Below are 111,078 nucleotides of genomic sequence, written 5' to 3'. Positions count from 1 at the left end.
ACAAAATGGAAGCAAACCAAGGCCCGTGCAGCCGTTCTCCGCTCGTGCCGAGGGCTCTGGAGCTTGATGAGCTGCTCGCTCAGGAAGACAAAGGACGGAATCGATCAGGAGCCTGCCGTCTGCCGGCTCTCTATGCGGCTGCGTCCGCCGGGCATCAGAAGGCGGACCGAGGTGACCACGCGGTCGCCGGAAAAGGTGCGACGGCGGATCAGCAGGCAAGGATCGCCGCGGGCGATGGCCAGCAGCTTGGCTTCCCACGAGGCGGGTAGAACGGCCTCGACCGTATGCTCGACCGTTGTCCACGGCGACACGGCACTCAGATAGCTGTTGGGCGTGCGGGCGGAGAAATCCTGCGCGAGATAGTCAGGCGCCAGGGCCGGATTGACGTATCTGTCTTCGAGCTGGACCGGGATGTCGTTCTCAAGATGGATCACCAGCGAATGGAAGACGGGAGTTCCGAGTTCCACGCCCAGTTCGTCGGCGAGCTCCGGCGTCGCCTTCACTTCGTCCTTCATCACCGTCTGTGCGGCGTGCGCGTGGCCGCGTTCGCGAATCTCGTCGGCGATGTTGCGCACCTTGAACACCGAGGTCTGGCTCTTGCCTTCGGCGACGAAGGTTCCCAATCCCTGAATGCGAAGAAGAACGCCGTCAGCTGCAAGTTCGCGCAGTGCCCGGTTTATCGTCATCCGGCTGAGGCCGAGGGTGGCGACCAGTTCGTTCTCCGAGGGGATACGATGGCGAGCCGGCCACTCGCCGCTGCCGATCCGACCGAGAATCATCTGCTTGACCATGGCATAGTGCGGGGGAGTCCCACCTTGACGTTCGCTGACGTCGCTCATTTTCTAGGCACTCCCCAAAAATGGTCAGAGGCGAATGGATTCGGCTTGCGACCTAAGAAATTTCCTCTACAGTGCTTGTATGTACAAGCGTGAGGTTTCGCGAACAAGATGGTAGCAGATAACCATCAATTGCTTTTCGCCGAAAGAGCCTTGCTGGCTGACGGCTGGGCCGAGGACGTCGTCTTCGCCGTTGGCGCCGACGGGCGGATCTTGTCGGTCGAGCGCCAAGCGGATGCCGGCGGCGCCAGGCGGCTCGGCGGACCGGTCGTCCCGGCGATCGCCAATCTTCATTCGCATGCTTTCCAGCGGGCCATGGCCGGCCTGACCGACGTTGCCGGGCAGGGCGACGACAGCTTCTGGACCTGGCGCGAGGAGATGTACCGGCTCGTGTCGCTGCTGACGCCGGATGATGTGGTCGCCATCGCGGCCAAGTTGCAGGTCGAGTTGCTGAAGGGCGGCTTCGGCCGCGTCGCCGAGTTCCATTACCTTCATCATGGTCCGGACGGACGCCCCTATGACGAACCGGCCGAAATGTCGCTGGCGATGTTGTGGGCGGCGGAACAGTCCGGCATCGGGCTGACCCTTTTGCCCGTCTTCTACGCCCATTCGGACTTCGGTGGTGCGGCGCCGACCGCCGGGCAGCGCCGGTTCATCCACGACGTCGACGGTTTCCTGACGCTGCTGCATGGCCTTGTCGAACCGTGCCGTGCGATCGGTGCGCGGCTCGGTCTTGCCTTTCATTCGCTTCGGGCAGTGACCGGCGACGAGATCGCGGCCGTCATGGAGGCGGTGCCCGAACATGCGCCCATCCACATCCATGTGGCCGAGCAGGAGCGCGAAGTGTCTGCTTCCGTCGCCCACTCGGGTCGACGTCCGGTGGAGCGGCTCTACGACATGGCCGATGTCGACGAACGTTGGTGTCTGGTCCACGCGACCCACGTCACCGACGTGGAAATGGCGATGATTGCCGGCTCCGGCGCCGCTGTCGGTCTCTGCCCGACGACGGAGGCGGATCTTGGAGACGGCATCTTTCCCGGTCCCGACTTCCTTGCCGCCGATGGGCGGTTCGGCGTCGGCACGGACAGCCATGTCGCCACGTCGGTTGCCGATGAGTTGCGGATTCTCGAGTATGGTCAGAGGCTGCGCGACCGTCGGCGGAATCGGATGGCCGGGCGGCCGGGCGCGTCGGTCGGTCGCACACTGTTCGACCGTGTGCTTGCCGGCGGCGCTCAGGCTGCGGGCGTCGCGGGGGCGGGGCTTTCCGAGGGGGCGCTGGCGGATTTCGTGGTGCTGGACGGCCGTTCGCCGTATCTCGCTTCGGTGGACGGCGACGCGATTTTCGACCGCTGGATTTTCGGCGGCTTGGGGCCGATCGTGCGTGACGTAATGATCGGGGGCCGCTGGCTGGTCGAGGACGGCCGCCACCCCGAGGACGAAAAGATCGACCGGGCATTCGGTGCCGTACTTGCCCGCCTCAAGGCGTGAAGTGTCGTCCGCCACTCGGTAGATGGAACGAAAGAAACTCAAAAGAAGCCGGAGTGCTTCGCAAAACCAGAGGAGAACACCATGAGCCTACGCAGTCTCGTCGCCGCATCCGCCATGTTCGCCGTGCTGGCCGTGCCGGCATCGGCCAAGGAGTGGACGGAAGTCACCATTGCGCTCGAAGGTGCCTACGCGCCCTGGAACCTGACCGACGCCAACGGCAAGATCGTCGGTTTCGAGCCCGATCTCACCGAGTATCTTTGCGCTCACGCCAAGCTGAAGTGCACGCTGATCTCGCAGGATTGGGACGGCATGATCACCGCCCTCAACGCCGGCAAGTTCGACGTCATCATGGATGCGCTGTCGATCACGCCCGAGCGCAAGGAAGTGATCGACTTCACCGTTCCCTATGCCGCGACCCCCGCGGTCTTCGCTGCGCCCAAGGATAGCGAACTCGCCAATCTCGCGGGCACCGGTTCGGTGATCAAGCTTGCCGATACCAAGGATGGCGCCGACGCGATCGAGCCGCTCAAGAAGGCGCTGACGGGCAAGATCATCGGCATCCAGGCATCGACCGTCTATGCCGGCTTCATCTACGACAACTTCAAGGACGTGGCCGAGATCAAGGAATACAAGACGTCGGCCGAGCGCGATCTCGACCTTTCTGCCGGCCGCATCGATGCCGGCTTCGACGATGCCACTTACTTCCTCGGCGCCTTCGAAAGCGCCGACAATGCCGGTCTCGCCTTCACCGGACCTGAAATCGCCGGACCGATCTGGGGCGAGGGCGAAGGCCTCGGCATTCGCAAGTCGGATCCGGAGCTGAAGGCGCTGTTCGACGAGGCGATCAAGGCCGCCGTCGCCGACGGCACCGTGAAGAAGCTGTCGGAGAAGTGGCTGAAGGTCGACGTCACCCCCTGATGCGACAGGAAGCTCCCGGACTGGTGATGGTGGAGATGATCCGCTAAAGGGTCCGGGAGCGCCCGACGGAGAGCCTTGATGTCCTGGATTGACCTGATCGGCTTCGGTGAGCACGGCCGGGGCGCCATACTCCTGTGGGCTACGGGCATGACGCTGGCCGTCACCGCCGCTTCGCTGGGCATCGGGGCGTTGCTTGGCTCCGTCATCGCGGCGGCCAAGCTGTCGGCGTCTCGCCCGGCGCGTTGGCTTGGTGATGCCTACACCACGGTGTTTCGCGGCGCTCCCGAGCTTTTGATCATCTACCTTGTCTATTTCGGCGGCTCGCAGGCCGTTACCGCCGTCGGACAGTGGCTCAACTACGAGGGCTTCCTCGGGCTGCCCTCCTTTCTGGCTGGCGCCATCGCAGTGGGGCTGATCTCCGGTGCCTATCAGGCGGAAGTCTATCGCGGCGCCTATCAGGCGGTCTCGCGGGGCGAACTCGATGCCGCCCGATCGATCGGCATGGGAACGATGCTGCGCTTCCGCCGCATCCTGGCGCCGCAGATCCTTCGGTTCTCGCTGCCGGGCCTCGGCAACGTCTGGCAGCTCAGTCTCAAGGATTCGACCCTGGTGTCGGTGACCGGGCTCGCCGAGCTGATGCGGACCTCCCAGATCGCCGCCGGCTCCACCAAGCAGTATTTCTTGTTCTTCATTGTGGGCGGGGCGCTCTATCTCGTGCTGACGACGCTGTCCGACCGTGTCTTCGGTTTTGCCGAGCGGCGTGTCGCCAGAAGCTTCCGCCACAGTCTCGGCCGGCACTAGGAAGGAGGGCACCATGGATTTCGATGTCGCCTTCCTTCTCTCCACCTTCGTCAAGCTTGTTGCCGCGGTGCCGATGACGCTGGGGCTGTTCGCCTGTTCGGTCAGCCTGGGCGCGGTCTTTGCGCTCGGCATCACCTATTGCCGGGTTTCCGGGGGGGCGTTCCTGTCGGTCTTTGCCCGCGCCTATGTTTTCGTGTTTCGCGGCTCGCCGCTCCTCATCCAGATGTTCCTGATCTACTACGGTCTCGGCCAGTTTCCGGCCGTCCGTCACAGCCTGTTCTGGCCGGTACTGCGCGATCCGTTCTCCTGTGCGGTGCTGGCGCTCGCCCTCTGCACCGCCGGCTATCAGGCGGAGATCATGCGCGGTGGCCTTCAGGCCGTGCCGTCCCGCGAGATCGAGGCGGGCAGGGCTGCCGGCATGTCCGGTCTCTTGCTGTTCCGGCGCATCATCGCGCCGATCGCCATCCGGCAGGCGCTGCCGGCCTATTCGACCGAAATCATCCTGATGGTGAAGTCGACGGCTCTCGCCAGCCTCGTCACCGTCTGGGAGGTGACGGGGACAGCGCAGCGCCTGATTTCGCAGACCTATCGCACCATGGAAGTGTTCCTGGTTGCAACGCTGATCTATCTTCTGATCAATTTCATCATTGTCCGCGTGATGGCGCTTGTCGAATACCGACTGTCGCCGCATCTCAGGGAGCGGCCGGTTTCGGCGAGCGACGGCGGACGCCAGGGAGAGGTTCATGGCTGACGCCCCGGTACCGGCAATTTCGGTCCGCAACATTCACAAGTCCTTCGGCCAGCATGAGGTACTGCGCGGCATCTCGCTCGACGCTCAGGATGGCGATGTGATCTCCATCCTTGGGGCTTCCGGGTCCGGCAAGAGCACCTTCCTGCGCTGCATCAACCTGCTTGAAACGCCCGATGAGGGCGAGATCACGGTTGCCGGCGAGACCATCGCCATGAAGCGGAACCGGGCGGGCTCGCTGGTTCCGGCCGACCGCAAGCAGGTCGACCGCATCCGCTCCGAGCTCGCCATGGTGTTCCAGAGCTTCAATCTCTGGTCCCACATGACGGTGCTGCAGAACCTCATCGAGGGACCGGTCCACGTCTTGAAGCGTCCCAAGGCGGAATGTATCGCCGAGGCGGAGGCGCTGCTCGAGAAGGTCGGGCTCGCCGAGCGGCGGAACTATTACCCCTCCCATCTGTCCGGCGGCCAGCAGCAGCGCGCCGCCATCGCCCGGGCGCTCGCCATGCAGCCCAAGGCCCTTCTTTTCGATGAGCCGACGTCTGCGCTCGATCCGGAGCTTGTCGGCGAGGTGCTGAAGGTCATGCGGTCGCTCGCCGAAGAAGGGCGAACCATGCTGGTGGTGACCCACGAGATGGCCTTTGCCCGCAACGTCTCCGACAGAGTGATGTTCCTGCACGAGGGCGTCGTCGAGGCCGACGGTGCGCCGGAGGACATCTTCACCAACTCCGAGTCCGAACGCTTCCGGCAGTTCATCGGCAACTTCCAGGCCTGAGGGCATCATGACCGACATCGTCGTCGAAACCCATCTCGGCTGGCGCGACATCGCCGCCGTGGCCGAGGGCGCGCGCCTTCATCTCGGAGAGGCGGCGAAGCGCCGCATCTCGGACGCCCGCGCGATTGTCGAGGCGATCGTCGATCGGGGCATTCGCGCCTATGGCGTCAATACCGGTGTTGGCGCGCTCTGCGACGTGGTGGTGGACCGGCCGCTGCAGCGGCAGCTATCGCACAACATCCTGATGAGCCATGCCACCGGGATCGGCGCCCCGCTCGGTGTCGTCGAGACGCGGGCGATCATGGCGACCGCCGTCAGCAATTATGCGCTGGGCTATTCCGGGGTCAGGCTTGAGGTCGTCGAGGCGCTGGTGCGGCTGCTCAACGCCGACGTGACGCCGCTGGTGCCGGCCAAGGGATCGGTCGGTTACCTCAGCCATATGGCCCACATCGCTCTCGTGCTGATCGGTGCCGGCCGGGCACAGGTTGGTGACAAGAAGGTCACCGGCGCCGAAGTGCTGGCGGCGGGGGGTCTCGCTCCGCTGGAGTTGGGAGCGAAAGAAGGGCTGTCGTTGGTCAATGGTATTCCCTGCGCCACCGGACTGGCGGCGCTAGCCCTGAAGCGCACCGAACGGGTGCTGGACTGGGCCGACGCGATCGCGGCGCTGACCATCGAGGCGCTGATGGGCAATCCGGCGGCCTTCGATCCGGTTTCGCTGTCGCTTCGGGCGCCATCCGCCCTCCAGGCGGTTGGCGCGACCCTGCGGGGTCGGCTTGCTGGTAGTGGCATCATCGCGGCCGGCGCGGGGCGCAAGACACAGGACGCGCTGTCGATGCGCGCCGTACCGCATGTTCACGGTGCGGCGCGCGATGCCTTTGTCGCAGTTGCCGAGGTGGTGGGATGGGAGCTGGCGTCGGTGTCGGACAACCCGGCCATCGTCGGTACGCCGGAAGACCCTGGCGTTCATTCGGAGGCCCATGCAGTTGGCGCCGCCATCGGGCTGGCGCTCGATCAATTGGCGATTGCCGTCGCCGAGGTGGCCGCCATGGCCGAGCGGCGCCTCGACCGCCTGGTCAATCCGTTGGTGAGTGGGCTGCCGGCCTTCCTTGCCGCCGACAGTGGCGTCAACTCCGGCTTCATGATCGCCCAGTACGCGGCGGTGTCGCTCGTCAACGAGAATCGGCGTTTGGCGCTGCCCGCCAGTCTGGATGGTGGCATCACGTCGGCGTTGCAAGAAGATCATCTCAGCCACGCCACTCCGGCGTCGTTGAAGGCGCTCGCGGTGATCGAAAACGCAGAGGCTATTCTCGGCATCGAGCTTCTGGCTGCCGGCCAGGCTCATGAGTTCCGACCGGAGGGTCGAGCGGCGGGGACCGATCGTCTTTATCGCCAGCTGCGCGGCGTCGTCCGTCCTTACATGGACGACCGTCCGCTTGCCGACGACATGGCGGCGGCCGCCGATCTCATCCGGGCGACGCTTCCGGCTTGAGCGATCCGTATGCAAGTGAGTCAAACCGATTGACGGCAGGCGCTCAATCTTGTCATTCTACATTAGAAAACATCGTCAATATATTGATATTTATGTGTTTAATTTGCGTTGTTAATGTAGTGAATCCACGTCGTGTCCCAGTCACCTCATATGTTGATTCATCGTGTCTCGGAAAGTGATTCATGTTTCTTCATGTTGTGAATCAACGCGCTTTGGCCAATGGCGTATGTACGCATATCTGCGAATGACTCGCAAAAACACTGACCGAGCTATTGACAGATCCGCCCTAAATGTTGAAACCAATGGTCATCTTATAGACCGGCGGGAGGTTGGGGGTGCTGGCGCCGTTTCTCATCATGTTGCGCGAGGGCATAGAAGCTGCGCTGGTGACCGGTATCATCGCGAGCTACCTCAAGCAGACCGGCCGTGGCGCCTTCCTGCCTGTTGTCTGGATCGGTGTGCTGCTGGCCGTGGCGCTGTCGCTGTTCGCCGGCGCGGCGTTGCAGCTGATGGCGGCCGAGTTCCCCCAGAAGGCGCAGGAGTTGTTCGAGGCGATCGTCGGCTTCGTGGCGGTGACCGTGCTGGTCAGCATGGTGTTCTGGATGCGTCGGGCCGCCCGTTCGATCAAGGGGGAGTTGCATGGGGCGATCGATGCCGCCATGCAGGCTCCGAAGGGCGCCACATGGGCGCTGATCGGCATGACCTTCTTTGCCGTTGGGCGGGAAGGTCTTGAGTCGGTATTCTTCCTGCTCGCGGTGTTCCAGCAAAGCCCCGGCGCGGCCGCGCCACTTGGCGCGTTGCTCGGACTGCTGGTCGCAGCCATTCTGGGCTATGCGCTCTATCGCGGCGGCATTCGTCTCGATCTCAGGCGCTTCTTCCGCTGGACGGGCGTCTTCATTCTGATCGTTGCTGCCGGGCTCGCTGCGGCCAGTCTGCGCAGCCTGCACGAGGCGGGCGTATGGAACCTCCTCCAGACGCGCGTCTATGACTTGTCCAGCACGCTGCCGGTATCGAGCGTCATCGGGACGGTTCTCTCCGGTGTGTTCAACTATCAGGAGGCCCCGACGATCGGCGAGGCGGGACTATACGTTATTTTCCTCGCGGTGACGCTGGTGCTGTTCCTGAAGCCCGACCGACCGACCCTTTTCAGGGCTCCGGCCACCGGGACCGAAAAGGGGTAAGGATGTCTTCGCCTGATCCGCAACGCGCCGGCGGTCCGTCGTCGCGACTGATGACTATTGCCCTCGTCGGGGCCGGCGTGCTGGTCTTGGCCGGTGGCGGCGCCTTCTACCTGGCCTCGCAGCGGACAGTGCGCCCGAGCGAGCCGGGCACGATCGCCGTTCGCGTCGGTGACAAGAGCTGCGAGCCGATGGACCTGACCGTTCCGGCCGGTCGCAGCGTCTTCGAGATCGAGAATGCTTCGAACCGGCCGATCGAGTGGGAGATTCTCGATGGCGTGATGGTTGTCGAGGAGCGCGAGAACATCGCTCCGGGCTTCCGGTCGCAACTCGCCGCGCGCCTCAAGCCGGGTGTCTACGACATTACCTGTGGCCTCCTGTCCAATCCGCGCGGCAAGCTGACGGTGACCGCCTCGGCTCATTCGGAAGCGGAGAAGGTCAAACCGCCGCTGAAGGCCTTCATTGGTCCGCTGTCCGAATACAAGGTCTATCTCGCCGTACAGTCGGGGCAGATGGCTCGGGCGATTGGGGCGCTCTCGACGGCGATCGACGCCAGCGACATGGATGCGGCAAAATCCGCCTATGCCGCCGCCCGAACCGCCTATCGGTACGTCGAGGCAGTCAGTGGTCGCATTGCCGATCTGGAGAACGCCATCGATCCCGTCGCCACCTATCTGGCTGGCCGCGAGCAAGATCCCGCTTTCACCGGCTTCCACAGGATCGAGTTCGGCCTTTGGCGTGAGGGATCTGTCGCCGGTCTGAAGCCCGTCGCCGACAAGCTGGCCGCCGATGCGGCAACGCTCAGGGACCGTCTGAAGGCGGTGAAGTTCGAGCCGACCGATCTCGCCGGCAATGCGGCGCGCGAGGCGCGGCGGCTGGCCGAGGGGCCGGTGATCTCCGGCGACAACCTCTACGCCAATGACGAAGTCGTCGAGTTCGCCGCCGCCGTGGATGGCCTCGAAAAGCCGGTGTCTTTGCTTGTGCCTCTTGTGACTGAAGCATCACCCGACGTGGCGAAGGCAACAACCGATGCCTTCGCAGCGGTGCGCGCCGAACTTGGCAAGCTCAGTGGATCGGACGCCGCGCCGATCATCTACAGCGACGTTTCGCCGGATGCCCGTAAGGCGCTGGCGGCGGCCCTCGTTGCGCTCGCCGATGCGATAGACCGGATCAACCCGGCACTTGGCTTGGAGTAAACACCATGCTCGATCCGAAGGATCTTCAACGGTCCTCGTACCATCTGAATCGCCGCCGACTTCTGGCCGGGCTCGGCGCAACGGCGGTTGGCGGTTCGCTGACCGGCGCTGCCAGTGCGGAGACGATGCATCACTCGGTCGCCGACGCGCCGGTTGCCAACGCGGCGAGCCAGCTCGACAGCGTTCCGCATCTCGGCCTCCATCAGGCGGGAGTCGTCAATGGCCGCCCGGCCAACGGCATGGTGGCGAGCTTCGACGTGCTGGCAAGCAACGCCGACGAACTGGAAGCGTTGTTCCGCACACTGACAGAGCGCATAGCCTTCCTCACTGTCGGTGGCTCGGTGCCTATGCTCGATCCGAAGCTGCCGCCCGCCGACTCCGGGCTGTTGGGGCCGATCGTGCGTCCCGACAACCTGACCATCACCGTATCGCTCGGTGCCTCGCTGTTCGACGACCGGCCTTGGCTGGCGCCGCTGAAGCCAAGACATCTTCAGCGGATGATGCGCTTTCCCAACGACGCGCTCGATGCCGACATCTGCCATGGCGACCTGTCCCTCCAGATTTGCGCCAACACGCAGGACACGACCATCCATGCCTTGAGGGACATCATCAAGGCTTCCAGCCGTCAGATGATCCTGAAATGGAAGCAGGAAGGCAACGTGCCGGTGATCACGCCGGGACCGGACGGCCGCGCCGAGAGCGCCCGCAACTTCCTCGGCTTCCGCGACGGATCGGCCAACCCGGATTCCTCCGACGTTGCCGAGATGGATCGCGTTGTCTGGGTGGGGGCGGACGAGGGCGAGCCGGCCTGGGCTGTCGGTGGCAGCTATCAGGCGGTGCGCATCATCCGCAACTTCGTCGAGCGCTGGGATCGTACGCCCTTCGGCGAACAGGAGCGGATCATGGGACGCACCAAGATGACCGGTGCGCCCCTCGACCGTCGTCAGGGCAGCGAGTTCGACGTGCCGGATTATGCCGGCGATCCCGAAGGCAAGGCGACGCCGATGGACGCTCACATCCGTCTCGCCAACGAGCGCGACGAAGCATCGAAAGCCCACATCATTCTCCGGCGGCCATTCAACTACTCGAATGGGGTCACCCAGTCCGGCCAACTCGATCAGGGACTTCTGTTCATCTGTTATCAGGCGAACCTTGAGCGCGGCTTCATCACCGTACAGCAAAAGCTCAATGGCGAGCCGCTGGAGGAATACATCAAGCCGGTCGGCGGCGGCTTCTTCTACACGCTTCCTGGAATTCGCGATGCTTCCGACTACCTCGGCAGCTCGTTGATCGCCGCTGCGCGCGGCGCCTGAACCCGCTTCCATTTCATGAAGGGAGACCGAAACATGCGTATGTCCGGCCTTGTCGGCGCTTCGGCGCTGGCGTTCATTCTTTCGTCCGGCGCCTTTGCCCAGGAGGCGAGCCTCGACCTCGTCGAGCCGATCGCCGAATACAAGATCTACGTCTCTGAAAAGCTTGCTAAGCTCGTCGAGGACACCACCGCCTTCACCGACGCCGTGAAGGCTGGCGAGGTCGACAAGGCAAAGGAACTCTTTGCGCCGACCCGTCTTTCCTATGAGGCGATCGAGCCGATCGCCGAGCTGTTCTCCGACCTCGACGCGTCCATCGACTCGCGGGCCGACGACTACGAGAAGGCCGAAGCCGATCCGGAGTTCCCTGGCTTCCATCGCATCGAATACGGCCTGTGGGAGAAGAACTCCACCGAGGGCCTCGCGCCGGTGGCCGACAAGCTGCTCGCCGACGTCAAGGAACTCGAGGGGCGCATCGCCTCGCTGACCTTCCCGCCCGAGAAGGTGGTCGGCGGCGCTGCCGTGCTGATGGAAGAGGTTGCAGCCACCAAGATCTCCGGTGAGGAAGACCGATACAGCCACACCGACCTCTGGGACTTCCGCGGCAACTTCGATGGAGCTCGCAAGATCGTCGATCTGGTGCGGCCGCTGATCGCCGACAAGGAAGCCGATTTCCTGAAGACGGTGGACGCCAACTTCGAGACCGTCGACACAACGCTCGCCAAGTACAAGGACGGCGAAGGCTACGTCACCTACGACAAGCTGACCGACGATGACCGCAAGGTGCTGGCGGCGGCGGTCAATACGCTGGCCGAGGACCTGTCGACCCTCAGGGGCAAGCTCGGTCTCGACTGAGGCCCCTCGACCCCTGGTCATGAAGGCGGCGGTCCGGTTGGGCCGCCGTTTTCGTTTGCGGGTGTTCAGGCAGCCTTGATCTTGTCCAGCGTTGCCAAGGCTTCGACACAGGCTGCGGCGGCTTCGCGACCTTTGTTGGCCGCGTCATCGCGGCTACGGATCAGCGCTTGCTCGTCGGTATAGGTCGTCAGAATGCCGAAGGTGATCGGCACGCCGGTGGCGAGCGTTGCCTGCATCAATCCGGTGGCCGCACCGAGGCTGATGAACTCGAAATGCGCAGTGTCGCCCTTGATGACGCAGCCCAGGCAGATCACGCCTGCATAGCGCCCGGTCTTGGCCAGGGTCTGGGCGAGAAGCGGGATTTCGAAGGCACCGGGCGCATGGAACACGTCGGCGTCGGCAAGCGGGAGGCCGCGTTCTTCGAGTTCGCGCCGCGTACCGGCGAGCAGGCCATCCGTCACCTCCGGATTGAAGTGGCTGACGACGACGGCGAGACGTGGCGGGGTCGAGGGTTTGGTCATTGTTTCCTCAGGAGTCATGCTGGCAAAGGCTGTGGCCGAAGCGTTCGCCCTTGGTGGCGAGGTAGCGACGGTTGAACGGATTTGGAGTGATGACGAGCGGCACCTGACCGGCGACATCGAGACCGTAGCTCGCGAGCGCGTCGGTCTTGGCAGGGTTGTTGGAGAGCAGGCGCAGACGGTCGATGCCGAGCGCCTTCAGGATTTGCGCGGCGATGCCGTAGTGGCGGGCATCGGCGGGCAAGCCCAGGGCCGTGTTGGCATCGAGCGTGTCGAGGCCACCGTCCTGCAGCGCGTAGGCGCGGATCTTGTTGGCAAGGCCGATGCCGCGTCCTTCCTGGCCGCGCAGGTAGATGACCACGCCACCATCGGCATCCTCGGAGACGAGCCGTTGCGCTTCGTGAAGCTGGGGCCCGCAGTCGCAACGGAGCGAGCCGAGCGCGTCGCCGGTCAGACACTCCGAATGCACGCGGACCAGCGGCGTCTTTCCCAGCGGGCGGCGAACGATGGCAAGGTGCTCTTCCCCGTCGACGAGACTGCGGAAGGCATGGACGCGCAGCACGCCATCGGCGTAGGCCGTCGGCAGGTCGGCGCTTGCCACTTCCTCGACCAGTTGTTCGGTCGCCCAGCGATGCTCGACCAGTTCGGCGATGGTGAGCACGGGGATGTCGTGCTCCCTGGCGAAGGCGTCGAGTTCCGGCCGGCGCGCCATGTGGCCGCTTTCGCCCATCACCTCGCAGATGACGGCGGCGGGAGACAATCCGGCGAGACGGACGAGATCGATCGCCCCCTCGGTATGGCCGTTTCGGGCGAGTACGCCGCCATCGGCCGCCCGCAACGGGAAGACGTGGCCGGGCGACACGATGGCGCCGGGCGCCACCGCCGGATCGGCGGCGACGTGGATCGTGTGCGCCCGGTCGTAGGCCGAAATGCCGGTGGTGATGCCGTCGCGCGCCTCGATGGAGACGGTGAAGGCGGTCGAGCGGCGGGCGCGGTTCATCGCCACCATAGGGGAGAGGCCGAGCCTGTCGATCTGCTGGCCGGTCAGCGCCAGACAGATCAGCCCGCAGGCCTTCCTGGCCATGAAAGCGATGGCCTCAGGTGTGGCGAACTCGGCGGCGATCACGAGGTCGCCCTCGTTCTCTCGGTCCTCGTCATCGACGAGCAGGACCATGCCGCCGGCCTTCAGCCGGTTCAGTGCGCGAGATAGGGCTTGCATAGAGCCTCCACATATTTGGCGATGACGTCGACCTCGACGTTGATCTCGTCGCCGAGGGCGGCGGCGGAGAGGTTGGTGTTGTCCCAGGTGTGAGGAATGATGGTGATGCCGATACGGGCGCCATCGTTCGCCGGTTCGATGCTGTTGATGGTCAGGCTGATGCCGTTGAGAGAGATGGAGCCCTTCTCGACGCAGTAGCGGGCAAGCTCCGGCGGCAGGTCGAACTCCAGCCGCCGGGCATCGCTGTCGGGCGTCACGGCGACGAGCGTCGCCTTGCCGTCGACGTGGCCCTGGACCATGTGGCCGGAGAGACGATCGACGAGCGCCACGGACCGCTCGAGATTGACCACAGAGCCGGTGGCAAGACGACCAAGGTTGGAGCGGGACAGCGTCTCGGGTGACAGGAAGAAGCGCGCCGTGCCGGCCTCGTTCATTTCGGTGACGGTGAGACAGACGCCGTTGACGGCGATGCTTTCGCCGAGTTCGAGATCGGACCAGCCGGTGGGGATGGTGACGACCAGCGACCCGCCGGTCGCGTTGGCCGTCTCTACGGCGACGGTCCGGGCAATGATGCCGGAAAACATGGGATTTCAGCCTTTCTTGGTGTGGTTACGGGAAACGTTGACTTGGTCGGGACGCTCGGACTGGCTCTTCCTGATGACGACGTGTTCGTCCCAGAGGCCCGTTGCGAGGAGGGCGCCCGTCAATGTGGGACCGGCTTCGACCAGCACTTCATGGACGCCCTCGCTGCCGAGGCGAGCGAGAGCGTCGCCTATGTCGTCGAACAGCATGGGGCGCAGACCGCGCCGGGTCGCCTCGGCGAGATAATCGGCTGGAACCTGGCCGCTACGGTCGAGGATGGCGAGGATTCGGGCTTTGCCGGGATGGTCGGGGAGGTGGCGGACGGTGAACTCCGGGCGATCGGCCAGGATGGTGCCGCTACCAGTCAGAATAGCGTCGGCACGACGGCGCATGCGATGGGCCAGTGTCAGGGACACTTCGGAGGTGAAGGTCTTCCGGCCGGACGGGGGGATCATCGATCCCGTATCGTCGAGCGCTTGCTTGATCGTGACGAAGGGGCGGCCCGTCGTCACCCAGGTGGCGAAGGGAGCGATCAGGCGCTCGGCCTCGGCGGAAAGGCGGCCGGCATCCGGATGATCGAGCTCGGAGAGGAAACGAACCGAGAGATCGGCCGCCACGAGGCGGCTTGCCCCGCCGCCTTCCACACGGGGATTGGGGTCGGTCGCGGCGATCCACACCTCACGGGCAGGAGTCGATAGGATCGCTTCGGAGCAAGGCGGCGTACGGCCGTGGTGGTTGCAAGGTTCCAGCGTGACGACAACGGTGTGGATGCGGTCAATCGTGCCGGCCGCTCGGCAGGTCGCGATGGCGCGCGCTTCGGCGTGGAGATCGCCGGCCTTGCGGTGCGCTTCGACGGCGAGAATGTCGCCGGATACATCGAGTATGGCGCAGCCGACCGGTGGGTTGGGAGAGGTGGCGCCGGCGTATTCCGTCGCGGCGGCTATGGCGCGCGCAAAGGCATCGGCAATGATGCCAGCGGAAAGTGAAGGTGCGGTCTGGTCGTGTTGTGCGCCCATGCAGTCCTCGATCGGTCGATCGAACGCACTGGGGGCGCGAGCAAACGCAATAACGCACGCCTCCGGTCAGGAGGGCGCACGTGTGGCGTCAGCCGTTCTCTACCATCCGGACTATACCGTCGGCCCCGGAATCACACCGGGTCTGCTGACCCCGCCACCAAAAGGAAGCGGGCGCTCGCGGGCTGACGTGCTTTCGCACGATTACCGCCGGTGGGGAATTTCACCCCGCCCCGAGAACGTTCGCCGCCATGAAAGGCGGCGTCTGAAAGCATAGGCACGACGATCCGGCCGCGCAAGGTCGGATCGTTTACGAAGGGTGCCGCACACGGGAACGTGTCCGACGCGGGATATCGGCTTACGTTGCCGAGAAGACGATGGCCCGGTCGTTCGGCAACATGCCGTTGTCGATCTTGAAGGTCTGGTCGGCCTCGAGATTGGTGATGTCTGCGTCCGTCAGCGTCGGCGTGAAGTCGTAGAGCGCGGCAATCGTTTCGCTGGCGACGTCGTAATGGCGGCAAGATCGACAACAGCTTCGATCACCGCCTAGGGTGCCGGCAACAGATAGGCGTTGGTCCAACCTGCTTGACCTGTCAGCCACCGTAGCACAACGACGCTGGCCAACACGGCGGTTTGTGTGAGGATGCGGCGGGCGGGCATGACGACTGTCATACGTCCAAAGTTGCCCCTGTCGGGCGCGATTAGGAATTATTGAGAACGCAATTCATAAATGGTTACAGGTGTTTGCAATAAGCGCTATATCGTAGGGAACCTCGCACTTGCCTCCGTTTGCCAGATGATCGTCATTCCCTTCGACTGCTCCGATCCGATGATCCTTGCCGGGCGACTTCGCCCGTTGTCACGGTTTGCCTTTCTCGACAGCGCGCTCGCCGGCACCGGATTGGGCAACCACGCCTTTCTGGCTGCCGATCCCTTCGCGACGTTCCGTGTGATCGGAGAGCGGGCGTTCTGGAACGATGAGGAGATCGCGGCGCACCCGGATGATCCTCGGTCGCCCGGTCGTTGGGCGCTGGCCGAACTCGACCGGCGCCTGACGCTCTACCGGCAGGAACCGGTGGCGGGATTGCCGCCTTTCCAGGGAGGCGCCATTGGGCATGTCGCCTATGAGTTCGGCCGCCTGCTGGAACGGCTGCCCTCGACACCGCCGCCAACGGAAGGCATTGCCGAACTCGAAATGCATTTCTACGATGTGGTCGTCGCTTGCGATCTCGCTGCCGGCCGTGCCTTTCTCATCTCGACCGGTTGGCCGGAGTTGGAGCCGAACAAGCGGGAGATGAGAGCAAAGGCGAGGGCCGAGCAGTTCATAGCCATGATTGAGGGGACATCGCCGATCGAGAAACCCTTCACCGGTCGCGACGATCTCGCATTCAAGGCAAATCTCGATCGGCTCCGTTACGAGACCGCCGTGGCGCGAACGCGAGACTACATCCTGGCCGGCGACATCTTCCAGGCCAACATCACGCGCCGTATCGAGACCGAACTTCCAGCCGGCTTTGACGCCTGGGGCTACTATCGCGCATTGCGTGCCGCCAATCCCGCGCCCTTCGCCGCGTTCCTCGATCACGGCAAGACGCAGATCGTGTCATCGTCGCCGGAGCGGCTGATCGAGGTGAGAGATCGTCGGGTCGAAGCACGGCCGATCAAGGGAACGACGTCGCGGGTCGCCGATCCGACCGAGGATGTGGCCCGCGCGGCGGCGCTCGCGGCATCGGAAAAGGACCGGGCGGAGAATGTCATGATCGTCGACCTCCTGCGCTCCGATCTCTCCGCCGTCTGCAAGCCGCATACGGTCAAGGTGCCGAGCCTTTGCGGCGTCGAGACCTACGCCTCGCTGCACCACCTCGTATCGGTCGTGACGGGTGAGCTCCAGGACGGTTGCACGGCGGTGGATGCGCTCGCCGCCGTCTTTCCCGGCGGATCGATCACCGGCGCGCCGAAGATCCGGGCCATGGAGATCATCGCCGAGCTGGAGACGGTTCCGCGGGACGTCTACTGCGGGGCGATCGGCTATTTCGGCTTCGACGGCTCGGCCGACTTCAACATCGCGATCCGTACGGCGACTTTTGCCGGCGGGCGAGCATCGCTCGGGGCTGGGGGCGGGATCACTCTGCTGTCCGATCCCGCCGCCGAGTTCGATGAGGCCGAACTCAAGGCGAAGCGGTTGATCGACGCTTTGGGGAGTCCAACGTGATCGTCGTCTTGGACAACTACGACAGCTTCGTCGGCAATGTCGCCCGTTATCTCGTCGAACTCGGCGAGGAGGTGACCGTGCTGCGCAACGATGCGATCGATGTGGCTGGGATCGTCACTCTCGGCGCGGAGGCCGTGGTGATAAGCCCCGGCCCCTGCGGACCCGGCGAGGCGGGCGTTTCGACGGATGCGGTGCGCATGCTTTCTGGCCGTCTGCCGATCCTCGGCATTTGCCTGGGGCATCAGTGCATCGGAGCGGCATTCGGGGCGAGGATCGTTCGGGCGCGTGAGCCGATGCACGGGCGGTCGTCGTCGATCACCCATGAAGGGACCGGGCTGTTCTCAGGACTTCCGAGCCCGCTCCTTGTCGGGCGCTACCATTCGCTGGCCATCGATGTGCCGGCGGGAACGCCGCTCCGCGTCACGGCACGGAGCGAGGGCGGCGATGTCATGGCGGTCGAACACGTGGAGAATCCGACGTTCGGCGTGCAGTTCCATCCGGAAAGCGTGCTCACCGAAGGTGGCTATCGAGTGTTCGCCAACTTCCTGTCCCGCTTGCCTGGGCGGGCAGGGCGGCATGTTACCGCCCCGCTCGGCCCGCTCTGATCACTCCATGGTCGGCATGATGAAGTCGGCGCCGGAGCGAATGCCGGTCGGCCACCGGCTCGTCACCGTCTTGAGGCGCGTGTAGAAGCGCACGCCCTCGGACCCGTGCATGTGATGGTCGCCGAAGAGCGACGCCTTCCAGCCGCCGAAGGAGTGGAAGGCCATCGGAACCGGGATCGGTACGTTGACGCCCACCATTCCGGCCTGGATGCGGGTGGTGAACTCGCGAGCACTGTCGCCGTCGCGGGTAAAGATGGCGGCGCCGTTGCCGAACTCGTGCTCGTTGATCAGTCGCACGGCGGAATCGAAGTCGTCGACGCGCACGATACCGAGCACCGGTCCGAAAATCTCTTCGCGATAGATCCTCATCTCGGTCGTGACGTTGTCGAACAGGGAGGCCCCGATGAAGTAGCCATTCTCTGCGCCGGGGCTGACGAAGCCGCGACCGTCGAGCACAAGGTTCGCGCCTTCCTCGACACCGCTGTCGACATAGCCGCGCACCTTCTCGAGGTGAGGCTTCGACACCAGCGGGCCCATTTCCGACGCCTTGTCGGTCCCGGCGCCAATGACGAGTTTCTTTGCGCGTTCAGCGAGCTTTTCAACGAGTGCGTCGGCGGTAGCCTTGCCGACGGGCAGGGCGATGGAGATGGCCATGCAGCGCTCGCCGGCCGAACCGTAGGCGGCGCCCATCAACGCATCCGCCGCCTGATCGAGATTGGCGTCGGGCATGATCACCATGTGGTTCTTGGCGCCGCCAAGCGCCTGGCAGCGCTTGCCGTTCTTCGTAGCCGTCTCGTAGATGTAGCGGGCGACCGGCGTCGAGCCGACGAAGCTGACGGCGGCGATGTCGCGATCGTGGAGCAGGGCGTCGACGGCGACCTTGTCGCCCTGCACCACCTGGAAGATCCCCTTGGGAAGGCCGGCTTCGGCCAGCCATTCGGCGATCAGCAAAGATGCGCCGGGGCAGCGCTCGGATGGCTTCAGGATGAAGGCGTTGCCGCAGGCGAGCGCCACCGGGAACATCCACATCGGCACCATGGCCGGGAAGTTGAACGGCGTGATGCCCGCGACCACGCCGAGCGGCTGGCGCAGCGAATGGCTGTCGACACCGGTGCCGACGTTCTCGGAAAACTCGCCCTTCAACAGCTCCGGGGCGGCGATGGCGAACTCGACCACCTCGATGCCGCGCTGGATCTCGCCTCGCGCGTCGCTCAGCACCTTGCCATGCTCGGCCGTGATGACGGCGGCGAGATCGCCGGCCCGCTCTTCCATGATGCCAAGGAAGCGATTGAGGATACGGGCACGACGCAGAGGCGTGGTCGCCGCCCAGCGCGGTTGGGCTGCCTTGGCGGCTTCGACGGCGACCCGCACTTCCGCCTCGCTCGCCATGGCGACGCGTCCCGTCTCCGCGCCGGTGGCGGGGTTGAACACTGAGGTCGATCGGCCGGAGCTGGGGGAGACGCGGCTGCCGTCGATGAAGTGGCCGATGGTTGTCGTCATTTTCCTTATTTCCCTCTGGTTGAATTGAGCTGTCCTGCTCGCTTGAGGTGATAGAACACCAAGACCGGGTTGCGCGGCAATATGCTGGCTTGGAAAACCATTGTGCATTAATGTGAAGGCATGGATTGGGATCATTTTCGCGTGTTTCTCGCCGTCGCCCGTAGCGGACAGCTTTCGGCCGCGGCGCGCAGGCTGGGTGTCAACCACACCACCGTGGCGCGCCGTCTCGATGCGCTGGAGGCGGAGCTTGGCGCGGCTCTGTTCGAACGGCGACCGACCGGCTGCGTGTTGACCGAAGCCGGCGAGCGCTTGATTCCGCTGGCCGAGCGCATCGAGATCGAGACGCGAGCGGCGCTCGCGGCGGTGTCGTCCGGTGAGACCGAGATCACCGGCACCGTCCGCGTCGGCGCGCCCGACGGTCTTGGAAACAGCTTTCTCGCCCGCGAGCTGGGATTGTTCGCCGCGCAGCACCCCGGGGTGCTCGTGGAGCTCGTTCCGTTGCCGGTGAAGTTCTCGGTGTCGCGGCGCGAGGCCGATCTCGTCATCGAGCTGTCTCGACCGACAACGGGTCGCCTCGTGGCGACGAAGCTCGTCGACTACACGCTGGGCGTTTATGCGGCCGAGGAGTATCTCGCCAACCATGGTTCGCCTGCGAGCCTCGACGATCTCGCCGGCCATCGTCTCGTCACCGGCATCGACGACTACACCTTCTCGTCGGCGCTCGACTATGCGGCCACCTTGCAGGCCTACTCGAAACGCCTCTACCGCTGCGCCGGTGCGACCAGCCAGTTCGAGGCGATCTGTGCCGGCGCCGGCATCGGCGTGCTGCACGATTTCATGGCGCTTGACGCGACAGGGCTTGTCCGGGTGCTGCCGGAAGTGAGCTTCTCTCGTACCTATTGGCTGGTGGGCCACCCCGGCGCGACATCGATTGCCGCCATCGCGGCCTGCCGGCGCTACCTCGTCGAAAGCTTCCGTCGACAGCGCCGCCACTTCCAGCCCGTTGGTCCGGCCAAGGTATCGTCATCTCCTGGGTGATCCGATAACGGAACAAAGTTCCAACATCGCCAGGTTTTATAGAACGAACTTCCGATCATTGTCGCTGAGCGACAACGCCATGCTTTGGCTTGGATGCGACTTTCGTATAAAATTTCGTGTAGAAATCAAGTTATTCGAGTGTTCGAGTGATGGCCATGGACAGGGCGTCGAGACTTTGGTCAGGCGAGGTTGCGACTGGCCGGTCGTCGGCCATCGACCTCTACTGGCATCGCCTAAAGGGCGAGGCGGAGGCGGCCATGGTGCGCGAGCCGGCGCTCACGTCGCTTCTCGCCGCCACCATTGTCGAACAGCCCGACCTTGCGACGGCGCTTGCCTACCGCCTCGGTCAGAGGCTCGCCGGGGACGAACTCGCTCCCGAGGTCATCGCCCGAACCATATTGAAGGTACTCGACGCCGAGCCGGGCATTCTGGATGCCGTGCATGCCGATCTCAAGGCGGTGGTCGAGCGCGATCCGGCGTCGGGTCGCCTGATCGAGCCCTTCCTGTTCTTCAAGGGCTTCTCGGCCATCCAGGCCCATCGGATCGCCCATCACTTGTGGCGGGTCGGCCGGCGCGACATGGCCCTGGTGTTGCAAAGCCGCTCGTCGTCGGTGTTCCAGACCGACATTCATCCTGGAGCCAAGATCGGGCAGGGCATCTTCATCGACCATGCCACCGGTGTCGTGATCGGCGAGACCGCCGAAATCGAGGACGAGGTGTCCATCCTGCAGGACGTGACGCTGGGCGGCACCGGGACGCACACGGGCAAGCGCCATCCGACAATCCGGACCGGCGTGATGATCGGCGCCGGCGCCCAGATCTTCGGCCCGGTGGAAATCGGCGCCTATTCCAAGGTCGCTGCCGGCTCGCTGGTGACGACCACCGTGCCCGCTCACTCGACGGCGGTGGGTACGCCGGCCCGCATCATACTGGGCGATGCGCCCGCCAATCCGGCCCGCAACATGGACCAGATGCTCACCGAGCGCGATTACTCCGCTTTCACCTGGGTGATCTGATCGACGGGCTGCCGATGTGCGTGCACGATATCGAGGGCGGCTCGGATGGTCCGGGCCGCCTTCGTCGTTTCGGGTTCAGTGGAACAGGCGCGGCAGCCACAGCGAGACGGCTGGAACGTAGGTGACGATCATCAGCACCAGGAAGGCGGCTACATAGAACGGCCAGATGGTGCGAGCGGCCTGCAGGATCGGGATCTTGGCGATGGCACAGGTGACGAACAGCACGGAACCGACCGGAGGCGTACACAGTCCGATGCCGAGGTTGAGGATCAGTATGGCGCCGAACTGAACCGGGTCCATGCCGAAGGCGGTGACCACCGGCAGGAAGATCGGCGTCGTGATGATGATCAGCGGCGCCATGTCCATGAAGCAACCAAGCACCAGCAGGATCAGGTTCAGCAGCAGAAATATGACGAGCGGGTTTTCCGACACCGCCTGCATGGCGGCGACCATCGCAGCAGGTACCTGCAGCAGTGCCAGGAGCCAGGCGAACGAAGCCGCCGAACCGATGACCATCAGCACCATGGCGGTGGTTCGCACCGCCCCCAGCGTTGCCTCTCGGAAGTCTTCCCAGCTCATCGATCGATAGACGAGCAGTGTGATGAGCAGCGCATAGATCAGCGCGATGCAGGAGCTCTCCGTCGCCGTGAAAATGCCCGAACGGACGCCGCCGAAGATGATGGCGATCAACAGGATGCCGGGGATGGCGTTCAGGACGATCGGGCCGATCCTGTGCCAGCCGGGGAAGAGTTCGGCCGGATAGCCGCGACGCCGAGCAACCCAATAGGCGGCGATCATGAGCGAGGCGGCCAGCAGCAGACCGGGTATGACGCCCGCCGTGAACAGGTCGGCGATGGAAATCTTGCCGCCGGCCGAGATCGAATAGATGATCATGTTGTGCGACGGCGGGATCAACAGCGCGATGATGGCGCCGACGGAGGTGATGTTCACCGCGTAGTCGACGTCATAGCCGCGCTTCTTCATCTGCGGGATCATCAGACCGCCAACCGCCGAGGCATCGGCAACGGCCGACCCGGAGACGCCGCCGAACATGGTCGAGGCGACGATGTTGACCTGTCCCAGCCCCCCGCGCGTATGCCCGACCATCGAGGCGGCCAGCCGCACCAGCTTCTCGGCGATGCCGCCGCGCGCCATGACGTCACCGGCATAGATGAAGAAGGGGATGGCCAGAAGCGCGAAGGAGCTGATGCCGGAGTTGAGCCGCTGAACGACGATGACCGGCGGCATGCCCAGGTAGAGAATGGTGAACAGGGACGAGATCGCCAGGCAGAAGGCGATGGGCGTGCCGAGCACGAGAAGGCCCACGAAAGAGCCGAACAGGATCCAGAGTTCCATCAGGATGCATCCCCCGGCTGCGCGGTTTCAGAGATGTCGGCCCCGGAGCCGTTCGCTCCGAAATGCAGCCGAATGATCCGTTCGACGGCGAACAGCGTGAACAACAATCCCGAACAGATCAACGGCAGGAAGTCGGTCGCGCCGGTAATGCCGAGACCCGGGATCAGCGTATCCCAGGTTCGGGCGGCAAGCTGAAACCCGTACCAGGAAATGAACAGGCCGAAGACGGCGATGAGCGTCAGGGAAACCGTGTCGAGCAGGCGGTTGACCGACGGCGGCGCCAGGTAACGCAAGAGATCGAGCCCGAGGTGAAAGTTCTCCCGAACGCCGACCGCCGCGCCGAGAAAGATGAACCAGCCCATCAGCTGGATCGCCATCGGTTCGGCGAAGGTCAGCGAGAAGTTGAGAACGTAGCGGCTGAACACCTGGGCGCCGACGACAATGGTCATCAGCACAAGCGCGATACCGGCCGCGACCAACGTCGCTTTGGCCAGCCTGTCGATAAGGTGGAAAAGCAAGTTTTGTCGGGTCTTCATGGCTTCACCGAGATCCTGACGCGCCGAACGCCGCCCGGCTCGTGGCAGGGCGGCGGCGTGGTTCGGGCCGGCGGTGCCGGCCCTTGGCTGTTGTGGTTACTCGGTGGCCTGGATGCGCGCGACGAGATCCTTCAACTTCGGATCGGTGATGAACTTGTCGTAGACAGGCTTCATTGCCTCGATGAACGGGGCCTTGTCGATCTGAGCCACGATCGCCCCGCCTTCACGCACCTTGGCTTCCGAAGCCTTCTCGCGGGCCGCCCACAGCTCGCGCATCTTGGGAACGCTGTCCTTTGCCGCCTGGCGGATGACCGCCTGATCCTCTGCCGAGAGCTTGTCATAGCTCGACTTGGCCATGACCAGCACTTCCGGCTGCAAGGAGTGCTCGGTCAGCGTGTAGTGCTGGGCGACCTCGAAGTGGCGGGTGGACTCATAGGACGGCCAGTTGTTCTCGGCGCCGTCGATGACGCCGGTCTGCAGGCCCGAGTAGACCTCGCCGAACGGCATTGGCGTCGGGTTGGTTCCCATGGCCTCGGCCGTGGCGACCCACATGTCCGACTGCTGGACGCGCAGCTTGAGACCCTTGAGGTCGTCGATCGAGGCGATGGGTTTCTTGGTGTAGATCGATCGGGCGCCGGAGTCATAGTAGCAGAGGGCGACCAGGCCCTTGGCCTCGAACGCCTTGAGGATTTCCTCGCCGATCGGTCCGTCGACGACATGATGCATATGGTCGACCGACTTGAACACAAAGGGCAGACCGAGCACCGACGTTTCGGGCACCACGTTGTTGAACTGCGCGGTGGAGACGCGGTTGAAATCGATAACGCCGAACTGCGTCTGCTCGATGGTGTCCTTTTCCGAGCCGAGAACGCCGTTGTTGAACTCCTGGATCTTGATGCGCCCGCCGGTCCTCTCCTCGACCAGCTTGCCCATGTAGATCACGGCCTCGACGGTCGGATAACCGTCCGGGTGAACGTCGGCGGCCTTGAACGTGATCGTATCGGCCATGGCGGTGCTTGCGAGCCCGACGGCTCCGACGACACCGAGAACGCAGGTGAATCCTCGCTTCATGCCTTCCTCCCTTTGGCGGCGTCATCAGCCGCGTCGCCCGCGATGACAGCTGGCGGGCACAGCCCCCTCGAACCGATCGCCGTGGCTCCTCAACCGTGCGGCGGGTCCGTTTCACAAAGCAAACGACCGGTCAGAGACCGGTCGGAAGGGCGCCGAAAACCTCGATGTCGCAGGCGGCTGCGCCCGAGAACTCGATGCGTCCCCGATCGCCGGGAACGACCTGATGTATGCCGGTGGTCATGCCGGTCAGCACGATGTCGCCGGCTCTCAGATGCCGCCCCCGCGTCGCCAGATGCTCGGCCAGGAACTGCAAGGCGGCGATCGGTCCGCCCATGACATTGGCCGCCGAGCCTTCGCCGGCGACACTGCCGTTGACGATCATGCGCGAGGTCAGCGTCGACAGTTCGGCAGTGCGCCAGCCGGGAATCTCGGGCCCGACGACGGCACCGGCGTTATTGCCGTGGTCCGAAACCACGGCAGTGGGGCCGAGATCGTTGAGGGTCGCCAACGGGCTTGAGGCGATTTCCGAGCCGGCGTGCAGGCCGGACAGTGCCTCCGTAATGGATTCAGCGGTAAAGGCTTCGTCGACAGGCAGGAGGTCGCGGGCGAAGACGGCGACGAACTCGGCCTCCAGCGCGGCGAAGCCTCCGGCGAATACCGGCATCCGGACGGTGCCGCCGTTGGGTAGATGCTGGATGTTGCCGGACATGATCGGGCCGGCGAGACGGCTGGCGCCAAGCGTTCCGCGCAGATCGGGACGAATACCGGCCACCTTCCAACCGGCAACGGCCCGCCCGCTCAAGGCGATCGCCCGCTCCTGAACGCGATAGGCGTCGGTCAGCGTTTCGGGAAGAGCGCCTGGAAACGCGTCGAGCGCTACGGCGGCGCGGCGCGCTTCGACGAACTGCGTGGCGATACGGTCGACGTCGGCTTCCTGCAGCCTCATGCTTGGTGTTCCCCTGACGGCCGTTGGTCCTTGAAGCCGGTCGGCGAGCAAATGGTCTTACCGGGCCTAAGGGTGGCGTTTTCTGTACCATACCGATGTGGTATGGCAGATGTCGAGCTAGAAAAACGGATACCGACTTTTTGACTGCGGATGTAGAAAGCGGGTGCCAGAAATGACAGCGGTTCTCCCGGACGGTTCCGAGGACTCGGCAGCGCGGCGTGTCGAGCGCGAGCTGCGCAAGGCAATCATCACGCTTGAGATTCAGCCGGGAGCTTCGCTGTCGGAAAAGGAACTCGCCGATCGTTATGGCGTGTCGCGGCAACCGGTGCGCGAGGCTTTGATCAATCTTGGCAAGGCGGGGCTCGTGGGTATCCAGCCGCGAAGGGGGACGTTTGTCGCCAAGATATCGCTCGATCTGATGCGTCAGGCTCGCTTCGTCCGTGAGTCGATCGAGGTCGCCGTGGTGCGCCGGGCCTGCGTGTCATTTGCCCCCGAGGTTCGTCAACGGATGGATGGCATTCTCGAGCGGCAGGCAGACCTTGCCGCAGCACATTCTCACTACGCTTTTCAGCGGGAAGACGAGGCTTTCCACGCCGCTCTTTCGGAGGGGGCCGGCTTCCCGACCGCCTGGGAAACCCTGGCCACCATCAAGGCGCACATGGATCGGGTGTGTCATCTGACCTTGCCGCTCCCGGAGACCTTGCCGAAACTGGTCGATGAGCATCGGCGGATTGTCGACGCCATCGATTGCCGCGATGCCGATCGGGCCGAGGTTGCGCTCAAGGTTCATCTGGATGGAATTCTCAAGGCATTGCCACGGGTTCGGGATCAGTTCGGCTTCCTGTTCTCGTGAGGTTTGGTTGCGAGAAATGATCCGTCTTGCAACATATTGATACTTTCTGCTGAAAACCGCCAAGTTTGATTGACGGCGAGGCCGCCTCGAACCTAGGTTCGCCATGGGTTGGGGAGGAGGCGGTCATGTTGGGTGAAAAGCAGCGGGTGGATGTCGCGGCGGTCGACGTCGGCGCCGGCAGTGGGCGCGTCATGCTGGCCTCCTTCGATGGCGACCGTATCGAGCTGACGGAGGCCCATCGCTTTGAAACGCCGCTCGGTGTCGATCTCGCAACCGGGTACGATTGCTGGGACAGCGAGGCGATCGTCCGGGAAATCCGCGCCGGGATCGATCGCGCCGATGAAATGGCTCCGATCGAAAGCGTCGGCTGCGACACCTGGGGTGTCGACTACGTGCTGCTGGACGAAGATCTGCGCCAGGTTGGCGTTTCGGTTGCCTATCGCGACGATCGCACCGCCGGAATGATCGACGAGGTGACGGCAATCATGCCGGCGGCGGAAATCTACCGGCGCACGGGCATCCATTTCCAGCCCTACAACACGCTCTATCAACTGCGCGCCACGGCGAAAGAGCATCCCGAGTGGCTCGCAGCCGCCCGACACCTTCTTTTCACGCCGGACTATCTTCACTTCCGCTTGTCGGGGGTCGTCTCCAACGAGTTCTCGATCTCGACCACTTCCCAGCTTCTGTCGCTCGCAACGCGAGATTGGGACCTCGATCTTCTAGACCTCGCCGGCGTCCGGCCGGGTCTCATGAAAAAGCCGGTGGAGCCGGGAACGATACTCGGGCCGATGACCGGCCGGGAAGGGCGGCGCCCTGTTCTCGTGATCGCGCCCGGTGGCCACGATACCGCGTCGGCGGTTGCAGCCGCCCCGATCGGAGGGGACGATGAGATTTTCCTGTCGTCCGGGACTTGGTCGCTGATGGGGCTGGAAAGCTCGGTTCCCTATGTTGGAGAACGTGCGCTCGACTTCAACATCGGCAATGAGGGCGGCGTTTGTAGCCGTTACCGCGTGCTCAAGAACCTGATGGGCCTTTGGCTCATCCAGCGGGTACGCAAGGAGTTCGGCGAACCGGCGTTCGGCGATCTTGTGGCCGCCGCCGCGGCGGCGCCCGCCTGGACGACCCTCGTCAATCCGGACGATCCGCGCTTCCTCAACCCCGCCTCCATGACCGCCACCATTCGGGCGCTTGCCGCCGAGCATGGCGAGCCGGTGCCGGAGGGGCTCGGCGCGGTGGCGCGAACGGTTTTCGACAGCCTTGCCCTCGACTACGCCAGGGTAAAGGACGAACTCGAAACGCTGACCGGCCGGCCGATGACTCACATCCGCATCATTGGTGGCGGATCGAAAAACGCTCTGCTCAATCAGCTTACGGCCGATGCGTGCGGCATTCCGGTCAGCGCCGGCCCCGTTGAAACGTCGGCCCTCGGTAACGCCGCGCTCCAGATGATGGGGCTCGGCGTGATCGGATCCCTTGACGAGGCCAGGAGCATCGTGCGCCGCTCGTTCGGGGTGACCGAGATCGCGCCGGCGGCTGTTGTTCCGCATGGTGTTCGCGACCGCTTCCGGTTGATGGTTCAGGCGACGCCGGCCGCTCATTGATCGGGCGCTTGCCTTCTCCGGCGCGCAGTCCCGGGAAAAGCGGGGCTTTATCATCCTATTTGCTAAGGGAAACATCGCACGTTAAGCGTTTCTTCACCTTGTCGTGAATGAGGCGATACAATAATCCAGTACTGTTCGCATCGTTACAGTGAAGCGGAAGGCTGCCGAGGGAGTGGGCCGCCGTTGTTGGTCCGGATCAGAGTCCTGGGGAGGAGGATGGTCGGTCGACGCGGCGGTGACTGGTGGAATCAGACTCAGAATCAATCCCTTTGGCGCCCGGCAGATCCTGTCGGGGCAACGGGAAGGCTTGTCTGCAGCCACCCTCCCTTGGTCGGGTTCCGTCGGGAGGACAAGATGTCAGCAGTCGCCAAGATGCCCCGTTCGCCGGGCGAATGGCTCGTCTGGATACTGATCGCCGTCGTCGGCGCCGGCGCTCTCGGCGTCGTCGCTCTCAGCCGCGGCGAAACGATCAATGCGCTGTGGCTGGTGGTCGCAGCCGTTGCCACCTATCTCGTCGCGTTCCGCTTTTACGCGCTCTATATCGTCAGCCGCGTCCTGGGCGCGGATCCCTCCCGCCGAACGCCGGCGGTTCGGCACAACGACGGCCTCGACTACGTCCCGACCGACAAATACGTGCTGTTCGGCCACCACTTCGCCGCCATCGCCGGCGCCGGCCCTCTGGTCGGTCCTGTGCTGGCCGCGCAGATGGGCTATCTGCCCGGCACCATGTGGCTGATCGCCGGCGTCATTTTCGCCGGCGCCGTCCAGGATCTGCTGATCCTGTTTGCCTCGACCCGCCGTGACGGCCGGTCGCTTGGCGACATGATCAAGACCGAGCTCGGCCCGCTACCCGGCGTCGTTGCCTCGATCGGCATCCTGATGATCATGATCATCCTGCTCGCCGTGCTGGCGCTCATCGTCGTCAAGGCGCTGGTCGGCAGCCCGTGGGGCACCTTCACGGTGTTCGCCACCATCCCGATCGCCATCCTCATGGGGCTCTACAGCCGGTTCTTCCGGCCAGGTCGCATTGGCGAGATGAGCCTCATCGGTGTCGTGCTGCTGCTGCTCGCCATCCTGTTCGGCCGCACCGTTGCGGAAAGCGAGATGCTGGCGCCGCTGTTCACCTACAAGGGCGAGGCGCTGGCGCTCATCCTGATCGGTTACGGCTTCGTCGCCTCGGTGCTGCCGGTTTGGTTCCTGCTCGCCCCGCGCGACTACCTGTCGACCTTCCTGAAGATCGGCACCATTCTGGCGCTGGCCATCGGCATCGTCTTTGTGATGCCCGAGATGAAGATGCCGGCGGTGACCAAGTTTGTCGACGGCACCGGCCCGGTGTTCTCCGGCAATCTCTTCCCGTTCCTGTTCATCACCATCGCTTGCGGCGCCATCTCCGGCTTCCACGCCCTGATCTCGTCGGGCACCACGCCCAAGATGATCGAGAGCGAGAGCCAGTTCCGCTTCATCGGTTATGGCGCGATGCTGATGGAAAGCTTCGTCGGCATCATGGCGTTGATCGCCGCCTCGGTCATCGAGCCCGGTGTCTATTTCGCCATGAACACGTCGGCCGGCGTCATCGGCACCACGGCCGATCAGGCGGCGCAGGTGATTTCGGGCTGGGATCCGCTGTTCACCGTCACGCCGGACATGCTGACGGAGATGGCAAAGAACGTCGGCGAGGCGACCATCCTGTCGCGAGCCGGCGGTGCGCCGACGCTTGCGGTGGGCATGGCGCATATCCTGTCGGGCGTGATCGGCGGCGTGGCGCTGATGCCGTTCTGGTATCATTTCGCCATCCTGTTCGAGGCGCTGTTCATCCTGACGACGGTCGACGCCGGCACGCGCGTCGCCCGCTTCATGATCCAGGATCTGATCGGTACGGCGGTTCCCGCCTTCCGCCAGACCCATAGCTGGACGGCCAATCTCGTCGCCACGGCGCTCGCCGTCGCCGCGTGGGGCTACTTCCTCTATCAGGGCGTCGTGGACCCCCTTGGGGGCATCAACACGCTGTGGCCGCTGTTCGGCATCGCCAACCAGATGCTGGCCGCGATCGCTCTCGCCTTCGCAGCGGTGATGCTGTTCAAGATGAAGCGTCAGGCCTATGCCTGGGTGGCGCTGGTGCCACTGACCTGGCTCTCCGTCTGCACGCTGACGGCCGGCTGGCAGAAGCTGTTCGATGGGCGCCCGGCAGTTGGTTTCATCGCCCAGGCCAACCGCTTCTCCAAGGCGATCGCCGAAGGCACGATTCTCGCTCCGGCCAAGACGGTGGAGGAGATGCAGCGGGTCGTCTTCAACCAGTGGGTCGACGCGGCGCTGACCGCCGTGTTCATGATCATTGTCGTCGGCATGCTGGTGTTCGGCGTGCAGGCGATGCTCAGGGCGCTGCGCGAGCAGAAGCCAACGGCCAGCGAGGTGGGCGATGACATGCCAGGTGTGCGGCCTCAGGCTACCTGATCCGCGAAAGGTGGGCCAGAAGCTCGCCCAGACGGCGCGGCTGATGGTCGGTGTTCCCGATTACGACACCTATGTCGCCCATCGGGGAGCCAACCATCCTGACGAGCCGGTCATGACGAAGGAAGAGTTCTTCCGCAACAGCCAGGAGCGCCGCTACGGCGGAGGCTCCAACGGCGGAGTGTTCCGCTGCTGCTGATGGTGAGCGTCTCAAGTGCGGCGCCGGCTTCTCCAGTGAAGAGGCCGGCGCCGTTATTTCGACAATCGTTCTTGCAATCCTCCCGCCTCGGCCTCCATGTTCGCGGAGGACAACATGAGGGATTGACCGATGCGGCTGTTGAACTGGGCGTTTCTCGGCGGTTTGTTTCTGTCTCTTGCCGGGCCGGCTGTGGCCGGGGAGATTTTCAGCTTCGATCAGGTGCGGGCCGGGCTGAAGTCCAACCGCATCCATCTCGTCGACGTTCGGGAGGCCGACGAGTTCGCGGTCAGTCATATTCCGGGCGCCGTCAACCTGCCTCTGTCGACCTTCAAGGCCGAACAGTTGCCGCCGCCATCCGATATTCCTGTCGTCCTGATGTGTCGTTCCGGCCGACGCGCCGGGCAGGCGGTGGACGTTGCCGAAGCCGCCGGGCGCTCGGATGTCGGCGTCTATCCCGGAAGCATGATCGAGTGGACGGAGAAGAACGGCCCGATCATCACCGGGCCGTAGCCGTCTCCATCCCCTGGCGTCAACGGACGCGGTGAACCCGCGCCTCCCAGCCGGCCAGCCGGCTTCCGTCCGAAGGCGTGGCCAGGTTGCCAAGCAGTCGTTCTCCGACCGTGACGCCGGCCGGAAGCTCGATCTCTATCGTCTCGCGCGAGAAGTTGAGCAGGACGAGCAAGGTCTCGCTTCCCAGCTTGCGGGTATAGGCGAACAGCTTGGAATGCGCCGGCGCAAGATCCTCGAAATCGCCGTAGACGAGGGCAGGGTGCGACCGGCGCAGCTTGGTTAGCTTCGCATAGTAATGGTAGATCGAGCCGGGGTCGGCCAGCGCCGCCTCGGCATTGATGCTTGCGGTATTGGGATTGACGGCGAGCCAAGCCTTTTCGGCGGAAGTAAAACCGCCGTTCGGCCCAGCATTCCATTGCATCGGCGTGCGAGAATGGTCGCGACTGGTGCGCGCCATGCCGTCAAGGAAGTCCTTTGCCGGCACTCGGCCGGTCAGCACTTCGGCTTTCCAGGCGTTCCGGACGGCAATGTCGTCGTATTGCTCGATCGACGTGAAGGGATAGTTGGTCATTCCCAACTCGTCGCCTTGGTAAATGAACGGCGTTCCGTGCAGCGTCATCAGCATCGTGGCTAGTAGTTTGGCCGATGGCACGCGCCAGGGCTCGGCGTCGTCACCGAAGCTGCTGACGAGACGGGCATTGTCGTGGTTGGCCAGGAAGACGGTGTTCCAGCCGTGGGGGCCGACGTTCTCCTCAAGGCGGCGGTAGATCGCTTTCAACTCGGGCAGCGCCCACGGTCTGTAACGATGGCCATCGTTGCAAAGACGGACGGCGTCGAAGCTGAAGATCATGTTCAGCTCGCCGCGCCGCTCGTCGACGAGGTCGAGCGTCTGCTCGGACGTGACGCCGAAGGCCTCGCCCACCGTCATCACGTCGTATTTCGAGAGAACTTCGCGGTTCATCTCCTGGAGGAACTCGTGCAGGCGCGGCCCCACCGCGTGGTAATACTCGGTGCGTTCGCGGTGCTCCGGCGGGTAATCGGGGAAGGTCTGCTCCTTGGAGATCATCGGAATGACATCCATGCGGAAGCCGTCAACACCCTTGTCGAGCCAGAAACGCATGAGGTCGTAGACCTCGGCGCGCACCTTGTCGTTCTCCCAGTTGAGGTCGGGCTGCTTGTCGGCGAAGAGATGCAGATAATACTCGCCGGTGGCCGGATCGAGCGTCCAGGCTGAACCGGAGAAATAGGAGCGCCAGTCGTTCGGCGGTCCGTCGCCGCGACCGGGGTGCCAGATATAGTAGTCGCGATAGGGATTGTCCTTCGACTTGCGGCTTTCGACGAACCAGACATGCTCGTCCGAGGAGTGGTTGACCACAAGGTCGACGATGAGGCGCATACCGCGCGCCTTGAGACCGGCGAGCAAGGCATCGAAATCGGCCATGGTGCCGAACTCGGCCATCACCTTGCGGTAGTCGCGAATGTCGTAGCCGTTGTCTGCATTGGGAGAGTCATAGTGTGGGCTGAGCCACACCACGTCGACGCCGAGGCCCTTGAGATAGTCGAGACGCGAGATGATGCCGGGGATGTCGCCGATCCCATCGCCGTTCGAGTCCTGAAAGGAGCGCGGATAGATCTGGTAGACGACGGCTTCCTTCCACCAACGGCGGCCGATGGGTTCTTCCTGTTCCGACATGGCTTTCTTCCTTTGCGCGCCTCTCAGGGCGCCCCGATGAGATCAACGCTAGCAAAAACGATTCATCACAACGAGGATGAAGTGACATGCTTGGCGGCTTCATGGCGAGGAAAAGCTGCGAACGTGACATCCAAAGCGCATTGAGAGGCGCTTTGTTTCAGTGTGTGAGATCAATCTTATCTCGACAATCCATTTGACGGATCAAAGCATCGACGATTGACTGTCGGACCGAAGACAGATGCACCGAACGCCAATGATCGATTCAGCGGCTTCGCCAGGGAGGGAACACCATGCAATACGCCCGGTTCGGAAAGTCGGGTCTCGAAGTCAGCCGAATCTGCTTCGGCTGCATGTCCTTTGGCAAGGTCACCGACGAGCGTCCCTGGGTGCTCGGTCTCGATGACGCGAGGCCGCTGTTCCGCCGCGCCTGGGAGGCCGGCATCAATTTCTTCGACACGGCCAACGTCTATGCGGCCGGCTCCAGCGAGGAAATTACCGGCACGATCCTCAAGGAACTGGCACCGCGCGAGGAAATCGTGCTGGCCACCAAGGTCTTTTTCCCGATGCGCTCCGGGCCGAATGGCCGGGGGCTTTCGCGCAAGGCCATCCTCGGAGAGATCGACAACAGCTTGAGGCGGCTCGATACCGATTACGTCGATCTCTATCAGATCCATCGCTTCGATCCCTTCACGCCGGTGGAGGAGACCATGGAGGCGCTGCACGACGTGGTGAAGGCCGGCAAGGCGCGCTACATCGGCGCTTCCTCGATGTTCGCCTGGCAGTTCGCCAAGATGCAGCACATTGCCGAACTCAACGGCTGGACCAAGTTCGTCTCGATGCAGAACCAGCTGAGCCTCGTCTATCGCGAGGAGGAGCGCGAGATGATGCCGCTCTGCCGCGATCAGGGCGTCGCCGTCATCCCCTGGAGCCCGCTCGGCGGCGGCAAGCTGACGCGCCCCTGGGGTACCGAGACCAAGCGCAACACCACCGATCGCCACAACAAGGGCATGTACGACCGCACCGAGGGCAACGCGCCGGAGGTGGTGGCGGCCGTCGAGAAGGTGGCGAAGGCGCACGGGCGTTCCATGGCCGAGGTGGCGCTGGCCTGGGTGCTTCAGGTGAACGGTGTGACGTCGCCGATCGTCGGCGTCAGCAAGATGCGGCATCTCGACGATGCGATTGCCGCCCTCGATCTCGTCCTCGATCCCGAGGAAGTCGCCGCCCTCGAAGCGCCGTACCAGACCTTCATGGTCACGTCGCTCTAGGAGCCGCATAGCCGGCTTGCCGATGGACAGCGGTGACGGGACAGGCTTTGCTTGTTCTGTTCCCGTGATCGCGCGACGAAGGAGGCCCCTTATGACGAAGCCGCTCAGCATTCCCGATCTCGCCGGTAAGGCCGTGCTCATCACGGGGGCTTCTTCCGGCATTGGCGCGGCCCTGGCGCGTGCCTTCGCCGAGCAAGGAGCGTCCGTTGGCGTTCACTACAACTCGTCCGCCGCTGCCGCCGAGGGGCTTTGTGCCGACATCCGCGCCGCCGGCGGCAAGGCGACGGCCGTTCATGGCGACGTCACCAAGCCGGCCGAGGTTGCCCGGGTGGTCGAGGAGACGGCCATGGCCTTCGGGCGGCTCGACGGCCTCATCAACAACGCCGGCGGCATGGTGGCGCGCATGCCCTACGCCGCCTTCGACGAGGCGGTGTTCGACGAGGTGATCGGTCTCAACGTCCGGTCCGTGCTGGTGGCTTCCCATGCCGCATTGCCTTTCCTCAAGGCGCAGCAGGGATTCATCGTCAACACCACGTCGATCGCCGCCCGCACCGGCGCCAGCCTCGGCGCCGGTCCCTACGGTTCGGCCAAGGCGTTCATCGAGAACGTGACGCGCGGCATGGCCAAGGAGTTCGCGCCCTTCGGCGTCCGCGTCAACGCGGTGGCGCCGGGAATCGTAGAGACGCCATTTCATGAGCGCTACTCCGATCAGGCCTATCTGGAAGCGATGCGCGTCACCATCCCGCTGCAGCGCCTCGCCAAACCGGAAGACATGGTCGGACCCTACCTGTTCCTCGCCTCCGAGAGCCTGTCCGGCTACATGATCGGCCAGGTCCTTGAGGCGAATGGCGGTCAACTGATGACCTGACGTCCTACCGCGATGTCATGCGCCTGAAACTTCGGAGACAATGATGGGAAGCAAGATCGTCTTCACCGGCGGCTCGGGCAAGGCTGGCCGCCATGTGGTGCCCTATCTCAAGGCAAAAGGGCACGATGTCTTCAATCTCGACCTCAAGCCGCTCGACTGCCCCGGCGTGACGACGCTCGCCTGCGACCTGACCGATGCCGGCCAGGTCTACAGCGCTCTGTCGATGCATTTCGATTTCGACAGCCTCGCCAGCGGTTCCCGCCCGGTGCTGCCCGACGCGGTCGTGCATTTCGCGGCGGTGCCGCGCATCCTGCTGACGCCGGACAATCACACCTTCCAGACCAACGTGATGTCGACCTACAACGTCATCGAGGCGGCGATGAAGCTCGGCATCCGCAAGGTGATCATCGCCTCGAGCGAGACGACCTTCGGCGTCTGCTTTGCCGAGGGCGACAAGGACTTCCACCAGTTCCCGCTGACCGAGGACTACGACACCGACCCGATGGACAGCTACGGCCTGTCCAAGGTGGTGAACGAGAAGACGGCGCGCGCCTTCGCCATGCGTTACGACGCCGACATCTACGCGCTCAGGATCGGCAACGTCATCGAGCCGCACGAATACGCCAACTTCCCCGGCTTCATGGAAGATCCGCTGACGCGCAAGCGCAACGCCTGGAGCTATATCGACGCTCGCGATCTCGGCGAGATCGTCCACCTCGCCATCGGCAAGAGCGGGCTGGGCTTCCAGGTGTTCAACGCCGTCAACGACACGATCACCGCCCGCGAGCCGACCGAGGCTTTCCTCAAGAAGGTTTGCCCGAACACCCCGCACAGCCGGCCGCTCGTCGGCAACGAAGCGCCGATCTCAAACGAGAAGATTCGTTCCGTGCTCGGCTTCAAGGAGCAGCACGACTGGCGGAAGTATGTGAGCTGACGTCGACGAAAGGGGCGGCGCCGCCTGTCAGGCCGCTGCCTCTTTCTCGTCTTCGACGCTCGGAGCGGCGATCAGCAGATCCATGAAGGCCTTCGGCGCGCCGTCGAGGATGACCTCGTCGCCGCTGCCGGCGAGCGAGGCAACCGCCAGCTCCCAGCACATCTGCGGTTCGGCAAGGCGAACGACGCCGAGTGTTTCGGCCTCCGCCTCGGCGATCGCCTCGGGGACGAGTGCGACGCCGAGCCCGCGCGAGACCAGTTCGATCAGCGTGCCGAGGTCATTCACCTCGAAGGCGACACGACGTTCGACGCCGGCATGGCGAAACCCGGTGTCGACCAGCTGGCGCGTGCCCCAGGCCTGCTCGAAATCGACGAAGGGCTCGTCGCGGAAGGCCGAAAGCGGAACGTCGGTACGGCCGGCCAGCGGATGATTTTTCGAGCAGATGGCGACGAGGTATTCGCAGGCGATCATCTTGGTGGCGATGCCGCGCGGCGCCTCGATCAGCGGCACGATGGCGAGGTCGATGGCGCCGGACCGTATCTTGTCGACGAGATGGTCGGCATTGCCCTGGCAGAGGCGGACTTCGATACCGGGGTAGAGTTCGTGGAACGAGGCAAGAAGGGCCGGCAGGTCGACGAAGGCCGGCAGGCTCTGCACCGTGCCGATGGCAAGGCGTCCGCGCGTCAGCCCCTGTACGGCGGCAACCGCGTCGCGCGCTTCGCGTACGGCTTCAAGGGCGAGGCGCGCCTTGTCGAGAAAGACACGGCCGGCGGCCGTGAGCTGGACCTGGCGCGTGTTGCGCATGAACAGCTTGGCGGCAAGTTCCTCTTCAAGCGCGCGGATCGATGTCGACAGCGCCGACTGCACGATGTTGACGCGGCGAGCGGCGCGGGTGAAGTGCATCTCCTCGGCGACGGCGACGAAATGCTGCAGTTGGCGTAGTTCCATTTGGGTCCGCTTTATTGTGCTTATGGAGAGATCAATACATATCGCGCATTCGGAATGGAAGATTAAAAGTCCGGCAGTCCGACTTGTCGAATGAGCGCGGCGCGGCTGGACCGGCAGGGGTGTGCGGTGTATGCAAACCGCCGTCAAAGACGCGCTGCCGCGACCGGAGTCCCAACCGATGTTTTCACGTGCCCTGCTGTTCGACATGGATGGAACGCTGACCGACAGCGACCCTTTCCATCACGAAGCCTTCGTGGAGTTCGGCAGGGCCTATGGCGTCGACATCGATGAGCCGACCTTTCTGAAATACGTTTCCGGTCAGGCCAATTCTTTGATTTTCAAGAATCTTTTTCCGCATGTCGCGGAGGCGGAGCACCCGCGCCTTGCCGACGAGAAGGAAGCGCTGTTCCGGCGGCTGATCGTCGGTCGGCTCCAGCCGATCGATGGATTGATCGATGTGCTGAACTGGGCTGTGGAGCACAAGGTCGGGCTGGCCGTCGTTTCCAACGCGCCGCGTCCCAACGTGAGCGACATGCTGGCCCAGCTCGGTGTTGCCGAGTATTTCCACACCATCGTGATCGGCACGGAGCTGGAGCGGGGCAAGCCCGATCCGCTGCCTTACCTCACCGGCCTCGAACGGCTCGGCGTTTCCGCCGACCGGGCGATCGCCTTCGAAGACGCGCCGCCGGGGTTGCGGGCGGCTCACGCGGCCAAGATCGCCACGGTGGGGCTGACCACGACGCTCGACGAGGCGACGGTGAAGCAGAATGGCGCCGACATCGCCGTGCCCGACTATCGGGCCCCGGCGTTGTGGGAGCTGATCGCAAGGGTCATCGGGTAGGAGAGGGCGGAGAAACCGCCCTCGTCATTCGGCGATCAACAGCTCGTCGTCGTCGAGAGTCTGGCCACGAACGCGGCGGAACATGTCGATGAGGTCCTCGACGTCGAGATTGCGGCGGTTGTTGCCTTCGACGTCGAGCACGATCTCGCCACCGTGCAGCATGATGGTCCGGTCGCCGTAATCGAGCGCTTGCCGCATCGAATGCGTCACCATCAGCGTTGTCAGCTTGTTGGCGCCGACGATCTTCTCTGTGAGCTTCATCACGAATTCGGCCATGCCCGGATCGAGGGCGGCGGTGTGCTCGTCGAGCAGCAGCACGTCGCAGCCGGCCATCATGGCCATCACCAGCGACACGGCCTGGCGCTGCCCGCCGGACAGCATGGCCATGCGGTCGGTCATGCGGTTTTCAAGACCGAGATCGAGCTCGGCAATGCGCTCGCGGAAGAGCTTGCGACGGTGATGGCCGAGCGCCAACTTGAGGCCGCGCCGCTGCCCCCGCTTGTAGGCAAGCGCAAGGTTCTCCTCGATCGACAGGGCGCCGCACGAGCCGGCGAGCGGATCCTGGAAGACGCGCGCAACGCGCCCGGCGCGGGCGGCGGTGGGCAGCTTGGTGACATCGGCCTCGCCGATGCGCACGCTGCCTTCGACGGGGATGACATCGCCGGCCAGCACGCCGAGCAGGGTCGACTTGCCGGCGCCGTTGGAGCCGATGACGGTGGTGAAGGCGCCTTCCTTGATGGTCAGGGATACGCCGGCCAGCGCTTTCTTTTCGAGCGGCGTACCGCGCCCGAACACGACGTGGATGTTGTCGAGGACGATCATGACGAGAGCACTCCCCGCTTGAGGCGCGGCAGCACCAACGCGAAGGTGACGAGGACGGCCGTGACCAAGTTCAGATCGGATGCCTGCAGGCCGAGCGAGTCGCTCGACAGGGCCAACTGGATGGCAATGCGGTAGACGATGGAGCCGACGACGCAGCCGATCAGGGCGATCAGAATGCGGCGGGTACCGAACAGCGTCTCGCCGATGATCACCGCGGCGAGGCCGACGACGATGGTGCCGACACCCGAAGTGACGTCGGCAAAGCCGTTGGTCTGGGCGAACAGTGCGCCGCCGAGCGCGACCAGGGCGTTGGAAAGGGCGATGCCGAGATAGATCTGGCGGTCGGTGTTGATGCCCTGGGCGCGGGCCATGCGGGCATTGGCGCCCGTGGCGCGCATTGCGAGACCGGCGTCGCTCTCCAGGTAGCGCCAGACGACGATCAGCGCCACGATGGCCAAGACCAGAAGGAACAACGGCCGCACCATGAAGTCCCTGAGGCCGTTGCCGTAAAATGGGGTCAGCATGGTGTCGACGGACAGCAGCGCCACGTTCGGCCGGCCCATCACGCGAAGATTGACCGAGAACAAGGCGATCATGGTCAGGATCGAGGCGAGCAGGTTCAGGATCTTGAAACGGACGTTGAGCGCCGCCGTCACCAGCCCGGCCAGCGCGCCGGCCAACATGGAGACCGCGGCGGCGAACCAGGGATTGACGCCGGCCATGATCAGCACGGCCGTCACGGCGGCACCGAGCGGGAACGTGCCGTCGACGGTGAGGTCCGGGAAGTCGAGGACGCGGAAGGCGAGATAGACGCCGAGCGCGACGAAGGCATAGACGAGGCCGAGTTCGACGGCCCCCCAAAGGGCGATTTGACTCACGCTCAACGATCCTCAGTGCTGGATATCCCGAAATGGAGTGTTGAGCCAACTTGGCGCCAACGGGATATCCCGGCCGGAAAACCGGCCTTTCTCGTGGAGACGCGCCCCGTCGCGATCGGCGACGGGGCGCGACGTCCTGGTTACTCGATCACCTTGGTGGCACGGGCGACCACGGCTTCCGGCAGGGTCACGCCCATCTTGGTGGCGGCCGACTTGTTGACGACGAGGTCGGTGCCCTTGGCGACGGTGGCGGGAATGTCGCCGACGGTCTCGCCCTTCAGCACGCGCACGACGATGGCGCCGGTCTGCTTGCCGACATCGTAGTAGTTGAAGCCGAGCGCGGCGATGGCGCCGCGCGCCACGCTGTCGGTGTCAGCCGTGAACAGCGGCAGCTTCGACTCCTCGGCGACGCCGACCGCCGACTCCAGGGCGGAGATGATGGTGTTGTCGGTCGGGACGTAGACGGCATCGGCCTTTCCGACCAGCGCGCGCATGGCACCCTGCACCTCGGCCGTCTTGGTGGCGGCGGACTCGATCACTTCGACGCCGGCCTTTTCGGCTTCCGCCTTGAGGGCAGCCAGCAGCGACACCGAGTTGGCTTCGCCCGAGTTGTAGAGGAAGCCCAGCTTTTTCACGTTCGGCAGGATTTCCTTGATAAGCGCGATGTGTTCGGCGACCGGTGACATGTCGGAGAGGCCGGTGACGTTGCCGCCCGGCTTGTCCATGTTCTTCACGAGCTGGGCGCCGACCGGATCGGACACTGCGGAGAAGACGATCGGGATGTCGCGCGTGGCCGCGGCAACCGCCTGGGCCGACGGGGTCGAGATCGGCACGATCACGGTGGGCTCTTCGCCGGCGAACTGACGGGCGATCTGAGCTGCGGTGGCAGCATTGCCCTGAGCGGACTTGTAGACGAAGGTCAGATTCTCGCCTTCCTTGTATCCGGCGGCTTCCAGCGCATTTTTGACGCCGTCGCGAACGGCGTCGAGCGCCGGATGCTCGACGATGGCGGTCACGTCGACCGTCACGTTTTCGGCATGGACCGGCAGGACCGCCGCAACGCTGGCGGCGAGAGCAAACAACAAGGCACGCATCGAACTTCCTCCGTCAGGGTCTTCGGCCGATCTCTGGCCGGGGTTTTGGACGGTCTTAGGTAATCCCGATGAGTGAATCAAGCGCGGGAAATGCCGAGTGCGCACGAATTGATCGTCAGCCCGGGGCTTTGCGACGAAAAGCGCCATATGTTGCCTTTTTGGTCGCCCATATGCCGTCCGGATCGGCATAAATCGACCGCTTGATAGATATTGCGAGTAAATGAGCTATTTTGACCAAATCTGCGATCGGCAGATTGACGCTCCATGCCGCCCGGACTTATGGTCTGGGCATGCTGAAGGAAGAACGCTTCAACCTGATCCTGAAGGCCGTCGAAGGACGCGATGCCGTGTCCTACGAGGAGCTTCTGACCATGGTCGACGCGTCCGGCGCAACGCTGCGTCGCGACGTCGATCAGCTTTGCGAGGCCGGACGCATCCGCAAGGTGCGTGGCGGCGTGGCGCCTCTGATGGCAGCCGGCCGGCCGCTCGCGTCCTATTTTTTTGGCGTGCAGGCGCAGCGCGCCGCCGCGGCGAAGGAGGCGATCGCGCGCCGGGCGGTGGAGCTGGTATCGACGCCGGACACCTTGATCCTCTATGGCGGGTCCACCGTTGCTCGTTTTTCGGAAATGCTGCCGGCCGTGGGGCTGACCGTGCTGACTGACTCGCTGCCGGTGGCCAATCATCTTGCCTTCAAGACCGACAATCGCGTCTTCCTTACCGGCGGCGAGGTGCTGGCCCAGCAGGGCATCGTGCTCAGCCCCTTCGATGATCCGCCGGCGTTTCACGTTGCCGCCAGCACATTCTTCATCGGCTGCCACGCCGTCGGGCCGGCCGGGATCATGGAGGACGATCCGTTGCCGCTGAGGGCGGCGCGGGCGCTGCGGCGACAGGCGGCGCGCCTCGTCGTGCTGGCCGACAGCACCAAGTTCGGCGAAGCGCGCAGCCTTGTGGTGTTCCCGCTTTCCGAAGTCGATGTCTTCGTGACCGACGAAGGGATCTCAGACGGCGATCGGCGCATGCTGGAGGATGCCGGCGTTGAAGTGCTGATTGCGCCGCTCGACCACGACACCCGGGACGAAGCTCCGGCGGAAGGGACGGCCGTTCCGTCCGTGCCTCAGGAGGCAACCGAAAAATGACTGACGATCGCGACCTGCGCGAGGAGATGATCGCGACCTGCCTCAGGATGAATGCATCCGGGCTGAACATCGGCGCGGCCGGCAACCTCAGCGTTCGGGTCGAGGGCGGATTGCTGATCACGCCATCCGGCATCGCCTACGACAAGATGCGGCCGGAGCAGATCGTCGAGATGGACTGGGAGGGACGCTATTACGGCGACTTCGTTCCCTCGTCCGAGTGGCGCTTTCACTACGACATCCTGAAGGCACGGCCCGACGTCGACGCGGTGCTGCACAGCCACGCCGTCAACTGCTCCATCCTCGCCTGTTGTCGGCTCGACATACCGCCTGTCCACTACATGATCGGCGTTTCCGGCGGCGACGTGGTGAAGTGCTCGGGCTATGCGCCATTCGGTACGGCCGAGCTGTCGGTCGAAGCGCTCTCGGCGCTGGAGGACCGGATGGCCTGTCTTCTGGGAAACCATGGCGTCATCGCGCTGGGCAAGACGCCGGCCAAGGCCTTCGCCGTTCTCGAGGAGGTCGAGAACCTGGCGCGCGTCTACATCGGCACGCGCATGCTGGGCGGCGGCGTGATCCTCGGCAAGGAGGAGATGACCGTCGTGCTGGAGCGCTTCAAGAGCTACGGCAAGCAGGCCGACGAGGCCGTCGACACCGCGGTCAAGAACAGGGTTGAGCCACCGCCGCATGGCGGATCGAAGCGCCTCTGAAGCCGGGCGGGAGGTTGGCCTGGGCAAAGGTATCGGGAGGAAGGGAGAGAGACATGAACGGCGTTTTCAAGAATCTGCCGAAGCTCGGCATCCGCCCGGCCATCGACGGCCGGCGCAATGGTGTGCGCGAGAGCCTCGAAGACCAGACGATGGGCATGGCCAAGGCGGTGGCCGAGCTCGTCACGGCGACGTTGCGCCATCCCACCGGGGAGCCGGTCGAGTGCGTGATCGCCGATACCACCATCGGCGGCGTCTCGGAGGCCGCGGCTTGCGCGGAAAAGTTCGCCCGTGAGAATGTCGGTGTTTCGCTGACCGTCACACCCTGCTGGTGCTACGGCTCCGAGACCATGGACATGGATCCCCTGATGCCCAAGGCGGTCTGGGGGTTCAACGGGACCGAACGTCCGGGGGCCGTGTATCTCGCCGCCGTGCTGGCCGCGCACAATCAGAAGGGACTGCCGGCCTTCGGCATCTACGGATCCGAAGTTCAGGACGGATCGGATCGCACTATTCCTGACGACGTGCGAGACAAGATCCTGCGTTTCGTGCGCGCCGGCATCGCGGTGGCCACCATGCGCGGCCGCAGCTATCTCTCGATGGGCGCTGTATCGATGGGCATCGCCGGCTCGATCGTCGATGCCGACTTCTTCCAGCGTTATCTCGGTATGCGAACCGAGTACATCGACATGAGCGAGTTCCAGCGGCGGCTGCAGCTCTCCATCTACGATCCGGTCGAATACGAGAAGGCGCTCGCCTGGACGCTCGAGAACTGCAAGGAGGGCTATGACCCCAACGGCGACAAGGCGTCGGATGACGCGCGCAAGCGCTGGGAGTGGGAGACGTCGGTCAAGATGTGTCTCATCGCCCGCGACCTGATGGTGGGCAATCCTCGTCTCGCAGAGCTCGGTTACGTCGAGGAGTCATGTGGTCACCATGCCATCGCCGCCGGCTTCCAGGGGCAGCGGCAGTGGACCGACTTCATGCCGAATGGCGACTTCATGGAGACCATGCTGAACACGTCGTTCGATTGGAACGGTCCGCGTCAGCCGCTGATCCTCGCCACGGAAAACGACTGCCTCAATGGCGTCGGCATGCTGTTCGGCAATCTCCTGACGGCGCGGGCGCAGATCTTCTCTGATGTTCGCACTTACTGGAGTCCGGATGCGATCAAGCGCGTCTCAGGTCATGTGGTGGACGGCGCGGCGGCGGGCGGTCTCATCCACCTCATAAACTCGGGCGCCACCTGTCTCGATGGCGCCGGCGAGATGATGGTCGACAACAAACCGGGCATCAAGCCGTTCTGGGAGGTGACGGAGACCGATCAGGCACGCACGCTTGAGGCAACGCGCTTCTGTCAGGCCAATCACGGTTACTTCCGGGGCGGCGGCTGGTCGACCGACTTTGCCACGCGCGGCGGCATGCCGGTGACCATGACGCGTTTGAGCCTGGTGGCCGGCATCGGGCCGGTGTTGCAGATCGCGGAAGGCGAGACGGTGGCGTTGCCGGAGCGTGTGCACGACATTCTGGACAAGCGAACCGATCCGACGTGGCCGACCACATGGTTCGCGCCGCGGCTGACGGGGGAGGGGCCTTTCAAGTCGGTATACAAGGTCATGGCAGCCTGGGGAGCCAACCATGGGGCCATTTCCTATGGCCATATCGGCGCCGACTTGATCGCGCTCGCGTCCATGCTGCGCATTCCCGTCGCCATGCACAATGTGGGAGAGGACGCCATCTTCCGACCGAGCGCCTGGTCGATGTTCGGCATGGACCCGGAAGGCTCCGACTTCCGGGCCTGCGGGACATTCGGGCCGCTTTACGGCTGACAGAACATAAGGACGGCTGCAGGTCGTGGCGGATTTCGCCGCGGCCTGCTGCGCGCGCACACGGAGCCTTCGGGACAATGACAAATCCGTTCGAGAAAAATCCGGCCTATCGCTTCGGCTTCGGAGCCTCCGGCCTCGGCACGCTTTCATGGGATGTGCCCGACGATGTGGCCGATTCCATCCTGGCCGAAGCCTGGGGCGAAGGTTTCCGCTACTACGACACGTCACCGCTTTACGGCTACGGCCTCAGCGAGCTGAGGCTTGGTCGCTTCCTGCGCAACAAACCTCGCGAGGAGTATCTTCTCTCGACCAAGGTCGGCCGCTACTTCGTGCCTTATCGGCGCGGCGAGACGCCGGACCGGGGGGGATGGGTGCGGCCACTGCCGTTGCGGCCGGTTCTCGACTATACTTACGATGGCTTCATGCGGTCGCTCGAGCAGTCGTACAACCGGCTCGGGGCGCAGACGATCGACATCGCCTACATCCACGATCTCGACCGGCGCAATCTCAAGGCCGGCTTCGATCGGCACTATCGCGAGACCCTCGACAGCGGATACCGCGCGCTCGACGAACTCAGGCGCAGCGGCGATCTCAAGGCCATTGGCATCGGCATCAACGAGGCCGACGTGGCCGCCGATCTGGTCTCCAAGCTCGACCTCGACGTCGTGATGCTTGCCGGGCGCTATACGCTGCTGGAACAGCCAGGTCTCGCCGACTTCCTGCCACTGGCGGAGAAGAAGGGCGTTGGCGTGGTCGCCGTCGGCATCTTCAACTCGGGCATCCTGGTGAAGCCGCCGGAGGCCGGCGGCAACTACGACTACGGCGCCGCGCCGCCGGAAGTCGTCGAGAAGGCGAGGCGAATCGCCGCCGTCTGCGCCGAGGCAGGCGTGCAAATGCCTGCGGCGGCCGTGCATTTCCCGTTGGCCCATCCTGCCGTCAAGGCCGTCGTGGTCGGCATGAGCAGGCTAGGTGCCGCCAAGCAGAACTTCGACTGGTATCGAGCCTCGATTCCGCCGGCTCTCTGGGATCGACTGCGGGCGGAGGGATTGCTCTCCGCCAACGCCCCAACGCCCTGAGGCCTTTGTCCGCCAAGTGGAACAGATCTGAGCGCCGGATGTCGAGAGCCTGAAAAAGCTTTTCCGACGATGCCCCGCCGTGGCCGCGCGCTACGGCGGGGTTTTTGTTGCGGTTCGCCGGATGGACCATTCGTCGAAGTCGGCCTGATTGTCTCTTGCCAAGGTTGGGCGATGAGTATAATTTGAGGGTCGAAATTTACCGGCGACAGGGAGGGTCCCCGGGAAACGCCATCAGGGACCTGGAGGGAACGTCCTTGATGAAATCACATCAAATTCGACGGCTGTCCGAAAGGAAAAGCGCGTCAGGGATTGTTTATGCTCGCGCAAGGGATTGCGCGGGTACACGTGCGTATCGAGGAACCTCATGGCGAAGTTAGGAAATTTCTTCGTCAAATGGATGATGGTCACAACGCATCTACGCAATCAAAATGAGTTGCGTCCATCATTGCTTTGAGGCATCTATCCTCGCGTGAGGTACATCCCGAACCAACGGCGAAGCCCATGACGGGCATTGCTGGGGGAAGTGACCGAAGGATCAAACATTCGGTCGTGGTTCGGGTGCAAGGAGGCCGCCGGGGAGGCGGTCAGGCCCGAGAGGGCCTTCAGGAGGAGTGACAATGAAGCTTTCTACCATTCTTTCGAGCACCATCCTGGCTGCTGCCGTTGCGTTGCCCATGGCTGCTCAGGCTTCTGCCGACAAGCCGGTCCTCGGCTTCTCGATCGACGACCTGCGTGTCGAGCGCTGGGCTCGTGACCGCGACTATTTCATTGCCGCCGCCAAGGAACTGGGCGCCGAGGTGATCGTGACCTCCGCCGACGCCAACGAGCAGAAGCAGGTCAATCAGGTCGAGAACCTGATCTCCCAGAAGGTCGACGCGATTGCCATCGTGCCGATGAACTCTCAGGTGTTCGGCGAAGTCATCGACGAAGCCCACAAGGCTGGTATCAAGATCGTCTCCTATGACCGTCTGATCCTGAACGCGGACGAAGACGCCTACATCTCCTTCGACAACGAGCGCGTCGGTTATCTGCAGGCCGAGGCCGTCCTCAAGGTCGTGCCGGAAGGCAACTACTACATGCTCGGCGGCGCGCCGACCGACAACAACGCCAAGCTGCTTCGCGCCGGTCAGGAGAAGGCTCTCCAGGCTGCCGTCGACGCCGGCAAGGTGAAGATCATCGGTTCGCAGTGGGTCAAGGAGTGGAGCCCGACCGAAGCGCTGTCGATCATGGAGAACGCGCTGACAGCTGCCAACAACAAGATCGACGCCGTCGTCGCGTCGAACGACGGCACGGCCGGCGGCGCCATCCAGGCTCTCGCCGCCCAGGGTCTTGCCGGCAAGGTAGCCATCTCCGGTCAGGACGCCGACCTCGCCGCCATCAAGCGGGTCATCGAAGGCACGCAGACGGTCACCGTCTACAAGCCGCTGCAGCTGATCGCTTCGGAAGCCGCCAAGCTGTCGATCAAGCTCGTCAAGGGTGAGCCGGTGGAATACTCGGCCAAGCTCGACAACGGCATGAAGGAAGTCGACTCCGTGCTGCTGACGCCGATCCCGCTGACCAAGGACAACGTGATGAAGGTCGTCGAGGACGGCTTCTACACGAAGGAACAGGTCGAGGGTAAGTGATCCTCTGACGTAACAACCGGGGCGGGCAAAACCCGCCCCGGCATGCTGTTTGCCGATCGGATCGGGGAGGTTCGTCGGCTTGCCCGTCCGGTGATTGCCTTTGAACCGCCGCTTCGGCGTGTCGCGTGTGCGTCGCCTGAGGCTCTGCGTGTCGAAGCCAATTCCGAGCGCATGGGACGGGTGATCGTTGGCCGATGCCTTCAGGATCGGCCTTCATGCGGAGAACAGCGGAAGGTGTCGCGGCTTCCTGCAAGGGCGCCGTGCCGGGTCGGCAAGCCGCGGGGGCGGCGCGTCGAGTCGTATTCGGCGGAAAGCCGGTTTTGGGAAGCGACGGGCCTTCGAGGCCTTTGGCTCCGATCGGAGAAGGATGGCGCGCGAGGCCTGCCCGAGGCCGTTCGCGCCGTCGAAGGGAGTGCGGTCCATGTCAGACTATCTCTTGGAGATGCACGACATCACCAAGGACTTTAATGGCGTCAAGGCGATCGATGGGATTCATCTCCAGGTTCGCCGTGGCGAATGCGTGGGACTCTGCGGCGAGAACGGTGCCGGCAAGTCGACGCTGATGAAGGTTCTCTCGGCGGTCTATCCCTACGGCACTTGGTCGGGACAGATCCTCTGGGAAGGCAAGGAACTCAAGGCGCGCAACATCCGCGAGACCGAGGAAGCGGGTATCGTCATCATCCATCAGGAGTTGATGATGGTGCCGCACCTTACGGTGGCGGAGAACATCTTCCTCGGCTCCGAGCCACGCAACATGGCCGGCTTCATCGACTACGACCTGATGAACGCCCAGGCCGAGAAGCTGATGGCCCGCCTCAAGATGAGCGACATCAACGTCGCTCTGCCGGTCTACAACTATTCGGGCGGCAAGCAGCAGCTTGTGGAGATCGCCAAGGCGCTCAACAAGAACGCCAAGCTTCTGATCCTGGACGAGCCCACGTCGGCCCTGACGACGGCCGAAACCAAGACGCTCCTCAATCTTATCAAGGAATTCAAGGCCAACGGCATGGCCTGCGTCTACATCTCGCACAAGCTCGAAGAGGTCGCCGAGATCGCCGACACGGTCACCGTCATCCGCGACGGAACCCATATCGGCACGCAGCCGATGGCCGAACTCGACACCAACAAGATCATCACCATGATGGTCGGCCGCGAGATGAAGAACCTCTTTCCGCGCGAAACGCACGCCATTGGCGACGTGGTGTTCGAGGCCAAGAACATCTCCTGCTGGGACGTGACCAACCGCGAACGCAAGGTGGTGGACAACGTTTCCTTCGAGCTCCGCAAGGGTGAAATCCTCGGAGTGGCCGGGTTGGTCGGTGCCGGGCGTACCGAACTTGCCTGCAAGCTGTTCGGCTGCTGGAACGGTGACCACGAGGGCAAGATTTTCCTCGAGGGCCAGGAAATCAGCGTTCGGGCGCCCCGTGACGCGGTGAGGCTCGGCATCTGCATGGTGCCGGAAGATCGCAAGCGGCATGGCATCGTGCCGTTGATGGGCGTCGGCTACAACATCACTATGTCGGTTCTGAAGCGCTACACCACCGGCGGCTTCATCCAGTCCGAGGCCGAGTTGGCCGAGATCCAGAACCAGATCATTCGCATGAAGGTCAAGACGGCGGAGCCTCTTCTGCCGATCGCTTCGCTGTCGGGTGGCAACCAGCAGAAGGCGGTCGTCGCCAAGATGCTGTTGCCCGAGCCGAAGGTGTTGATCTTGGACGAGCCGACGCGTGGCATCGACGTAGGCGCCAAATACGAGATCTACAAGCTGATCTTTGAACTCGCCAAGCAGGGCGTCGCAGTGTTGATGATCTCCTCGGAAATGCCCGAGGTGCTCGGCATCAGCGACCGCGTTCTGGTCATGGGCGAAGGCAAGCTGAGGGGCAACTACGTCAACGAAGGTTTGACGCAGGAGAAGGTTCTCGCCGCCGCCATTGGACAACCGACCACGGAAGCCGCCTGAGGCTCTTCCTTCAAAGAATACCGGTGTACGATCATGACACTTACAAAAAAAGACGTCAGGAAGTTCCTGTCCGAGTACAAGATCGTCGCCCTCCTGATCGTCATTGCGATCATCTGGGCTTTTTTCGGCTACCTCACCTATGACTCCGAACTGGGCGGTTCGCAGTTCCTGACGCCGCGCAACTTCTCCAACCTGCTGCGCCAGATGGCGATTACCGGCATGTTGGCATCGGCGATGGTCTTCGTCATCGTCGCAGGAGAGATCGACCTTTCGGTCGGCTCGCTGCTCGGCCTCCTCGGCGGCATTGCCGCGGTTCTGGACGTCACGTACTCATGGCCACTATGGGCCACGATCGTACTGGTCATCGCCATGGGCCTGTTCTTCGGCCTTATGGTCGGCTGGCTTACCGCCTATCTCGGCATTCCCTCGTTCATCGTCACGCTGGGCGGTCAGCTCGCCTTCCGAGGCATGGTGCTCGGCCTGACGGGCGGCATCACCATCGCGCCGGTGAGCCCCGATCTGAAGTTCATCGGTCAGGGCTATCTGCCGGAGTTGATCGGCGACGCCGGCGGCGTGCTGCTGTTCCTGGTGCTGGTTTTCCTGGCGCTTCGCACACGCATGAACCGCCAGAAGCACAATCTGTCCGTCTCGACGATGCCGGCTGAGGTTGGTCGCCTGCTGTTTGCAGGTGTCATCATCCTTGGCTTCGTGATGACGCTCAACGATTACCAGGGCGTTCCGGTGCCGGTGCTGGTGCTGCTGGTCATTCTGGCCGTGTTCACCATCGTCGGCAACAAGACCACCTTCGGCCGTCATATCTATGCCGTCGGCTCCAACATGGAGGCGACCCGTCTTTCGGGTGTGAATGTCGCCTACGTGAAGATGATGGTGTTCGCGCTGATGGGGCTGATGTGCGCCTTCGCCGGCCTGACCACCACCGCCCGTCTCGCGGCCGGCACGCCGTCGGCCGGCTTCGGCAACGAACTGGACGCCATCGCCTCCTGCTTCATCGGCGGTACGTCGATGCGTGGCGGTGTCGGATCCGTGTCGGGCGCACTGGTGGGCGCCGTCATCATGGCCAGTCTCGACAACGGCATGTCCATGATGGGTATCGACACCTTCTGGCAGCAGATCGTCAAGGGCGTCATTCTGGTCGCCGCCGTCTACATGGACATCGTGTCGTCGGGCAACCAGCGCGGCTGACGTTTCGACCGCCGTTCGTACAAGACAAAACCCCGGCCGCATGCGGCCGGGGTTTCTCATTCGAGTAGGGTGACCAGGATAGGTGGGAGCGTCACTCCCGCCAGGTTTGCGCCAGCACCCGCAGCCAGTTGTCGCGGCAGAGCTTGATGAGATCCGTTTCGCCGTATCCGGCCTGCCGGAGCGCGCCGACAAGCGCCTGCTGGCCGGCGGCGTCGCCGATCTCCTGGGGAATGGTTGCGCCGTCGTAGTCGGAACCGAGACCAACGCCGTCGATGCCGAGATGTTCCACCAGATGGTCGACATGTCGGACCATGTCGGTGAGGGGCGTGGCCGCGTTTTCCTGTCCGTCGGGCCGCAGGAAGGACGTGGCGTAATTCAGGCCGACGATGCCGCCGGTCTCGCGAATGGCCGCCAGCTGACGGTCGGTGAGGTTGCGTGTCACCGGCGTAATGGCATGCACGTTCGAATGCGTGGCGACGAGCGGCATTTCCGAGATCTTTGCCACATCCCAGAACCCCTGTTCGGTAATGTGGGACAGGTCGACCATGATGCCGAGCCGATTGCAGGCCTTCACCAGGCGGACACCGGCGTCGGTAAGGCCAGGGCCGCTGTCGGGCGAACTCGGGAAGGCAAAGGGTACGCCATGGCCGAAGGCATTGGTTCGGCTCCAGACCGGACCGAGCGACCTGAGACCGGCGGCGTGGAAGAGATCGAGCGCGTAGAGGTCGGCGTCGATGGGATCGCAACCCTCCATGTGCAGCACGGCGGCGAACACGTCATCATCGATGGCCTGGCGAATCGCCTTGGTGGACGTGCACAGGCGCCAGACACCTTCCCGGTCGAGCCGACGGGCAATGCCGGCCATGGTGGCGGCGGCGGCGAGCGCTGCCGGCTGGTCGATCGGCTCGGCAAGCGGAGCGGCATAGGTGCCGTTGTCGATCATAGGCCGTGCGCCTTGCCTGGACGGCACGAAAATGGCGCAAAGGCCACCGACGAGGCCGCCGGCCTGGGCGCGTGGGCCATCGATGTGGCCCGAGGTTATGCCGTCCCGAAACTCTGCGATCGGATCTCCGCCTTTGCCGGCCGTTTCCCAGAGACGCATCAGAACGTCGTTATGTCCATCGAATACACGCTGCATTGCACCATCGCTCGCTCAGAGGGGAGGACTGCCCCGGAAGGGCCGCGCATGAGGGGGACGGAAACCGGCGCTCATGACGCATCCGCAGAGGTCCCAAGTGGTAGGAGTCACGCCGAAAGAGGTCAACCTATGTCAGCAGTGCAGACACAGCTGCGTCACTCTGCTGGGTTGAACGGGAACCTTCTGGGCTTCGTAGATAGGAGAGAAATTTTCTCCGGTTTGCGCCGGAGCAAAGTGTCATGCCCCCTCCGTGCCTATGATCGGGCCACAGACCAAGCGGAGAAACAACATGACCGACATTGCCACCCGGGATCTCGAACTCGACGTGCGCGGACTGCCTTGCGTGAATCGTCGCGCCATCATCTTCGGCAGCTTCGACAGGCTGGCCGACGGCGAGTCGCTCGTGGTGATCAACGATCATGAACCGGTCGGCCTGCGTGGGCACTTCGAGGACATCGTGCCGGGCCGCTATCGCTGGGAGGCGCTGCCGCGCATCGACGAAGCCTTCCGCGTGCGTATCACCCGCTCGGCCTTCGATCCGGAGCTCGCCCGCGAAGGTGCGGCGGCGCTCGCCGCGCTGGCCCGCCACAGCTGCGATCACTGACAGTCATTCTGCCGCTCGGGGCGGAAAACGGAACGGGCGGCAGGCTGTGAGCCTTGCCGCCCGTTTTGTCGTTTCGGTTCGTCAGCCTCAGAAGTTGGGCTCGACGCCCCAGACGTCCTTGGAATAGCCGCGGATGGTGCGGTCCGACGAGAACCAGCCCACCTTGGTGGTGTTGAGGATCGACCGTTCCGTCCAGCGTGTCCTGTCGCGGTAGTCGACGTCGACGGTCCGTTGGGTCTGGAAATAGGACTGGAAGTCGGCGGTCACCAGGAACCAGTCGGTGTGCCAGAGACGATCGGCCACTTCGTTGAAGCGGCCATGGTCGTCCGGCGAGAAGGTGCCGTTGACCATGGCGTCGATGGCGCCCTTCAGGGTCGGGTCGCTGTCGATGGTGGCGTTCGGGTTGTAGCCGCGCTGGCGCAGACCTGCGACGTCATCGGCGGTCAGGCCGAAGATGTAGATATTGTCCGGACCGACGCGTTCGGCGATCTCGACGTTGGCGCCGTCGAGCGTGCCGATGGTCAGCGCGCCGTTGAGCGCCAGCTTCATGTTGCCGGTGCCGGAGGCCTCCATGCCGGCGGTCGAGATCTGCTCGGAGAGGTCGGCGGCCGGAATGATCACCTCTGCCAGCGACACGTTGTAGTTCGGCAGCACGGCCACCTTCAGTCGGTCGCCGATGATCGGATCGTTGTTGACGATCCGGGCGACATCGTTGGCCAGCTTGATGATGCGCTTGGCGATCTGATAGCCGGGCGCCGCCTTGCCACCGAAGATCTTGACGCGCGGCGTCCACTCGGCGCCGGGGCCACGACGGATCGCCTGGTAGAGGGCGATGGTCTCCAGAATGTTCAGGAGCTGACGCTTGTACTCGTGCATGCGTTTGATCTGCACGTCGAACAGCGCCGTGGGGTCGACGCGCAGGCCGATGCGACGTTCGATTTCGGCAGCGAGGCGCACTTTGTTGGCCTGCTTGGCGGCGGCGAACTTCTCGCGGAAGCTGGCGTCGGTGGCAAACTTGGCGGCTTCCTCGATCTTCTCGAGGTTGTCGACCCAGCCGTCGCCGATCGCTTCGAGCAGCAGGGCGCGCAGGCCGGGATTGCACTCGTAGAGCCAGCGTCGCGGCGTGATGCCGTTGGTCTCGTTGACGATGCGGTCGGGGTAGAGGACGTGGTAGTCCTTGAACACCGTCTGCTTCATCAGCTCGGTGTGCAGCGCCGACACGCCATTGACCCGGCGGGAGCCAACGAAGGCGAGGCTGCCCATCTTGATCTCGCTGCCCCACTCGATGATGCGAATGGCATCGAGCGAGACCGGCAGATTGCGGCCCTGCACCTCGGCGAGGTGATGGTAGTCGATCCACTCGATGATCTGCATGTGGCGCGGCAGCACCTTGCGGAACAGGTTGGTGTTCCAGCGCTCCAGCGCCTCGGGCATCAGCGTATGGTTGGTGTAGCTGAGGCAGTTGCGGGTGATTTCGAAGGCTTCCGGGAAGGTCAGCCGGTAGTCGTCGGCGAGGATGCGCATCAGTTCGGCGACGGCGATCGCCGGATGCGTATCGTTCATCTGGATCGCGACCTGTTCGGGCAGCTTCCGGATGTCATCGTTGTCTTCGAGGTAACGACGAATGATGTCCTGCAACGAGGCGGAGGTGAAGAAATACTCCTGCTTCAGACGCAGTTCCTTGCCTTCGGCCGTCGTGTCGTCGGGATAGAGCACGCGAGAGATGGTCTCGGCGCGAATGGTCTTCTCGGCGGCCGACATGTAGTCGCCATGATTGAACCGGCCGAGGTCGAGTACTTCGACCGGACGCGAGGCCCAGAGGCGCAGGGTGTTGACGTGACGTCCCTTCCAGCCGGCGATGGGCGTATCGTAGGCGACGGCCTTCACCGTTTCGTCGGCGCGCCAGTAGGTGGCGCCATGACCGTCGAAGGAGATCTGGCCGCCGAACTTGACGAGATAGGCCATCTCGGCGCGCTCGAACTCCCAGGCGCGTCCCGAGACCAGCCAATCCTCCGGCTCTTCCACCTGCCAGCCATCGTGGAAGCGCTGGCGGAACAGGCCGTGGTCGTAGCGGATGCCGTAGCCGTGGGCCGGAATGCCCAGCGTCGACATGGAATCGAGGAAGCAGGCGGCGAGACGACCGAGGCCACCGTTGCCGAGGGCGGCGTCGCTCTCCTGTTCGAGCTGGGCCTGGTAGTCGATGCCGAGCTCGGCGCAGGCACTGCGAACCTGGGCTTCGATGCCGAGATTGCAGACCGCGTCGTTGAGGAGGCGACCGATCAGAAACTCCATGGACAGATAGTAGACGTGCTTCTTCTGGCCGGCGTGCGAGGCTCTCGTGGATTCGAACCAGCGCTCCACGACCTGATCGCGCACGGCGAGCGACAGCGCCATGCTCCAGTCCTTGGCCGTCGCCCGGGACGGATCCTTGCCGACGGCATATGCCAACTTGGCGCGGACGGCGTCCCTGAAGGCCGCCGCCGTGAGTGCAAGCGGCTGGCCGGCGGAGCCGCCAACCTCATCGATCCTGGAAGTTTCGTTCATCGGTGATCCCTGCGGTTTCGATCGATTGTCGCCGATGATGGTTACGAGGTGGTGACCGAATTCTTCGGCAACACCGTAACGCCAAGTACCGCCACCAAGATAATCGTCGCCAAGACTACACGGCCGAAAACCGTGTCCCCTCTTTGGCGGACACTGGCGGGCAGTGGTGCGCCTGTCTAGATCTTCAGGACCACACTTGCGAAAAAACGCAAGGAAACGCGAGTTTCCTGCTACATTTCTGCATAGCTCGACATAATCTCTGTTCTAGATATGCAGTAAATGCAGTTCTACATATCCTCGGTTACCCCAAGATCCTCGGCTGACAGCCAGAAAACCTCACCCTCGGACTCGGCCGTGTCGAGCCAGGCGAAGGGCAGATCGGGGTAGGTCATCTCAAGGATCTCACGGTCGCTGCCGACTTCGCAGAGGAGTCCGCCGCCCGGATTGAGGTGATCGGGCGCCGCCGCGATGATGCGACGGACGATATCCAAACCGTCGAGCCCGCCGGCGAGCGCCATCTCCGGCTCGTGCCGGTATTCGTCGGGCAGCTCAGCCATTGCTTCGTCATCGACATAAGGCGGGTTGGTGATGATCAGGTCGTAGCGCCGGCCTTCCAGCGGAGCGAACAGGTCGCCGTGGTGCAGACCGACGCGTCCGTCGCCGAGACGGTCGACATTGACCGCCGCCACATCCAGCGCATCTTCGGAAAGGTCGACGGCGTCCACCGCCGCGTTCGGGAAAACCATCGCCGCAAGGATGGCGAGGCAGCCGGATCCGGTGCAGATGTCGGCGACCGACAGGATGTCGTCGGGGTCGCGGATCAAGGACTTCTCACCTTCGCCGGAAAAGGCTTCGGAGAACAGCAACTCGCCAATGAACGAGCGTGGCACGATGACGCGCGGATCGACGACGAAGGGAACTCCCTGAATGTAGGCTTTGCCGACAAGGTAGGGCGTCGGAATGCGCTCCTCGATGCGCCGGTCGATACGCTCGACGATGAGCTGGCGCTCGGCGCGCGTCAGGCGGGCGTCGAGCCAGGGATTGATGTCGTCGATCGGCAGATGCAGCGATTCCAGGATCAGGAACACGGCGTCGTCGATCGCCTCGCTGGTGCCATGCCCGATGCCGATTTCGTCGCTGCCGTAGCGGCTCATGGCATAACGCAGGAGATCTCGAACGGTGAGAAGGTCATCGGCAATGTCGGTCACGGCTCTGTCCCGGAAAATGGAGGCGCGCTGCTATCGCACGGCGGGGCCGAGGCTGCAATCGCGCATGTGGGCGCAGAGCGGAGCCGCCAATGGGCACCACGGCCATTCCACAAGTCGTGACGAGAAGGTCTATATGAAGAAGTGCGGAAGAATGTTGGGATGGTACGGCCTACGGGAATCGAACCCGTCTCTCCAGCGTGAAAGGCTAGTGTCCTAACCGATAGACGAAGGCCGCCCAACGAGGGGCGCTTATAGTGAGCTTCTGCCGGTTGGGCAAGAGCCAATCGGCATTTGTTGCGGCTTTTTTACAGCTTCGTCTATGAGCTTGAACGACAAGCGTTATCCGCGCCCGCGACAAGACCAGCGCCACTCGCGCCGCCGCCCCGTATCCACATGGATCGACTTGGTGTGGCAATAGAGCCCGAGTCCGCCACGCGAGGGATGGCCGTAGAAATAGCGGGCAAGCTCGTCGCGGGAAATGCCGGGCATATAGAGATCGACGGCATTACAGTAGAGGTGCTGCGAGTGCAGTGCGCCGCGGACGCGCCGGTTGTGCGATGGCGAGCGATAGCCGGAGGTGACGACGACCTTGCGGCTGAAATGGCGCTCCGCGTCCCGGATCATGCCGAGCAGCGCCGGCTTGACGCAGGATACGTTGATGGCCGAGTGGGCGAGCAGCAGGCCGTTGGCGGCTTGGACGACGTCGCGAGGCAGGCCGGGAACGTAATGGGCGTAGGGCTGGACCTCGCCATCGAACAGGCCGCGCGGGTCGCCATCGGGGCCGCGCGAGGCGAGCACGAGATTGCCTTGCCAGGCGACGCCCGGCAGCCCCTCGAACAGATCCTGCGGCCGCTCGGGGCGGGACGTGTAAACGTTGACGAAGTCATGCTCCAGACCGTCGTCCACCGGCGGTTTGGGCACCGCGATCTTGTCCGGATCGGCCTCAGCCTCGCCGGCGAGCTCGGCTTCCGAGATCTCTTCGGTGGCCTCGGGCGGCATTGGCGCGAGCGGGCCGGAACCGGGCAGGGCGGTCGGCTCGATCTTGGCGAAGACCGTATCGGAAGCCTCAGGCGCGTTGTCGGTAGCCGTTTCGCCGGATTTCGGGGCGGTGTCGGTCGGTAGGGTTGCCGCCTGTGTGTCTACCGACTCGGAAGAACCGAACAGCGAAGCGAAAAGACCGGTTGCCTTCGGCTTCTCAGCGGGAGCGACCGCGACAGCCATCGGCACCGCCGACATGTCGCCGGCGGCCGGCGGCGCCGTTGTCTCGGCGGAAGCCGGGGCGTCGATCGTTTTGTCTTCGACGTCCTTGGCTTCGGCTTCGCGATCTGCGTCGGCGGTCGCCTTGATCTCGGCGATTTCGACCGGCGTGAGGGCCTTGAAGTCGGACCGGTCCAGCACCGCGCCACAGCCGGCCACGGCAAGGCTCGCCAACAAGACCAATCCCGACCGTGGCGTCATGGTCCGCCCATCCCTCCCGCCAGTCGATTTCCCATGGTGTCTCACCACTTGCCGGTGTTCGGCATCGATGCCCAGGGCTCTGCGGGCGGCAGGGCATCGCCCTTCTGCAGCAACTCGATCGAGATGTTGTCCGGTGACCGGACGAAGGCCATTCGGCCGTCCCGTGGCGGACGGTTGATGGTGACGCCACCCTTCATCAGTCGCTCGCAGGTGGCGTATATGTCGTCCACCTCATAGGCGAGATGACCGAAGTTGCGGCCTTCGTCGTAGACTTCCGGATCCCAGTTGTAGGTCAGTTCGACAAGCGGGGCGCTGTGAGCCCGTCCGGCCTCCACGTCGTCCGACGATGCGAGGAAGATCAGCGTGAAACGACCGGCCTCGTTTTCCGTTCGCCGCACTTCGGTCATGCCAAGGAGATCGCGGAAGAAGGCGAGCGACGCGTCCACGTCGGTAATCCGGACCATGGTATGAAGATAGCGCATGTCGATTTCCTCCTCTTGGGGCTTCGGGCGGTCGAAGTCCGCCTCAGTCTGGCGGGGTAGTTATCCTTGGGAGAGGGATGGATGCAAGACTTGGGGCCTCTCCTTGCAACGCGCTCGAGAGCAGTGCTGTCCGCCGATGGGCGTGAGGCGGTGACAATATCGGCGAGAACCGGGCCTTCCGGCGAGAAACGCGCTCAAAACCGTTAACAGCGGTTAACGAGGGGCTTGCGGAAGGGTAGCCTTCAGGTGGTATTTTAGCAGAAGAATCACGAATAGTCGGGGCGCGGATTCATCCGCGCTTCTAGTAAGTGCCATCGTGGAGACTGGCTCATGGCCAAGGCTCAGTTTGTATCGGAAGACAACAACGCTGACGAAGACGTCGGCGTGGAAGTCATTGAGGTCGCAGGCGTCATCAAGTGGTTCGACGTTGCGAAAGGATTTGGCTTCGTCGTGCCGGATGAACCGGGCCTGCCGGACGTGCTGCTCCACGTTACCTGCCTGCGCCGCGATGGTTTCCAGACGGCTTACGAAGGGTCCCGGGTCGTCTGCGAGGCGGTGCGTCGGCAGAAGGGACTTCAGGCCATGCGCGTGCTGTCGATGGACGAGTCCACGGCCGTTCATCCTTCGCAGTTGCCCCCGTCTCGTACCCACGTCCAGGTCACCCCATCGAGCGGTCTCGAGCAGGTGGAGGTGAAGTGGTTCAACCGTGTTCGCGGGTTCGGTTTCCTGACGCGCGGTGATGGCAGCGAGGACATCTTCGTTCACATGGAGACGTTGCGTCGCTTCGGAATCACCGAGCTTCGGCCCGGTCAGCGGGTGCTGGTGCGCTACGGTGACGGGCCGAAGGGGAAGATGGTCGCGGAAATCCGTCCGGTTCAGCCCGGCGGCATACCTTCGTCACATTGATGCCCTAATGGGGCGGCACGCGGCGCCGGTTGGCCCCGGCGAAGCGCGTCTTTTCGTGTGAGAAACGCCGAACAGTCAGGGATCGAAGGCCAAATGTCGGAAGTCACCTCGTGGCGCCTGCTGATACGGGCGCTTGCTGCAGGTCTGGTTGCTGCGATCGCCATTCTCTACTTCTTCGGAAACGGTTCTAATGCCGGTCAGGACGACAACCCCGTCGGTCCGCGTTCCAGTCTTAGCGTGGAAACCTCGACTGGCGTCTACCCTTATCAGGTCGAGGTTGCCGACACGGACGAGAGCCGGTCGCGAGGCCTGATGTTTCGTCGGTCGATCGATCATGAAACAGGCATGCTGTTCGACATGGGCGTGACCCGCGATGTCGCTTTCTGGATGCACAACACCTTCGTGCCGCTCGACATCATTTTCATCTCGGCGGCGGGACGGGTGGTTTCGGTCGCGCATGGCGCGAAATCTCAGTCCGACATGCGCATACCCTCTGGCTCTCCCGTGCGCTTCGTCCTTGAAATTCCGACGCCGGAGGCAAAGCGCATCGGCGTTTCGGCCGGCGATCTGGTGCGACATCCCGTTATCGACGCCGTATCCGGGCGATAAAAGCCACGGAAAGCCAGTCTATTTGACCGGCTCGTGGGGCTTTCCCTTGTTCCAGAAGCGATGATGAAGCCGGTCGTAGAGCCGACGGACCGCCGTTGGCGGCGGTAGCTGCGGCGTTCGCATGGAAACATCGACGACATCCTCGAGGCGCAGACTGGCTTTCAGGAGCTGTCCATCCTCGACGACGCGCGCGACGAGCTCGGCGTAGTTGGCGAGCGTCAGCCGGCTTCCGGTGTGCAGCCGATTGCCATAGCGAACCGAGAAGGCTTCAGCGACGGTGAGGCCGGCAAGCTTCGGCGGGATCTGCATTTCGTAGAAGGTCGCAAGGTCCGACAAGGGGGCGTCCGGCGCCACGGCGAACTCGCCAAAGGCGGTGCGCTTGGCGGCTGTCACGGCCTCCGCGGGCAGTGCGGCGAAGAGCCTGTCGAGGCGATTGACGCGATCCTGGGGCGAGATGAAATAGGCGTAGTCGCCCGCCTTGATCTGGCCGGCCTCGGCAGCGTTCTTGACGGCGCCGTCGCGAACCACGATGACCGGCTTCAGCCAGGCGGGCAGGGAGGCCGGTCGCAACGCGGCATAGCTGTCTGGTCTGACCGGATAGCCGACCATCTCGTTGTCCGTTTGGCCGGGCAGGTCGATCTCGACACGGCGGGTGCTGGCCGCTGGCCGCTTGAGCGCCATGCCGAAGAAGCGGGCGGCCGGCGCGATGGTCCAGCCCTGAACGAGCAGCGATATCAACACCACGAAGAAGGCGACGTTGAAGTACATTGGGGCGTTGGGCGCGCCGGCCAAAGTCGGAACGGTCGCCAGGAAAATGGAGACGGCGCCGCGCAGGCCAACCCAGGACGCAAAATTGATTTCCGGTGGCGTGAATCCGAAAGGCTTCAGACATATCCAGACGGCCGCCGGTCGCCCGATGATCATCAGGAACAGGGCGATGGTCAGGCCCTCCGGCGCATACTCGATCAGGTTGCTCGGCGTCACCAGGAGGCCCAGCATCAGGAACATGACGATCTGACAGAGCCAGGTGGCGCTTTCGAGGAACTTGCTGATGGCGGGGTAGGCGCGAACGCTGCTGTTGCCCACGACCAGACCGGCCACGTAGACGGCGAGGAAACCGGAGCCGTCGAAATAGGAGGTCGCGCCGAAAACGCTGACCGTCAGCGCAATGACGAACAGCGGATGCAGCCCTCCCGGCAAAGTCAGACGGTTGAGCGCCACCGTCGCCAGACTGCCGCCGGCGATCCCCATGGCTGCGCCGAGCAAAGCCTGTTGGCTGAGCTCGGTCAGCGTGCTGAAGCCGGGCGACGAATGAACAACGGCAAGTTCGGTAAGGACCATGGTGAGAAAGACGGCCACGGGATCATTGGAGCCGGATTCGATTTCCAGCATCGAACCGATGCGGGGCTTGAGTTGAAGGCCACCCGTCTTGAGGAGGAAAAACACCGCCGCTGCGTCGGTCGAGGCGATGATGGAGCCGAGCAGCAGTCCTTCGATGAGGCTATAGCCCATGACCAGATAGCTGAACACGCCGATGAGAAGGGCGGTCACCGCGACGCCGACGGTGGCCAGCGCGAGGGATGGCCCCAATGCCTCGCGTGTTTCGGAAAGTCGTGTCCTGAGCCCGCCGTCGAACAGGATGATGGCGAGCGCGCAGGAGCCGATCAGGTAGGTGAGGCGATAGTTGCTGAACTCTATTCCGCCAGGGCCGTCAACGCCGGCCAGCATGCCCACAACAAGGAACACGAGGAGCAGGGGAGTGCCGAAGCGCGAGGCCAGAAGGCTGGAAAGAATGCCGAGAAGGATCAGGGTCGCGCCCAAGGCCAAGACGAGGTTGGCGACCGCGATCTGATGCATACGAGCCTCGATTGTTGCGGGAGCCCATGGAACAGACTTCGACATTCGAGGGCCGGCAGACGCAGCCGGATCAAGCGTCAGATCCAAAGACTCCGGTGGGAGCAGCGGGTTGTTTGCTGGCCCTGGAACTCCCGCACCTGATCCGAGCGCGATGTCGGAAAGCAAATGCCGGAGTCGGACCACTTGGGTGACATGCTTCCATATTGAGGCGACTTTGGGAACCGGTTCATGACGAACATGCTCTTTTCGTCGTCGCTACCCACATTGTCCCGATTGCGGCGGAGGGTTGCGCAAGTGTGATGCCCAGACGCGGCGTTCCGTGATAAGAGGCGCGCGTATTGCCCGACAGCGGGCTTCCACGGCGGACTTCGATGCATGGACAACGACAGCGATAAGGAGCCAGGCGAAGACGGGGCATCAGTTGCGCCGTCGGCATCCCGAAAGGGATGGGAGTTTGCGCGTTCGCATCTCGTCAATCTCCTCGCCCTGACTTTTGTCACGCTTGCGCTGCTTGCCCCCGGCATTTCCTCGTTGCCGCTCACTGATCGCGACGAGGCGCTCTACGTGCAGGCCTCCCACCAGATGCTGGAGACGGGCGACTGGGTGGACATTCGCTTCCAGGATGAACCTCGCTACAAGAAGCCCGTCGGCATCTACTGGATTCAGGCCGCGACCGCCGAGCTCTCGGGCTATGCCGCCGACGCTCCACTCTGGGTTTATCGCCTGCCGTCCCTGATCGGCGCGGTGCTGATGGTGCTTTTCACCTACGGCATCGGCGCCACGCTTGGCACGACGCGGGCGGGATTGTTTGCAGGCCTTCTTTCCGCCTCCACGATGCTCATCGGTTTCGAGGCGCGCATCGCCAAGACCGACGCCATGTTGTGCGCCACGGTGCTCGCCGCGGAGTTCGCGTTGGCCCGCGCCTATGTCGATCAGGCGAGGGCGAAATCGTTCCCGCGCAACGCCCTGTTCTGGACGGCCATGGGGATCGGCATCCTGATCAAGGGGCCGATTACGCCGCTGGTCGCCGGCCTCACGATTCTTGCCGTTTCGGCCAGGGAGCGATCGACGACTCTCTGGCGTTCGCTGTCGCCGCTCAAAGGCATCGTCTGGATGCTGCTTCTCGCTTTGCCGTGGTTGATTGCCATCGGCTGGATCTCGGGCGGCGCCTTCTTCACCCAGGCGGTCGGCCGCGACATGCTCGGTAAGGTCGCTTCCGGACAGGAATCGCATGGTGCGCCACCGGGCGTTCATCTGCTCGTTGCGCTCGGTACGTTCTGGCCACTGTCGGTTCTGGCGCCGCTGGCGGTGGTTCAGGCCTGGAAAACGCGACGCGAGCCGGCGATCTTCTTCCTGATCGCCTGGGCGTTGCCCGGCTGGATCGTATTCGAGGCGGTTGCCACCAAGCTGCCCAACTACGTGTTGCCCTTCATGCCGGCGCTGGCGGTCTTGATCGGCCTGCTTCTCGATGGCGGGGGGCTTGGCGTTGCGCGGCGCGGATGGCGCGTTTCGGTGGCCTTCCTAGCGGTCGGGTCGCTTTTGGTCGCTTTCGGACTCAACGTCGCCTTTCTCATCTATCAGGGATATGCGAGCTGGCAGGGCCTTGTCGGCGCGGTTGTCGTCGGCGGCCTCGGCTTCATGGCGAGCCGACTGCTGGCTTCGGGGCGTCTTGGGGCCGGTCTCGCGGCGACGATTGCCGCTTCCGGTGGCCTGATGCTGCTCGGTTACGTCATTCTTCTGCCGGCGGCGCGACAGATCTGGCTCAGCGACGATCTGGCCGACGCCGTGGCAGCCACCCGCCAGTGCGAGGCGCCGGCGATCTCCATCGTGGGCTACGGCGAGCCGAGCACCGTCTTCCGTCTTGGTACGGGCATTCTTCGGACAGGCGCGTCGGGCGCCGCCGAATCCTTCCGAACCCACGAATGCGCCGTCGCCATCGTCGCGGAAGAGGCAAAGGGCGAGTTCCTGACGGCGCTCGGCGATGCCAAGGCAGCGCCGGAACCGGCTGCCACCATCAAGGGCCGCAATCTCAACGGTATGAAGCTCCGTACCATGCTGCTGTTTTCGAAGCCGTGAGGAGCGGGTCATGCTGATCAACAAGCGGCCGGCCCGCTGGCGCGATCCCGATGTCGTCAAGACGGCGCTCTGGCTGGCCGGCCTCATGACGGTGCTCGTCGTCATCGTGGCGAGCCGTTTCGACGAAGGGGCGCGCGCCTGGGTTATGGCCGCTGGGCAGCCGTCACCCATCTGGCCCTTGCTGTCGCGGTTGGGACAATCGGACTGGATGCTTATTCCTTCGGGCCTCGCGGTGCTGCTGCTCCATTACCTCAATCGCCCGAAGTTCGGCCCTCCGGGGAGCTTCGCGACGCTGCAGAACATGGTCTTGTTCTTTTTCGCGTCGATCGCGGCGACCGGCATTGCCGTCTTGATCGTCAAGTATTCGCTCGGCTTCTCGCGTCCGTCGGTCGAGGGCGAGCGGGTCGTGCGGTTTCTTGCCTTCCGTCCATCGCACGCCGCTTTCCCCTCCGGGCACTCGACAACGGCGGCGGCCTTCGCGTTGTCGCTCACGCTCCTGTGGCGGCCGCTTGCCGTTGTGGTTTGGCCGTTTGCCCTCGCAATCGGCGCGTCACGGGTGATGGTGAACGCTCACCGTGTCTCGGACGTGGTCGCCGGCCTTTCGTTTGGCGCCTGGGGCACGCTGTTCGTGGCCATTTGGTTCGCCAGGCGGGGCCGACTGTTTCACCTTTCGGAAAGTGGACTGCCGCTGCCACTTCGCCTTCGGATCGACATGATCTCCGGCGAGGGCAGGGCCTTGTTGACGCGGCTGCGTCTTGCCATAAGCAGGCAAAGCATCGTTCCAGTTTTTCATTCTTCAGGAGCCGGGTTGCCGGACGCCGCGACGAGCGCGCATCCGGTCGGAGTCACCAGCATGATCGTACCGAAGCCTTCCGAGACGGGATTTGTCTCGGTCGTCATTCCCGCCCGCAACGAAGCGGACAATCTCGCGGTCATCGTGCCGGAGATCTTCGAGGCCATGGCTGGCCGCGCCTTCGAGGTGATCGTCGTCGACGACGGTTCGACCGACGGCACGGGCGCCGCCGTCGCGGCCTGGAAGACGGAAGGCAGGCCTGTTCGCCATATTCGTCATGCCGAAGCTTGTGGTCAGTCGGCAGCCGTCCGCTCGGGCGTGCTCGCGGCGCGGGGCGAGATCGTCGCGACGATCGACGGCGACGGCCAGAACGATCCCGCCTACATTCCGAAGCTGGTCGATGCGCTTGTCGCGGCCGGTCCGTCGGTGGGCATTGCCGCCGGGCAGCGTCTCAAACGCACCGACGGGCCTGCCAAGCGCTATGCCTCGCGCTTTGCCAACTGGCTGCGCAACGCCATTTTGAAGGATGCGACGCGCGACACCGGTTGCGGTCTCAAGGCGGTGCGACGCGATATCTTCCTGCTGCTGCCCTTCTTCCACGGGTGGCACCGCTACCTGCCGGCGCTGGTCCTGCGCGAAGGCTATGGCGTCACCCATCTCGACGTGGTCGATCGGTCGCGCATGCACGGCGCGTCCAACTACGGAATCTTCGATCGCGGTCTGCAGGGCATCCTTGATCTTTTCGGCGTCTGGTGGCTGAAGCGACGCATCAAGCGTCTTCCCGTTGCCTCGGAAATCGGAAACGACAATGGCTGATCTCTTCGCGCAGTTCGCCGGCTGGCTTCACGACGTTTTCGTCAAGCAGCTCGATTTCTGGGTGATCCTCGGCTTTGTCGCCCAGGCCATGTTCACCATGCGCTTCGTGGTGCAATGGCTCGCCTCGGAGAAAGCCAAGGCTTCGGTGATTCCGGTTGCCTTCTGGCTGTTTTCGCTCGGTGGCGGTTTTCTTCTGCTGGTCTATTCGATCGCCCGGCAGGACCCGGTGTTCATCGCCGGGCAGGGGCTGGGCCTTCTCATCTACATCCGCAACCTGATGCTGATCCGAAAGTCGACGAAACGCGCGCGGCCGGAGTGATCGGGTAGGCGCTCCTAAAGCCGGCGAGGATCGTCGGCGCGCGCGGCGAGATGCAGGCGGTCGAGGAACCCTTGCAGGATGAAGCTCGCCGCGAGTTTGTCGACAACTTCGTCGCGTCGGCGACGCGATGTGTCCGCTTCCAGAAGCGTGCGGGTGACGGCCGCCGTGGAGAGCCTTTCATCCCAAAAGAACAGGGGGCGTCCGTCAAGCGGCGCAAGGTTGCGGGCGAAGGCGCGCGTCGACTGGGCGCGGGGTCCCTCGCTGCCGTCCATGTTGATCGGCAGGCCCAGGATGTAGGCGCCGACATCATGTTTGTCGGCGAGCTCGATCAAGGCAGTGGCATCCTTGCCGAACTTGACGCGGGAAAGGGTCACCAAGGGCGTTGCGATGAGGAAGCGCTCGTCGGAAAGGGCGACGCCGATCGTCTTGGTGCCGAGATCGAGGCCGAGCAGACGTCGCCCCGGTTGCAAGGTCGCCACAAAGGCAACGGGATCTTCGGTCACGGTCATTGGTTCTGCCTCGTCATGCGGGGCATTCCCTACCATGCCCCGCGCGCCGGCCCAAGTCGCGGCGCCGGAATCAGGAGACGATTTCCGGCGACGTGGCCGAAACGCGGTCGCGGCCGGTGTTCTTTGCCTGATAGAGGGCGGAATCCGCTCGCCGATAGAGATCGTTGACCGTGTCGCTCGGCCGAAACTCGGCGACGCCGAAACTGGCGGTGATCCGAATGGTATTGTCGCCGCGTTCAATGGCGAGCGCATTGACCTGTTCGCGCAGGTACTCTGCGACCGAAACGCCACCCTCGACGGGAATGCTGGGCAGGATCACCGCGAACTCTTCGCCGCCGATACGGGAAAAATGTGCGTCCGGCGGCACGCGGAGCGTTCCTACGCTGCGGATCACCTCGTCTCCGACGTCGTGGCCGTAGATGTCGTTGATATGCTTGAAGTGGTCGATGTCGAACAGAATGAGCGAAAAGGTTCCGCCGACCTCGGCGGTGGCAATTTCCGCATCGAACCGCTGGCGAAAGGCGCCGCGATTGAAAAGCCCCGACAGGGGGTCGACGGTTGCCATTTCTATGAGACGGCGCTGCATGATCAGCGTTCGCTCGGCGACCCGCAGCCGGGCGTTGAGTTCGTCCTGGCGTGGCGGCTTGGACATGAAATCGTCGGCGCCCGCGTCAAGCACGCCGATGGAGTGCTGCGCATCGTTGGAGGCGGACATGCCGATGACGTAGAGCGGTCGCCCGGCATCGGCGATAAGGCGCGCCTCCCAGCAAAGCTCGGTGCCTGAAACGCCGCCAATCTCGAAGCTGGTAATCAGCACTTCGGCTTGCGGTGTCGACTGGATGTACTGAAGCGCCTCGCGACCGTCGGTGAAATAAGCGACGTCGTCACCACGAGGTTCAAGCATCCTCTGCAGGATCATCAGTCCGGTTCGACTGCCGTCGACGAGCACGATGTGCATGATACGCTTGGTATACCTGATTAGAGGTAAGATCGCCTCGAAAAGCGGGGAACTCATAGACCGCTTTTGTCGAATTCATCAATGAAAAAACAACGGATTCCCGCCAATCGCGGTTCAGAAAGCAGAACTTTGCAAAGACGATTTCATACAAAAGAACTGTATGGCTAGAGGTCAGATTAAAATATTCGTATAGATCAATATGTTATGAGGGCAGCGACTCTCGAAGGCCGAGACACCGGGTTGCTAGGCGCCCGGAAGGGCGAACTGCTCCGGTTCCGGTTTATGGTCTCCCTTTTGGGTTGTGGGGCGCCGGAACTTGCGACTCAGTGCCGAATGATCGGCAATTTGGCCGATGCCGTATCGGCGGTACGAGGAAGCGGGTGGCTCCCGACCGCGACCGGTGCTATACGCGGGACATTCCAGTCTGTTCGAGGGAATCTACATGTCCGTGGATACGGCTACCGTGCGCCGCGTTGCGCGTCTCGCCAGGATAAAGGTCACCGATGACGAGGCGGAGCGCATGACCAATGAGCTCAATTCCATCCTCGGGTTCGTAGAGCAATTGGACGAGGTCGACATTTCCGGCGTCGAGCCGATGACCTCCGTGGTTTCCGTGAAGATGCGTCGCCGGCAGGACGTCGTTACCGATGGCGAGGATGCGGAAGGCGTCACCGCCAACGCCCCTGTCTCCGAGGACAATTTCTTCCTGGTGCCCAAGGTGGTCGAGTAACTCCCACCGGACGCTGGCTTCTTACGATTTTTCGGGATTTCCGCAGTGACCGATCTCACCTCACTTACCCTTGCCGAGGCGCGCGATGCGCTGAAGGCCAAGTCCTTCACCGCCGTCGAGCTGACGGACGCCTATCTCGCCGCCATGGAAAAAGCGCGCGTACTCAATGCCTATGTCACCGAGACGCCGGACAAGGCGCGCGACATGGCCAGGGCCTCCGACGCGCGCATCGCGGCGGGCAAGGCCGGCGCGCTCGAAGGCCTGCCGCTCGGCATCAAGGATCTCTACGCCACCAAGGGCGTCCATACCCAGGCTTGCAGTCACATCCTCGATGGGTTCGAGCCTACTTACGAAAGCACGGTCAGCGCCAACCTGTGGGCTGATGGCGCCGTCATGCTCGGCAAGCTCAACATGGACGAGTTCGCCATGGGCTCCTCCAACGAGACAAGCCATTACGGCTCGGTGGTCAATCCGTGGCGCCGCAACGGTTCGGACGTCAATCTGGTTCCGGGCGGTTCGTCGGGCGGTTCGGCGGCGGCTGTCGCCGCGCGTCTCTGCCTGGGGGCGACGGCCACCGACACTGGCGGCTCCATCCGCCAGCCGGCCGCCTTCACCGGCACCACAGGCATCAAGCCGACCTATGGACGCTGCTCGCGCTGGGGCCTTGTCGCCTTCGCCTCCTCGCTCGATCAGGCCGGGCCGATTGCGCGCGACGTTCGCGATACGGCCATTCTCCTGAAGTCGATGGCTTCGGTGGATCCCAAGGACACGACGTCGGTCGACCTTCCTGTTCCCGACTATGAGGCCGCCATCGGCAAGTCGGTCAAGGGTTTCAAGATCGGCATTCCCAAGGAGTACCGGCTCGACGGCATGCCGGCCGAGATCGACGCGCTCTGGCAGAAGGGCATCGACATTCTGCGCGAGGCGGGCGCGGAGATCGTCGATATCTCGTTGCCGCACACCAAATACGCGCTGCCGGCCTACTATATCGTCGCGCCGGCCGAGGCGTCGTCGAACCTCGCTCGCTATGACGGCGTCCGCTACGGCCTGCGCGTGCCGGGCTCGGATATCATCGACATGTACGAGAATACCCGCGCCGCCGGTTTCGGCGCCGAGGTGAAGCGCCGCATCCTGATCGGTACCTACGTGCTGTCGGCCGGCTACTACGACGCCTACTACCTGCGCGCCCAGAAGGTCCGCACGCTGATCAAGCGCGACTTCGAGACCGTCTATGCCGCGGGCGTCGATGCGATCCTGACGCCGGCGACACCGTCGGCCGCCTTCGGAATCGGCGAGAAGGCCGATGCCGATCCGGTGGAAATGTACCTCAACGACGTCTTCACCGTGACGGTCAACATGGCCGGCCTGCCGGGCCTCGCCGTGCCGGCCGGGCTCTCCGCCGAAGGCTTGCCGCTCGGCCTGCAGTTGATCGGCCGGCCGTTCGATGAGGAGACGCTGTTCACACTCGGTTCGACCATCGAGAAGGCCGTGGGAACATTCACGCCGAAGCAGTGGTGGTAAGGGGAGAGAAGAACATGAACATGGCAGTCCGCACCCCCGACCCCAAGAAGCTCATCAAGGGCGCCACCGGCGACTGGGAGATCATCATCGGCCTCGAAGTGCACGCCCAGGTCTCTTCCAACGCCAAGCTGTTCTCCGGCGCTTCGGCCGTCTTTGGCGCCGAGCCGAACATGCACGTGTCGCTCGTCGACGCGGCGATGCCCGGCATGCTGCCGGTGATCAACGAAGAGTGCGTTGCGCAGGCCATCCGCACCGGCCTTGGTCTCAAGGCGGAGATCAACCTCTACTCGGTGTTCGATCGCAAGAACTACTTCTATCCGGATCTGCCGCAGGGCTATCAGATCAGCCAGTACAAGCAGCCGATCGTCGGCGAGGGCAAGGTGCTGCTCGACATGCCCGAGGGCGTCGTCGAAATCGGCATCGAACGGCTGCACCTTGAGCAGGATGCCGGCAAGTCGATCCACGATCAGCACCCGACCATGTCCTTCGTCGACCTCAACCGTTCGGGCGTGGCTCTGATGGAGATCGTCTCCAAGCCCGACCTTCGCTCGTCGGAGGAGGTGAAGGCCTATCTCGCCAAGCTTCGGACCATCCTGCGCTATCTCGGTACCTGTGACGGCAACATGGAAGAGGGCTCCATGCGTGCCGATATCAACGTCTCCGTGCGCAAGCCCGGCGACCCGCTTGGCACGCGTTGCGAGATCAAGAACGTCAACTCCATGCGCTTCGCTGCCCAGGCGGTCGAGTTCGAGGCGCGCCGGCAGATCGGCATCATCGAGGACGGCGGCAAGATCGACCAGGAAACCCGGCTCTACGATCCGGGCAAGGGCGAGACGCGGTCGATGCGATCGAAGGAAGAGGCGCACGACTATCGCTATTTCCCGGATCCGGACCTGTTGCCGCTTGAGCTCGATCCCGCTTGGGTGGAGGGGCTGAAGGCCAACCTTCCCGAACTGCCGGACGAGAAGAAGGCCCGCTTCGTCGCCGACTACGGCATAACGCCCTATGACGCCATGGTGCTGACGCTCGAACGCGCCTCGGCCGACTATTACGAGCTGGTGGCGAAGAAGCGTGACGGCAAGGCCGTTGCCAACTTCATGATCAACGAGCTGTTCGGCCGCCTCAACAAGGATGGCAAGGGCATCGAGGCGTCGCCGGTGACGCCCGATCAGCTTGGCGCCATCGTCGACCTGATCGGCGACGGCACCATCTCGGGCAAGATCGCCAAAGACCTGTTCGAGATCGTCTACACAGAAGGTGGCGATCCAAAGAAGCTGGTCGAAGAGCGCGGCCTCAAGCAGGTCACCGACACCGGCGCCATCGAGAAGGCCGTCGACGAGGTGATCGCCGCCAACCCCGACAAGGCGGAACAGGCCAAGGCGAAGCCGACTCTCAGCGGATGGTTCGTCGGCCAGGTGATGAAGGCCACCGGCGGCAAGGCCAATCCGCAGGCGGTCAACGATCTCGTAAAGGCCAAGCTCGGAATCGAATAAGCGTCGACGAGGGCGGCACAAGCTGCCCTCCGCAAACGGCAATTTGCTTCAAGGCGGCCTACGGGCCGCCTTTTTGTCATGTGGCGGAAGGTTTGGTTAACCCTGTTCGTTAAGCCTGCCTTATCGGCACCATCGTTAATGTCAGGAGGCTGGGGTTCCGCGGCGTAGGCCGTACAGTCCGTTTCATTCCCCCCAGCCCGAGCGATCGATGGATATTGCAACCCTTCTAGGCGTTTTCGGCGGCTTTGCCGTGCTCTATGTAGCCGTCATCCTCGAAGGTTCGAACATCATGATGTTCATGAACCTTCTGGCCACCGTCGTCGTGGTCGTCGGCGCCCTGGTTGCGATGCTCGGTCGGTATACGCTCAAGACCTTCCCTGTGGCCGTGTTCGGCGGCTTCAAGGAAGCCGTCATGTACAAGACGCATGATACCTTCCACCTGCTCGACCAGTTGACCGAAATCGCCGAGGTGGCGCGCAAGCAAGGCCCTCTGGGCCTTGAGAAGCTGGAAATCGACGAGCCTTTCCTTCAGAAGGCGATCCAGATGATCGCCGACGGCTATTCCGGCGAAACCATCCAGCACGTTCTCGAGCGCGAGCGCGACTTGCAGCACGAGCGTCTGCACATGGGGCACACCGCCTGGGCCAAGATCGCCGAGGCTGCGCCGGGCATGGGCATGGTCGGCACCATCATCGGCCTCGTGTCGCTGTTCGCTCACATGTCCGACCCCAAGCAGATCGGTCCGGCCATGTCGATCGCGCTGCTAACCACGCTTTACGGGGCGGTTGTTGCGAATGTCGTCGCGGCTCCCGTGGCCGACAAGCTGGCGAACCGGGCCAATCACGAGGCGGAAGTCCAGTCGATGGTCATCGACGCGGTGCTGATGATTCGCGAGAACAAGAGCCCCAAGCAGGTGCATGAGGAGCTCCTTTCCTATCTGCCGCTGAAGCACCGGGCCAAGGCGGAAGCTGGCAAGGAAGCCGCCTGACCCTTCGGACGGAGAATTCGATTCCGGTCCCTTGGGGAATCCGGTGGGTTGGCGAGAGATTGGATCGGCGTTTCGACGATCGGGACTCGGGGCAATCGGAAAGCGGAAGGACGGCGGGATGAGCGGCAAGAAGAAGGGCGGCGGCGGTGGCGGACACGGCGGAGCGCCGTGGGTCATCACCTTTGCCGACCTGATGGCTCTCCTGATGGCGCTTTTCGTGATGATCGTGTCCTTCTCCAGCCAGGACGAGCAGAAGCTGCACGAGGCCGCCGGTTCGATGCGCGACGCCTTCGGCTACCAGTCGGTGCAGCGCCCTGCCGGCATGATCGAGCAGAGCGGGTTGCCGGAGCGCAAGTATCTGCGCAACGTTCAACCGATGTCTTTGTCGGATGCGGTGGAATTCGCCACTGACTTCAACGATCAGTATGAGAAGCAGGGACCGGAGGTGAACACCAACCGGTTCGAGAAGGCCGCCGAGAGCAAGCCGCGCGAGTATCTGACGGCGTCGGAGTCGCTACGGCAGGCGCTGCAGGACCTGCCCGACTACGCCGAGCTTTCCAAGCAGATCATCCTCAACGTCACCGAGGACGGCCTGCACATCTCGATCATCGATCAGGATGGTCGGCCGATGTTCGCCTCGCAGTCGAGCGAACCGACCGACCGCATGAAGATCCTGCTGTCGCGCATCGCCCCGGTCATCCAGCAGTTGCCGGGCCGGCTTCAGATTATCGGGCATACCGAATCGACTGGCGACATGGCCATTCCCGGTGGCGCCGCCTGGGCGCTTTCCGCCAAGCGGGCGCTTGCCACGGCGGAAATCCTCGGCAGCTTCGGCCTCGGGCCGGGCAGCCTAGCCCAGGTGATCGGCGTCGCCGACAAGGATCCGATGTTCCCCGACGATCCTTTCCTATCCGGCAATCGCCGCATCGAGCTCGTGCTGCTCAAGGAAGCACCGGCCCTACCGAGCGAGAGTCCGTTCTGACCGCAAGGTTGAGGCAAGCGAGCGATTGGAGTCTCCGTCGGATCTACTCCGACAGGGCCTCTTCATGACCGACTCATCCTCGTCCGAGCCCGGTGATCGTCGCCGGGAAGATCGCCACAGGACGCGACTCCGAGGTGGCATTCTCCGGAGCCGCGATGGCCTACGGCTCGCCGACTGCCTGATCCGCGACCGTTCGGCGAGAGGCGCCAAGCTGGTTCTTGCCGAGATGCGGCCGCTGCCGCTCGACCTGGAGCTTGAGGACGAAGCGGATCATCGGCGCTACCATGTGCGGATTATCAGGCGCGACGGTTTGGAGATCGGGGTCGTCGTTGAAAGCGAGGCGATCGCTCCGCCGACCTGAACACGCCGAGTTCATCGCCCGCCTCTTTTCGCCGGCACGGGCAGCAAATATGCTGGCCCGCCCTAAGCCGATAACGGAAACGGGTGAGGAGAAGCCGATGACCGCGACCCAGACCAAACCAATCGACCTCTACTACTGGCCGACGCCGAACGGCCACAAGATCACGATCATGCTCGAGGAGCTCGGCGTTCCCTACAATCTGCATTTCATCAATATCGGCAAGGGCGACCAGTTCCAGCCGGATTTCCTGGCGATATCGCCCAACAACAAGATGCCGGCCATCGTCGACCCCGAAGGGCCGGACGGCAAGCCGATTTCGGTATTCGAGTCCGGCGCCATTCTGCTCTATCTCGGCCGCAAGTTCGGCAAGTTCTATCCGTCGGACGAGCGCGGCCGTGTCGAGGTCGAACAGTGGCTGATGTGGCAGATGGGCGGCTTCGGACCGATGCTCGGTCAGAACCATCACTTTGCGCTCTATGCGCCTGAGAAGCTTCCCTATGCCATCAAGCGCTATAGGGATGAGACGCACCGCCTCTATGGCGTGCTCGAAAAGCAGCTCAGCGGCAAGGACTTCATCTGCGGCGATTATTCCATCGTCGACATGGCTTGTGTCGGCTGGGCGCGCGGCTGGGAACGCCAGGACATAAAGGCGGAAGAGTTTCCGAACGTGATGGCCTGGATCGATCGGGTTTCAAACCGCCCTGCCACTGCTAAGGCGCTCGCCATTACCGCGCCGACGCCGGCAAGCAATCTTGCCGACGACAAGGAAGCGCAGAAGGTGCTTTTCAACCAGCGGGCTCGCTAACGACCGTCTCGGTGCGCTCAATTCGCGCAAGCCGCGGATGATCGGCCACCTTTAGCAAGGCGCGCGACTAAAGTTGTATGCCGCCTCGGAGTCCCGGAGATGCCGAGGCGGTTTCATCGAACTGTGAATGGCTCATACATGCGGGCGGTTGGCAGATAATCGTTCACATTTTATGTATTTTATGAGTCATTATGAATAAATATCCCGTCGTGTTATTGTTATTGCCTTACCTGGCAGTCGCGACGGAGTGCAGGCATGACGGCCTCTCAAAACTCGCTGCATATGCAGGATGTTCTGAAGCAACTTCGCAATCCCAATGTTCGCGTTGGGGATGGCCGGCGCTACAAGAGAGCTAGGTGTTTCCTGCTCGCCACCGTGCAGCACAATAAATATACGTGCGAGTGCATCGTTGAAGACATGAGTGTGGGGGGCTGCCGGGTCAACAATACCGATGGTCAGCTCTCCGTGGGCGAGACGGTGGTCATCAACATCCCCGAGCAGAAGATGTCGCTCAACGGCATGGTGATGTGGGTACGCGGCAAAGCGGCGGGGCTCTGCTTCAATCTATCGATATAGCCATCCTTGATCGTGGTTTCCGGAAGGTTTCGCGACGTCTGGGGTGCGTTCCTGTCGGGACGGCCGTGTTCCCCGAAAATGGCGGATTCGATGGTTGATATCTCCTGAACATAACATTCCATTCAGTTTTTGTTTGCTGCTTGTTAAGTCTGCAATTTAATCTGCTTTTTAATCAATTGGCGCAGCATGATCACATCTTCGGAACACGAAGATACGAGGCGGAAGACCTCGGAGAATACAGAACAGGGAAAATGATCATGGCTCGTCTTGAACTGAACTCGATCGATCAACTGGCCGGCGGCGCCGGTGCCACCAGCGACATCCTCTATGAACTCGGCGTGATGTACGCGGTTGGGCGTGATGTGGAGCAGAACCTCATCGAGGCCCACAAGTGGTTCAACATCGCCGCTTTCCGTGGTTCCGAAAGTGCCGCCCGCTACCGTCGCGAGCTCGCCGACGAAATGTCTTCGGTTGAGATCGCCGCTGCCCAGCGCGAAGCGCGCGAGTGGATTTCGCTGCATTGATCGACGCGGTCGGCCCCGGAACGGGCCCCGCGGCAAGACTTGAGAGTTACGTGCCCGAGGTTGAGGGCAACTGACGGCGGTTCTTCCCTTGGGGAAGGGCCGCCGTTTCGTATGATTGGCACCGCGAAGGGCAGGACAGGGCGGGGAAGCTGTGCTATGGCCGGGCAAATCAGCCAGAGGACAGCCCATGGACAAGTCGTTCATCGCCCGCGAGACCGCCCGCCTCCTGCTGGAGGTCGAGGCCATCCAGTTCAACCCGGAAAAGCCGTATATCTTCACCTCCGGCTGGGCGAGCCCCGTCTATACCGACTGCCGCAAGCTCATTTCCTTCCCGCGCCTGCGCAAGCGGCTGATGGCCTTCGCCGAGGAGATCATCCTGTCGGAGATCGGCGCCGAGTCGCTCGATGCCGTGGCGGGTGGAGAAACGGCGGGCATTCCCTTTGCCGCCTGGCTTTCCGATCGCCTCGAACTGCCGATGCTCTACGTGCGCAAGAAGCCGAAGGGTTTCGGTCGCAATGCCCAGATCGAGGGCGACGTCAAGGAAGGCGCCCGCGCCATCCTGGTGGAGGATCTCGCGTCCGACGGCCGTTCCAAGCTGATCTTCACCAAGGCCATGCGTGACGCAGGCCTCAAGGTGAGCCATGCCTTCGTCGTCTTCCACTATGGCATCTTCCCGTCCTCGATCGAGGTGCTGGCCACCGACGGCATCACGCTGCACGCGCTTGCCACCTGGTGGGACGTGCTGGCCGAAGCCAAGGCGTCGAACCGCTTTCCGGCGGCGATGCTGGCGGAAGTCGAGAAGTTCCTGCATGCCCCGGCCGAGTGGTCGGCGGCGCATGGGGGCAGGGCTTCCTTCGAGGGATGACAAGATCGGGACGCGATGGACGCCCCGTCTATCCGGCCCGCTTTCCTTCGGCGTCGATCACCAGTTCGCCGTCTTCCTTGGCGAAGGGTCCGGGCGGCCAACGATCGAGGAGGTCGAGCACCTGCTCGCTCGGCCGGCAGAGCGCGGTGCCCTTGGCCGTCACGACGATGGGCCGCTCGACGAGAATCGGGTGAGCGATCATCGCTTCGATGATGTCTTCGTCTGCTACAGAGGGGTCGGTGAGGCCGAGTTCGGCGGCTGGGGACTTCTTGACACGCAACGCATCGCGAGGGGCGATGCCGGCGGCGGCGAACAGCGCGAGAAGCTGTGGCTTGGTCCAACCGGTCTTGAGATACTCGATGACGACAGGCGCATAGCCCGCCGCCTCGATGATACGGACCACGTTGCGCGATGTGCCGCAGTCGGGATTGTGAAAGATGACGACGTCGGTGACGGGCATGTCGGGTCTCCGTTGATCTGTGCCGTTATACCGACCCTTGCCGCCAACCGAAACGATTTGCCGCCCGTCGCGCGCTTTTGAACTCGGCAGTCCCTCGTCTTTTTGAGACTTTTGGCTTATGGGAGCGGAAACAATCTGAAAGGACCCGATGACCCACTACGCCGCCCCCGTTTTCGCCGTTGCGCCGATGCTCGATTGGACTGACAGGGCCTGTCGCCTGTTCCATCGGCAGCTGAGTGCGCATGCGCTGCTCTACACGGAGATGGTGACGACGGCGGCGATCCGTTTCGGGGATCGCGAGCGGCTCTTGGGTTTCTATCCGGAGGAGCACCCGGTTGCCCTTCAACTCGGTGGCTCCGATCCGGCCGAGTTGGCCTTTGCCGCCAAGGTGGGCGAGGACTGGGGCTATGACGAGATCAACCTCAACGTCGGCTGTCCGTCGGACCGCGTGCAGTCGGGCCGTTTCGGCGCCTGTCTGATGCTGGTGCCGGCGCTTGTCGCCGATTGCGTCGCGGCGATGCGCCAGGCGGTCGGCGTGCCGGTGACCGTCAAGTGTCGCATCGGCGTCGACGAACAGGACCCCGAGGAGGCGCTCGACAAGCTCGCCGACGCGGTGATTGCCGCCGGTGTGTCCGCGCTCTGGGTGCATGCGCGCAAGGCGTGGTTGAAGGGGCTGAGCCCCAAGGAAAACCGCGATATTCCGCCGCTCGACTATGATCGCGTCCGCCGTCTCAAGGCACGTTATCCCGATGTGTTCATCGGCATCAATGGTGGCATTAACGACCTCGATACCGCTCTCGATCTTCTGAAGACGCTCGATGGGGTCATGCTGGGGCGCGCCGCCTATCAGGAATCGGCTCTCCTCGGCTCGGTCGACCGGCTCGTCTATGGCGCGGCGACCGACGATGCCGACCCGTTTGCCGTGGTGGAGCGGATGCGGCCCCACATCGCAGCCCATCTCGCCGCCGGCGGGCGGCTCTCGGTCTTCACCCGACACATGCTCGGCCTCTATCACAAGGTTCCCGGCGCTCGCGCCTGGCGCCGCATCCTGACCGAGGGGGGCGTCAAGGAAGGCGCCGGCCTCGAGGTGATCGATGCGGCCCTCGATGCGCTCGCCCGCCGCAAGGCCGCCTGACACCCGAAAGCTCCCTACCGTGCTCCGCCGCCTGCCAAAGCTCGATTACTTCCTCGTCGGCCTCGTCCTTATGGTGGCGCTTGCGCTGATCTGGCCGACGCCCGGCTTGAGCGGCGGGCCTCTGCATTTCGAGTATGTCACCACCTACGGCGTGTCGGTGGTGTTCTTTCTCTATGGCCTGACGTTGTCGCCGGAGCGAATGAGGGCGGGCGTGTTGCACTGGCGGCTGCATATCTGCGTGCAGTTCGCCACCTTCGTGCTGTTCCCGGTGCTGCTTCTGGCCGCAAAGGCACTGATTCCCGGGGCTTTCTCGGAGGATCTCTGGCTCGGCTTCTTCTACGTGGCGGCGCTGCCGTCCACCGTGTCGTCCTCGGTGGCGATGACCAACATCGCACGCGGCAACGTGCCGGCGGCCGTTTTCAATGCTTCACTATCGAGCCTCCTCGGCGTTTTCGTCACGCCGCTCCTGATGAGCTGGTACATGAAGAGCAACGGCATCGACATGCCGCTGTTGCCGGTGATCCTCAAGGTGGTGATGCTGGTGCTGGTGCCGATCGTGCTCGGCCAGATCGCGCGGCGGTGGCTTGGCGAGTGGGCACATCGCAATGCCTTCTGGGTGAAGCTCGCCGACCGCTCCACCATTCTGGCCATCGTCTACAACTCCTTTTGCGACTCCGTGGCCGCGGGTGTCTGGAGCGCCAACGATCTTATGGTCGTGGTGGAAATCGCGGTTGCCTCGGTGGTGCTGTTCCTGGTGGTCTATCTGATCATGAACGGCGTTTGCGCCATGATGGGTTTCAACATTCGCGATCGGATCGCCTGCCAGTTCTGCGGCTCGAAGAAGTCGCTGGCGACCGGCGTGCCCTTGGCCCCGGTGATGTTTGGCCAGAACGCCGCCATCGGCCTGATCGTGGCGCCGATCATGGTCTTTCATTTCCTGCAGTTGGTGATCGTCAGCGTGCTGGCGGCGCGATTTGCGAAGCGGGTGACCGACTGATCAGATCGCCGTGGAAGGGGCGCTCTCGCTCGGGACGAAGGCCGTGGACGGCTGGTTGAACCAGCGGTAGCCAGCGGCAAGCGCGAGGAAAATGGCGAGCCACACCGCGATGTGCCAGAGCCGCGCGTTGACCCTGTGCCGTCCGAGGGCGAGCGAAGCGCCGATCAGCAGGGCGAAGATCGAGAGATAGGCGACATTGGCGAACTGAGCCGGAGCCAGTCCGGCGACGTCGCCAGACCCGCCGAAAATCAACAGAACGCCGGTGGCGACGACGAGGATCGCCACGGCGACATAGAGCACGGGGTGCCGCATGGGCTCAGGCCTCCGATCGGGATGCATTGTCCTGAATGTCGGCTTGCCTCAACCGCTCCGCAAGGCCCGCCATGACCGCCCTTCGCTCTTCGGAGCTCATCGACGTCCAGCGGGCGATCTCGTCGAGCGTACGGCCACAGCCGCGGCAGAGGCTGCCGCCTTCGAGCATTCGACAGACCTTGACGCAGGGCGTCTCCACCATAGCCATCACCTACCGATCAGGAGGCCGATCAGGAACGCCGCCTCCGTGAGAACCTGTGTCGCGCCGAGAATGTCGCCGGTCTGTCCGCCGATCTTCTCACGGGCGAGAGCGCCGAAGGCAAGCGCGGCAAGCGCGGCAAAGGCGATGCCGAGGAGAACGGCTGGCGCCCCGACCAACGCTGGCAGCGGTGACAGAAGCAGAACCGTCACGCCGGCGCCAATCGCCACCGATCGGCGGTCGGGCTGGCCGAGCCGCGCCGCAAGGCCGTCGGGGCGGGCATTGGGTAACGCCGCCCATAGCGCGGTCATGGAAAGGCGGCTCAGGGCACCACCACCCAACACGGCAAAGAGGCCCGCGACCGGATGAAGGAACAGCGCTCCGTAGGCGCTCGCCCGAACGAGCGTCGACAGAACCAACGCGAGGCCGGCGAAGGTGCCGATGCGGCTGTCCTTCATGATGAGCAGCCGCTTTTCCGCCGAGGCGCCGCCAATGAGGCCGTCGGCACTGTCGGCGAGGCCGTCCTCGTGCAGCGCACCGGTGGGCGCGACCAGTGCCGCGACGACGAGGAGTCCGACGAGAAGATCCGGCAGCCCAGCCGCGCTTGCTCCAAGCCCGATGAGGGCCGCCGGCAATGCAATCAGGAAGCCGGCAAATGGCACCGCCGCCGCTGCCCGTGGCAGGTCGGGCAGGGCGCCGGTGTCGTCCCGCCGGCCGAGCTGTGGCACGGGCAGGCGCGAGAAGAAGCGAAGCGAGGCGCCGAGATCGGCAAGGCGGTGGAGGAGTTCGTCACGCAGCATTCTTCGTTTGTAGGCCGGCGTGCGAGTCATGTATAGCGTGACGCCGCTAAATGTTGTGTCGTTTCGCGGTATTGCGACGAATGTGGCACTAAATCCAGACTTGTTGCGTCCAGTTCAATCAGAAAGACGAAGATATGATCCCCTCGATGTCCGGTCTGCCGTTCGACGATTTCCGCGAGTTGATCCGTTCGATGCCGGGACCGGACGAGGCTTCGGTCGACGCCGTTCGTGCGCGCAATGCCCAACTCACCAAGCCGCTCGGGTCTCTCGGCCGGCTGGAGGAGCTTGCCGAGTGGCTGGCGGCCTGGCAGCGGGTGGAGCGGCCGGCAGTGCGCCACCCGATGGTGTCGATCTTCGCTGCCAGCCACGGCGTGGCGGCCAAGGGCGTATCGGCCTTTCCGGTCGAGGTGAACTTCCAGATGGTCGCCAACTTCACGGCTGGCGGGGCCGCCATCAACCAGCTTTGCAAGAGCTATAACTATGGGCTGAAGGTGTTCGAGCTGGCCTTGGAAGTGCCGACGCCGGATATTACCGAAGAGGACGCCTTCGACGAGGCCGGCTGCGCCGCCACCATGGCCTTCGGCATGGAATCGGTGGCCGGTGGCACCGATCTCCTGATGCTCGGCGAAATGGGCATCGGCAATACCACCGTCGCCGCCGCCATCTACCACGCGCTCTACGGCGGCAAGGCGTCCGACTGGATCGGTCGCGGGACGGGCGTCGACGACGCCGGGCTGACGCGCAAACGCGATGCGGTTGCTGCTGCCGTCGATCGCCTCGGCAAGGGCGAGCGTGACGGTCTGGAGGTTCTGCGCCGGGTCGGCGGGCGGGAGATAGCCGCCATGGCCGGCGCCATCATCGCCGCCCGGCACCAGAACATACCTGTGGTCGTCGACGGTTATGTCGTCACCGCCGCGGCGGCCGTGCTGCACGCCGTTGACCCGCACTCCATCGACCATGTTAAGATCGCCCATGCTTCGGTGGAAGGCGCCCACCGTGACGTCATCTCCCGTCTCGGCAAGGAAGCCATCGTCGACCTGAGGTTCCGCCTCGGCGAAGGAACGGGCGCGGCCATCGCCGGTTCGATCATTCGCGCGGCCGCGGATGTTCATTCGGGCATGGCGACCTTTGCCGAAGCTGGCGTCTCCAACAAGTAGTAACCAGATAAAAGAAAGTCTGGACAGTACCTTGCCCAGACTTTCTAATCCTATGTCTTAGGGGTCAACTGACCCGGCTGACGCAGAAATACACGACGTCTTCCAGCGCTGCCCGGTAGGGGCTTTCGTCGAGAACATCGAGGGCCGCGATCGCCTTGTCGCCGTAGGCGCGGGCACGTTCGACGGTGGCGGCGATGGCCTGGTGCTTCGCCAGCAGTTCGATGGCGCGGTCGAGATCGGCGTCTTCGATCTCGCCGCGCTCGATGGTGCGCTGCCAGAACTCGCGATCGGCGTCGCCGCCACGGGCGGCGGCGATCAGGATCGGCAGCGTCACCTTGCCCTCGCGGAAGTCGTCGCCGACCTTCTTGCCGAGCGTCATCGACGAGCCGCCGTAGTCGAGTGCGTCGTCGACGAGCTGGAAGGCAAGGCCGAGTTGGGTGCCATACTCGGCAAGCCCGGTGCGCACTTCGGCTGAACTGCCGGCAATGATCGGCCCAACCTCGGTCGCCGCCGAGAACAATGCCGCCGTCTTGGCGTTGATCACTTGCAGATACTGGTCTTCGCTGGTCGACAGGTGCTTGGCGGCCACGAGCTGCAGCACCTCGCCCTCGGCGATCACGGCGGCGGCACGCGACAACACCGCCAGTGCGTCGAGCGAGCCGACCTCGACCATGGTGCGGAAGGCCTGGCCGAGCAGATAGTCGCCGACCAGCACGCTCGCCTGGTTGCCCCAGACCATGCGCGCCGACGGCTTGCCGCGCCGAAGCTCGCTCTCGTCAACCACATCGTCGTGCAAAAGGGTTGCCGTGTGCATGAACTCGACGGTGGCCGCCAGTTTAACATGCCCGTCGCCCTGATAGCCACAGGCAAGCGCGGCGGCGAGCGTCAGCATCGGCCTCAGGCGCTTGCCGCCGGAATCGATCAGGTGGCGGGCGATCTCCGGGATCATCTCGGCGTTGGCAGCGGCCATGTCGAGGATCATCTGGTTGACCCGCTGCATGTCGGCGTCGACGAGCTGCATAAGTGGCGCGATCGACTTCTCGCGCGGTGCCGCCGGAGCGTTGCTGTGCTGAGGTGCGACCGAGCTCAAACCTTCACTCCCGAAACCGTTCGCCCGGCCTGTCGCCGGTTGTATCCACAACGCTTCCCGTCACGAGTCGGTGCCCGCGCAAGAAAGATTAATTGGGTGACCATTAGGCCGCCAAGCGGATAATGTCCAATCCCGTCGGGGAAGGCCACCGGCATTTCCGGAGGTTTCATGGAAGAATTGATAAGAACCAACGATCTGGTGATCATCTCCTTCGTCGAGGCTTTGCTGAAGGAGGCCGATATCGACTATTTCGTTGCCGATCAGGCGATGAGCGCCCTCGAAGGAATGGTTGGTGCGTTCCCCCGCCGCGTTCTGATTGATGCAGACGATTCCGAGCGTGCGAGGCGCCTCGTCACAGACGCAGGTCTCGGTCACGAGTTGCGCCCGGTGCCTAAAGCGGGACGGTAGGCATGAACTTTCCTGGTGGTGTCAGTCGTGACGGTTTTCTCGGCAACCAGCTCATGATCGATCAACCCGTGTCCGGTGCGCACCGGGCCGGTCTCGACGCCGTGCTGCTTGCCGCTGCACTGTCCGAGGGAACATCCGGCCATGTCGTGGACTTGGGCGCCGGCGTTGGCGTGGCCGGTTTGGCGGTCGCGCGGAGGCTGCCCGAGACCAGCGTCACCCTGGTGGAAGTCGATCCGGAACTGGCGCGCCTTGCCGAGGGCAATGCAGCGCTTAACGCGGGCATGGCCGACCGTGTCCACGTCGTCGTCGCCGACGTGCTTGCACGAGCTGTCGAGCGGCGGGCGGCGGGGCTTGTTGACGACATGGCCGACCATCTCATCATGAACCCGCCATTCCATCTCGCCGATCGCGGCCGGTCGTCCCCGGCGCCATCGCGGGCTCAGGCGCATGTACTGGAGGCCGAGGCCATCGATGGCTGGATACGAACCACCGCCGCCGTTTTGAAGCCGTCGGGCACGCTGACGATGATCTTCCGGGCCGACGAACTGCAAAGGTTGTTATCCGCGATCGGCAGCCGCTTCGGCTCCCTCTCGCTGCTGCCGGTTCACGCGCATGCCGGAGAGCCGGCGCACCGGTTGATCTTGCGGGGAAGACCGCAAGGGCGGGCGCCGCTTCGCATTCTGCCGGGACTGGTGCTCCATGCGCCGGACGGCAGTTTCCATCCGGATGTCGATGACGTGCTTCGAGGCGCAAGCCTGCCGGTCGTCTGGTGGTAGCTCAGGGCAGGCGCAGATCGGCGACAACCGGGAAGTGATCGGAGCCGATGTCCGGACCGACCTCGAAGCGCTGCACCTCGACGTCGCGCGATACCAGTATGTGATCGACCGGCGAGCCGAAGTGGACGAGTTTGGCGAACCGTCTGGAAAACCGGGTGGTGGCCGGCCAACCGGTACCCGATGCATCTACCAGGCCCGACGTTTTCAGGAACGCCTGGAAGAACGGCGACCACGTGGGCGTATTGAAATCACCCATCGCGACGATCGGGATTCCCTTGGGCTCGGCGGCGATGGCCTTGGCCACGACCTCAAGATAGGCGTTGCGGTTGACCCACTGATCGTAGCTGCGTGGCGTCGTGGGATGCAGCACGTAGACGACGAGAGCTGGTTGCTTGGTGTCGGTGACGCCCGGCGGCGCCAGTTCCAGCCGCAGCGGAGCGCCACCCCAGCCGAACACCGGCAGGATGGGAACGTTCTTGACGTGCTCGGCCTTCAGGATGCGCCAGCCGGTCCAAGCCGTCACCTCCGGATGACGACCGAGGAGGTCGGCCGGCGGCGTTGAGGGAAAGTGGGCGCGCAGGGCGCCGAAGCGCCGCAGGGCGTAGCCGCTCACCTCCTGCTGGCCGAGAATGTCGATGCCCGAGTTCGTGCTCCAGGCGAGAAGGTCGCCATAATCGCTGCGGTTTCCCAGAACGTTGCTGGTGGCGACGCGCAGCTCCGTACCGTCTGCCGAAGCGGCGGCCCTTTCGATCGGCTGGAACAATGGAAAACCGTTGAGCAGGGCAAAGCCCAGGGCCACGGCCGCCAGGATTCTGTGACCGGCAATCAACGCGACGAGCGTCGTGATAAGGCAAGCCCCGAACAAGGCCGGCAGGAAGAAGGTCAGCAGGTCGCCGTAGTAGAAGGTGTCGGCATTGAAACGGGCCAGCGTGGCCGTCGCGATGGCCATCAACATGGCCGAGGTAAGGGAAGCCGACAGCTTGCGTCGAGCGGGGGTCGCGCTGAACTCGAATGCCGTCATGCCAACTCCAGAAGCCTCGGCGAACCGCCACCCTATCGATCGTCGAGGAAGTCTGCGGCATTCTTGTGAACGCCGGCCTAAACCTGCCCGCCCCATACAGGAAAAGCAAGGCGCGGGCCAGGCATCATCCGCTAGCCTAAAAAAGACTGCCCTGCATCTCGCCTGTGTGGCGACCAGTCTCGTGGGCCAGCAGCCAACGTTTGGTGTCGATGCCGCCACCGAACCCGGTGAGGGCGCCCGACGCGCCGATCACCCTGTGACAAGGCACGATGATCGGGATGGGATTGGCGCCGTTGGCGGCGCCGACGGCGCGGCTTGCCGAGGGGCGACCAAGGCGTGAGGCGAGCTCGCCATAGGAAATGGTGACACCGAAGGGAATGGCCTTGAGCGCCTGCCAGACGGCAAGCTGGAATGGCGTGCCGGACGGCATCAGGGCGAGGTCGAAGGTGCGCAGCTCGCCGGCAAAATAAGCATTGAGCTGAGCGCGCGCTTCCACGAACTGGCCGTCGTCGCGCCGCCAGTCGTCATCGGTTGCGACACGCCCCTTGCCGTTGGGAAAGCCGACCTTCGCCAGCCTCACCCCATCGCCGGCCAGAAGCAGCGGTCCGATGGGACTTTCAAGGTAGGTGTAGATCACGTCGAGCATGAATGCCTCACACGGCGGGGACTCGTCTGAGCATGGCGAAGATTCGGCCGTCGATCGAGAGAAGACCGAGTCCGATTAGCGCCATGCCCAGGAAATGGTTCGCGGACAGTCGCTCGCCGAGTATCAGGCTGCCGAGCAAGATGGCCGAGACGGGGATCAGCAGCGTTACCAGCGACGAATTGGTGGCGCCGCCGACCGAGAGGAGATGGAAGTAGATGATGTAGGCGAGTGCCGTCGAAATCAGCGCGAGGGCGAGAAGCGCGCCGATGGTTACGGCGTGGGGTGCCGCGAGGTTCCATGGCGCATCGACGAGGGCGACGAGCGGTAGCATCATCACCGTACTGGCGGTCGTCTGCCCGAAAGCGCCGACGGCCGGCGATATGCCCATGCGGCGGAAGTGGCGACCGAAGGTGCCGGCCAAGCCATAGGAAAGGGCGGCACCGAGACAGGCGAGCAGCGCCCAGAGCGGCGGACCGTCGCCGGAAAAGGCGCTGCCGCTCATGAGTACAGCGACGCCGAGAACACCGAGCAGGACGCCGACGATCTTTTGCGGCGTCATCTTCTCGTCGGCCGTCAGGAGATGCGCAACGATGATGGCAAAGATCGGCGTGGTGGCGTTGAGAATGGAGGCGAGGCCGGAGGCGATCGCCGTCTGCCCCCAGAAGATCAGGCTGAACGGGATGAGATTGTTGATCAATCCCATTCCGAAGAAGACACGCCAGGCTTCCCCGGTTCCGGGGATCGTTCGCCCGGTCGCCCTGAGGTAGGCGTAAAGAGCCGCGGCGGCGATCGCGACCCGACCGAGCACGACGGTGAAGGGCGGCAGTTCGGCGAGCGCCACCTTCGAGAAGAAGAACGAGCCGCCCCAGAGCAGCGAGAGGACAAGGAGAAGGCCCCATTCGAGGAGGCCCATGTGCGGAGCTTTGGTCAAGGATGCCTCCAGGGTCGCGGAGAAAGAACAATTACCCGATGGGAAATGGCCGGCTCGCCGGAATCGGACTCGGTTCGTTGAACTTGCCGGATTGGGTGTACAATTCTTGTCATGAGCCTCGACATCACTCTCTGCGAAACCGCCTGGGCGGCCCGTGACCCTGCCTATGACGGCGCCTTCTTCGTCTGCGTGCGGACCACCGGCATCTACTGCCGCTGCGTCTGCCCGGTGAAGCCACCGCTCCGGCGCAACGTCGAGTTCCTGCCGAGCGCGACGGCGGCCGAATTAGCGGGCTATCGCCCCTGCCTGCGCTGCCGACCGGAAACCGCGCCCTTCTGTCCGGCTTGGAAGGGTACTCTCACCATCGTCGAGAAGGCGGCGCGGCTGATAAGGGATGAGGGCGCGCTGGATGGCAACGGCAGTGTCGAGACACTTGCAGAGCGCGTCGGTGTTGGCAGCCGGCATCTCACGCGGCTCTTCCGACAACATCTTGGCGCCAGCCCGATCGAAGTGGCGAAGACGGCACGGGTGCAGAGGGCCAAGCGCCTCATCAGCGAAACCGATCTTCCGATGACCGAGGTGGCGCTACAGGCCGGTTTCGGCAGCCTGCGGCGTTTCAATGCCGTGTTTCAAGAGGTGTACAGGCGACCACCGAGTGAGATGCGGCGGACAAAGGGAACGAAGCAGTCGCCATCGGTTCAGACCGGATAGCCCACCGCCTTCAGGAAGGCTCGGGCGATGATCATGTGGCCGGTCAGCGTCGGGTGGACGCGATCGGTGGCTATGCCCATCGGGTGGATCTCGATCATCACCTCGTCGAAGGCGGCCTGGGTGTCGGCGAAGATGGCGCCATGCTTTTCTGCGAGCTTTTTGACCACCGCGCCGTAGTCGTCGATCATCTTGCGCATGGGGTCGGCGCGGTTGAACTCGACGAAATAGGGCGCCATGAGCACGAGGCCCTTGAGACGGTGCTTGGTGCGCAGGATGAGGCGTTCGAGCGTCGCTTCGTACTCGCCGATCAGCACATGGTTTTCGGTCTGGAGGCGGGCGTCGAACTGCCGCCAGACGTCGTTGATGCCGATCATGATCGACAGCCAGTCGGGATTGAGCGCCTCGACGTCGGTCTCCCAGCGCGCTTCGAGGTCGCGCACGGTGTTGGCGCTGACGCCCATGTTGACGACGCGGATGCGGTGGGCGGCGTGCGTCACGTTGAGGAAGGCGTTGACGAGGCCGACGTAGCCGGTGCCGAGCGAGTCGAACAACGCTTCGCCGATCGGGCGGGCCCGGCTCCAGTCGGTGATCGAGTCTCCGATGAACAGAAGCTTGCTGCCCTCGTGGATCTTCATTCCTCAAACCTCCCTCTGACTGGACTCACCATACCCGGTTGAGCCAGGTCCTGACGCGATTCTCATAGGCGTAAAACGACAGGAAACCGATTGCCACCGATAGCACCATACCGATCAGCGCATGGCCCGGCAGGCCGGCAAACAGGTGTCTTTTGTACTGATAGAAGGGTTGCTGCCAAAGATAGATGGAAAACGAAGCTATGCCGAGAAGCCTGAGCGGCGCCAGCGACAGCGTAGATCTGACCCACTGCGGCGCCTCGGCGAGGTGATTGACGGTGAATGCCAGGAAGAAGGGCGCCACCGTCATGGTCAGCATCCACGGAAACACCGAGCCGACATAGAGCGCCGATCCCGCGACGAAGGCGGCAACCGGCATCCATGGGCGGACGTAAGGCACGGTTCGATCTCTAAGAAGGGCGTAGCCGGCCGAGAGCAAAAGGTTGGTCGCCGCCACTTCGCTTCGTATCCAATATTCCTTTGGCGGGGCTATAGCAGGGAAGGCGTAATAGCTCAGGTGTATCGCAATGGTGAGAAAGCCAAAGGCGATCAATGCCCCACCTTCGCGGCCACGCAGAAACGGAAGAAGGGTCAGCAGCGACAGGAAAATATAGGAGTGCTCCTCCACGTTCAGCGACCATAGGTGACCGATCGGGTAGGGGCTCGCGAACATATGGAAGTCGGCCGGAAGGTAGGAGCGCAGAAACAGCGTAGTCGGCACTATCTCCGCTGCGGGCGCCTGCTTGCCGATCAGCGCGGCGATGCCGAAGACGATCAGCAGGAAAAGCAGAAAAGCCGGGATGATGCGCGATATGCGGCGCTTGTAGAATGTGGCGAGCGGTACGCGCCGCTGGAACAGGATGCGGCTCATCAAGAGGCCGGACAGGCAGAAGAACACGTCGACGCCCATCCTGCCGCTGTGCCAGCCCTGCACCGCGAAGAAGTGTCCCTGCAAGACCAGAAAAATCGCCAGTCCCCGCCAGCCGTCCAGATAGTCGATGCGCCGCAGCTCGCTGCCGCCGTGCTGCGCCGAGGAAGACACCACTTTTTCGATGGTCATAATCGGGCTCGAAACGAACCGTCGCGCGACTGGCGGCCGGGGTGCGGCAGTCATTCAGGAAAATCGTGATAAAATGGTGACCATCCCGCCTTGATACTCCAGATACGACAAAGCGCCCGGCATCCTCTCAGGATCGGGCGCTCACATCGTGCGTGATCAGCCGCTTTGGCTTGTCAGAGGCCGAAGCCCTTCAGAAAACCGCGCTTCGGGGCGCGAGCCTTGCTGCCGGCGGTCTCTTCGTAGTGGGCGATCGCCTCGGCGATTTCGCGTTCGGCGGTGCTCTGGCTGTGGCGCTTCTTGTTGGCACCCAGCATGGCGAACATCATGGCGTCCATCGTTGTTCTCCGTTCTCTTTTCTGTCTCTCTTCTTGCAGCCTCAATATAAGTGACATGCCCAATAGGGACAAATCGTATCTTCTGAAAGGCACCTTCAGTTTTCCTGCAACGAGAAGCGCGCTCCAGCGGGGCCATTTGATTCCGCCCCGTCTGCTTCCTACATGCGAGGTCAACGAACCTATCTTGAAGGAAGCTGCCCTTGGTCGATTTCAGATCCTGGTTGCCGCGACGTTTTCGCGGCGATGTGCCCGTCGTGCCGCTCGTCCGCTTGTCCGGAGCCATAGGCATGCCGGCCGCGCTGGGGCGAGGATCGCTATCGCTATCCGCCATCGACGGCACGCTCAAGAAGGCTTTTTCGGTGAGCGGAGCGAAGGCTGTGGCCCTTGCCATCAACTCGCCCGGCGGTTCGCCCGTGCAGTCCCACCTCATTTTTCGCAGGATCCGGCAGCTTGCCGATGAAAAGAAGCTGCCGGTGATCGCCTATGTCGAGGACATCGCGGCTTCGGGCGGCTACATGCTGGCCTGCGCGGCCGACGAGATCGTCGCCGATCGTTCGTCGATCCTCGGGTCGATCGGCGTGGTGTCCGCGACGTTCGGCCTCGACAAGGCCATTGCGCGCCTTGGCATCGATCGCCGCGTCTACACGGCCGGCACGCGCAAGGTGACGCTCGACCCCTTCCAGCCCGAAAATGGCGAGGACGTCGAGCACCTCAAGGCGTTGCAACGCGACATCCATGGCTTCTTCATCGAGTTGGTGAAGGAGCGACGCGGCGCGCGGCTGTCGGAGAGCGACGATCTGTTCTCCGGTCTCTTCTGGGCCGGCGAACAGTCCGTCTCGCTCGGCCTCGCCGACCGCATCGGCACAGCCCATGACGATCTTGCCTCCCGCTATGGAGACAAGGTCGACATCCGCCTGTTCGAGCCGGGCCGAAGTGGCTTCCTGCGACGCCGTCTGTTCGGCGTGGGAACCGTCGAGGCTGGCGGTCTTGTCGATTTTGACAATGTCCTCGCGGCAATCGAGCGGCGCTCTCTGTTCTCGCGCTACGGTTTGTGAACCCTTCACAGGAATTTGCGCTTGCCAGGAAACAGAGACGGTGTTCTCATGGTTTCGACAGCAAAGGAGACAGGCCCATGTCCCATCTGGTTGGATTTGCTCTCATCGGCGCCGGCGTCTATGTCGTCGTCCAGGTGCTGAAGCGTGAGATGACGCGTGTGGGCGAAGTTCTCCAACAGGCCAATGCCAAGCCTGTTCGCGTCGAGATTCGCATGGAGCGCGACCCGGCAACGGGTGTCTATCGCGACCGCCGCTAGACGTGCTCGATCCGTTCGGGCGTCTTTAGTTCCCGTCGGGGAAGGCCGAGGCACGTCGCTTCGGCCTTTTTCGTTTCTTGATCGCTATGGCGACAGGTTGCGGACGGCACCGCAATCGCGCGCCCGGATCTTCCTGCCTTCGTGTTCCGGTTTCCTCTCCGAGCAGACAACCTTCCACTTCAGGCGTCCCGCTGCGTTTCTCTCGTGGATCGTGCGGCAATAACAAATCTTGTCGTCGGACGGCGGACTATCCGTCTTGTGACGATTCTGGCGGTCCGGCTGGATGGGCTCGATGAGCTGGTGGCGTTTTTCCGCTGCGAGCGTCGGCGAGGCGATGGCCAGCGCGGCGAGGACCATGACGAAGCGGAGAGGCGCGGGGGACATCGGTTTCTCCTTCGACTGCGTTCGAATGCCTGAGACGGTTGTTTCTTGAACGTTGACGGCCGCTTTTCCGGGCGCGGGCACAGACGGCTTTTTGCGGTTGACGGGGCGAGGGGGCGCACCTAATTTCGCGCCCGATCCCGCCCGGCATCCGCCGGGTTCCAGCCGCTTCCAGGTACCTCCCGATGACCCAGCCCGCCCAAGTCAACGATCCCCGCCGTTCCTTCCAGGGGCTGATCCTGACCCTGCAGCGCTTCTGGGCCGACAAGGGTTGCGTCATCCTGCAGCCCTACGACATGGAGGTCGGCGCCGGCACCTTCCATCCGGCGACCACGCTGCGCTCGCTGGGCCCGAAGCCCTGGAAGGCGGCTTACGTTCAGCCGTCCCGCCGCCCCAAGGACGGCCGCTATGGCGAGAACCCCAATCGCTTCCAGCACTATTACCAGTTCCAGGTGATCTTGAAGCCGTCGCCGGAGAACCTGCAGGAGCTCTATCTCGAGAGCCTTGAGGCGATCGGCATCGATCTCAAGCTGCACGATGTGCGGTTCGTCGAGGACGACTGGGAGAGCCCGACGCTCGGCGCCTGGGGGCTCGGCTGGGAGTGCTGGTGCGATGGCATGGAAGTCAGCCAGTTCACCTATTTCCAGCAGGTTGCGGGCATCGAGTGCTCGCCGGTGTCGGGTGAGCTGACCTACGGCCTCGAGCGTCTCGCCATGTATCTGCAAGGCGTCGACAACGGCTACGAGCTCAACTTCAACGGCCAGGAAGGCGAGGGCAAGGTCACCTACGGCGACGTCTTTCACCAGGCCGAGGAGGAGTACTCCCGCCACAATTTCGAGTACGCCGATACCGACATGCTGATGCAGCATTTCAAGGACGCCGAGGCCGAGTGCAAGTCGCTGCTCGAAAAGGGAGCGGCGGCGGGTGCGGACGGTCTCCACAAGTGCGTGTTGCCGGCCTACGACCAGTGCATCAAGGCGAGCCATCGCTTCAATCTGCTCGATGCCCGCGGCGTCATCTCGGTGCAGGAGCGGCAGAGCTACATCCTGCGTGTTCGTGAGCTGGCGAAAGCCTGCGGCGAGGCATGGCTGAAGACGGCCGGTGGCGGCGCGCCGGCGTGAGCGCGGTAGGAAGCCGGCCGATGACGCCGAAGCTCATCCTGTTCGATTGCGACGGCACGCTGGTGGACAGCCAGCACATGATCGTCGCCACCATGACGGAGGCCTTCGCCAAGGTTGGCCATGCGCCACCCGACCGGGCCGGCGTGCTTTCCATCATCGGTCTGTCGCTGCCGGAGGCGGTCGGCAGGCTTGACGCCAATCTGGATGCGGTCACCGTGGGCCTCGTTGTCGAGGCCTACCGCGACACCTACCAAGCGATGCAGTTCCGTCTGGCCGAAACGGCTCCGCTTTATCCGGGGGCGCTCGATGCGTTGCAAGCGCTGGGCGGGCGGGACGATGTGCTGCTCGGCATCGTGACGGGGAAGTCGCGGCGCGGCCTCGACGCCATTCTGGAGACGCACGGACTGACGAGCATGTTCTCCGTGTTGCGCACCGCCGATGACGGTCCGTCGAAACCACATCCGTTCATGGTGGTTGATGGCGTGGCGGCGCTCGGCGGTCACGTCTCCCAGACCGTCGTGGTGGGCGATACCGGCTACGACATGCAGATGGCCCGGGCGGCCGGCGCCTTCGCGCTCGGTGTTACCTGGGGTTATAACGGCCGAGACGAGCTCACGGAGGCCGGCGCGCAGGCGCTTGCCGACGGTTTTGCCGAGGTGCCCGGTCTGGCGATGGGACTCCTAGTAGAGCGAATTTGACATTTGAGTCCCGCCTGACATAGAGCTTTCGCTCAAATGTCAAATTCAAAAGCTCCACTAACCCAATAACTTGCTAGTGGTTCTCTTGACCGAGACATTTGTTCTGAGGCCAGTATCACGCGGATGCAAATGTCTCGGTCTAGCCACTAGGCCCGAAGGAGTAGACCGATGGCCGATCTCTTCGAAGACCTCGCCGCTTCCTTCGATCCGGTGCTGGCGACGGAGCGTGCGCGCGCCAACGTGCAGCGCGTTCTGCCCAAGCGTTTCTACAAGGTGGTATCGGTGGAGCCCGTCGACGGGCTTCACAGGGTTCTGCTCGACGGCAAGCCGGTGCGGACCCCGGCGCGTCACCAGCTTGCCGTGGCTTCGCTGCGGGCCGCCTGTGCCCTGGAGGCCGAATGGGCCGGGCAGGGCGAGTTCGTCGACCCGATGACCATGCCGCTGACCCGCCTCGTCAACTCGGCGATCGATGGCGTATCGAGCGAGATCGAGGCGGTGAAGGATGCTGTCGCCGCCTATTCCGGCTCGGACCTCACCTGCTACCGGGCAGGCGAGCCGCCGCGCCTCGACGAACGGCAGCGTCTCGCCTGGGAGCCGGTGCTCGATTGGATCAGGGAGCGGTTCGGCATCCGCCCGGTGGCGACGATCGGTGTCATGGCGATCGCCCAACCGCCACAGCTTGTCGCCGCAGTCCGCGCGGCTCTACCCGATGATCCCATCCGCCTTGCCGCCATCGAGATGGTCACCACGCTGACCGGCTCCGTTTTCCTCGCCTTGGCTCTTTTCGAAAGACGTCTCCTGCCGGATGACGTCTGGCTTGCCGCCCATATCGACGAAGACTGGAATGCCGAGCTCTGGGGTGTCGACAGCGAAGCCCGGCTGCGCCGCGATTTCCGGCGTGCCGACTTCGACGCGGCCGTCCTGCTTCTTCTGGATTGACGATCAGCGCCTGAAATCGTCTCGCATCAGTCGGTAAAGCACATGTGGCCTCAAAGGGTGCTCCTCCGGCAGCAGCGGATGCAGGAAATCATCGACCGGATCGCGGGTCATGCCGAGGCTGGCCATGACGGCCCGTGACGGCAGGTTGGGAACCGCCGTGAAGGCAACGATCTCGGCGAGGCCCAGAACATCGAATCCATGGGCGAGGGCGGCTCGTGCCGCCTCACTGGCATATCCTTGCCGCCAGAATGCCTTCGCCAGCCGCCAGCCGACTTCGACCGCCGGTGCGAAGGGGTAGGCGGGGTTCAGCACCTTCTGAACGCCGACCATGCCGATGAAGGCGTCGTCCTCCCGTCGCCGTACCGCCGCGAAACCGTAGCCGTGGTCTGTCCACATGCCGCGCAGGCGGTCGACAAGAGCGTTGCTTTCCTCGGTCGTCAGCGCTTTCGGGAAGTAACGCATCACCTCGGGATCGGCATTCAGCGCGGCAAATGGCGCGAGATCGCGGTCCGTCCAGGGAGCCAGCAGAAGGCGTTTTGTCGCGAGTATCATGGCCGGCTCCTTTTCCTGACGGCGAAGGCTTGTGATAGGCCTTAGGCTTTCCGAAATAAACGCCATAGAAAGGTGGAAAGGCCGCCGCCCTTCGTGTACAACGCCGCGGACTCGGACCGCACGTGCGGTCGGTGTGCCCTTTGGCGCGTCCCCGGCCGGGATGCCCGACAAGAGTTTTGGGGTTACATGCAAACCGTTCTTCTCGTCATCCACCTGATGGTGGTCGCAGCCCTGGTGGGCGTCGTGCTCCTGCAGCGTTCCGAAGGCGGCGCGCTTGGCATTGGTGGCGGCGGCGGCTTCATGACCAGCCGCGGCACCGCCAACGTGCTGACCCGCACCACCGCCATCCTGGCGGCTGTCTTCTTCCTGACGTCGATCGGGCTGTCGATTCTGCCGCGCTTTACTGGTTCCCAGGGGTCCATCCTCGATCGCGTGCAGACGGCTCCTTCCGCGCCGGCCGCCGATCAGCCGATCGGCAGCGGTAAGGGCGGTGTTCTCGATCAGCTCAACCAGATCAGCAAGCCGGCCGCTCAACCTGGCAATGCGCCGGTTGCGCCCGCCGTTGAGATTCCCGCAGCTCCTGCTGCCGAGACGCCAGCCGCTCCGGCAGCCGAGGCGCCGCAAGCTCCGACGACCGAGGCTCCGGCGACTACAGCTCCCGCCACGGACACGCCAGCGGCTCCCGCGACCGAGACGCCGGCTGCACCTGCTGCGGAAGCGCCGGCTACCCCTGCGACTGATTCGGCTCCGGCCAACTCCGGGACGACGCCCTGAGGCGCCCCGAACGGCAGACTACGGATAAAGACGGTCGCGGGCTTCCGCGGCCGTTTTCATGAGATGTGACAAAAGCTTGAAACGTAAGTCGGCCGGAGGGACCTTCTCCTTCCGGGGCGGCCTTTTCGTTTTGTTTTGGATAAACCGGTCGGACCACTCCCCAACGGGTCCGCGAAGAGATAGGTTGAAGGCCCATGGCGCGGTACATTTTCATTACTGGCGGCGTGGTTTCGTCCTTGGGCAAGGGGCTCGCGGCAGCGGCTCTGGCGTCTCTCCTGCAGGCGCGTGGCTACAAGGTTCGTCTCCGTAAGCTCGATCCCTATCTGAACGTCGATCCGGGGACGATGTCTCCGTATCAGCACGGCGAAGTTTTCGTGACCGACGACGGCGCGGAGACCGACCTCGACCTCGGCCACTATGAGCGTTTTACCGGGCGCCCGGCCAACAAGCAGGACAACATTACCACCGGCCGCATCTACCAGGAGATCATCGCCCGCGAACGACACGGCGATTATCTCGGCGGTACGGTGCAGGTGATCCCGCACGTCACCGATGCGATCAAGGCGTTTATCCTCGACGGCAACGAAGAGTATGATTTCGTCCTCTGCGAGATCGGCGGAACGGTGGGCGACATCGAGGCGATGCCCTTCCTTGAGGCCATCCGTCAGCTCGGCAACGAACTGCCGCGCCGGCACTGCGTCTATATCCACCTGACGCTGATGCCCTACATTCCCTCGGCCGGCGAACTGAAGACCAAGCCGACGCAGCATTCGGTGAAGGAACTCCGCTCCATCGGAATCCAGCCCGACATCCTGCTCGTCCGTTGCGACCGCCCCATTCCCGAGGGCGAGCGCAAGAAGCTGTCGCTGTTCTGCAACGTTCGCCAGTCGGCGGTCATCCCCGGCCTCGACGTCGGCACCATCTACGAGGTGCCGCTCGCCTATCACAAGGAAGGCTTCGACGACGAAGTGCTGGCGGCTTTCGGCATCGAAGCGGCGCCGGCGCCCAAGCTCGATCGCTGGGAAGGCATCGTCAACCGCATCAAGAACCCCGAAGGCACAGTGAACATCGCCGTCGTCGGCAAGTACACGGTGCTGAAGGACGCCTACAAGTCGCTGATCGAGGCGCTGGTGCATGGCGGCATCGCCAACAACGTCCGCGTCAACATCGAGTGGATTGAGAGCGAAGTGTTCGAGAAGGAGGACCCGACGCCCTATCTCGACCACGTGCACGGCATTCTGGTGCCCGGCGGCTTCGGCGAGCGCGGTTCCGAGGGCAAGATCCTCGCTGCCCGCTTCGCGCGCCAGCACAACGTGCCGTATTTCGGCATCTGTTTCGGCATGCAGATGGCGGTGATCGAAGCGGCGCGGGCGCTTGCCGGCGTCGCCGGAGCGTCTTCGTCGGAGTTCGGCCCCACCGACGAGCCGGTGGTTGGCCTGATGACCGAGTGGCTCAAGGGCAACGCTCTCGAGAAGCGCAAGGCCGGCGGCGACATGGGGGGCACGCTACGTCTCGGCTCCTACGAAGCGCATCTCGCCAAGGGCTCCAAGATCGCCGAGATCTACGGCTCGGAGATCATCCACGAGCGGCACCGCCATCGCTACGAAGTCAACATCGACTATCGCGACCGGCTTGAGACCTGCGGCCTGTCGTTTGCCGGCATGTCGCCGGATGGCGTATTGCCGGAAACGGTGGAAATTCCCGGCCATCCCTGGTTCATCGGCGTTCAGTATCACCCTGAGCTGAAGAGCCGGCCCTTCGAGCCGCATCCACTGTTTGCGAGTTTCATCGAAGCGGCCGTGGAGCAGAGCCGGTTGGTATGAGGCCAGTGCACAGATCATAGACGTGCTGAGGCGGCCGGATGCTTGTCCGACCGCCTCTTTCTTTGGGCGAGGGGGAGCCGTAGGGGGCGCCTGCTCGCCTCACGCCAGTGAAGGTGAACACTTCACCAAGATTTGAATCGATTCTCCTGTTTGGTTTTGGCCCAGCCGGACGAGACGGACTATGGTTCGAGCGCTTTGGTTTTAGTCATCTCTTGACCCGGATGAGCGTTTCTCCGGGGAACAAGGCTGGTGTCTCATGACCTGCTCTCCTTTTGTCCGCCTTGTTGGCGTGGTGACGACAATGCTGTTGGTGGCGACCCTGTCGGCCAGGGCTTCGGCGCTCCTCGATGCGATTGATGCCGACGACGTTGTTCTTCTTCAGTCACTAAGCCGGACCGCGCCGACGAAGGCCGAACGAGATCTTGCCGCGGCGACCGTGCTCAGCCTTTACAACCATGACGTGGAGGCCGAAGCGGCCTTTCGTAGTCTTGTCGTCTCTTCTACGGAGAATGAGCTCAAGGCGGCGGCCGAGGGCGGCCTTGCCGGGATTTTTGTGCGCCAGAGCCGCTTCGCCGAGGCCGAGAGTGCGCTCAAGGCGATGCGAGGGCTCAGGGAAGAGCCACTCGACGAAAACGAACAGCGAACACTGGATTTCGTCGCCGCCTTGCGCGACGTGCCGTCAATGCGGCGCGAGCGTCATGCTCCGGGCACTCTGGCGATCACGCATGACAGGGCGGGCATGACGGTTGCGACGGTACTGATCAACGGTCGGGAGCAGGCCTGCGTTCTCGATACAGGTGCCGTTTTCTCTGTGGTTCCGCAGTCAACGGCGGATCGCTTGCAGCTTTCGGCAGTTGCCTCGACGGCGCGAACCGGCAGCAGCACGGGTGCCTCTGTCGAGACGCGCCTCGCCGTTGCCGACCGGATCGAGTTTGGCGACACGGTCTTGCGCGACGCCTTGTTCATGGTGGTGCCCGACGAGGGGCTTCGCTTTCCCGATGGCTATCGCATTGACGCCATCATCGGCCTGCCGGTGATGCGGGCGCTCGACCGTCTGGAGTTCGTGCGCGCCGAGGACGAGGAGCGTCTGGACTACGGCGAGCGACCGGGGCCGACTGTCGCGCCAAACCTTATAATGTCTGGCGCGCAGCCGAAACTGCTACTCGAAGTCGATGGCGGGGACAGACCGCTTCGGCTCATGCTCGACAGCGGCGCCTCGAAAACCATGCTGTATGAGAGCGCGCTTGACCGCAACCCCGGACTGGCCGCGCGGGCGATTGCCAAGCCTACGACCTCCGGGGGTGTTGGCGGCGTCGTTACCGATCACACAGCGAGAGCGCTCGACAGGCTTGTCGTCCATGTCGGCGACCGTGCCCTGACGATCCACGACGTCAGGGTCACCAATCTGGTCAAGGGGCCGATGGACGGACTGCTTGGGCAGGATCTGCTGTCTCAAGGCCGTCGCGTTGTGCTCGACTTCCAACGAATGCTGTTTGCCATCGAGGATTGACGGCCTCGCGCCGGCCGCCGCAAGGTGCGCCGGCTTTTCCTTTGGCGCTACAGAGTCGCGAGGGCTTTGATCCGCTCCATGCCGCCGACCGTTGGCGCCAGGGTTGTCCAGACTTCTTCGGCACCCTTGGCCCACTCGTCTCGATTTTCCGGCTCGATCATCCGTCCGCCAGCGGCCAGCGCCGCCTCCATCGAGGTCGTTTCGTCGGCCAGCATCAACTCGTCGAAATAGGTCGTCCCCTCGGAGATCGCCGACGCGAATACGGCTTTCTCATCGTCGGCGAGGCTGTTCCAGAAGCCGGCCGACAGATACACCGCGCCAGTCGCCCAAATGTGGGCTGTTTCGATGAGATAGGGCACCACTTCATAGAGGCGGAAGCCGGCATAAGCTGACTTGGTGAGGTCCATCATGTCGACGACGCCGGTTTTCAGGGCGTTATAGGTTTCCGTGATCGGGATCGGCGTCGGCTGTGCGCCGTAGGCTTTCCAGAGCTCGACGTGCAGCGGACTTTGGATGACGCGGATGCGTTTGCCGGACACGCCTTCCGGCGTGGTCACCGCCTCCTTGGCGAGAAGGTGCCGGGCGCCATAGTTGATGAAGCCCAGGGTGACGAAGCCCTGGTCGGTCAGCTTCTGGCTGAACTCATCGCCGATCGGGCCTGTGGTGGCGCGGCGTACATGATCGCGATCACGAAAGACGAAGGGCAGGTCGAACAGCTGGGTTTCCGGCACCCAGGCCGACAACGCCGACAAGGTGGAGAGGCTCGCCTGGATCGAGCCGAGGCGGATGCCTTCGGCGACTTCCTTCTCGCCGCCCAGCGCGGCGTTGCCGACGATGCGGAAGTCGAAACGCCCGGGGAGCCTTGCCTCGACGAGATCGCGTACCTTGAGCCAGATCTTCGTCTCGGGTTTGTCGTCACCGAGCAAGGAGGCGACGGTCAGCGCCCTCGGCGCGGCTCTGGCCGGTCGAATGACCGCGGGTAGGGAAAGGGTGGCGAGGCCGGCGGCAAAGGCGCGACGCGTGAGAAGAGGCACGGGGTTTCTCCGAAGTTGAGATCAAGGGAACGTCCTGAGGGCGACGACAAGCGCCATCAACGACGTGGCGGCGATGAGTGTGAGGGTGAGCGGCAATACGGCGCGGAACACGCGGCTCGCAGAAAGGCCGGAGGTGCCGGCGGCGACGAAGACCAGCACGCCGACGGGGGGCGTGATGCCGCCGATCATCAGGTTGACGGTGAGAATGACGCCGAAGGCCACCGGGTCGATGCCGGCAGCAACGGCGGACGGTAACAGGAGTGGCGCAAACAGAAGGATGCCGGGACCGACATCGAGCGGACCGCCGACAGCGAGCAGGATCAGGTTGGCAACGAGCATGACGGCAAGCGGGTTGCCGCCGAAGCTGGTCACCCAGCCGGCCAGCGCCTGCGGTAGGCCATCAATGGCCAGGAGGAAAACCAGCGGCGCCGACGAGGCGACCAGAAGACCGATGGCTGCGGTTTCACGTCCGGCCTGCAAGAAGGCCGCGAAGGCGGCGCCACGGCCAGCCGGTCCTGTCAGTGCGGCCACGAGAGCGTAGACCGATGCGATGGCAGCCGCTTCGGTGGGGGTGGCGAGACCGAGGCGGATGCCAAAGAAGACAACCAGCGCCAGACCGAACACGGGCGCTGCCGCGCCGAGCGCCGTCAGACGTTCACGCCAGTGGGCGGAGGGGCGAGCCGGTGTGTCCGCCGAAATGTGCAGCATCGCCGCCATGGCCGCCGCGAGGATCAGGCCGGCAATGAGCCCTCCCTCGAACAGGGCGCCAACCGATAGGTTGGTGACCGACGCCAGCAGCAGAAAGGCGATCGAGGGCGGGATGATGTTCGGCAACACGGCCGTCGCGGCAACGATCGCCGCCGCCTTCTCGGGCCTGACGCCATCGGCGACCAGAGCCGGGGTCAGCACCTTGCTGCCAAAAGCCGCGTCGGCGATCGACGAACCGGAGACGCCGGAGAAGATGAGGTTGGTGACGAGCGTTGCCTGTGCCATGCCGCCGCGCCTGTGTCCGACCAGCGTCGAGGCAAACCGCACGAGGCGGTGGGCCAGGCCGCCGACATTCATCAGCATTCCGGCGAGGAGAAAGAACGGGATGGCGAGCAGCAGGAACTTGCCCATGCCCGAAACCGTCTGCTGCACGATGGCGGCTTCCGGCAGACGCGCGCCAAAGGGTACCGCGACTGCAAGCCCGACGATCAGGGAATGAACAAAGGGCGCTCCGGCCGCAAGGGCGATGCAGACGGCGGCACAGGCGATAAGGCTGGGCAAATCGACCGACATGAGTACCGGGATGTGAGGCAGGCCCGCGAGACTTGTGCCGCCGACGACCACGGCCAGGACAAACGACCACGGTCGTCGTCGCGACAGGCAGCCAACGACCGCTTGCCCGCCCGCCAGCGCCCCGCCGATCACCACCGGCCAGAAGCGCCAGCTCTCGGGAATGCCGAGAGTAGGGGACGTGCCGCCGATGAGCTCGACCACCTTGGTAGCGCCGAGCATCAAGACCAAAGCGCCGGCGAGTGTGACGGCGTCGGAGATGGCCTCCGTCATTGTCCGCCCGCGCGGCCCCAGGTGCCGGGTCAGCACGTCGATGCGCATGGCAAGCGGTCCGTTGGCACAGAGCGGCAGTCCGAGGAACACCAATGCGGTATGCAGGAGGATGCCGAGGTCCTCTGTGGCGACGAAACTGGCCGCGAAGACGTAGCGCAGGATCGTGGCGCAGAAGACCAGGACGAGCAGCGCAGCGAGCAAGGAGGCCAGCAAGCCGGCAAGCGTTCGGTAGAGGCTCTCGGAAAGCCGCGTCGCGATGCGCGTCATCGCCTCGGCTCCACGCCGCCGAGCGGAGAGAACCAGGCTGGTTTCAGGATACGGCTTCTCATCGTCTGGACGTAGGGTGCGGCCTTGGCGCGGAAGGCCTGCCAGGCGGGATCGGCCTCCATGGCGGCGCGGCGGCGTTCGCGATCGGCGAGATCGTCGTATTGCCAGATATGGACGACGTCGTTGACCGTACCGATGTCCTGGGTGAACCAGCCGATCAGCGTGCCGAGATGGCCGGTCTGGATCGCCATGCCCTCGCGGACATAGAGGTCGAGATAGGTGCCGACATGCGCCGGCTCTATGGTGTAGGTGCGTTCGTCGAGAATCATGGTCGTTCGGCCGTCGTTGCAGGTTTGGGCGGCGGAACGCGTCAGGCGACTGTCTGCATGGCTCTATCCCTCCGCCGGCATGACCCGGATCAGGTTCGTCGGGTTGGAGAAACTCCTCTCAGCCCCGGATGGGGCACCCCGTGAGATGCCGCAAGCTTAGCCGGATGCGCTCAACGGCGCCATAGGCAAACAACCCGGCCCGTGAGAATGAGCCATGCGCCAGGCGAGCAGGTGGCGATGGCAAACTGCTTGTGGGGGAGATGGCGGTCCACTAGGGTCGCCGAGTTTACTGGCCCCGACATGACGATGAAACCGACCAATCCCATCTTTACCGGCCTTCCAACCACCATCTTCGAGGTGATGTCGGGTCTCGCTCGCGAGACCGGCGCCATCAATCTCGGCCAGGGCTTTCCCGACGTCGACGGTCCGGAAGAGGTGCGCCGCGTCGCGGCCGAGGCTTTTCTTACCGGCCCCAACCAATACCCACCGATGATGGGGTTGCCGGTGCTGCGGCAGGCCGTCGCGGAGATCAACCGACGTTTTCATGGTCTCGACGTCGACTGGCAGACTGAGGTCATGGTGACGTCCGGCGCCACCGAGGCGCTCGCCGATGCCATCCTCGGTCTCGTCCGTCCCGGCGACGAGGTGGTGCTGATCGAACCGCTCTACGACAGCTACCTGCCGATCGTCCGACAGGCTGGCGGCATTCCCAAGCCGGTACGCATCGCGCCCCCCAACTGGGAACTTGACCCGCAGGCGCTCGCGGCCGCCTTTTCGGACCGCACCAAGGCAATCCTGATCAACACGCCGATGAACCCGGCCGGCAAGGTGTTCTCACGGGAAGAGCTTGAGCTGATCGCCGGTCTCTGCCTCGAACATGACGCGGTGGTGATCTCCGACGAAGTCTATGAACACCTTGTGTTCGACGGCAGGCGGCACGTCTCGCCGATGCAGCTTCCCGGCATGCGCGATCGCGTCGTCCGCATCGGTTCGGCCGGCAAGACCTTCTCGCTGACCGGCTGGAAGGTGGGCTATGTGACCGCCGCCCCGGCGTTGATGGAGCCGATCGCCAAGGCGCACCAGTTCATCACTTTCACGACGCCGCCGGCGCTCCAAACGGCCGTGGCGCACGGGCTGTCATTTGGGGACGAGTATTTCGACAGCTTCGTCGCCGGCCTGCAAGCCAAGCGCGACCGCCTCTCGAAGGGGCTTTCGACGCTCGGATTTTCCGTGCTGCCTTCGGCGGGCACATACTTCGTCGTGACCGACACCGGACCGCTCGGCATTGACGATGATGCCGAAGCCTGCCTCAGGATGACGCGCGAGGCCGGGGTTGCCGCGGTGCCGGTTTCCGCTTTCTATGCCTCGGAACCGCCAAAGCGGTATATCCGATTCTGCTTTTCCAAGCGTGACGAGGTTCTGGACGAGGCGGTTGCCCGTCTCGCGGCTTGGATCCACAAACAGGGACGATAGGTTCGATGGAAAATCCGGTTCTGGTCGAGGTAACGCGCGGTTCCATCGTCGAGAGCTTTCACAGGGGATCGGTAGCGATCGTCGACGGCGACGGCCGACTGGTTTTCGGTGTTGGGGACATTGAACGACCCAGCTTCCCGCGCTCGGCGGTGAAGCCGTTCCAGGCACTGCCTTTTGTCGAGAGCGGGGCTGCCGACCGCTTCGGCTTTGGCGACGCAGAACTGGCCCTTTCCATGGCCTCGCACAATGCCGAGGCTCGGCATGTGGAAACCGCCCGGGCGATGCTCGCCGCCGCCGGTCTCGACGAGACCTGTCTTGCCTGCGGCCCTCACTGGCCGGGACGGCATGACGATCAGGGCGAGTTGCATCGGCGGGGCGAGAAGCCGGGACGCATCCACAACAACTGTTCGGGCAAGCATACGGGCTTCCTGTGCACCTGCGTCGTTATCGGTGCCGATCCGCGCGGTTACGAGAAGGCCGAGCATCCGGTGATGCGCGAAGTGATCGCAGCTGGTGCCTCGATGACCGGAACGCCGCATGCGACCGACATCTGCGGCATTGACGGTTGCTCGATCCCCACTTTTGCGGTTGCGCCGCGAGCACTCGCCCACGGATTCGCTCGTTTCGTGACGGGTGTCGGGCTGACGGCGACGCGAGCCCGCGCCGCCGAGCGGTTGAGGCTCGCCGCCGCCGCCGAACCGTTCATGATCGCCGGCACCGGGCGCTTCTGCACCCGGGCGATGACGGCCCTTGGCGACCGCGTGTTGGTGAAGACAGGCGCCGAGGGTGTGTTCATCGGCGCGATCAAGGAACTCGGACTCGGCATCGCGCTCAAGATCGATGACGGCGCCACAAGGGCGTCCGAGGCGGTGATGGCCCGAATTCTGATGGATCTTTTGAAACTCACCCCCGATGATCGGGGTTATGCCGAGATGAAGGCTCTCGTCAGCCCCCCGGTCAAAACCTGGGCGGGCGACACGGTCGGCGAAATCCGCGTCACCGCGGCGCTTGACGGCGTTACCGGCTGAGAGGCGGCATCAAGGCAAACGGAGGACAGCATGGGTGAGGTCGTCAAGCTCGACAAGAAGGCGCGCGAAGCGCGCAAGAAGGCCGAGGCTGCCCGCGCGGCAGGTGATGGCGCATCCGGCACCCGGTCATCACGCGGAGGGCGGCCGATCGCTGCCATAGCAGGTGGCGCGATCCTTGTCCTGATGATCGTGGTAACCTTCTTCCTGTAGTCGAGATCAGGCCGGCTGTGGCAGCGGCTCCGCCGGTTCGCGTTTGCGATCGATGGTAAGGCAGAGAGCCGCCGCCACGAGACAGAAGCTTCCGGCCACCACGAGAGCCGGCACGTAGCTTTCAAGGTCGGTGCGGCTCCAGCCGGCGCCATAGGCGGCGGTGGCCGCTCCGAGCTGATGGCCGGCAAACACCCAACCGAAGATGAGGCCCGCCTTCTCGGCGCCGAAACGCTCGGCCGAGATCTTCACGGTCGGCGGCACCGTCGCCACCCAGTCGAGGCCGTAGAACACGGCAAAGCCGGCAAGCAGAAGCGGATCGAAGCCGGTCAGAGGCAGATAGAGCAGCGACAGCCCGCGCAGGCCGTAATACCAGAACAGCAGCCAGCGATTGTCGTAGCGGTCGGACAGCCAGCCGGACAGCAGCGTGCCGGCGAAATCGAACAGGCCGACGAAGGCCAGGAACCCGGCCGCGCTGACCGGGCGGATACCATAGTCGCCGCAGATCGATACCCAATGCGTCTGGATGAGGCCGTTGGTCGACAGGCCGCAGACGAAGAAAGTCACGAACAGCACCCAGAAGACATAGGAGCGGGCGGCGTCGCGCAAGCCTAGGAGCGGCGCCGACACGAGCGTCAGCAGGCCGACCGTACGGGCCGGCGCGGGCTGGTGTGTGCCGCCCAGAGGCGCGAGACCGACATCGGCCGGCCGGTCGCGCATCAAGACCAGCACGCCGACCAGCGCTACGGCGAGAAGGACCACGACAAGGCCCAGGGCGACCCGCCATCCCCACGCTTCGGTGGCCGCGGCGATCACCGGCAGGAATATGAGCTGTCCGGTGGCGTTGGACGCGGTGAGCAGACCGACGACCAAGCCGCGCCGGCTGACGAACCAGCGGGTTGCCACCGTTGCGCCGAGCACCTGCGCCGTCATGCCGGTGCCGAAGCCGATGACGAGCCCCCAGAACAGCATCAACTGCCAGAGTTCGGTCATGGTGACCGAGAATCCGAAGCCGGCGATAATCAGGAAAAGAGCCGTGACGACCACCCGGCGAACGCCAAAGCGGTTCATCAGCGCCGCCGAGAAGGGACCCATCAGACCGAAGAGGACCAGGCGGACGGCGAAGGCGGTGGAGATATCGGAGTTCTTCCAGCCGAACTCGGTCTCGAGCGGCCGCAGCATGACGCCCGGTGCTCCGAGGGCGCCTGCCGTTGCCAGCATGGTGACGAAGGTGACGGCGGCGACCACCCAGCCATAGTGAATGTTGCGACGGGCAAAGAAGGCCGGGAGGGCGGATGTCGTCATCGGCGGACTTTCGTGAGAAGGAGCGACGGGGACCTAAAGAGCGCCGGAAATAGCCGTAATCGCCTTGATCTGTTCGGGGCCGAGCGCGGCCTCGATCTCGGCCTGCGCCGTCTGCCAGAGAGGCGCGGCGGCGGCAAGACGGCTTCGGCCCGTCTCGGTGAGCGTCAACATGCAGCGCCGGCCGTCGCCACAACTGGTTTCCTCGACGAGCTCGTGCTTTTCCAGAACCTGGGCGTTGCGGCCGATGGTGGATCGGTCGAGATCGCAGGCGGCGGCGAGTTCGGAAATCGAAAGTTCCCCGGCACGATCGATCTTCTTCAGGAGCTTGTACTGGGCAAGCGTCAGCCCGACCTCGGCGAGGTGCCGGTCGTATATGGCGGTCGTCTTGCGCGCCGCGGTTCTAAGGAGATCGCAATAGCAGGATGAGTCCATGAAGAGGGTATATACCCCTATCTGCTTTCCCGCAATCCCGGTGACCGGCTGGTGAGTAGCGGGTGGGCGAGGGGTGGAGCCCCTGTCCGGTGCAATGACTTCCGCGTCATGAATGCCAACCTTTGAAGATGAGCATGCACGTGTGGGCTACATTGGCAACGTTGGGGCTCCTATGGTTGTCGGTAGGGTCAAGTATAGGCGAAAGGACTTATTGACGGCCAATGTAACCGGTTACATCATACCGTTCGGGCAGTGAGGGCCCATGGGATCGTATCGCGCCTCGGCGGTGCCTTGGGTGACGATCCCGGAGGAAACGACAGCAACGACATGGACCGACGGGCCGGAGAACCGGTTCGCGGCGCGTCAGGGAGGCGACAATGAAATCAGTTCTGTTGGCGGCAGGAATCGCCGTGGCTGCGGTCAGTGCAGCGTCGGCGGCCGAGACTTTCACCATCGGCCTTTCAAATGGCTGGGTCGGCAGCGAGTGGCGCACCCAGATGATCGAGGAGGCGCAGGCCGCCGCCAAGGCGTGGGCCGACAAGGGCGTCACCGTCAATGTCGTCGTGCAGTCGGCCAACGTCGACGTGCAGGGCCAGATCGGCAACGTCCGCAACTTCATCAACCAGGGCGTCGACGCCATCATCATCAACCCGAACAGCCCGACGGCGTTCGACCCGATCTTCGCCCAGGCCAAGGCGAAGGGCATCCTGGTGGTCGCGACCGACGCCGAGGTTTCGTCGAAGGATGCCATCTACGTCGGTATCGACCAGAAGGGCTGGGCGATGAAGTCAGCCGAATGGCTGGCCGACACGCTGGGCGGCAAGGGCAATGTCGTCACTATCAATGGCGTTGCCGGTCATCCGGCCAACCAGATGCGCGTCGAGGGCTATACCGAAGTCTTCAAGAAATTCCCCGACATCAAGATCCTCAACGAGGCCAACGCCAACTGGGATCAGGCGCAGGGCCAGCAGACCGCGCAGACGCTGCTCGCCACCTATCCCGACATCAACGGCATCTGGGTGCAGGACGGCATGGCGGCCGGCACGTGGCGCGCCATCATGGCCGCCGGCAAGCAGAAGTCGATCGTTGCCACCGGCGAGATCCGCAAGGACTTCATGGATCTCTGGTCGAAGGAAGGCCTGACGTCCGGCGCTTCCGTCAATCCGCCGGGCGTGATGGCCTCGGCGCTCAACGTCGCGGTCCTGAAGCTGCAGGGCAAGGAGTTCAAGGACGGCGTCTTCGGCGGTGTCTATGGCAACGCCATCTACATCCCGATTCCCTTCGTCTCCAACGACAACCTGGCTGAGAAGCTGAAGGAAGCCGAAGGAAAGCCGGGCTACTGGTCGGTAACCGACGTCGTGTCGATCGACGACGCAGCCAAGTTCTTCAAGTAAACTCCTGAGCGGGCCGGCCCTTCTTCCTCCCGGACCGGCCCGTCCTTTTCGCTTCGTCCGACGCGCGTGGTTCTGCGTGCGACGGATGCCTGTTGCCGATCCGATCCGGATGCGTCCGATGCAACCTATTCTTCGAGCCTGCGACATATCCAAGAGCTTTGGCGCCGTACACGCGCTCGACAAGGCTCGCCTGACGGTGGAGCGCGGCGAGATTCATGCGTTGCTCGGCGCCAACGGCTGCGGCAAGTCGACGCTCTGCAAGATCATCGCCGGCACGGTCGGTCTCGATGCCGGCGAGGTGCTGATCGACGGACAGTTGGCGGCGCTCGGTTCACCGCATCTCGCCGAAGAGCAAGGCGTGGCGCTGTTCTATCAGGAGCTTTCGCTGGTGCCGCAGCTTTCGCTGGGCGAGAACATCTTTCTCGGACGTGAACCACGCGATCGCCTTGGCTTCACCGACCGCGCCGCCATCCAGCGCCAAACCGAGGCGTTGATCGACCGCGTCGCAGCGGTGGCCGGCAAGGGTTTTACGCCTGACGCCCGTGTTTTCGACCTCTCTCCGGACCAACGCCAGCTGGCCGAAATCCTCAAGGTTCTGGCGCGCAAGCCGAAGATCATCATCTTCGACGAGGCGACGGCAACCCTCGATCGCCGGCAAGTCGAGGTGTTCTTCGATATCCTGCGCGTGCTCAAGGCCGAGGGCGTCTCCTCCATTTTCATCTCGCACCGCATGGACGAGGTTTTCGCCATCGCCGACCGCATCACCGTGATGCGCAACGGCGAGACCGTGGCCGAGTTCGCCGCCGCCGAAACCGATCGCTATGCGGTGGTCTATGCCATGGTCGGCGAGACCGGCGCCATCGCTGCGTCCGTTCGTGATCACAAGCCGCTCGAGGGCGATGCTCGCCTCGCGGTGAAGGACGTCCGGGCGGCCCGACTGGGGCCGGTCTCGTTCACGGCTCAGCGCGGGGAAATCCTCGGGCTTGGAGGACTGCAGGGGCAAGGGCAGAAAGCGTTGCTCGCCGGCCTCTTCGGCGCCGAGCCGTTCCAGGGCGGCTCCGTGAGCCTTGATGGCGTCGATGTCACGGCCCGTCGGCCTGCCGACGCAATGGCCCGTCGTATCGCCTATGTTTCGGGTGATCGCGGTCGTGACAGCGCCTTGCCCGGCCGCTCGATCCTGGAGAACACCGCGATAGCAAGCCTGGTGCGCGAGCGACGGCATGTCGTGCCCGGGGCGGTTTTCCGCGAGCGCTTTACCGAGGTACTGGCCGGGCTCAATACCCGCTACGCCGGTCTCGATGCGCCGATCGGCTCGCTCAGCGGCGGCAACCAGCAAAAGGTGTTCATCTCGCGCTGGCTGTCGCCGGCTCCAGGCCTTCTGTTGCTGGACGACCCGACCAAGGGGATCGATCTCGGCGCCAAGGGCGACTTCTATCTCCTCGCACGCAAGCTGGCCGACGAAGGAGCGACCGTGATCATCTACTCCTCCGAAGACAGCGAACTGCTTTCCCTGTGCGATCGGGTGCTGGTGTTGAACGGCGGCGCCATCACTGCCGATCTCGTCGGCGACCGACTGACGCCCTTCGAACTGACGCGCGCTTCCTACGGAGACGCGGCATGACGGGGCTCAACAAACTCGGCGGCCGCACCTGGGTCGTGACGGCGGCGGCGCTGATTGTTCTCCTCGTCATCAACGCCGTGCTCCAGCCCAACTTCCTGGAACCCTCGGTCGTCCAGTCGAACCTCACCACCTTCCTGCCGCTGGTTCTGGTGGCGATTGGGCAGACCTACGTCATTCTGGGCGGCGACATCGACTTGTCAGTTGGCGCCATCGTTGCGCTGGTCAATGTCGTGACCGTCACGGTGATCGCCGGGCTCGGGGGCGATGGCACAGCCGTCGTCATCGGCCTTGTGGCCGGCATGGGTGTCGGCGCAACCTGTGGCCTCGTCAACGGCCTGATCATCGCTGGCCTGCGCTTCCAGCCGATCGTCACCACGTTTGCAACGTCGATCGTCTTCTCGGGTCTTGCGCTCTGGGTCCTGCCGCAGGCGGGCATGCCGGTACCCGAACCCTACTGGCGCACCTATGCCGGCTCGATCCTCGGCGTTCCTACCGTGTACGTCATTTACGTCGTCGCCTTTCTGATCGCCGCCGTCCTGGCCACGCGGCCGTTCGCGACCCGCCTCAAGGCGGTTGGTGGCCTCAGGACCGCCGCCTTCCAGACCGGCCTCGAACTCGGACGTCTACGGGTTTCGGCTTTCATGCTGTCTGGCCTGTTTGGCGCCTTTGCCAGCCTCTGCCTTACCGGCGAAACGGCGAGCGGCGATCCGCTCATGGGGCAGACGCTGGCCATGTCGGCGATTTCGGCCGTGGTGCTGGGAGGGACGGCGCTTGCCGGCGGCGTCGGCGGCACGCTCGGTTCGGTGCTCGGCGCCTGGGTAATCGGCATGATCGGTTCGGTCATCTTCTTTGCCGGGCTGCCGTTCGAATACCAGACCCTTGTCCAGGGTCTCATCATTCTCGCCGCTCTGGCCGGCGGCGTCCTCGTCACCCGGCGCTGAGGAGGAAGAGCCATGAGCCGCTTCGTCGACCTCGCGAAAAACCCGCTGTTGATCTCCTCGGTCGCCATCCTCGCCCTGCTGATCCTCGGCGAGCTGGTGTCGCCCGGCTTTGCGCGCGGCGACCAGATCGTCCGCCTTCTGACCGTTTCCGCCATTCTCGGCATTGCCGCAGCCGGGCAGAACCTCGTCATTCTCGGCGGGCGCGAGGGCATCGATCTTTCCATCGGTGCCGTCATCTCTCTCGGCGCGGTCATCGCCGGCAACGTGATGAACGGGTCCGACGCGGCCATCCCATTGGCTTTCGCAGCCGCCTGTTTTGCCGGCTTCATGATCGGGACCGTCAACGGCCTCGGCGTTACCTATCTGCGCATTCCGCCTCTGGTCATGACGCTGGGCATGATGGGCGTCATCCAGGGTGGCCTTGTCGTGTTGTCGCGCGGCGTGCCATCCGGCAACGCGGCCCCGGCGCTGATGGCCTTCGTCAACCGCTCGGCCTTCCTCGGCATTCCGGGCATCCTGTTTGTCTGGGCGGCGATCGTCGTGCTGATGGCGCTCATGCTGAAGCGGACGCGCTTCGGCTGGTCAATCTACGCCATCGGGTCCAATGAGAACGCGGCCATTCTGACCGGCCTGCCGGCCCGCCGCATTCGCGTGCTGCTCTATGGCCTTGCCGGTCTTTTCGGCGGGTTCACCGGCGTCTGCGTCATCGGCTACACCGGCAACTCGTTCATCAGCGTCGGCGACCAGTATGTGCTGCCGTCGGTGATCGCCGTGGTGATCGGCGGGACTTCGCTCGCGGGCGGCGCCGGCTCCTATACCGGGACGGCTCTCGGCGCCATCGCGCTCATCCTGCTGCAAAGCGTGCTCACCACGCTCAACCTGGAGTTCTGGGGACGGCAGGTGATCTTCGGTGGAACGCTGCTACTGCTGATGCTGCTTTACGGGCGGCAGGCGCGGCTGAGGGTCTGATCGCCATGTCGGGATCCGCCAATATTCGCGATGTCGCGGCCATGGCCGGCGTTTCGGTGGCGACTGTGTCGCGCACCCTCAAGAACCCGGATCTCGTGCGGCCGGAAACGCGCGAGACCGTGCTGCGCTGCGTTGCGGCGCTCGGCTTCGTGCCGAACGCTCAGGCGCGCCACTTCCGCCGCCAGGCCACCGACACGGTGATCCTGCTGGTGCGCGACATTTCCAACCCGTTCTATCTCGACGTCTTCAAAGGGGTGGAGGATGTCGCCTCGTCGGCAGGCTACAAGGTGCTGATGGGGGATGCGCGCTCCGATCCGGCCCGCGTGCACCATTACATCGACATGGTTCGCGAACGGCACGCCGACGGGCTCATCCTGATGACCGGATCGATGCCGGTGGAGCTTGAGGATGCCGGTCTGCCGCCGATGGTGGTGGCGCTCGAGTATCTGCCCACCCGCAAGCTGCCGACGGTGCTGATCGACAACGAAGGCGCGGCGGCCCTGGCGACCCGGCATCTTCTCGATCTCGGTCACACGGCGATCGCCCATCTCAGCGGTCCGGTGCCGGAGGTGATGAGCGTCGCCCGCGTTGCCGGTTGGCGCAAGACCTTGTCCGAGGCGGGCTTTCCGCCCGACGAGCGGCTCGAAGTACGCGGCGACTACAGCCTCGCCTCGGGCGAGGCGGCAGTCGACGAACTCTATGGTCGCGGCGTTTCCTTCTCGGCCATCTTCGCCTCCAACGACGAAATGGCCGTTGGCGCCATCAACCGTCTCAGGGAACGAGGCATCTCCGTGCCCGGTGACGTTTCGGTGGTCGGCTTCGACGACACGATCTTCGCCGTTGCCTGCAACCCGCCGCTGACCACCGTTCGGCAGCCGCAGCGCGAAATCGGCGTCGAAGTCATGCGCCTGATGATCGAGAGATTGGCGGGCGGTCTCGCTTCGGATGCCCAAGTGGTCATGCCGACAGAACTTGTCGTTCGGTCGTCGACCGCTCCCGTCAAACAGGGCGGCCGGATGGCCGCTGGACAATGATAGAAGACTGGGAGGACCAGACATGACGACCGATTTCCCGCGCCAGACCCTCCGCATCGGCTTCGTGGGCAGTGGCTTCATCGCCCATTTCCATCTGAAGTCGCTCGTCGGCGTCCGTAACGTCGAGGTCACCGGCGTCTATTCGCCGACCGAAGGAAAGCGCCGGGCCTTCGCCGAGGCGGTGGGCGATCTCGATCTCGGCACATGCACTGCCCATCCGACGCTGGAAGCGTTGCTGACGGCGCCGGACGTCGATGCCATCTGGGTGCTGTCGCCGAATTACACCCGTCTCGACGTGATGCGGACACTGCACGATCTCAAGACGGCCGGCCGCTCGACCGTCTACGCCGTCGCTTGCGAGAAGCCACTTGCCCGCACGCTCCGCGAGGCGCGCGAGATGCTGCGGCTCGTCGAGGACGCCAAACTCATTCACGGATACCTTGAAAATCAGGTTTTCTCGACGGCGGTCCTTCGGGGCAAGGACATCATCTGGCGTCGCGCCGTGCCATCCGCCGGCCGTCCCTATCTGGCGCGCGCCGCGGAAGAGCATGCCGGCCCGCACGAGCCCTGGTTCTGGAAGGGCGATCAGCAAGGGGGCGGGGTGTTGCTCGACATGATGTGTCACTCCGTCGAGGTGGCGCGTTTCCTGCTGACGCGACCGGACGCGCCGCGTTCCTCGCTCAAGCTGAAGTCGGCGACGGGCGCGATTGCCTCTCTCAAGTGGACGCGGCCGAACTACGCGGCCGAGCTCAAGGAGCGCATGGGGCCGACCGTTGACTATGCCCGTCGTGCCAGCGAGGACTTTGCGCGCGGTATGATCACGCTTGAGGATGATCTCGGACAGGAGGTCATCATCGAGGCCACGACCTCGTGGGCCTATGTCGGCGCCGGCCTG

Annotated in this window: 111 protein-coding genes, 1 tRNA gene, 1 pseudogene and 2 riboswitches (1 of these 115 only partly in view); of the genes and pseudogenes, 70 read left to right on the top strand and 43 right to left on the bottom strand. The window is 63.8% G+C overall.

The features are described 5' to 3' along the window. Window positions 1–104 precede the first annotated feature (104 nt). Complete coding sequence (hutC, locus tag M4J39_RS03430; RefSeq protein WP_251726391.1) at window positions 105–839, bottom strand: histidine utilization repressor; 735 nt, start codon at window positions 837–839, stop codon at window positions 105–107. 108 nt (window positions 840–947) lie between these two features. On the opposite strand from hutC, the gene hutF reads away from it, so the two are divergent. The 10 genes from hutF (at window position 948) to efeO (M4J39_RS03380) (ending at window position 11,594) form a co-directional block, all read left to right on the top strand. Continuing rightward, complete coding sequence (hutF, locus tag M4J39_RS03425) at window positions 948–2,324, top strand: formimidoylglutamate deiminase (protein ID WP_251726390.1); 1,377 nt, start codon at window positions 948–950, stop codon at window positions 2,322–2,324. 81 nt (window positions 2,325–2,405) lie between these two features. Further along, on the top strand, window positions 2,406–3,242 hold the full coding sequence (locus tag M4J39_RS03420) for a transporter substrate-binding domain-containing protein (protein ID WP_251726389.1): 837 nt from the start codon (window positions 2,406–2,408) through the stop codon (window positions 3,240–3,242). Between the two features lie 78 nt (window positions 3,243–3,320). After that, on the top strand, window positions 3,321–4,043 hold the full coding sequence (locus M4J39_RS03415) for an ABC transporter permease (RefSeq protein WP_251726388.1): 723 nt from the start codon (window positions 3,321–3,323) through the stop codon (window positions 4,041–4,043). A gap of 13 nt (window positions 4,044–4,056) precedes the next feature. Further along, on the top strand, window positions 4,057–4,794 hold the full coding sequence (locus M4J39_RS03410; protein ID WP_251726387.1) for an ABC transporter permease: 738 nt from the start codon (window positions 4,057–4,059) through the stop codon (window positions 4,792–4,794). Then, the gene (locus M4J39_RS03405) at window positions 4,787–5,566 is read left to right on the top strand and encodes an ABC transporter ATP-binding protein (RefSeq protein ID WP_251726386.1); all 780 of its coding nucleotides are present in this window, start codon (window positions 4,787–4,789) and stop codon (window positions 5,564–5,566) included. The genes M4J39_RS03410 and M4J39_RS03405 overlap by 8 nt, the downstream gene beginning before the upstream one ends. Window positions 5,567–5,573: 7 nt before the next feature. Further along, a complete protein-coding gene (gene hutH / locus M4J39_RS03400) occupies window positions 5,574–7,055 on the top strand; it encodes a histidine ammonia-lyase (protein ID WP_251726385.1) in 1,482 nt (493 codons plus the stop codon). A gap of 335 nt (window positions 7,056–7,390) precedes the next feature. Then, window positions 7,391–8,236, top strand: coding sequence for an iron uptake transporter permease EfeU (gene efeU, locus M4J39_RS03395; RefSeq protein WP_251726384.1), 846 nt, complete (start codon window positions 7,391–7,393; stop codon window positions 8,234–8,236). A 2-nt stretch (window positions 8,237–8,238) separates the two neighbouring features. Beyond that, window positions 8,239–9,429, top strand: coding sequence for an iron uptake system protein EfeO (gene efeO / locus M4J39_RS03390; protein ID WP_251726383.1), 1,191 nt, complete (start codon window positions 8,239–8,241; stop codon window positions 9,427–9,429). A gap of 5 nt (window positions 9,430–9,434) precedes the next feature. Then, window positions 9,435–10,742 (top strand): iron uptake transporter deferrochelatase/peroxidase subunit, encoded by a 1,308-nt coding sequence (efeB, locus tag M4J39_RS03385; protein WP_251726382.1) that lies wholly within the window; start codon window positions 9,435–9,437, stop codon window positions 10,740–10,742. Between the two features lie 33 nt (window positions 10,743–10,775). Further along, complete coding sequence (gene efeO / locus M4J39_RS03380) at window positions 10,776–11,594, top strand: iron uptake system protein EfeO (RefSeq protein WP_251726381.1); 819 nt, start codon at window positions 10,776–10,778, stop codon at window positions 11,592–11,594. Window positions 11,595–11,659: 65 nt separating this feature from the next. On the opposite strand, the gene ribH is transcribed toward efeO (M4J39_RS03380), so the two are convergent. The 5 genes from ribH to M4J39_RS03355 all read right to left on the bottom strand — a co-directional run bounded on the left by ribH (window position 11,660) and on the right by M4J39_RS03355 (window position 15,506). Next, window positions 11,660–12,115, bottom strand: a complete 456-nt coding sequence (gene ribH / locus M4J39_RS03375; protein ID WP_251726380.1) for a 6,7-dimethyl-8-ribityllumazine synthase — start codon at window positions 12,113–12,115, stop codon at window positions 11,660–11,662. 7 nt (window positions 12,116–12,122) lie between these two features. Further along, window positions 12,123–13,331: a 3,4-dihydroxy-2-butanone-4-phosphate synthase gene (gene ribB, locus M4J39_RS03370; protein WP_251726379.1), complete on the bottom strand. Its 1,209-nt coding sequence runs from the start codon at window positions 13,329–13,331 to the stop codon at window positions 12,123–12,125. Continuing rightward, on the bottom strand, window positions 13,307–13,915 hold the full coding sequence (locus M4J39_RS03365; protein ID WP_251726378.1) for a riboflavin synthase: 609 nt from the start codon (window positions 13,913–13,915) through the stop codon (window positions 13,307–13,309). The genes ribB and M4J39_RS03365 overlap by 25 nt, the downstream gene beginning before the upstream one ends. Window positions 13,916–13,921: 6 nt before the next feature. After that, on the bottom strand, window positions 13,922–14,929 hold the full coding sequence (ribD, locus tag M4J39_RS03360) for a bifunctional diaminohydroxyphosphoribosylaminopyrimidine deaminase/5-amino-6-(5-phosphoribosylamino)uracil reductase RibD (protein WP_251726377.1): 1,008 nt from the start codon (window positions 14,927–14,929) through the stop codon (window positions 13,922–13,924). Between the two features lie 90 nt (window positions 14,930–15,019). Further along, window positions 15,020–15,171: riboswitch (FMN riboswitch) on the bottom strand. 113 nt (window positions 15,172–15,284) lie between these two features. Continuing rightward, the gene (locus tag M4J39_RS03355) at window positions 15,285–15,506 is read right to left on the bottom strand and encodes a hypothetical protein (RefSeq protein ID WP_251726376.1); all 222 of its coding nucleotides are present in this window, start codon (window positions 15,504–15,506) and stop codon (window positions 15,285–15,287) included. 216 nt (window positions 15,507–15,722) lie between these two features. Between M4J39_RS03355 and pabB the strand changes: the two genes are divergently transcribed. Both pabB and M4J39_RS03345 read left to right on the top strand, forming a co-directional pair. Next, window positions 15,723–17,138: an aminodeoxychorismate synthase component I gene (gene pabB, locus M4J39_RS03350; RefSeq protein WP_251726375.1), complete on the top strand. Its 1,416-nt coding sequence runs from the start codon at window positions 15,723–15,725 to the stop codon at window positions 17,136–17,138. Further along, the gene (locus tag M4J39_RS03345; RefSeq protein WP_251726374.1) at window positions 17,135–17,743 is read left to right on the top strand and encodes a gamma-glutamyl-gamma-aminobutyrate hydrolase family protein; all 609 of its coding nucleotides are present in this window, start codon (window positions 17,135–17,137) and stop codon (window positions 17,741–17,743) included. Before pabB ends, M4J39_RS03345 begins: the two co-directional genes overlap by 4 nt. Here the strand turns inward: M4J39_RS03345 and M4J39_RS03340 are convergent, their stop codons facing one another. Next, window positions 17,744–19,243, bottom strand: a complete 1,500-nt coding sequence (locus tag M4J39_RS03340) for a CoA-acylating methylmalonate-semialdehyde dehydrogenase (protein ID WP_251726373.1) — start codon at window positions 19,241–19,243, stop codon at window positions 17,744–17,746. A 120-nt stretch (window positions 19,244–19,363) separates the two neighbouring features. On the opposite strand from M4J39_RS03340, the gene M4J39_RS03335 reads away from it, so the two are divergent. Together M4J39_RS03335 and cysE are read left to right on the top strand one after the other, a co-directional pair. Continuing rightward, entirely contained in the window at window positions 19,364–20,281 is a 918-nt protein-coding gene (locus M4J39_RS03335; RefSeq protein ID WP_251726372.1) for a LysR family transcriptional regulator, read from the top strand. Window positions 20,282–20,436: 155 nt separating this feature from the next. Continuing rightward, the gene (gene cysE / locus M4J39_RS03330) at window positions 20,437–21,297 is read left to right on the top strand and encodes a serine O-acetyltransferase (protein ID WP_251726371.1); all 861 of its coding nucleotides are present in this window, start codon (window positions 20,437–20,439) and stop codon (window positions 21,295–21,297) included. A 75-nt stretch (window positions 21,298–21,372) separates the two neighbouring features. On the opposite strand, the gene M4J39_RS03325 is transcribed toward cysE, so the two are convergent. The 4 genes from M4J39_RS03325 to M4J39_RS03310 all read right to left on the bottom strand — a co-directional run bounded on the left by M4J39_RS03325 (window position 21,373) and on the right by M4J39_RS03310 (window position 25,206). Continuing rightward, complete coding sequence (locus M4J39_RS03325) at window positions 21,373–22,653, bottom strand: TRAP transporter large permease (protein ID WP_251726370.1); 1,281 nt, start codon at window positions 22,651–22,653, stop codon at window positions 21,373–21,375. After that, on the bottom strand, window positions 22,653–23,189 hold the full coding sequence (locus M4J39_RS03320) for a TRAP transporter small permease (RefSeq protein ID WP_251726369.1): 537 nt from the start codon (window positions 23,187–23,189) through the stop codon (window positions 22,653–22,655). Before M4J39_RS03320 ends, M4J39_RS03325 begins: the two co-directional genes overlap by 1 nt. A 96-nt stretch (window positions 23,190–23,285) precedes the next feature. Continuing rightward, entirely contained in the window at window positions 23,286–24,260 is a 975-nt protein-coding gene (locus M4J39_RS03315) for a TRAP transporter substrate-binding protein (RefSeq protein ID WP_251726368.1), read from the bottom strand. Between the two features lie 130 nt (window positions 24,261–24,390). After that, window positions 24,391–25,206 carry a 2-keto-4-pentenoate hydratase gene (locus M4J39_RS03310; protein ID WP_251726367.1) on the bottom strand — a complete coding sequence of 272 codons (816 nt, stop codon included), beginning with the start codon at window positions 25,204–25,206 and terminating at the stop codon, window positions 24,391–24,393. A 172-nt stretch (window positions 25,207–25,378) separates the two neighbouring features. Here M4J39_RS03310 and M4J39_RS03305 point away from each other — a divergent pair, with 172 nt between their 5' ends. From M4J39_RS03305 to M4J39_RS03285, 5 genes are all read left to right on the top strand, one after another. Continuing rightward, window positions 25,379–26,059, top strand: a complete 681-nt coding sequence (locus M4J39_RS03305; RefSeq protein WP_251726366.1) for a GntR family transcriptional regulator — start codon at window positions 25,379–25,381, stop codon at window positions 26,057–26,059. Between the two features lie 125 nt (window positions 26,060–26,184). Beyond that, a complete protein-coding gene (gene rhaB, locus M4J39_RS03300) occupies window positions 26,185–27,663 on the top strand; it encodes a rhamnulokinase (RefSeq protein ID WP_251726365.1) in 1,479 nt (492 codons plus the stop codon). Window positions 27,664–28,017: 354 nt separating this feature from the next. Next, window positions 28,018–30,114, top strand: coding sequence for a carbon starvation CstA family protein (locus M4J39_RS03295; protein ID WP_305884116.1), 2,097 nt, complete (start codon window positions 28,018–28,020; stop codon window positions 30,112–30,114). Next, window positions 30,080–30,310, top strand: coding sequence for a YbdD/YjiX family protein (locus M4J39_RS03290; RefSeq protein ID WP_251726364.1), 231 nt, complete (start codon window positions 30,080–30,082; stop codon window positions 30,308–30,310). Before M4J39_RS03295 ends, M4J39_RS03290 begins: the two co-directional genes overlap by 35 nt. 129 nt (window positions 30,311–30,439) lie before the next feature. Next, window positions 30,440–30,820: a rhodanese-like domain-containing protein gene (locus M4J39_RS03285; RefSeq protein ID WP_251726363.1), complete on the top strand. Its 381-nt coding sequence runs from the start codon at window positions 30,440–30,442 to the stop codon at window positions 30,818–30,820. A gap of 19 nt (window positions 30,821–30,839) precedes the next feature. Here M4J39_RS03285 and M4J39_RS03280 read toward each other — a convergent pair whose 3' ends face one another. Beyond that, window positions 30,840–32,513: an alpha-glucosidase gene (locus tag M4J39_RS03280; protein ID WP_251726362.1), complete on the bottom strand. Its 1,674-nt coding sequence runs from the start codon at window positions 32,511–32,513 to the stop codon at window positions 30,840–30,842. Between the two features lie 290 nt (window positions 32,514–32,803). Here M4J39_RS03280 and M4J39_RS03275 point away from each other — a divergent pair, with 290 nt between their 5' ends. The 3 genes from M4J39_RS03275 (at window position 32,804) to M4J39_RS03265 (ending at window position 35,580) form a co-directional block, all read left to right on the top strand. Next, entirely contained in the window at window positions 32,804–33,778 is a 975-nt protein-coding gene (locus M4J39_RS03275; protein ID WP_251726361.1) for an aldo/keto reductase, read from the top strand. Window positions 33,779–33,869: 91 nt separating this feature from the next. Then, window positions 33,870–34,646, top strand: coding sequence for an SDR family NAD(P)-dependent oxidoreductase (locus M4J39_RS03270; protein WP_251726360.1), 777 nt, complete (start codon window positions 33,870–33,872; stop codon window positions 34,644–34,646). Window positions 34,647–34,689: 43 nt separating this feature from the next. Beyond that, complete coding sequence (locus tag M4J39_RS03265) at window positions 34,690–35,580, top strand: NAD(P)-dependent oxidoreductase (protein WP_251726790.1); 891 nt, start codon at window positions 34,690–34,692, stop codon at window positions 35,578–35,580. Between the two features lie 27 nt (window positions 35,581–35,607). Here the strand turns inward: M4J39_RS03265 and M4J39_RS03260 are convergent, their stop codons facing one another. Next, entirely contained in the window at window positions 35,608–36,528 is a 921-nt protein-coding gene (locus M4J39_RS03260) for a LysR family transcriptional regulator (RefSeq protein ID WP_251726359.1), read from the bottom strand. 178 nt (window positions 36,529–36,706) lie between these two features. Here M4J39_RS03260 and M4J39_RS03255 point away from each other — a divergent pair, with 178 nt between their 5' ends. Continuing rightward, the gene (locus tag M4J39_RS03255) at window positions 36,707–37,369 is read left to right on the top strand and encodes an HAD family phosphatase (RefSeq protein WP_251726358.1); all 663 of its coding nucleotides are present in this window, start codon (window positions 36,707–36,709) and stop codon (window positions 37,367–37,369) included. 24 nt (window positions 37,370–37,393) lie between these two features. Here M4J39_RS03255 and M4J39_RS03250 read toward each other — a convergent pair whose 3' ends face one another. The 3 genes from M4J39_RS03250 to M4J39_RS03240 form a co-directional block, all read right to left on the bottom strand. Next, window positions 37,394–38,191: an ABC transporter ATP-binding protein gene (locus M4J39_RS03250; RefSeq protein WP_251726357.1), complete on the bottom strand. Its 798-nt coding sequence runs from the start codon at window positions 38,189–38,191 to the stop codon at window positions 37,394–37,396. After that, window positions 38,188–39,069, bottom strand: coding sequence for an ABC transporter permease (locus tag M4J39_RS03245; RefSeq protein WP_251726356.1), 882 nt, complete (start codon window positions 39,067–39,069; stop codon window positions 38,188–38,190). The genes M4J39_RS03250 and M4J39_RS03245 overlap by 4 nt, the downstream gene beginning before the upstream one ends. A 140-nt stretch (window positions 39,070–39,209) precedes the next feature. Beyond that, window positions 39,210–40,163, bottom strand: coding sequence for an ABC transporter substrate-binding protein (locus M4J39_RS03240; protein WP_251726355.1), 954 nt, complete (start codon window positions 40,161–40,163; stop codon window positions 39,210–39,212). 290 nt (window positions 40,164–40,453) lie between these two features. Between M4J39_RS03240 and M4J39_RS03235 the strand changes: the two genes are divergently transcribed. The 7 genes from M4J39_RS03235 to M4J39_RS03205 all read left to right on the top strand — a co-directional run bounded on the left by M4J39_RS03235 (window position 40,454) and on the right by M4J39_RS03205 (window position 49,696). After that, window positions 40,454–41,299 (top strand): DeoR/GlpR family DNA-binding transcription regulator, encoded by an 846-nt coding sequence (locus tag M4J39_RS03235; protein WP_251726354.1) that lies wholly within the window; start codon window positions 40,454–40,456, stop codon window positions 41,297–41,299. Then, the gene (locus M4J39_RS03230) at window positions 41,296–42,006 is read left to right on the top strand and encodes a class II aldolase/adducin family protein (protein WP_251726353.1); all 711 of its coding nucleotides are present in this window, start codon (window positions 41,296–41,298) and stop codon (window positions 42,004–42,006) included. The genes M4J39_RS03235 and M4J39_RS03230 overlap by 4 nt, the downstream gene beginning before the upstream one ends. Before the next feature lie 53 nt (window positions 42,007–42,059). Next, window positions 42,060–43,832 carry an L-fucose isomerase gene (locus M4J39_RS03225; RefSeq protein WP_251726352.1) on the top strand — a complete coding sequence of 591 codons (1,773 nt, stop codon included), beginning with the start codon at window positions 42,060–42,062 and terminating at the stop codon, window positions 43,830–43,832. 77 nt (window positions 43,833–43,909) lie between these two features. After that, complete coding sequence (locus tag M4J39_RS03220) at window positions 43,910–44,908, top strand: aldo/keto reductase (protein ID WP_251726351.1); 999 nt, start codon at window positions 43,910–43,912, stop codon at window positions 44,906–44,908. 617 nt (window positions 44,909–45,525) lie between these two features. Continuing rightward, entirely contained in the window at window positions 45,526–46,533 is a 1,008-nt protein-coding gene (gene xylF / locus M4J39_RS03215; protein WP_251726350.1) for a D-xylose ABC transporter substrate-binding protein, read from the top strand. A gap of 421 nt (window positions 46,534–46,954) precedes the next feature. Continuing rightward, the gene (locus M4J39_RS03210) at window positions 46,955–48,493 is read left to right on the top strand and encodes a xylose ABC transporter ATP-binding protein (protein ID WP_251726349.1); all 1,539 of its coding nucleotides are present in this window, start codon (window positions 46,955–46,957) and stop codon (window positions 48,491–48,493) included. A gap of 33 nt (window positions 48,494–48,526) precedes the next feature. Next, window positions 48,527–49,696 (top strand): sugar ABC transporter permease, encoded by a 1,170-nt coding sequence (locus M4J39_RS03205; protein ID WP_251726348.1) that lies wholly within the window; start codon window positions 48,527–48,529, stop codon window positions 49,694–49,696. A 91-nt stretch (window positions 49,697–49,787) separates the two neighbouring features. Here the strand turns inward: M4J39_RS03205 and M4J39_RS03200 are convergent, their stop codons facing one another. Next, window positions 49,788–50,834: a dipeptidase gene (locus M4J39_RS03200; protein ID WP_251726347.1), complete on the bottom strand. Its 1,047-nt coding sequence runs from the start codon at window positions 50,832–50,834 to the stop codon at window positions 49,788–49,790. A gap of 289 nt (window positions 50,835–51,123) precedes the next feature. Between M4J39_RS03200 and M4J39_RS03195 the strand changes: the two genes are divergently transcribed. Then, window positions 51,124–51,438: a DUF2249 domain-containing protein gene (locus tag M4J39_RS03195; RefSeq protein WP_251726346.1), complete on the top strand. Its 315-nt coding sequence runs from the start codon at window positions 51,124–51,126 to the stop codon at window positions 51,436–51,438. 87 nt (window positions 51,439–51,525) lie between these two features. Here the strand turns inward: M4J39_RS03195 and M4J39_RS03190 are convergent, their stop codons facing one another. The 5 genes from M4J39_RS03190 to M4J39_RS03170 all read right to left on the bottom strand — a co-directional run bounded on the left by M4J39_RS03190 (window position 51,526) and on the right by M4J39_RS03170 (window position 57,130). Beyond that, window positions 51,526–53,982 (bottom strand): glycogen/starch/alpha-glucan phosphorylase, encoded by a 2,457-nt coding sequence (locus tag M4J39_RS03190; protein ID WP_251726345.1) that lies wholly within the window; start codon window positions 53,980–53,982, stop codon window positions 51,526–51,528. Window positions 53,983–54,269: 287 nt separating this feature from the next. Further along, window positions 54,270–55,190 (bottom strand): 50S ribosomal protein L3 N(5)-glutamine methyltransferase, encoded by a 921-nt coding sequence (gene prmB / locus M4J39_RS03185; protein ID WP_251726344.1) that lies wholly within the window; start codon window positions 55,188–55,190, stop codon window positions 54,270–54,272. 160 nt (window positions 55,191–55,350) lie between these two features. Continuing rightward, window positions 55,351–55,425, bottom strand: a tRNA-Glu gene (locus tag M4J39_RS03180). A 104-nt stretch (window positions 55,426–55,529) separates the two neighbouring features. Then, window positions 55,530–56,648 (bottom strand): D-Ala-D-Ala carboxypeptidase family metallohydrolase, encoded by a 1,119-nt coding sequence (locus M4J39_RS03175; RefSeq protein ID WP_251726343.1) that lies wholly within the window; start codon window positions 56,646–56,648, stop codon window positions 55,530–55,532. A 41-nt stretch (window positions 56,649–56,689) separates the two neighbouring features. Beyond that, window positions 56,690–57,130 carry a VOC family protein gene (locus M4J39_RS03170; RefSeq protein WP_251726342.1) on the bottom strand — a complete coding sequence of 147 codons (441 nt, stop codon included), beginning with the start codon at window positions 57,128–57,130 and terminating at the stop codon, window positions 56,690–56,692. Window positions 57,131–57,460: 330 nt separating this feature from the next. Between M4J39_RS03170 and M4J39_RS03165 the strand changes: the two genes are divergently transcribed. Both M4J39_RS03165 and M4J39_RS03160 read left to right on the top strand, forming a co-directional pair. After that, window positions 57,461–58,036 (top strand): cold-shock protein, encoded by a 576-nt coding sequence (locus tag M4J39_RS03165; protein WP_251726341.1) that lies wholly within the window; start codon window positions 57,461–57,463, stop codon window positions 58,034–58,036. Window positions 58,037–58,129: 93 nt separating this feature from the next. Continuing rightward, complete coding sequence (locus M4J39_RS03160; protein ID WP_251726340.1) at window positions 58,130–58,645, top strand: DUF192 domain-containing protein; 516 nt, start codon at window positions 58,130–58,132, stop codon at window positions 58,643–58,645. 18 nt (window positions 58,646–58,663) lie between these two features. On the opposite strand, the gene M4J39_RS03155 is transcribed toward M4J39_RS03160, so the two are convergent. Further along, a complete protein-coding gene (locus tag M4J39_RS03155) occupies window positions 58,664–60,502 on the bottom strand; it encodes a potassium/proton antiporter (RefSeq protein WP_251726339.1) in 1,839 nt (612 codons plus the stop codon). Between the two features lie 375 nt (window positions 60,503–60,877). Between M4J39_RS03155 and M4J39_RS03150 the strand changes: the two genes are divergently transcribed. From M4J39_RS03150 to M4J39_RS03135, 4 genes and pseudogenes are all read left to right on the top strand, one after another. Continuing rightward, complete coding sequence (locus tag M4J39_RS03150; protein ID WP_251726338.1) at window positions 60,878–62,578, top strand: glycosyltransferase family 39 protein; 1,701 nt, start codon at window positions 60,878–60,880, stop codon at window positions 62,576–62,578. A 10-nt stretch (window positions 62,579–62,588) separates the two neighbouring features. Next, a pseudogene (locus M4J39_RS23010) lies at window positions 62,589–63,221 on the top strand (phosphatase PAP2 family protein); the annotation flags it as partial. A gap of 210 nt (window positions 63,222–63,431) precedes the next feature. Continuing rightward, window positions 63,432–64,187, top strand: a complete 756-nt coding sequence (locus M4J39_RS03140) for a glycosyltransferase family 2 protein (protein WP_251726789.1) — start codon at window positions 63,432–63,434, stop codon at window positions 64,185–64,187. Next, complete coding sequence (locus M4J39_RS03135) at window positions 64,180–64,506, top strand: lipid-A-disaccharide synthase N-terminal domain-containing protein (protein ID WP_251726337.1); 327 nt, start codon at window positions 64,180–64,182, stop codon at window positions 64,504–64,506. Before M4J39_RS03140 ends, M4J39_RS03135 begins: the two co-directional genes overlap by 8 nt. Before the next feature lie 14 nt (window positions 64,507–64,520). Here the strand turns inward: M4J39_RS03135 and ruvX are convergent, their stop codons facing one another. Both ruvX and M4J39_RS03125 read right to left on the bottom strand, forming a co-directional pair. Next, the gene (gene ruvX / locus M4J39_RS03130) at window positions 64,521–65,015 is read right to left on the bottom strand and encodes a Holliday junction resolvase RuvX (protein ID WP_251726336.1); all 495 of its coding nucleotides are present in this window, start codon (window positions 65,013–65,015) and stop codon (window positions 64,521–64,523) included. Between the two features lie 70 nt (window positions 65,016–65,085). Continuing rightward, on the bottom strand, window positions 65,086–65,973 hold the full coding sequence (locus M4J39_RS03125) for a diguanylate cyclase (protein ID WP_251726335.1): 888 nt from the start codon (window positions 65,971–65,973) through the stop codon (window positions 65,086–65,088). 442 nt (window positions 65,974–66,415) lie between these two features. Between M4J39_RS03125 and gatC the strand changes: the two genes are divergently transcribed. From gatC to M4J39_RS03075, 10 genes are all read left to right on the top strand, one after another. Then, the gene (gene gatC, locus M4J39_RS03120) at window positions 66,416–66,703 is read left to right on the top strand and encodes an Asp-tRNA(Asn)/Glu-tRNA(Gln) amidotransferase subunit GatC (RefSeq protein WP_251726334.1); all 288 of its coding nucleotides are present in this window, start codon (window positions 66,416–66,418) and stop codon (window positions 66,701–66,703) included. A gap of 45 nt (window positions 66,704–66,748) precedes the next feature. After that, a complete protein-coding gene (gene gatA / locus M4J39_RS03115) occupies window positions 66,749–68,224 on the top strand; it encodes an Asp-tRNA(Asn)/Glu-tRNA(Gln) amidotransferase subunit GatA (RefSeq protein WP_251726333.1) in 1,476 nt (491 codons plus the stop codon). A gap of 14 nt (window positions 68,225–68,238) precedes the next feature. Then, window positions 68,239–69,717 carry an Asp-tRNA(Asn)/Glu-tRNA(Gln) amidotransferase subunit GatB gene (gatB, locus tag M4J39_RS03110; RefSeq protein WP_251726332.1) on the top strand — a complete coding sequence of 493 codons (1,479 nt, stop codon included), beginning with the start codon at window positions 68,239–68,241 and terminating at the stop codon, window positions 69,715–69,717. Between the two features lie 208 nt (window positions 69,718–69,925). After that, window positions 69,926–70,705, top strand: a complete 780-nt coding sequence (locus tag M4J39_RS03105) for a MotA/TolQ/ExbB proton channel family protein (RefSeq protein ID WP_251726331.1) — start codon at window positions 69,926–69,928, stop codon at window positions 70,703–70,705. Between the two features lie 118 nt (window positions 70,706–70,823). Continuing rightward, a complete protein-coding gene (locus M4J39_RS03100) occupies window positions 70,824–71,687 on the top strand; it encodes a flagellar motor protein MotB (RefSeq protein WP_251726330.1) in 864 nt (287 codons plus the stop codon). 64 nt (window positions 71,688–71,751) lie between these two features. Beyond that, window positions 71,752–72,048, top strand: coding sequence for a hypothetical protein (locus tag M4J39_RS03095; protein ID WP_251726329.1), 297 nt, complete (start codon window positions 71,752–71,754; stop codon window positions 72,046–72,048). 97 nt (window positions 72,049–72,145) lie between these two features. Continuing rightward, complete coding sequence (locus M4J39_RS03090) at window positions 72,146–72,853, top strand: glutathione binding-like protein (RefSeq protein ID WP_251726328.1); 708 nt, start codon at window positions 72,146–72,148, stop codon at window positions 72,851–72,853. A gap of 255 nt (window positions 72,854–73,108) precedes the next feature. Continuing rightward, a complete protein-coding gene (locus M4J39_RS03085; RefSeq protein WP_251726327.1) occupies window positions 73,109–73,429 on the top strand; it encodes a PilZ domain-containing protein in 321 nt (106 codons plus the stop codon). A 257-nt stretch (window positions 73,430–73,686) separates the two neighbouring features. After that, a complete protein-coding gene (locus M4J39_RS03080; RefSeq protein WP_251726326.1) occupies window positions 73,687–73,953 on the top strand; it encodes a sel1 repeat family protein in 267 nt (88 codons plus the stop codon). Between the two features lie 187 nt (window positions 73,954–74,140). After that, complete coding sequence (locus M4J39_RS03075; RefSeq protein ID WP_251726325.1) at window positions 74,141–74,818, top strand: orotate phosphoribosyltransferase; 678 nt, start codon at window positions 74,141–74,143, stop codon at window positions 74,816–74,818. Between the two features lie 28 nt (window positions 74,819–74,846). Here M4J39_RS03075 and arsC read toward each other — a convergent pair whose 3' ends face one another. Beyond that, on the bottom strand, window positions 74,847–75,278 hold the full coding sequence (gene arsC, locus M4J39_RS03070) for an arsenate reductase (glutaredoxin) (protein WP_251726324.1): 432 nt from the start codon (window positions 75,276–75,278) through the stop codon (window positions 74,847–74,849). Between the two features lie 148 nt (window positions 75,279–75,426). Between arsC and dusA the strand changes: the two genes are divergently transcribed. Both dusA and M4J39_RS03060 read left to right on the top strand, forming a co-directional pair. Next, a complete protein-coding gene (dusA, locus tag M4J39_RS03065) occupies window positions 75,427–76,413 on the top strand; it encodes a tRNA dihydrouridine(20/20a) synthase DusA (RefSeq protein ID WP_251726323.1) in 987 nt (328 codons plus the stop codon). 19 nt (window positions 76,414–76,432) lie between these two features. Further along, window positions 76,433–77,410: a bile acid:sodium symporter gene (locus tag M4J39_RS03060; RefSeq protein WP_251726322.1), complete on the top strand. Its 978-nt coding sequence runs from the start codon at window positions 76,433–76,435 to the stop codon at window positions 77,408–77,410. Here M4J39_RS03060 and M4J39_RS03055 read toward each other — a convergent pair whose 3' ends face one another. From M4J39_RS03055 to M4J39_RS03045, 3 genes are read right to left on the bottom strand one after another with little or no spacing between them, the layout of a single operon-like run. Then, window positions 77,411–77,722, bottom strand: coding sequence for a hypothetical protein (locus M4J39_RS03055; protein WP_251726321.1), 312 nt, complete (start codon window positions 77,720–77,722; stop codon window positions 77,411–77,413). It lies immediately after the preceding gene. 4 nt (window positions 77,723–77,726) lie between these two features. Next, entirely contained in the window at window positions 77,727–77,924 is a 198-nt protein-coding gene (locus M4J39_RS03050) for a DUF1289 domain-containing protein (RefSeq protein ID WP_371875372.1), read from the bottom strand. 5 nt (window positions 77,925–77,929) lie between these two features. Then, window positions 77,930–78,751 (bottom strand): adenosylcobinamide-GDP ribazoletransferase, encoded by an 822-nt coding sequence (locus M4J39_RS03045; RefSeq protein ID WP_251726320.1) that lies wholly within the window; start codon window positions 78,749–78,751, stop codon window positions 77,930–77,932. Window positions 78,752–78,855: 104 nt separating this feature from the next. On the opposite strand from M4J39_RS03045, the gene cobT reads away from it, so the two are divergent. Continuing rightward, entirely contained in the window at window positions 78,856–79,878 is a 1,023-nt protein-coding gene (gene cobT, locus M4J39_RS03040; protein ID WP_251726319.1) for a nicotinate-nucleotide--dimethylbenzimidazole phosphoribosyltransferase, read from the top strand. A 64-nt stretch (window positions 79,879–79,942) separates the two neighbouring features. Here cobT and M4J39_RS03035 read toward each other — a convergent pair whose 3' ends face one another. Further along, window positions 79,943–80,899 (bottom strand): polyprenyl synthetase family protein, encoded by a 957-nt coding sequence (locus tag M4J39_RS03035; protein WP_251726787.1) that lies wholly within the window; start codon window positions 80,897–80,899, stop codon window positions 79,943–79,945. 237 nt (window positions 80,900–81,136) lie between these two features. On the opposite strand from M4J39_RS03035, the gene M4J39_RS03030 reads away from it, so the two are divergent. Both M4J39_RS03030 and M4J39_RS03025 read left to right on the top strand, forming a co-directional pair. Next, window positions 81,137–81,376, top strand: coding sequence for a DUF2007 domain-containing protein (locus tag M4J39_RS03030; protein WP_251726318.1), 240 nt, complete (start codon window positions 81,137–81,139; stop codon window positions 81,374–81,376). A 2-nt stretch (window positions 81,377–81,378) separates the two neighbouring features. Beyond that, window positions 81,379–82,152, top strand: a complete 774-nt coding sequence (locus M4J39_RS03025; protein ID WP_251726317.1) for a tRNA1(Val) (adenine(37)-N6)-methyltransferase — start codon at window positions 81,379–81,381, stop codon at window positions 82,150–82,152. Between the two features lies 1 nt (window position 82,153). Here the strand turns inward: M4J39_RS03025 and M4J39_RS03020 are convergent, their stop codons facing one another. The 3 genes from M4J39_RS03020 to M4J39_RS03010 form a co-directional block, all read right to left on the bottom strand. Further along, window positions 82,154–83,173: an endonuclease/exonuclease/phosphatase family protein gene (locus tag M4J39_RS03020; RefSeq protein ID WP_251726316.1), complete on the bottom strand. Its 1,020-nt coding sequence runs from the start codon at window positions 83,171–83,173 to the stop codon at window positions 82,154–82,156. 136 nt (window positions 83,174–83,309) lie between these two features. Further along, window positions 83,310–83,819 (bottom strand): methylated-DNA--[protein]-cysteine S-methyltransferase, encoded by a 510-nt coding sequence (locus M4J39_RS03015; RefSeq protein WP_251726315.1) that lies wholly within the window; start codon window positions 83,817–83,819, stop codon window positions 83,310–83,312. A 7-nt stretch (window positions 83,820–83,826) separates the two neighbouring features. Further along, window positions 83,827–84,732: a DMT family transporter gene (locus tag M4J39_RS03010; RefSeq protein ID WP_251726786.1), complete on the bottom strand. Its 906-nt coding sequence runs from the start codon at window positions 84,730–84,732 to the stop codon at window positions 83,827–83,829. A gap of 129 nt (window positions 84,733–84,861) precedes the next feature. Here M4J39_RS03010 and M4J39_RS03005 point away from each other — a divergent pair, with 129 nt between their 5' ends. Then, entirely contained in the window at window positions 84,862–85,461 is a 600-nt protein-coding gene (locus M4J39_RS03005; protein WP_251726314.1) for a bifunctional transcriptional activator/DNA repair enzyme AdaA, read from the top strand. On the opposite strand, the gene M4J39_RS03000 is transcribed toward M4J39_RS03005, so the two are convergent. The 3 genes from M4J39_RS03000 to M4J39_RS02990 all read right to left on the bottom strand — a co-directional run bounded on the left by M4J39_RS03000 (window position 85,449) and on the right by M4J39_RS02990 (window position 87,488). Further along, window positions 85,449–86,096, bottom strand: a complete 648-nt coding sequence (locus M4J39_RS03000) for an SGNH/GDSL hydrolase family protein (RefSeq protein ID WP_251726313.1) — start codon at window positions 86,094–86,096, stop codon at window positions 85,449–85,451. The genes M4J39_RS03005 and M4J39_RS03000 overlap by 13 nt on opposite strands. Window positions 86,097–86,121: 25 nt before the next feature. Further along, a complete protein-coding gene (locus M4J39_RS02995; protein ID WP_251726312.1) occupies window positions 86,122–87,153 on the bottom strand; it encodes an acyltransferase in 1,032 nt (343 codons plus the stop codon). Between the two features lie 173 nt (window positions 87,154–87,326). Beyond that, on the bottom strand, window positions 87,327–87,488 hold the full coding sequence (locus tag M4J39_RS02990) for a hypothetical protein (protein WP_251726311.1): 162 nt from the start codon (window positions 87,486–87,488) through the stop codon (window positions 87,327–87,329). 287 nt (window positions 87,489–87,775) lie between these two features. On the opposite strand from M4J39_RS02990, the gene M4J39_RS02985 reads away from it, so the two are divergent. Both M4J39_RS02985 and M4J39_RS02980 read left to right on the top strand, forming a co-directional pair. Beyond that, complete coding sequence (locus M4J39_RS02985) at window positions 87,776–88,543, top strand: S49 family peptidase (protein ID WP_251726310.1); 768 nt, start codon at window positions 87,776–87,778, stop codon at window positions 88,541–88,543. A gap of 77 nt (window positions 88,544–88,620) precedes the next feature. After that, window positions 88,621–88,800, top strand: a complete 180-nt coding sequence (locus M4J39_RS02980; RefSeq protein WP_251726309.1) for a hypothetical protein — start codon at window positions 88,621–88,623, stop codon at window positions 88,798–88,800. Window positions 88,801–88,884: 84 nt separating this feature from the next. On the opposite strand, the gene M4J39_RS02975 is transcribed toward M4J39_RS02980, so the two are convergent. Then, on the bottom strand, window positions 88,885–89,184 hold the full coding sequence (locus tag M4J39_RS02975) for a hypothetical protein (RefSeq protein ID WP_251726308.1): 300 nt from the start codon (window positions 89,182–89,184) through the stop codon (window positions 88,885–88,887). A 182-nt stretch (window positions 89,185–89,366) separates the two neighbouring features. Here M4J39_RS02975 and M4J39_RS02970 point away from each other — a divergent pair, with 182 nt between their 5' ends. From M4J39_RS02970 to M4J39_RS02960, 3 genes are all read left to right on the top strand, one after another. Next, the gene (locus M4J39_RS02970) at window positions 89,367–90,302 is read left to right on the top strand and encodes a glycine--tRNA ligase subunit alpha (protein WP_251726307.1); all 936 of its coding nucleotides are present in this window, start codon (window positions 89,367–89,369) and stop codon (window positions 90,300–90,302) included. Window positions 90,303–90,322: 20 nt separating this feature from the next. Then, window positions 90,323–91,000 carry an HAD-IA family hydrolase gene (locus M4J39_RS02965; protein ID WP_251726306.1) on the top strand — a complete coding sequence of 226 codons (678 nt, stop codon included), beginning with the start codon at window positions 90,323–90,325 and terminating at the stop codon, window positions 90,998–91,000. Window positions 91,001–91,168: 168 nt separating this feature from the next. Further along, entirely contained in the window at window positions 91,169–91,939 is a 771-nt protein-coding gene (locus M4J39_RS02960; protein WP_251726305.1) for an ATP12 family chaperone protein, read from the top strand. 3 nt (window positions 91,940–91,942) lie between these two features. Here the strand turns inward: M4J39_RS02960 and M4J39_RS02955 are convergent, their stop codons facing one another. After that, window positions 91,943–92,491 carry a GNAT family N-acetyltransferase gene (locus M4J39_RS02955; RefSeq protein ID WP_251726304.1) on the bottom strand — a complete coding sequence of 183 codons (549 nt, stop codon included), beginning with the start codon at window positions 92,489–92,491 and terminating at the stop codon, window positions 91,943–91,945. Between the two features lie 186 nt (window positions 92,492–92,677). Between M4J39_RS02955 and secG the strand changes: the two genes are divergently transcribed. The 3 genes from secG to M4J39_RS02940 all read left to right on the top strand — a co-directional run bounded on the left by secG (window position 92,678) and on the right by M4J39_RS02940 (window position 96,598). Continuing rightward, window positions 92,678–93,265: a preprotein translocase subunit SecG gene (secG, locus tag M4J39_RS02950; protein WP_251726303.1), complete on the top strand. Its 588-nt coding sequence runs from the start codon at window positions 92,678–92,680 to the stop codon at window positions 93,263–93,265. A 194-nt stretch (window positions 93,266–93,459) separates the two neighbouring features. Then, a complete protein-coding gene (locus M4J39_RS02945) occupies window positions 93,460–95,088 on the top strand; it encodes a CTP synthase (RefSeq protein ID WP_251726302.1) in 1,629 nt (542 codons plus the stop codon). Between the two features lie 256 nt (window positions 95,089–95,344). Next, window positions 95,345–96,598 carry an aspartyl protease family protein gene (locus M4J39_RS02940; protein ID WP_251726301.1) on the top strand — a complete coding sequence of 418 codons (1,254 nt, stop codon included), beginning with the start codon at window positions 95,345–95,347 and terminating at the stop codon, window positions 96,596–96,598. A gap of 47 nt (window positions 96,599–96,645) precedes the next feature. Here the strand turns inward: M4J39_RS02940 and M4J39_RS02935 are convergent, their stop codons facing one another. From M4J39_RS02935 to M4J39_RS02925, 3 genes are read right to left on the bottom strand one after another with little or no spacing between them, the layout of a single operon-like run. Then, entirely contained in the window at window positions 96,646–97,632 is a 987-nt protein-coding gene (locus M4J39_RS02935) for a TRAP transporter substrate-binding protein DctP (RefSeq protein ID WP_251726300.1), read from the bottom strand. Window positions 97,633–97,653: 21 nt separating this feature from the next. Further along, window positions 97,654–99,450, bottom strand: coding sequence for a TRAP transporter large permease subunit (locus M4J39_RS02930; protein ID WP_251726299.1), 1,797 nt, complete (start codon window positions 99,448–99,450; stop codon window positions 97,654–97,656). Next, on the bottom strand, window positions 99,447–99,779 hold the full coding sequence (locus tag M4J39_RS02925) for an NIPSNAP family protein (protein ID WP_251726298.1): 333 nt from the start codon (window positions 99,777–99,779) through the stop codon (window positions 99,447–99,449). Before M4J39_RS02925 ends, M4J39_RS02930 begins: the two co-directional genes overlap by 4 nt. A 48-nt stretch (window positions 99,780–99,827) precedes the next feature. Beyond that, a riboswitch (TPP riboswitch) is annotated at window positions 99,828–99,930 on the bottom strand. Between the two features lie 155 nt (window positions 99,931–100,085). Here M4J39_RS02925 and M4J39_RS02920 point away from each other — a divergent pair. From M4J39_RS02920 to M4J39_RS02910, 3 genes are read left to right on the top strand one after another with little or no spacing between them, the layout of a single operon-like run. Further along, window positions 100,086–101,252 carry an aminotransferase gene (locus tag M4J39_RS02920; RefSeq protein WP_251726297.1) on the top strand — a complete coding sequence of 389 codons (1,167 nt, stop codon included), beginning with the start codon at window positions 100,086–100,088 and terminating at the stop codon, window positions 101,250–101,252. A gap of 5 nt (window positions 101,253–101,257) precedes the next feature. After that, window positions 101,258–102,280 (top strand): asparaginase, encoded by a 1,023-nt coding sequence (locus tag M4J39_RS02915; RefSeq protein WP_251726296.1) that lies wholly within the window; start codon window positions 101,258–101,260, stop codon window positions 102,278–102,280. Window positions 102,281–102,310: 30 nt separating this feature from the next. Next, a complete protein-coding gene (locus tag M4J39_RS02910) occupies window positions 102,311–102,490 on the top strand; it encodes a hypothetical protein (protein ID WP_251726295.1) in 180 nt (59 codons plus the stop codon). Window positions 102,491–102,496: 6 nt separating this feature from the next. On the opposite strand, the gene M4J39_RS02905 is transcribed toward M4J39_RS02910, so the two are convergent. Then, window positions 102,497–103,792 carry an MFS transporter gene (locus tag M4J39_RS02905; RefSeq protein ID WP_251726294.1) on the bottom strand — a complete coding sequence of 432 codons (1,296 nt, stop codon included), beginning with the start codon at window positions 103,790–103,792 and terminating at the stop codon, window positions 102,497–102,499. Window positions 103,793–103,825: 33 nt separating this feature from the next. Then, window positions 103,826–104,224: a MarR family winged helix-turn-helix transcriptional regulator gene (locus tag M4J39_RS02900; RefSeq protein ID WP_251726293.1), complete on the bottom strand. Its 399-nt coding sequence runs from the start codon at window positions 104,222–104,224 to the stop codon at window positions 103,826–103,828. A 377-nt stretch (window positions 104,225–104,601) separates the two neighbouring features. On the opposite strand from M4J39_RS02900, the gene M4J39_RS02895 reads away from it, so the two are divergent. From M4J39_RS02895 to M4J39_RS02870, 6 genes are all read left to right on the top strand, one after another. Next, window positions 104,602–105,618 carry a substrate-binding domain-containing protein gene (locus M4J39_RS02895; RefSeq protein WP_251726292.1) on the top strand — a complete coding sequence of 339 codons (1,017 nt, stop codon included), beginning with the start codon at window positions 104,602–104,604 and terminating at the stop codon, window positions 105,616–105,618. A gap of 118 nt (window positions 105,619–105,736) precedes the next feature. Next, window positions 105,737–107,239, top strand: coding sequence for a sugar ABC transporter ATP-binding protein (locus tag M4J39_RS02890; protein WP_251726291.1), 1,503 nt, complete (start codon window positions 105,737–105,739; stop codon window positions 107,237–107,239). Next, the gene (locus tag M4J39_RS02885) at window positions 107,236–108,180 is read left to right on the top strand and encodes an ABC transporter permease (protein WP_251726290.1); all 945 of its coding nucleotides are present in this window, start codon (window positions 107,236–107,238) and stop codon (window positions 108,178–108,180) included. Before M4J39_RS02890 ends, M4J39_RS02885 begins: the two co-directional genes overlap by 4 nt. Before the next feature lie 12 nt (window positions 108,181–108,192). Further along, window positions 108,193–109,149: an ABC transporter permease gene (locus M4J39_RS02880; protein WP_251726289.1), complete on the top strand. Its 957-nt coding sequence runs from the start codon at window positions 108,193–108,195 to the stop codon at window positions 109,147–109,149. A 5-nt stretch (window positions 109,150–109,154) separates the two neighbouring features. After that, window positions 109,155–110,183: a LacI family DNA-binding transcriptional regulator gene (locus tag M4J39_RS02875; RefSeq protein ID WP_251726288.1), complete on the top strand. Its 1,029-nt coding sequence runs from the start codon at window positions 109,155–109,157 to the stop codon at window positions 110,181–110,183. Window positions 110,184–110,205: 22 nt separating this feature from the next. Further along, window positions 110,206–111,078, top strand: partial view of a Gfo/Idh/MocA family protein gene (locus tag M4J39_RS02870; RefSeq protein ID WP_251726287.1) — the 5' portion only. Its footprint extends 372 nt past the window's final position; the window shows 873 of its 1,245 coding nt (coding positions 1–873); its start codon is at window positions 110,206–110,208; the stop codon falls past the right edge of the window.

The organism is Pleomorphomonas sp. NRK KF1, from assembly GCF_023721755.1.
GTDB lineage: Bacteria > Pseudomonadota > Alphaproteobacteria > Rhizobiales > Pleomorphomonadaceae > Pleomorphomonas.
This window is presented reverse-complemented; position numbering and strand designations above follow the sequence as displayed.

Coding starts and splice junctions, on each gene's coding strand:
- hutC (WP_251726391.1), bottom strand. CDS start 839: ATGAGCGACGTCAGCGAACGTCAAGGTGGGACTCCCCCGCACTATGCC.
- hutF (WP_251726390.1), top strand. CDS start 948: ATGGTAGCAGATAACCATCAATTGCTTTTCGCCGAAAGAGCCTTGCTG.
- M4J39_RS03420 (WP_251726389.1), top strand. CDS start 2,406: ATGAGCCTACGCAGTCTCGTCGCCGCATCCGCCATGTTCGCCGTGCTG.
- M4J39_RS03415 (WP_251726388.1), top strand. CDS start 3,321: ATGTCCTGGATTGACCTGATCGGCTTCGGTGAGCACGGCCGGGGCGCC.
- M4J39_RS03410 (WP_251726387.1), top strand. CDS start 4,057: ATGGATTTCGATGTCGCCTTCCTTCTCTCCACCTTCGTCAAGCTTGTT.
- M4J39_RS03405 (WP_251726386.1), top strand. CDS start 4,787: ATGGCTGACGCCCCGGTACCGGCAATTTCGGTCCGCAACATTCACAAG.
- hutH (WP_251726385.1), top strand. CDS start 5,574: ATGACCGACATCGTCGTCGAAACCCATCTCGGCTGGCGCGACATCGCC.
- efeO (WP_251726383.1), top strand. CDS start 8,239: ATGTCTTCGCCTGATCCGCAACGCGCCGGCGGTCCGTCGTCGCGACTG.
- efeB (WP_251726382.1), top strand. CDS start 9,435: ATGCTCGATCCGAAGGATCTTCAACGGTCCTCGTACCATCTGAATCGC.
- efeO (WP_251726381.1), top strand. CDS start 10,776: ATGCGTATGTCCGGCCTTGTCGGCGCTTCGGCGCTGGCGTTCATTCTT.
- ribH (WP_251726380.1), bottom strand. CDS start 12,115: ATGACCAAACCCTCGACCCCGCCACGTCTCGCCGTCGTCGTCAGCCAC.
- ribB (WP_251726379.1), bottom strand. CDS start 13,331: ATGCAAGCCCTATCTCGCGCACTGAACCGGCTGAAGGCCGGCGGCATG.
- M4J39_RS03365 (WP_251726378.1), bottom strand. CDS start 13,915: ATGTTTTCCGGCATCATTGCCCGGACCGTCGCCGTAGAGACGGCCAAC.
- ribD (WP_251726377.1), bottom strand. CDS start 14,929: ATGGGCGCACAACACGACCAGACCGCACCTTCACTTTCCGCTGGCATC.
- pabB (WP_251726375.1), top strand. CDS start 15,723: ATGATCGTCATTCCCTTCGACTGCTCCGATCCGATGATCCTTGCCGGG.
- M4J39_RS03340 (WP_251726373.1), bottom strand. CDS start 19,243: ATGACGACAACCATCGGCCACTTCATCGACGGCAGCCGCGTCTCCCCC.
- M4J39_RS03335 (WP_251726372.1), top strand. CDS start 19,364: ATGGATTGGGATCATTTTCGCGTGTTTCTCGCCGTCGCCCGTAGCGGA.
- cysE (WP_251726371.1), top strand. CDS start 20,437: ATGGACAGGGCGTCGAGACTTTGGTCAGGCGAGGTTGCGACTGGCCGG.
- M4J39_RS03325 (WP_251726370.1), bottom strand. CDS start 22,653: ATGGAACTCTGGATCCTGTTCGGCTCTTTCGTGGGCCTTCTCGTGCTC.
- M4J39_RS03320 (WP_251726369.1), bottom strand. CDS start 23,189: ATGAAGACCCGACAAAACTTGCTTTTCCACCTTATCGACAGGCTGGCC.
- M4J39_RS03315 (WP_251726368.1), bottom strand. CDS start 24,260: ATGAAGCGAGGATTCACCTGCGTTCTCGGTGTCGTCGGAGCCGTCGGG.
- M4J39_RS03310 (WP_251726367.1), bottom strand. CDS start 25,206: ATGAGGCTGCAGGAAGCCGACGTCGACCGTATCGCCACGCAGTTCGTC.
- M4J39_RS03305 (WP_251726366.1), top strand. CDS start 25,379: ATGACAGCGGTTCTCCCGGACGGTTCCGAGGACTCGGCAGCGCGGCGT.
- rhaB (WP_251726365.1), top strand. CDS start 26,185: ATGTTGGGTGAAAAGCAGCGGGTGGATGTCGCGGCGGTCGACGTCGGC.
- M4J39_RS03295 (WP_305884116.1), top strand. CDS start 28,018: ATGTCAGCAGTCGCCAAGATGCCCCGTTCGCCGGGCGAATGGCTCGTC.
- M4J39_RS03290 (WP_251726364.1), top strand. CDS start 30,080: ATGACATGCCAGGTGTGCGGCCTCAGGCTACCTGATCCGCGAAAGGTG.
- M4J39_RS03285 (WP_251726363.1), top strand. CDS start 30,440: ATGCGGCTGTTGAACTGGGCGTTTCTCGGCGGTTTGTTTCTGTCTCTT.
- M4J39_RS03280 (WP_251726362.1), bottom strand. CDS start 32,513: ATGTCGGAACAGGAAGAACCCATCGGCCGCCGTTGGTGGAAGGAAGCC.
- M4J39_RS03275 (WP_251726361.1), top strand. CDS start 32,804: ATGCAATACGCCCGGTTCGGAAAGTCGGGTCTCGAAGTCAGCCGAATC.
- M4J39_RS03270 (WP_251726360.1), top strand. CDS start 33,870: ATGACGAAGCCGCTCAGCATTCCCGATCTCGCCGGTAAGGCCGTGCTC.
- M4J39_RS03265 (WP_251726790.1), top strand. CDS start 34,690: ATGGGAAGCAAGATCGTCTTCACCGGCGGCTCGGGCAAGGCTGGCCGC.
- M4J39_RS03260 (WP_251726359.1), bottom strand. CDS start 36,528: ATGGAACTACGCCAACTGCAGCATTTCGTCGCCGTCGCCGAGGAGATG.
- M4J39_RS03255 (WP_251726358.1), top strand. CDS start 36,707: ATGTTTTCACGTGCCCTGCTGTTCGACATGGATGGAACGCTGACCGAC.
- M4J39_RS03250 (WP_251726357.1), bottom strand. CDS start 38,191: ATGATCGTCCTCGACAACATCCACGTCGTGTTCGGGCGCGGTACGCCG.
- M4J39_RS03240 (WP_251726355.1), bottom strand. CDS start 40,163: ATGCGTGCCTTGTTGTTTGCTCTCGCCGCCAGCGTTGCGGCGGTCCTG.
- M4J39_RS03235 (WP_251726354.1), top strand. CDS start 40,454: ATGCTGAAGGAAGAACGCTTCAACCTGATCCTGAAGGCCGTCGAAGGA.
- M4J39_RS03230 (WP_251726353.1), top strand. CDS start 41,296: ATGACTGACGATCGCGACCTGCGCGAGGAGATGATCGCGACCTGCCTC.
- M4J39_RS03225 (WP_251726352.1), top strand. CDS start 42,060: ATGAACGGCGTTTTCAAGAATCTGCCGAAGCTCGGCATCCGCCCGGCC.
- M4J39_RS03220 (WP_251726351.1), top strand. CDS start 43,910: ATGACAAATCCGTTCGAGAAAAATCCGGCCTATCGCTTCGGCTTCGGA.
- xylF (WP_251726350.1), top strand. CDS start 45,526: ATGAAGCTTTCTACCATTCTTTCGAGCACCATCCTGGCTGCTGCCGTT.
- M4J39_RS03210 (WP_251726349.1), top strand. CDS start 46,955: ATGTCAGACTATCTCTTGGAGATGCACGACATCACCAAGGACTTTAAT.
- M4J39_RS03205 (WP_251726348.1), top strand. CDS start 48,527: ATGACACTTACAAAAAAAGACGTCAGGAAGTTCCTGTCCGAGTACAAG.
- M4J39_RS03200 (WP_251726347.1), bottom strand. CDS start 50,834: ATGCAGCGTGTATTCGATGGACATAACGACGTTCTGATGCGTCTCTGG.
- M4J39_RS03195 (WP_251726346.1), top strand. CDS start 51,124: ATGACCGACATTGCCACCCGGGATCTCGAACTCGACGTGCGCGGACTG.
- M4J39_RS03190 (WP_251726345.1), bottom strand. CDS start 53,982: ATGAACGAAACTTCCAGGATCGATGAGGTTGGCGGCTCCGCCGGCCAG.
- M4J39_RS03175 (WP_251726343.1), bottom strand. CDS start 56,648: ATGACGCCACGGTCGGGATTGGTCTTGTTGGCGAGCCTTGCCGTGGCC.
- M4J39_RS03170 (WP_251726342.1), bottom strand. CDS start 57,130: ATGCGCTATCTTCATACCATGGTCCGGATTACCGACGTGGACGCGTCG.
- M4J39_RS03165 (WP_251726341.1), top strand. CDS start 57,461: ATGGCCAAGGCTCAGTTTGTATCGGAAGACAACAACGCTGACGAAGAC.
- M4J39_RS03160 (WP_251726340.1), top strand. CDS start 58,130: ATGTCGGAAGTCACCTCGTGGCGCCTGCTGATACGGGCGCTTGCTGCA.
- M4J39_RS03155 (WP_251726339.1), bottom strand. CDS start 60,502: ATGCATCAGATCGCGGTCGCCAACCTCGTCTTGGCCTTGGGCGCGACC.
- M4J39_RS03150 (WP_251726338.1), top strand. CDS start 60,878: ATGGACAACGACAGCGATAAGGAGCCAGGCGAAGACGGGGCATCAGTT.
- M4J39_RS03140 (WP_251726789.1), top strand. CDS start 63,432: ATGATCGTACCGAAGCCTTCCGAGACGGGATTTGTCTCGGTCGTCATT.
- M4J39_RS03135 (WP_251726337.1), top strand. CDS start 64,180: ATGGCTGATCTCTTCGCGCAGTTCGCCGGCTGGCTTCACGACGTTTTC.
- ruvX (WP_251726336.1), bottom strand. CDS start 65,015: ATGACCGTGACCGAAGATCCCGTTGCCTTTGTGGCGACCTTGCAACCG.
- M4J39_RS03125 (WP_251726335.1), bottom strand. CDS start 65,973: ATGCACATCGTGCTCGTCGACGGCAGTCGAACCGGACTGATGATCCTG.
- gatC (WP_251726334.1), top strand. CDS start 66,416: ATGTCCGTGGATACGGCTACCGTGCGCCGCGTTGCGCGTCTCGCCAGG.
- gatB (WP_251726332.1), top strand. CDS start 68,239: ATGAACATGGCAGTCCGCACCCCCGACCCCAAGAAGCTCATCAAGGGC.
- M4J39_RS03105 (WP_251726331.1), top strand. CDS start 69,926: ATGGATATTGCAACCCTTCTAGGCGTTTTCGGCGGCTTTGCCGTGCTC.
- M4J39_RS03100 (WP_251726330.1), top strand. CDS start 70,824: ATGAGCGGCAAGAAGAAGGGCGGCGGCGGTGGCGGACACGGCGGAGCG.
- M4J39_RS03095 (WP_251726329.1), top strand. CDS start 71,752: ATGACCGACTCATCCTCGTCCGAGCCCGGTGATCGTCGCCGGGAAGAT.
- M4J39_RS03090 (WP_251726328.1), top strand. CDS start 72,146: ATGACCGCGACCCAGACCAAACCAATCGACCTCTACTACTGGCCGACG.
- M4J39_RS03085 (WP_251726327.1), top strand. CDS start 73,109: ATGACGGCCTCTCAAAACTCGCTGCATATGCAGGATGTTCTGAAGCAA.
- M4J39_RS03080 (WP_251726326.1), top strand. CDS start 73,687: ATGGCTCGTCTTGAACTGAACTCGATCGATCAACTGGCCGGCGGCGCC.
- M4J39_RS03075 (WP_251726325.1), top strand. CDS start 74,141: ATGGACAAGTCGTTCATCGCCCGCGAGACCGCCCGCCTCCTGCTGGAG.
- arsC (WP_251726324.1), bottom strand. CDS start 75,278: ATGCCCGTCACCGACGTCGTCATCTTTCACAATCCCGACTGCGGCACA.
- dusA (WP_251726323.1), top strand. CDS start 75,427: ATGACCCACTACGCCGCCCCCGTTTTCGCCGTTGCGCCGATGCTCGAT.
- M4J39_RS03055 (WP_251726321.1), bottom strand. CDS start 77,722: ATGCGGCACCCCGTGCTCTATGTCGCCGTGGCGATCCTCGTCGTCGCC.
- M4J39_RS03050 (WP_371875372.1), bottom strand. CDS start 77,924: ATGGTGGAGACGCCCTGCGTCAAGGTCTGTCGAATGCTCGAAGGCGGC.
- M4J39_RS03045 (WP_251726320.1), bottom strand. CDS start 78,751: ATGACTCGCACGCCGGCCTACAAACGAAGAATGCTGCGTGACGAACTC.
- cobT (WP_251726319.1), top strand. CDS start 78,856: ATGATCCCCTCGATGTCCGGTCTGCCGTTCGACGATTTCCGCGAGTTG.
- M4J39_RS03035 (WP_251726787.1), bottom strand. CDS start 80,899: ATGCAGCTCGTCGACGCCGACATGCAGCGGGTCAACCAGATGATCCTC.
- M4J39_RS03030 (WP_251726318.1), top strand. CDS start 81,137: ATGGAAGAATTGATAAGAACCAACGATCTGGTGATCATCTCCTTCGTC.
- M4J39_RS03025 (WP_251726317.1), top strand. CDS start 81,379: ATGAACTTTCCTGGTGGTGTCAGTCGTGACGGTTTTCTCGGCAACCAG.
- M4J39_RS03020 (WP_251726316.1), bottom strand. CDS start 83,173: ATGACGGCATTCGAGTTCAGCGCGACCCCCGCTCGACGCAAGCTGTCG.
- M4J39_RS03015 (WP_251726315.1), bottom strand. CDS start 83,819: ATGCTCGACGTGATCTACACCTACCTTGAAAGTCCCATCGGACCGCTG.
- M4J39_RS03010 (WP_251726786.1), bottom strand. CDS start 84,732: ATGGGCCTCCTCGAATGGGGCCTTCTCCTTGTCCTCTCGCTGCTCTGG.
- M4J39_RS03005 (WP_251726314.1), top strand. CDS start 84,862: ATGAGCCTCGACATCACTCTCTGCGAAACCGCCTGGGCGGCCCGTGAC.
- M4J39_RS03000 (WP_251726313.1), bottom strand. CDS start 86,096: ATGAAGATCCACGAGGGCAGCAAGCTTCTGTTCATCGGAGACTCGATC.
- M4J39_RS02995 (WP_251726312.1), bottom strand. CDS start 87,153: ATGACCATCGAAAAAGTGGTGTCTTCCTCGGCGCAGCACGGCGGCAGC.
- M4J39_RS02990 (WP_251726311.1), bottom strand. CDS start 87,488: ATGGACGCCATGATGTTCGCCATGCTGGGTGCCAACAAGAAGCGCCAC.
- M4J39_RS02985 (WP_251726310.1), top strand. CDS start 87,776: ATGCCGGCCGCGCTGGGGCGAGGATCGCTATCGCTATCCGCCATCGAC.
- M4J39_RS02980 (WP_251726309.1), top strand. CDS start 88,621: ATGTCCCATCTGGTTGGATTTGCTCTCATCGGCGCCGGCGTCTATGTC.
- M4J39_RS02975 (WP_251726308.1), bottom strand. CDS start 89,184: ATGTCCCCCGCGCCTCTCCGCTTCGTCATGGTCCTCGCCGCGCTGGCC.
- M4J39_RS02970 (WP_251726307.1), top strand. CDS start 89,367: ATGACCCAGCCCGCCCAAGTCAACGATCCCCGCCGTTCCTTCCAGGGG.
- M4J39_RS02965 (WP_251726306.1), top strand. CDS start 90,323: ATGACGCCGAAGCTCATCCTGTTCGATTGCGACGGCACGCTGGTGGAC.
- M4J39_RS02960 (WP_251726305.1), top strand. CDS start 91,169: ATGGCCGATCTCTTCGAAGACCTCGCCGCTTCCTTCGATCCGGTGCTG.
- M4J39_RS02955 (WP_251726304.1), bottom strand. CDS start 92,491: ATGATACTCGCGACAAAACGCCTTCTGCTGGCTCCCTGGACGGACCGC.
- secG (WP_251726303.1), top strand. CDS start 92,678: ATGCAAACCGTTCTTCTCGTCATCCACCTGATGGTGGTCGCAGCCCTG.
- M4J39_RS02945 (WP_251726302.1), top strand. CDS start 93,460: ATGGCGCGGTACATTTTCATTACTGGCGGCGTGGTTTCGTCCTTGGGC.
- M4J39_RS02940 (WP_251726301.1), top strand. CDS start 95,345: ATGACCTGCTCTCCTTTTGTCCGCCTTGTTGGCGTGGTGACGACAATG.
- M4J39_RS02930 (WP_251726299.1), bottom strand. CDS start 99,450: ATGACGCGCATCGCGACGCGGCTTTCCGAGAGCCTCTACCGAACGCTT.
- M4J39_RS02925 (WP_251726298.1), bottom strand. CDS start 99,779: ATGATTCTCGACGAACGCACCTACACCATAGAGCCGGCGCATGTCGGC.
- M4J39_RS02920 (WP_251726297.1), top strand. CDS start 100,086: ATGAAACCGACCAATCCCATCTTTACCGGCCTTCCAACCACCATCTTC.
- M4J39_RS02915 (WP_251726296.1), top strand. CDS start 101,258: ATGGAAAATCCGGTTCTGGTCGAGGTAACGCGCGGTTCCATCGTCGAG.
- M4J39_RS02910 (WP_251726295.1), top strand. CDS start 102,311: ATGGGTGAGGTCGTCAAGCTCGACAAGAAGGCGCGCGAAGCGCGCAAG.
- M4J39_RS02905 (WP_251726294.1), bottom strand. CDS start 103,792: ATGACGACATCCGCCCTCCCGGCCTTCTTTGCCCGTCGCAACATTCAC.
- M4J39_RS02900 (WP_251726293.1), bottom strand. CDS start 104,224: ATGGACTCATCCTGCTATTGCGATCTCCTTAGAACCGCGGCGCGCAAG.
- M4J39_RS02895 (WP_251726292.1), top strand. CDS start 104,602: ATGAAATCAGTTCTGTTGGCGGCAGGAATCGCCGTGGCTGCGGTCAGT.
- M4J39_RS02890 (WP_251726291.1), top strand. CDS start 105,737: ATGCAACCTATTCTTCGAGCCTGCGACATATCCAAGAGCTTTGGCGCC.
- M4J39_RS02885 (WP_251726290.1), top strand. CDS start 107,236: ATGACGGGGCTCAACAAACTCGGCGGCCGCACCTGGGTCGTGACGGCG.
- M4J39_RS02880 (WP_251726289.1), top strand. CDS start 108,193: ATGAGCCGCTTCGTCGACCTCGCGAAAAACCCGCTGTTGATCTCCTCG.
- M4J39_RS02875 (WP_251726288.1), top strand. CDS start 109,155: ATGTCGGGATCCGCCAATATTCGCGATGTCGCGGCCATGGCCGGCGTT.